80 protein-coding genes, 1 other RNA gene and 3 pseudogenes (1 of these 84 running past the window's edge) are annotated in these 115,343 nt (G+C 65.2%); 59 read left to right on the top strand and 25 right to left on the bottom strand.

The features are described from left to right. Positions 1-118: the final stretch of a WD40/YVTN/BNR-like repeat-containing protein gene (locus J8F10_RS02120; protein WP_210652226.1), read on the top strand. The gene continues 905 nt to the left of window position 1, outside the view; only the last 118 of its 1,023 coding nucleotides appear in the window; its start codon lies off the left edge, out of view; its stop codon occupies positions 116-118. 452 nt (positions 119-570) lie between these two features. Here J8F10_RS02120 and J8F10_RS02115 read toward each other — a convergent pair whose 3' ends face one another. Continuing rightward, positions 571-2,490 carry a serine/threonine-protein kinase gene (locus J8F10_RS02115; RefSeq protein ID WP_210652225.1) on the bottom strand — a complete coding sequence of 640 codons (1,920 nt, stop codon included), beginning with the start codon at positions 2,488-2,490 and terminating at the stop codon, positions 571-573. A gap of 154 nt (positions 2,491-2,644) precedes the next feature. After that, the gene (locus J8F10_RS02110; protein WP_210652224.1) at positions 2,645-3,226 is read right to left on the bottom strand and encodes an RNA polymerase sigma factor; all 582 of its coding nucleotides are present in this window, start codon (positions 3,224-3,226) and stop codon (positions 2,645-2,647) included. A gap of 165 nt (positions 3,227-3,391) precedes the next feature. Here J8F10_RS02110 and J8F10_RS02105 point away from each other — a divergent pair, with 165 nt between their 5' ends. From J8F10_RS02105 to J8F10_RS02035, 15 genes are all read left to right on the top strand, one after another. Beyond that, positions 3,392-4,783, top strand: coding sequence for a S8 family serine peptidase (locus J8F10_RS02105; protein WP_210652223.1), 1,392 nt, complete (start codon positions 3,392-3,394; stop codon positions 4,781-4,783). A gap of 50 nt (positions 4,784-4,833) precedes the next feature. Then, the gene (locus J8F10_RS02100; RefSeq protein ID WP_210652222.1) at positions 4,834-5,064 is read left to right on the top strand and encodes a hypothetical protein; all 231 of its coding nucleotides are present in this window, start codon (positions 4,834-4,836) and stop codon (positions 5,062-5,064) included. A gap of 106 nt (positions 5,065-5,170) precedes the next feature. Next, complete coding sequence (locus tag J8F10_RS02095) at positions 5,171-7,030, top strand: DNA/RNA non-specific endonuclease (RefSeq protein WP_210652221.1); 1,860 nt, start codon at positions 5,171-5,173, stop codon at positions 7,028-7,030. Between the two features lie 85 nt (positions 7,031-7,115). Next, positions 7,116-7,379 (top strand): hypothetical protein, encoded by a 264-nt coding sequence (locus J8F10_RS02090; RefSeq protein WP_210652218.1) that lies wholly within the window; start codon positions 7,116-7,118, stop codon positions 7,377-7,379. Between the two features lie 9 nt (positions 7,380-7,388). Next, entirely contained in the window at positions 7,389-9,077 is a 1,689-nt protein-coding gene (locus J8F10_RS02085; protein ID WP_210652216.1) for a S8 family serine peptidase, read from the top strand. Between the two features lie 130 nt (positions 9,078-9,207). Next, the gene (locus J8F10_RS02080) at positions 9,208-10,158 is read left to right on the top strand and encodes a DUF3616 domain-containing protein (RefSeq protein ID WP_210652214.1); all 951 of its coding nucleotides are present in this window, start codon (positions 9,208-9,210) and stop codon (positions 10,156-10,158) included. 61 nt (positions 10,159-10,219) lie between these two features. Next, positions 10,220-11,686 (top strand): hypothetical protein, encoded by a 1,467-nt coding sequence (locus J8F10_RS02075; protein WP_210652212.1) that lies wholly within the window; start codon positions 10,220-10,222, stop codon positions 11,684-11,686. A gap of 59 nt (positions 11,687-11,745) precedes the next feature. After that, entirely contained in the window at positions 11,746-12,720 is a 975-nt protein-coding gene (locus J8F10_RS02070) for an endonuclease/exonuclease/phosphatase family protein (protein WP_210652210.1), read from the top strand. Between the two features lie 51 nt (positions 12,721-12,771). Next, positions 12,772-13,569 carry a hypothetical protein gene (locus tag J8F10_RS02065; protein WP_210652206.1) on the top strand — a complete coding sequence of 266 codons (798 nt, stop codon included), beginning with the start codon at positions 12,772-12,774 and terminating at the stop codon, positions 13,567-13,569. 77 nt (positions 13,570-13,646) lie between these two features. After that, positions 13,647-14,057: a hypothetical protein gene (locus tag J8F10_RS02060; RefSeq protein ID WP_210652205.1), complete on the top strand. Its 411-nt coding sequence runs from the start codon at positions 13,647-13,649 to the stop codon at positions 14,055-14,057. 137 nt (positions 14,058-14,194) lie between these two features. Further along, complete coding sequence (locus J8F10_RS02055) at positions 14,195-16,321, top strand: patatin-like phospholipase family protein (RefSeq protein ID WP_210652204.1); 2,127 nt, start codon at positions 14,195-14,197, stop codon at positions 16,319-16,321. Positions 16,322-16,942: 621 nt separating this feature from the next. After that, positions 16,943-17,482 (top strand): sigma-70 family RNA polymerase sigma factor, encoded by a 540-nt coding sequence (locus J8F10_RS02050; RefSeq protein ID WP_210652203.1) that lies wholly within the window; start codon positions 16,943-16,945, stop codon positions 17,480-17,482. Continuing rightward, positions 17,479-18,837 carry a FecR family protein gene (locus J8F10_RS02045; RefSeq protein ID WP_210652202.1) on the top strand — a complete coding sequence of 453 codons (1,359 nt, stop codon included), beginning with the start codon at positions 17,479-17,481 and terminating at the stop codon, positions 18,835-18,837. The genes J8F10_RS02050 and J8F10_RS02045 overlap by 4 nt, the downstream gene beginning before the upstream one ends. Before the next feature lie 53 nt (positions 18,838-18,890). After that, positions 18,891-19,901 carry a DUF1559 family PulG-like putative transporter gene (locus J8F10_RS02040; RefSeq protein WP_210652199.1) on the top strand — a complete coding sequence of 337 codons (1,011 nt, stop codon included), beginning with the start codon at positions 18,891-18,893 and terminating at the stop codon, positions 19,899-19,901. A 71-nt stretch (positions 19,902-19,972) separates the two neighbouring features. Next, positions 19,973-20,533 carry a hypothetical protein gene (locus J8F10_RS02035; RefSeq protein WP_210652197.1) on the top strand — a complete coding sequence of 187 codons (561 nt, stop codon included), beginning with the start codon at positions 19,973-19,975 and terminating at the stop codon, positions 20,531-20,533. 353 nt (positions 20,534-20,886) lie between these two features. Here the strand turns inward: J8F10_RS02035 and J8F10_RS02030 are convergent, their stop codons facing one another. Further along, positions 20,887-25,089, bottom strand: a complete 4,203-nt coding sequence (locus tag J8F10_RS02030; RefSeq protein WP_210652196.1) for a leucine-rich repeat domain-containing protein — start codon at positions 25,087-25,089, stop codon at positions 20,887-20,889. A gap of 676 nt (positions 25,090-25,765) precedes the next feature. Here J8F10_RS02030 and J8F10_RS02025 point away from each other — a divergent pair. Next, positions 25,766-26,518: a lipid-binding SYLF domain-containing protein gene (locus J8F10_RS02025; RefSeq protein ID WP_210652195.1), complete on the top strand. Its 753-nt coding sequence runs from the start codon at positions 25,766-25,768 to the stop codon at positions 26,516-26,518. Between the two features lie 188 nt (positions 26,519-26,706). Further along, positions 26,707-27,339, top strand: a complete 633-nt coding sequence (locus J8F10_RS02020) for a hypothetical protein (RefSeq protein ID WP_210652194.1) — start codon at positions 26,707-26,709, stop codon at positions 27,337-27,339. On the opposite strand, the gene J8F10_RS02015 is transcribed toward J8F10_RS02020, so the two are convergent. The 3 genes from J8F10_RS02015 to J8F10_RS02005 form a co-directional block, all read right to left on the bottom strand. Next, complete coding sequence (locus J8F10_RS02015; RefSeq protein ID WP_210652192.1) at positions 27,336-28,157, bottom strand: sigma-70 family RNA polymerase sigma factor; 822 nt, start codon at positions 28,155-28,157, stop codon at positions 27,336-27,338. The genes J8F10_RS02020 and J8F10_RS02015 overlap by 4 nt on opposite strands. Before the next feature lie 306 nt (positions 28,158-28,463). Further along, the gene (locus J8F10_RS02010) at positions 28,464-29,024 is read right to left on the bottom strand and encodes a hypothetical protein (RefSeq protein ID WP_210652191.1); all 561 of its coding nucleotides are present in this window, start codon (positions 29,022-29,024) and stop codon (positions 28,464-28,466) included. A 42-nt stretch (positions 29,025-29,066) separates the two neighbouring features. Beyond that, positions 29,067-29,330, bottom strand: coding sequence for a hypothetical protein (locus J8F10_RS02005; protein ID WP_210652187.1), 264 nt, complete (start codon positions 29,328-29,330; stop codon positions 29,067-29,069). A gap of 268 nt (positions 29,331-29,598) precedes the next feature. Here J8F10_RS02005 and J8F10_RS02000 point away from each other — a divergent pair, with 268 nt between their 5' ends. After that, complete coding sequence (locus J8F10_RS02000; RefSeq protein ID WP_210652185.1) at positions 29,599-33,318, top strand: PVC-type heme-binding CxxCH protein; 3,720 nt, start codon at positions 29,599-29,601, stop codon at positions 33,316-33,318. 489 nt (positions 33,319-33,807) lie between these two features. After that, positions 33,808-35,736: a hypothetical protein gene (locus J8F10_RS01995; RefSeq protein WP_210652183.1), complete on the top strand. Its 1,929-nt coding sequence runs from the start codon at positions 33,808-33,810 to the stop codon at positions 35,734-35,736. A 64-nt stretch (positions 35,737-35,800) separates the two neighbouring features. Here J8F10_RS01995 and J8F10_RS01990 read toward each other — a convergent pair whose 3' ends face one another. Further along, positions 35,801-36,535, bottom strand: coding sequence for an SDR family oxidoreductase (locus J8F10_RS01990; protein WP_210652181.1), 735 nt, complete (start codon positions 36,533-36,535; stop codon positions 35,801-35,803). Positions 36,536-36,686: 151 nt separating this feature from the next. Between J8F10_RS01990 and prfB the strand changes: the two genes are divergently transcribed. From prfB to J8F10_RS01970, 4 genes are all read left to right on the top strand, one after another. Continuing rightward, a protein-coding gene (prfB, locus tag J8F10_RS01985; RefSeq protein ID WP_210652179.1) for a peptide chain release factor 2 occupies positions 36,687-37,812 on the top strand; the annotation gives its coding sequence in 2 pieces (ribosomal slippage) (positions 36,687-36,755 and positions 36,757-37,812; 1,125 coding nt in all). Positions 37,813-37,900: 88 nt separating this feature from the next. Further along, complete coding sequence (gene tsaE / locus J8F10_RS01980; RefSeq protein WP_210652177.1) at positions 37,901-38,362, top strand: tRNA (adenosine(37)-N6)-threonylcarbamoyltransferase complex ATPase subunit type 1 TsaE; 462 nt, start codon at positions 37,901-37,903, stop codon at positions 38,360-38,362. A gap of 99 nt (positions 38,363-38,461) precedes the next feature. Then, the gene (locus J8F10_RS01975) at positions 38,462-40,081 is read left to right on the top strand and encodes a protein kinase domain-containing protein (protein WP_210652170.1); all 1,620 of its coding nucleotides are present in this window, start codon (positions 38,462-38,464) and stop codon (positions 40,079-40,081) included. Positions 40,082-40,374: 293 nt separating this feature from the next. Next, on the top strand, positions 40,375-40,977 hold the full coding sequence (locus J8F10_RS01970; RefSeq protein ID WP_210652160.1) for a c-type cytochrome: 603 nt from the start codon (positions 40,375-40,377) through the stop codon (positions 40,975-40,977). A gap of 151 nt (positions 40,978-41,128) precedes the next feature. On the opposite strand, the gene J8F10_RS01965 is transcribed toward J8F10_RS01970, so the two are convergent. Both J8F10_RS01965 and J8F10_RS01960 read right to left on the bottom strand, forming a co-directional pair. After that, positions 41,129-44,458: a DUF1549 domain-containing protein gene (locus J8F10_RS01965; RefSeq protein ID WP_210652158.1), complete on the bottom strand. Its 3,330-nt coding sequence runs from the start codon at positions 44,456-44,458 to the stop codon at positions 41,129-41,131. 304 nt (positions 44,459-44,762) lie between these two features. Beyond that, the gene (locus J8F10_RS01960; protein WP_246522796.1) at positions 44,763-46,247 is read right to left on the bottom strand and encodes a WD40 domain-containing protein; all 1,485 of its coding nucleotides are present in this window, start codon (positions 46,245-46,247) and stop codon (positions 44,763-44,765) included. Between the two features lie 418 nt (positions 46,248-46,665). Between J8F10_RS01960 and J8F10_RS01955 the strand changes: the two genes are divergently transcribed. Then, positions 46,666-47,427 (top strand): c-type cytochrome domain-containing protein, encoded by a 762-nt coding sequence (locus J8F10_RS01955; RefSeq protein WP_210652156.1) that lies wholly within the window; start codon positions 46,666-46,668, stop codon positions 47,425-47,427. A 3-nt stretch (positions 47,428-47,430) separates the two neighbouring features. On the opposite strand, the pseudogene J8F10_RS01950 reads toward J8F10_RS01955, so the two are convergent. Beyond that, positions 47,431-47,895, bottom strand: a pseudogene (locus J8F10_RS01950) (DUF7873 family protein); the annotation flags it as partial. 169 nt (positions 47,896-48,064) lie between these two features. Here J8F10_RS01950 and J8F10_RS38260 point away from each other — a divergent pair. Together J8F10_RS38260 and J8F10_RS01940 are read left to right on the top strand one after the other, a co-directional pair. Further along, on the top strand, positions 48,065-48,724 hold the full coding sequence (locus tag J8F10_RS38260) for a hypothetical protein (RefSeq protein WP_246522792.1): 660 nt from the start codon (positions 48,065-48,067) through the stop codon (positions 48,722-48,724). Beyond that, positions 48,631-49,629, top strand: a complete 999-nt coding sequence (locus tag J8F10_RS01940; RefSeq protein ID WP_246522791.1) for a LysR family transcriptional regulator — start codon at positions 48,631-48,633, stop codon at positions 49,627-49,629. Before J8F10_RS38260 ends, J8F10_RS01940 begins: the two co-directional genes overlap by 94 nt. A 47-nt stretch (positions 49,630-49,676) precedes the next feature. On the opposite strand, the pseudogene J8F10_RS41065 reads toward J8F10_RS01940, so the two are convergent. After that, positions 49,677-49,901, bottom strand: a pseudogene (locus J8F10_RS41065) (DUF7873 family protein); the annotation flags it as partial. 480 nt (positions 49,902-50,381) lie between these two features. Between J8F10_RS41065 and J8F10_RS01930 the strand changes: the two are divergent. From J8F10_RS01930 to J8F10_RS01915, 4 genes are all read left to right on the top strand, one after another. Then, the gene (locus J8F10_RS01930; protein WP_210652153.1) at positions 50,382-50,945 is read left to right on the top strand and encodes an RNA polymerase sigma factor; all 564 of its coding nucleotides are present in this window, start codon (positions 50,382-50,384) and stop codon (positions 50,943-50,945) included. 11 nt (positions 50,946-50,956) lie between these two features. Continuing rightward, positions 50,957-53,080, top strand: coding sequence for a protein kinase domain-containing protein (locus J8F10_RS01925; RefSeq protein WP_210652152.1), 2,124 nt, complete (start codon positions 50,957-50,959; stop codon positions 53,078-53,080). Between the two features lie 250 nt (positions 53,081-53,330). Continuing rightward, entirely contained in the window at positions 53,331-53,762 is a 432-nt protein-coding gene (locus tag J8F10_RS01920) for a hypothetical protein (RefSeq protein WP_210652150.1), read from the top strand. A gap of 65 nt (positions 53,763-53,827) precedes the next feature. Beyond that, the gene (locus tag J8F10_RS01915) at positions 53,828-54,094 is read left to right on the top strand and encodes a hypothetical protein (RefSeq protein WP_210652149.1); all 267 of its coding nucleotides are present in this window, start codon (positions 53,828-53,830) and stop codon (positions 54,092-54,094) included. Between the two features lie 486 nt (positions 54,095-54,580). Here J8F10_RS01915 and J8F10_RS01910 read toward each other — a convergent pair whose 3' ends face one another. The 4 genes from J8F10_RS01910 to J8F10_RS01895 all read right to left on the bottom strand — a co-directional run bounded on the left by J8F10_RS01910 (position 54,581) and on the right by J8F10_RS01895 (position 58,223). Next, positions 54,581-54,769: a hypothetical protein gene (locus J8F10_RS01910; protein ID WP_210652148.1), complete on the bottom strand. Its 189-nt coding sequence runs from the start codon at positions 54,767-54,769 to the stop codon at positions 54,581-54,583. Positions 54,770-55,021: 252 nt separating this feature from the next. Next, a complete protein-coding gene (locus tag J8F10_RS01905; RefSeq protein ID WP_210652147.1) occupies positions 55,022-55,657 on the bottom strand; it encodes an acyl carrier protein phosphodiesterase in 636 nt (211 codons plus the stop codon). Between the two features lie 112 nt (positions 55,658-55,769). After that, positions 55,770-56,678 (bottom strand): ThuA domain-containing protein, encoded by a 909-nt coding sequence (locus J8F10_RS01900; protein WP_210652146.1) that lies wholly within the window; start codon positions 56,676-56,678, stop codon positions 55,770-55,772. 246 nt (positions 56,679-56,924) lie between these two features. Continuing rightward, positions 56,925-58,223, bottom strand: a complete 1,299-nt coding sequence (locus tag J8F10_RS01895; protein ID WP_210652145.1) for a PP2C family protein-serine/threonine phosphatase — start codon at positions 58,221-58,223, stop codon at positions 56,925-56,927. 618 nt (positions 58,224-58,841) lie between these two features. Here J8F10_RS01895 and hisD point away from each other — a divergent pair. The 6 genes from hisD (at position 58,842) to J8F10_RS01865 (ending at position 66,294) form a co-directional block, all read left to right on the top strand. Further along, positions 58,842-60,266, top strand: coding sequence for a histidinol dehydrogenase (hisD, locus tag J8F10_RS01890; RefSeq protein ID WP_210652144.1), 1,425 nt, complete (start codon positions 58,842-58,844; stop codon positions 60,264-60,266). 113 nt (positions 60,267-60,379) lie between these two features. Continuing rightward, positions 60,380-61,444: a histidinol-phosphate transaminase gene (hisC, locus tag J8F10_RS01885; RefSeq protein ID WP_210652142.1), complete on the top strand. Its 1,065-nt coding sequence runs from the start codon at positions 60,380-60,382 to the stop codon at positions 61,442-61,444. A gap of 46 nt (positions 61,445-61,490) precedes the next feature. Further along, a complete protein-coding gene (gene hisB, locus J8F10_RS01880) occupies positions 61,491-62,078 on the top strand; it encodes an imidazoleglycerol-phosphate dehydratase HisB (protein ID WP_210652139.1) in 588 nt (195 codons plus the stop codon). Positions 62,079-62,237: 159 nt separating this feature from the next. Further along, complete coding sequence (locus J8F10_RS01875; protein WP_210652138.1) at positions 62,238-63,197, top strand: hypothetical protein; 960 nt, start codon at positions 62,238-62,240, stop codon at positions 63,195-63,197. Between the two features lie 10 nt (positions 63,198-63,207). Beyond that, positions 63,208-64,617, top strand: coding sequence for a hypothetical protein (locus J8F10_RS01870; protein ID WP_210652137.1), 1,410 nt, complete (start codon positions 63,208-63,210; stop codon positions 64,615-64,617). 117 nt (positions 64,618-64,734) lie between these two features. Beyond that, positions 64,735-66,294, top strand: a complete 1,560-nt coding sequence (locus tag J8F10_RS01865) for a hypothetical protein (protein ID WP_210652136.1) — start codon at positions 64,735-64,737, stop codon at positions 66,292-66,294. 132 nt (positions 66,295-66,426) lie between these two features. Here the strand turns inward: J8F10_RS01865 and J8F10_RS01860 are convergent, their stop codons facing one another. The 3 genes from J8F10_RS01860 to J8F10_RS01850 form a co-directional block, all read right to left on the bottom strand. Then, positions 66,427-68,436, bottom strand: coding sequence for a sensor histidine kinase (locus tag J8F10_RS01860; protein ID WP_210652135.1), 2,010 nt, complete (start codon positions 68,434-68,436; stop codon positions 66,427-66,429). 442 nt (positions 68,437-68,878) lie between these two features. Next, positions 68,879-69,709: an SPL family radical SAM protein gene (locus J8F10_RS01855; protein ID WP_210652134.1), complete on the bottom strand. Its 831-nt coding sequence runs from the start codon at positions 69,707-69,709 to the stop codon at positions 68,879-68,881. 267 nt (positions 69,710-69,976) lie between these two features. Beyond that, positions 69,977-70,357 (bottom strand): hypothetical protein, encoded by a 381-nt coding sequence (locus tag J8F10_RS01850; protein WP_210652133.1) that lies wholly within the window; start codon positions 70,355-70,357, stop codon positions 69,977-69,979. Positions 70,358-70,815: 458 nt separating this feature from the next. On the opposite strand from J8F10_RS01850, the gene J8F10_RS01845 reads away from it, so the two are divergent. The 15 genes from J8F10_RS01845 to J8F10_RS01775 all read left to right on the top strand — a co-directional run bounded on the left by J8F10_RS01845 (position 70,816) and on the right by J8F10_RS01775 (position 93,870). Then, positions 70,816-72,864, top strand: a complete 2,049-nt coding sequence (locus J8F10_RS01845; RefSeq protein ID WP_210652131.1) for a PrkA family serine protein kinase — start codon at positions 70,816-70,818, stop codon at positions 72,862-72,864. Between the two features lie 104 nt (positions 72,865-72,968). Then, positions 72,969-73,064, top strand: an RNA gene (ffs, locus tag J8F10_RS01840) — signal recognition particle sRNA small type. 403 nt (positions 73,065-73,467) lie between these two features. After that, on the top strand, positions 73,468-73,902 hold the full coding sequence (locus J8F10_RS01835) for a type II toxin-antitoxin system VapC family toxin (protein WP_315854058.1): 435 nt from the start codon (positions 73,468-73,470) through the stop codon (positions 73,900-73,902). 149 nt (positions 73,903-74,051) lie between these two features. Then, positions 74,052-75,155, top strand: coding sequence for a DUF444 family protein (locus J8F10_RS01830; protein ID WP_210652129.1), 1,104 nt, complete (start codon positions 74,052-74,054; stop codon positions 75,153-75,155). Positions 75,156-75,179: 24 nt separating this feature from the next. After that, complete coding sequence (locus J8F10_RS01825) at positions 75,180-75,536, top strand: hypothetical protein (protein WP_210652123.1); 357 nt, start codon at positions 75,180-75,182, stop codon at positions 75,534-75,536. 56 nt (positions 75,537-75,592) lie between these two features. Beyond that, positions 75,593-75,853 (top strand): hypothetical protein, encoded by a 261-nt coding sequence (locus J8F10_RS01820; RefSeq protein ID WP_210652121.1) that lies wholly within the window; start codon positions 75,593-75,595, stop codon positions 75,851-75,853. 5 nt (positions 75,854-75,858) lie between these two features. Next, positions 75,859-78,246: a transporter substrate-binding protein gene (locus J8F10_RS01815; RefSeq protein ID WP_210652119.1), complete on the top strand. Its 2,388-nt coding sequence runs from the start codon at positions 75,859-75,861 to the stop codon at positions 78,244-78,246. Between the two features lie 212 nt (positions 78,247-78,458). Continuing rightward, entirely contained in the window at positions 78,459-80,027 is a 1,569-nt protein-coding gene (locus J8F10_RS01810) for a SpoVR family protein (RefSeq protein WP_210652118.1), read from the top strand. Further along, positions 79,990-80,466, top strand: coding sequence for a hypothetical protein (locus J8F10_RS01805; RefSeq protein ID WP_210652116.1), 477 nt, complete (start codon positions 79,990-79,992; stop codon positions 80,464-80,466). The genes J8F10_RS01810 and J8F10_RS01805 overlap by 38 nt, the downstream gene beginning before the upstream one ends. 94 nt (positions 80,467-80,560) lie before the next feature. Continuing rightward, positions 80,561-81,898 carry a hypothetical protein gene (locus J8F10_RS01800; protein WP_210652114.1) on the top strand — a complete coding sequence of 446 codons (1,338 nt, stop codon included), beginning with the start codon at positions 80,561-80,563 and terminating at the stop codon, positions 81,896-81,898. Positions 81,899-81,946: 48 nt separating this feature from the next. Then, positions 81,947-82,729, top strand: coding sequence for a dienelactone hydrolase family protein (locus tag J8F10_RS01795; RefSeq protein WP_210652113.1), 783 nt, complete (start codon positions 81,947-81,949; stop codon positions 82,727-82,729). A 180-nt stretch (positions 82,730-82,909) separates the two neighbouring features. Beyond that, positions 82,910-86,497: a hypothetical protein gene (locus tag J8F10_RS01790; RefSeq protein WP_210652111.1), complete on the top strand. Its 3,588-nt coding sequence runs from the start codon at positions 82,910-82,912 to the stop codon at positions 86,495-86,497. Between the two features lie 257 nt (positions 86,498-86,754). Beyond that, a complete protein-coding gene (locus tag J8F10_RS01785) occupies positions 86,755-89,322 on the top strand; it encodes a secretin N-terminal domain-containing protein (RefSeq protein ID WP_210652110.1) in 2,568 nt (855 codons plus the stop codon). 248 nt (positions 89,323-89,570) lie between these two features. Beyond that, on the top strand, positions 89,571-93,215 hold the full coding sequence (locus J8F10_RS40185; protein WP_210652108.1) for an outer membrane protein assembly factor BamB family protein: 3,645 nt from the start codon (positions 89,571-89,573) through the stop codon (positions 93,213-93,215). A gap of 7 nt (positions 93,216-93,222) precedes the next feature. After that, complete coding sequence (locus J8F10_RS01775; protein WP_210652107.1) at positions 93,223-93,870, top strand: hypothetical protein; 648 nt, start codon at positions 93,223-93,225, stop codon at positions 93,868-93,870. A gap of 183 nt (positions 93,871-94,053) precedes the next feature. Here J8F10_RS01775 and J8F10_RS01770 read toward each other — a convergent pair whose 3' ends face one another. The 4 genes from J8F10_RS01770 to J8F10_RS39685 form a co-directional block, all read right to left on the bottom strand. Continuing rightward, on the bottom strand, positions 94,054-94,320 hold the full coding sequence (locus J8F10_RS01770; protein WP_210652106.1) for a hypothetical protein: 267 nt from the start codon (positions 94,318-94,320) through the stop codon (positions 94,054-94,056). Between the two features lie 616 nt (positions 94,321-94,936). Continuing rightward, the gene (locus J8F10_RS01765) at positions 94,937-98,695 is read right to left on the bottom strand and encodes a CHAT domain-containing protein (RefSeq protein ID WP_210652105.1); all 3,759 of its coding nucleotides are present in this window, start codon (positions 98,693-98,695) and stop codon (positions 94,937-94,939) included. 18 nt (positions 98,696-98,713) lie between these two features. Further along, on the bottom strand, positions 98,714-100,558 hold the full coding sequence (locus J8F10_RS01760) for a serine/threonine-protein kinase (protein ID WP_210652104.1): 1,845 nt from the start codon (positions 100,556-100,558) through the stop codon (positions 98,714-98,716). Beyond that, the gene (locus J8F10_RS39685) at positions 100,555-102,741 is read right to left on the bottom strand and encodes a hypothetical protein (protein ID WP_210652098.1); all 2,187 of its coding nucleotides are present in this window, start codon (positions 102,739-102,741) and stop codon (positions 100,555-100,557) included. Before J8F10_RS39685 ends, J8F10_RS01760 begins: the two co-directional genes overlap by 4 nt. 622 nt (positions 102,742-103,363) lie before the next feature. Here J8F10_RS39685 and J8F10_RS01750 point away from each other — a divergent pair. The 4 genes and pseudogenes from J8F10_RS01750 to J8F10_RS01740 all read left to right on the top strand — a co-directional run bounded on the left by J8F10_RS01750 (position 103,364) and on the right by J8F10_RS01740 (position 108,487). Beyond that, positions 103,364-104,878 (top strand): sodium:solute symporter family transporter, encoded by a 1,515-nt coding sequence (locus tag J8F10_RS01750; protein WP_210652096.1) that lies wholly within the window; start codon positions 103,364-103,366, stop codon positions 104,876-104,878. A 266-nt stretch (positions 104,879-105,144) separates the two neighbouring features. Beyond that, a pseudogene (gene murQ / locus J8F10_RS40535) lies at positions 105,145-106,023 on the top strand (N-acetylmuramic acid 6-phosphate etherase); the annotation flags it as partial. Beyond that, positions 106,021-107,013 (top strand): N-acetylglucosamine kinase, encoded by a 993-nt coding sequence (locus J8F10_RS40530; protein ID WP_390891127.1) that lies wholly within the window; start codon positions 106,021-106,023, stop codon positions 107,011-107,013. The pseudogene murQ and the gene J8F10_RS40530, both read left to right, overlap by 3 nt. A gap of 10 nt (positions 107,014-107,023) precedes the next feature. Further along, positions 107,024-108,487, top strand: a complete 1,464-nt coding sequence (locus tag J8F10_RS01740) for a glycoside hydrolase family 10 protein (protein ID WP_210652092.1) — start codon at positions 107,024-107,026, stop codon at positions 108,485-108,487. A gap of 2 nt (positions 108,488-108,489) precedes the next feature. On the opposite strand, the gene J8F10_RS01735 is transcribed toward J8F10_RS01740, so the two are convergent. From J8F10_RS01735 to J8F10_RS38245, 3 genes are all read right to left on the bottom strand, one after another. After that, entirely contained in the window at positions 108,490-108,897 is a 408-nt protein-coding gene (locus J8F10_RS01735) for a hypothetical protein (RefSeq protein WP_210652090.1), read from the bottom strand. Between the two features lie 75 nt (positions 108,898-108,972). Continuing rightward, positions 108,973-110,019, bottom strand: a complete 1,047-nt coding sequence (locus J8F10_RS01730) for a DUF1559 domain-containing protein (protein ID WP_210652086.1) — start codon at positions 110,017-110,019, stop codon at positions 108,973-108,975. Between the two features lie 218 nt (positions 110,020-110,237). Next, on the bottom strand, positions 110,238-111,848 hold the full coding sequence (locus J8F10_RS38245; RefSeq protein ID WP_246522788.1) for a sigma-54-dependent Fis family transcriptional regulator: 1,611 nt from the start codon (positions 111,846-111,848) through the stop codon (positions 110,238-110,240). Positions 111,849-112,062: 214 nt separating this feature from the next. On the opposite strand from J8F10_RS38245, the gene J8F10_RS01720 reads away from it, so the two are divergent. From J8F10_RS01720 to J8F10_RS01710, 3 genes are all read left to right on the top strand, one after another. Further along, a complete protein-coding gene (locus J8F10_RS01720) occupies positions 112,063-113,352 on the top strand; it encodes a tyrosine-type recombinase/integrase (protein ID WP_210652084.1) in 1,290 nt (429 codons plus the stop codon). A gap of 799 nt (positions 113,353-114,151) precedes the next feature. Beyond that, the gene (locus tag J8F10_RS01715) at positions 114,152-114,700 is read left to right on the top strand and encodes a sigma-70 family RNA polymerase sigma factor (RefSeq protein WP_210652081.1); all 549 of its coding nucleotides are present in this window, start codon (positions 114,152-114,154) and stop codon (positions 114,698-114,700) included. 26 nt (positions 114,701-114,726) lie between these two features. After that, a complete protein-coding gene (locus J8F10_RS01710) occupies positions 114,727-115,239 on the top strand; it encodes an HK97 family phage prohead protease (RefSeq protein WP_210652079.1) in 513 nt (170 codons plus the stop codon). Positions 115,240-115,343: the final 104 nt, after the last annotated feature.

Raw genomic sequence — 115,343 nt, 5'->3', positions numbered from 1 at the left:
GACCTGGAAGCCGCTGGACCGGGAGAAGTACAACAGCGTCGCCTTCACCGCGTCGGGCGACGGTTGGGCCGCTGGTCCCAAGGGTCGGCTCGCGAAGTACGCGAGGGCGGACAAGTAGTCGGAGCGCGACCGGAAGTGCCCACCGCGGTGGAGTCGTTCACGCGGGGAGTGGGATTGTTTACCTCTCCCGGCGACCCACGCCCCTATTCAGGGTGACGTGGGCGTGGGCTGGCGCAAGTGGTCACGTCACTTGCACGGTAACTTCGTCGAACCCACCCATCTTTGCACTGATCTCTGCTCGGATCGTGTGTTGGCCAGCGGCCAGAGCAATCTTCGCGCTGAACGTCCCACTCGGACACGGCGCATCGACACTATTGGTACCGTTTCCGACTTCATAGACGCGAACCGTGACCCCGGAAGGAGCCGATCCGGTTATTGTCACTTCCCCGTTACCGTCTCTTACCAAGTTGCTTGACGAGGTGATTACGGGCTTGGGTAGCGGACTGGGGGGGGGCGGATTCGTGGTCGCGTTCGTGGTCAGATCAGGAGACATGCGACTGTCCTCGGGGGTTAGTGGTCCGTTTTAAGTAGGGGAAACACTTCGACTCGTCTGATAACAGCGAACCCGCCGCTCACGTACACTCCGATTCCCCCGCGGGCGACGGGTAAAGGGGGCGCGTGCGGAGGGGCGTTGGGGCGCGGAGTTGGTGCGGTTCGGGCTTGGAGGTCCGTGTCCGTGAGCGGGGGCAGAATGGCCGCGTCCAGGCGGCTTTCGAGTGCGCCGTCGCCGACGCGGAACTCGATCACCCGCACCGCGGGCTCTTGCTTCGGTTGAGATTCCCGCCACACCACCCGGGAATCGGCGGTCGAACTGCCGCCCACAGGGGACACCGCGTGTAAACCGAACCCCCTCTTGTGCCCGGCGATCAGGCCCGTGTCACTGAACCCGACCACGAAGCAGCGGTACCCGGAACTCGCTTCGGTCCACCACCCGCAACCGCCCGCGAACGCGCCGACGAGGGACATGTTGGTGTCCGCGCCGTTGTGAGAAAGGGTGACCCGAACCCCGTACCGCCCCTTGTACGGGAGCGGGGGAACGAGTTCCACCGCGCCCTCGCTGCTGGAATACACCGTGACCCGGTTCTTGAACGCCTGAACGTTCGGGGTGCCCAGGACGGAGCGGTAGGCCACCCGTTCGCCCGCGCCGCACGCGACGACGGTTTCCCCGCGTTCGAGCTGGTCCGTGATCGTGATTGCGGTCGCGGCTCCGGGATTGATCCAGGCCGGCGGCGCGGCCCCTGGTGCCGAGACCGCGGGTGTAGTAGCCGGTTCGCGGTGCAGGAGGAGGCCGGTTGCGAGCCCCGCGCAGGCCACGCTCGCGCCCACCAACAATAGCGCGCCCCACCGGACCGGCCGGGAAAGCGCGGCCAAGTCGTCGGCCAACTCGGTCGCGGACCGGTACCGGCGCTTCGGGTTCCGCTCCAGGCAGCGCCGCGCGATTCGCTCGAGCCGGCCGGACGCGCGCCACCGGGAGCGGCGCGGCCACTCCACCGGGCGCGTACAGGCGGCCGCTTTCCACTCTGCAAAGGTTCTGCCCGTAAAAGGCTGGCGGCCGGTCAACAATTCGTAGAGGATCACGCCCAGCGCCCACACGTCCGTGGCCGGAGTGGTGGAGCCGAGATCGGGGTCGAACTGTTCGGGGGCCATGTACGCCCGCGTGCCGGGCTGCCGCCCCTGGGCCGTCAGGCACGCGCTTTCGGTGGCCGTGTCATTCGGGTCAACGGCCGGCGCCGGTTCGGGGGCGTCGCGGTCCGAGCCGAGCAGTTTCGCGATCCCGAAATCGGAGACACAGGGTCGGTTCTCGGCGTTCAGGAGGATGTTACTCGGCTTCAGGTCGCGGTGAACAATATCGTGCTCGTGGGCGAAACCCACCGCCCGCGCGACGCGCTCCATGAAGCGGGCGATCCCGGCCGCGCCCCGGGCGCGCACCTCTTCCAGGTGCGTCACCAGACTGCCGTTCGGGAGGTGCTCCATCTCGATGACGGGGCGGCTCCCCAGATCGAAGGTTTTGAAGATCCGAACGATCCCGTCGTGCTTCAGGCGCGCGAGGATCCGGGCCTCCTGCTCGAACCGCTTCATCAACCGAGCGCCGTCCACCGGCCCCTGTAGTTGGAGCACCTTGAACGCGACCGCCGTACCGAAGGTGGGATCTTGCCCGCGGAACACGACGCTCGACGCCCCGCGGCCGATTTTGACCCAGTCGGGGGGAACCCAATGCTCACCGGAGGGCACCGAGTCGCCTCCCAACGGGGTGCAAAACAGAACCGATTCGGGCAGGAGCCACCGGGCGATCTCCCGGACGTCCGGTAGGAGTTCGGGGCGGGCGGCGCAGATCTGCTCCAGAGAGATGCCTCTCCCCTCGGCCTTTGCGTCCTCCCACTGGGCGTAGAGGGCGAACGCGAAATCGTCAGTAATTTCGGTGTGTGGCATGATGGCTCACCCGAAGAGCGACGGCCGGAGGCCCCGCGGTCCGTTTTTTCCCAAAACGGCAAACTTCGCGGATCGGGTTCCAATTCCCCGGCGAACGACAAACACGAACGAGTGAATTCCTTCACCGCCCCGCGCGGTTCGCCGTCTCAATTTTTCAATCGGTCAGATCGCGCCCGAATTTCTTACTCGCGCGGTACCGGGCCTTGACCCAGTGGGCGTGCGCGGTCGTGGGGGGCAAACCGAGCAGCGCCGCGGCCTCGAGTTTGGTTTTTCCCTGGTAGTAGAACACGTCGAAGAGCGCCTGCTCGTCCGGAGGGAGCGCCTCAACATACTCGTGGAACGCCACCATCAGGTCCGTTTCGATCTGGTCCCCATCTTCGGGGGCCGCGATCGGCGCGTCCCCGAGCGCCCCGACCCGGCGCCGCCGGTTCTGAATCGCCTTGTTCATATCGAGCAGGACGCGGCGAACGATGTGCGCCAGAAACCGTTCGAGATCGAGCGTCGATTGCGGACAGACACGGCTGCCGAGGGCCGCGAGGAGGCGGAGCAGCGTCGCGTTCGCCACCTCGGTCGTTTGCGAGTCCTGAACGACCAACGGGAACGTGCGGAGCTGGCGCCGCACGAGCTCGCGCACCCGCCCCTCGCACAGCACACAGAGATCGTTGTGCGAGGGCTTCGTCCCGGCCCGGTGCGCATCGAGCCAAACTTGAACCGGATCAGCGATCGTGAGAGTCATATCCGCAGCTCCGGGAGTTGTTGGATGAAAACAATACTAGGCGGTCGGTCGAATTCTGGAAAATGAAATTTTGAATAGCGCGGTCCGCGCGCCCGGGATTCGTCGCTCTTCTTCTGAGCGGGAGCGCGGTCCGCGCCCGCTCGCCCCCCTCCTGAGGAGACGCCCGTGGCTCGAAAGAAATCACACCGCGACCCCCACTCCCCGAACCACGCGCCCGCCGACACCGGTCCCGGACCGGAAACGACCGGGCGGTACCTCGTCGTCCTCGCGGACGAGTGCGCGGGCAACACCAAACAGTGCGTCGACGCGCTGAAGAGTGCGGCCGGGGTCACCCACGTGGCGACCTCCGACGAGTATGAGGAGAACGCGGTGGACATGGCCGAGGCCGCGGCCGCCGACGCCGTGGTGTTCACCGACATCGGGATCGCGGTCGTGTCCGGGGACCGGGGCCAGCTCCTGACCGCGGCGTGCGGCGACGAGCGGACCCGCGTCGTGTCGGTCGAACCGGAGCCGATGTTCTACGCCACGCAAGCGCCCGCCGCCCCGCCGGAGCTCGACTACTACCGCGGGTACAAGGCCGCGGTGGACCACCTGTACGAGCAGATGAACGGGCACCGCGCGGACTTAATCGGCGACGACGCGCCCCCGGCGCTCGCCGACACTGCGCTACTCACCTGGGGCCTCCAGGCGTGCCGCGTCCCGTCGTCGCGGTTCAATGGCCAGGGCATCCGGGTAGCCGTTCTGGACACCGGGCTGGACCTCGACCACCCGGACTTCCTCGGCCGGCGGGTCGTCAGCCAGTCGTTCGTCCCGGGGCAGTCGGCGCAGGACGGGCACGGGCACGGCACCCACTGCACCGGGACCGCGTGCGGCACCCGGGTGCCGCCCGGCGGCGCGCGGCGGTACGGCGTCGCTTACGGGTGCGACATCTACATCGGCAAGGTTCTGGACAACCAGGGGTCGGGCCAGGGCGGGTGGATCCTCGCCGGGATGGAATGGGCGATCAACCAGCAGTGCCCGGTGATCTCAATGTCACTCGGCAACAAGCTCACGGCCGTCTTGAACGCTTACGAGACGGTGGGCCGGCGCGCCCTCGACCGGGGGTGCCTGATCGTGGCCGCAGCGGGCAACCACCGGCAGACTCCGCTCCCCCCGATGCGCCCCCCGGGCAACGTCGGGCAACCGGCGAACAGCCCGTCGATCCTGGCCGTTGCTGCCATTCAGAGCGATCTGAAGCTCGCCTCGTTCTCATGTACCAGTAACCCGGTCGCGGGCGGGAAAGTGGACATCATCGGGCCGGGGGTCGCGGTGTTCTCATCAGTCCCCACACCGGCCCTACCGCTCGGTCAGCCGCGCACCCCGGCGTGGCCGGCCCGGTACCACTCGATTTCCGGGACGAGCATGGCGACCCCGCACGTGGCCGGCATCGCCGCGCTGTGGGCACAGGCCCGGGGCCTGCGCGGGGCCGCGCTGTGGAACGCGCTCACCCGGTCCGCGCGCCCGGTCGGAATTCCCGTCATCGACGCCGGTGCGGGTCTAGTTCAGGCGCCCCAGTAACCACGAACGTCCCCGCCCCGGTCGAACCGGGGCGGCTCGCGAGGAGAGCCATGAAAACGCGCATCGTCGTCACCGTCGATCCCGCACAACTGGGCCGGATCGACGAAGTCGCTCAGAGCCTCACTCGGGCCGGCATGACCGTGGACCAGATCCTGTCCACGACCGGGATCATCACCGGCTCGGCCGATCACGGTCAAACGTCCGCCCTCGGCGCGATGCCCGGAATCGCGTCGGTCGAACCGGACGGCGACGTCCAGATCCCGCCGGACGGCCCCCAGTAGCGCCGCACCGCGGGAGTTCCAGAACACCCCGTTCCACCGCCCGGACCGTCCGGGCGGTGGAACCACCGCGATTCGCACCCGTTTACACACGTTTTCTGAGGCGCTCATGAGTTCCCTGTCCCGCACGTTTACCGCCGTCCTCGCGGACACCGAGCTAATGGCCGAGATCCGCGACCGGTCGAAAAAGACGCTCGCCGCGCACCGCCCGGTCCTCGACGCGAACGAAGTCGCCCTGGCCCCGGCCGATTACCGGGCCGTTATGGAGGGGCGCCCGCTGCCCGATGCGGACGCGCAGGACTATTCCGAGGCGATCGTCCTCTTGGACGGGCGCCCGTCGCTCCTGGTGCGCAACGACTCGTTCGAGGAACCGGAACTGGAATACTGGCAGACGCGCTTGAACCCGAGTCGGGCCGTGTTGGAATCGGCCCTCCGGTCCGTGGGGCGCGTCGAACTGACCGGGCACACGACCTACGAATGGGTCGGCACCGCGTGGGTGATCGGCGACCGGCTAGTGGCCACGAACCGCCACGTCGCGAACGTCTTCGCGCAGGGCCGGGGGCAAGGGTTCGTGTTCCGCCCCAGCCCGCTCGGTGGGTCGCTGACCGCCCGCATCGACTTCAAAGAAGAGTACCAAACCGGCGCGATCAAAGAGGTACCGGTCACCCGCGTGTTGTACATCGCCCCGGACGAACCGGGCCAACCGGACATGGCGGTGCTGGAACTGGGCACCGCCGACGAGTTGCCCGGACCGGTGCAACTGGCCGCGAGCAGCCGCATTGATGGCCCGGTAGCCGTCGTCGGGTACCCGGCATGGGACTCGCGCAACGGCGAGGACGCGATGCGCAACATCTTCCGCGACATCTACGACGTGAAGCGCCTCGCCCCGGGGTACCTGATGCCCGCCGCGAGCGCGACCGACATCCAACACAACTGTTCCACCCTCGGCGGGAACTCCGGCTCGGCGGTGCTCGACGTTCAAACCGGGGCCGCGGTCGGGCTGCACTTCGGCGGGCGCTTCAAAACGGCCAACTTCGCGGTGAAGGCAGAAGTCATTCGCTCGGTACTGGATCGACTCCCGGCCTCGCGCCCGGGGATCGCGGTGCCGGGAGGAACCGCACCCGAGGCCCCGACCACGGCGAGCCTCGCCGGGCGCGAGGGGTACCGGCCCGACTTCCTGGGCACCGGACGCCGCGTGCGGTTACCGATCCTGTCGTCCGCTCAAGAGGATGACGCGGTTTCGGTGCCCGGGCGGGACGATTTCGTGCTCGCGTACACGCACTTCTCAGTCGTGATGTGCCGGTCCCGGCGCCTGTGCTACTTCACCGCCGTTAACATCGACGGGAACCAGTCGCTGAACCTGCGCCGGGCCGATAACTGGTTCCTGGACCCGCGCATCCCGGCTGATGCGCAGTCCGGGAACGAACTGTACCGCAACAACAACCTGGACCGCGGACACATGGTCCGCCGGCTGGACCCGGTGTGGGGATCGGCCGCGGTCGCGAAGGCGGCGAACAATGACACGTTCTTCTACACGAATTCCTGCCCACAACACAAGGATCTGAACCAGCGCACCTGGAACGACCTGGAAGACTACATCCTGAACAACACCGACCAGCGGAACCTGAAGGTGTCGGTGTTTACAGGACCGGTCCTCGCGCCCGCCGATCCGGTGTACCGCGGCACGCGCATCCCGCTCGACTACTGGAAGGTGGTCGCGATGGTGAAGACCGACGGGAAGCTGTCCGCCACGGCGTACATGCTCACGCAGAGGAACCTCCAGGACGACTTCGAGGCGCCGTTCGTGTTCGGCCCGTTCCGCACCTATCAGGTACCGATCGCCCGGGTCGAGGACGCGACCGGGCTGTCGTTCGGGAACCTGTCGGACTTCGACCCGCTCGCCGGAACGGAGACCGCAGCGCCCGCTCCGGCCCGGGAACTGACCACCGCGTCCGACCTCGTGTTGTGACCCGGGCCGCGGTGGGGCGGGCGCTCACCGCCCCACCGCGCTGTTCGCACCCAACCGCACCAGACTTTCTGTGGCGAGGAGCGCCATGTTCATCACCGTCCATCTGGCGCCGGTGGGCGCCCGAAATACGGCCCGGGACGATCAACGTGCCCGGATCGCGACCGACATCGGCGTCACCCTGGAACCGCTGCACCCGGGAACGACGGACCCCGACCTCGCCGGGCAGTTCTTCGCTGACGTACCCGATGCGTCCGCGGACGACATCTGTGCCCGATTGCTCGCGAACTCCGCTGTTGTGGCGGCGTACCCCAAACCGGCCGACGGCCCCCCATCGACCGGCACTCTCTGAGGAGCACCAATGGCCCGCAAAAAGACCCCGTCCCATCCGACCCCGTCCACCGGCCCCGGGCGGGCCGAACTGATCCTGGTGGCCGATGCCGCTGCGGAGCTGCGCATGACCGCGGAGGGGTTCGCGTCCCGCGCGGGAGCGGACGTGAGCGGACTCGCGGAAGCCCTGGCCGGCCCGGGTATCACCATCGAACCGCTGTTCGGCGTGTCCGAGGATCTGATCCGGGAACGCGCGCTGGAGTTCCCGGACGCGACCGGTGCGGACATGGCCACGTTCTACCACGTCTCCGCGCCGGGCGAGGATCTGGAGGCGCTCGCCGATCGGCTCCGCGGCCTGGACGGAGTGACCGGCGCCTACGTGAAGCCGCCCGGGGAGCCGCCCGTGGCGATCGACCTCGAAGTGTTGGCGGAAATGGCCCCTTCGGAAGAAGAGCCGCCGGCGACCACTCCGAACTTCACGGCCCGGCAGCTCTATTTGAACGCCGCCCCGACCGGGGTGGACGCACGGTACGCCTGGACCCTGAGCGGGGGCCGCGGCGCGGGCGTGAACATCATCGACTGCGAGTGGGGCTGGCGGTTCAACCACGAAGACCTGCGGGTGAACCAGGGCGGCGTGGTGATCGGCACCGGCATCTCCGACGACGACCACGGCACCGCGGTGCTCGGCGAGATCAGCGGCGACCGGAACGGGTTCGGAATCGAGGGCATCTGCCCGGACGCGCGGGTGATGGCCGCGTCGTTCGCCACGCTGCCGACGGCCCGCGTCATCCGCATGGCGGCCGACCGGCTCCGGCCCGGTGACATCATGCTCCTGGAGATCCACCGGCGCGGACCGGGCGGCAGCGGGGTCGGGCAGGACGGATTCATCGCCATCGAATGGTGGCCCGATGACCTGGCGGCGATTCGCTACGCGGTCGCGCGCGGCGTGATCGTGGTGGAGGCCGCCGGGAACGGCGCGCGGAATCTGGACGCGGCCATTTACAACACCCCCGGCGCGGGGTTCCCGGCGGCGTGGCGGAACCCGTTCAATCCGAACAACCCGACGTCCGGAGCCGTTCTGGTCGGGGCCGGCGCTCCGCCGCCCGGAACCCACGGGCGCGACCACGGCCCGGACCGCTCGCGCCTCGATTTCTCGAACTACGGCGCGCGCGTCGACGTTCAGGGTTGGGGGCGGGAAGTGACCAGCACCGGGTACGGGAACCTGCAAGGCGGGTCCGACCGCGACCGGTGGTACACCGACACCTTCAGCGGTACGTCGAGCGCATCGCCCATCGTGGTCGGGGTGCTCGGGTGCGCCCAGGGCGTGCTCCGCGCCCGCAACCGCCCACTGCTCACTCCCGCCGTGGCGCGGACGCTCCTCCGCGCCACGGGTTCACCCCAACAGGACGCGCCCGGGCGCCCGCGCACCCAGCGGATCGGCACCCGGCCGAACTTGCGCCACATCATCGCCCGGCTGGTCCCGTCCGCGCCGCCAACAGAAGCAAGCGTTGGGTCCGCGGAACCGGCTCCCGTCAGGGGTGGGGTCACGATCGCGATCAGTTCGTCGCAGGTGACGATCAACGTCACCGCTAGTGGAGTGTCGGTCGCGAGTGAGCCGATCACGGCGCCGGCACCGATCGCCGCGACCGGTTACACGAACGGGCACACTCCGGTGAACCGCCTGCTCCAACCGGACGCCGACGTCCTCCCGACCGAGTGACCACGCGGCCCATCAAAACTGCTCCCCGTGCCCGACAAAGTGTTCGGGCACGGGGCGTTGTTCTAACTGCGCCAGGCATCGAACGAAGGGCCGGCTTCTTCACAGACCGTCAAAACACCAAGAGGGTATCTTGAAAACCGTCACACTGGTACTGACCGCCCCGAACGGCCACGCGGTTCACGGCGTGCCCGTGGACTTCGCGGGCGAACTGTTCTCCGGCAAGGAGAAGCCCCAAACGTCCGTTAGCGGGGTGGACGGCACCGGCAATTTCCTCGCGATCGTCTCCGACGAGATGAAGAAGCCGACGACGGTTCAGTTGTTGAAGCGAGACGGAGAGGGGTTCGTGGCGGCCGGGTCGGTGAAGTTGCCGGCCGGGGATGACGAGGTGGACCTGGAAGCCGTCGGTTTGGACAGAGGGAACGGCACCGTCTACGTGACCGGGTCGCACTGCGCGACACGGAAAGTGGAAGACGGCGTGCTTGGAGAGGTGAAGGGCAAGAAGTCGCGCGAACAATTCTTCCGGTTCAAACTCGCCGCTGATGGTACGGCAGGGGCGGTAGAGGGGCCGAAGACACTCACCCCGGCGCTCGACGCGCACCCCGTATTGGGACCGTTCCGTGCGGTCGCCAGCAAGGAAAACGGCATCGATATTGAGGGGCTCGCAATCAAGGACGGGCACCTCCATTTCGGCTTCCGGGGGCCGGTCCTCCGGGGCGCGTGGGTGCCCGTCTTGTCGTGTACCTGGGACGCCCCGACTGAATCGCAGGTGCGCTACATCCGGCTCGGCGGTCGGGGCATTCGGGATCTCACCGCAGTGAACGGCGGGTTCCTGATTCTGGCCGGTCCGGTCGGCGACGGCGACTCCACGTACCGCATTTACTTCTGGGACGGAACCGATCACCTCCGGCTCGGGGAGAACGGCCCGGTCCCCGAACTGCTCGGGGAGTTCTCGAACTTGGGTGCGGCCAAACCAGAGGGGCTCGCCGTGCTGAAGACGGAAGGGCGAACTTACGACGTGCTCCTGCTCTGCGACGGGCTCGCGAAGGGCGGACCGACGCGATGGAGCATCACGCGCCCGTGACGGCGCACCGCGCGTCCGCGGCCGTGCAAAAAATAACTGGGATCACAAGGAGTGCCAACAGATGTGGGTTTCGACACGGGTTCGGGCTTTGGGGCTGGTGCTAGTGGTCTCCGCGGGGTTCGCCCTTGCCGAGGAACCGGGCGGCCAGAAACCGTTCCGGCAACAGGCGGCCAAGGACAAGGAGCTCCGGCCGTGCGTCCCCGATTGCCCCACGGGAGCGCGGTTCCGCAGTTTCGATCCCGCCCACCCGCCGCCCGCGGGCGCCCAAACGTTCCGGCTGAGCCAGGACTACCCCGAGGTCTACAACCCCACCGAACGCTTCCCGTGGGAGGCGATCGACTACGCCGCCGAGCCGGAAAAGTACCTGCGTGCGGTCCTGGCGTACTGCCTGGAGGGTAACAAGGACGTCGATTTCCGCGGACAGGACAACCCCAAGCGGAAGTGGTACCACGCGCCGTGGATGCACGACGACAGTGACAAGAACAAGGCGGGCGCGGGCCGCGAGTACCACCACGGGCTCACGCGGGAGCGCCGCTCCCGGCCGTTCGAGCTTCACACGCTCCAGACGTCGACTTCTCAAAACTGGGCGGTTGGGATGGTGAACGACCGCGGCGGGTACACACTCGGTCAGGTGTGGGACACGTCCGAGGAGTACCCGGACCCGACTCGCGCCACGTTCCCGGACCACACGGTTAGCTTCAAGTTGCTGTTCACCGCCGCCCCAGCCACAGAGGTGCCCTATCTGAAGGGCTCGCTGGAGTGGACCGCGAACATCTACAAGGACGCCGCGAGCTACGCCCCGCCGCGGGTGGACCGGGCCGTGCGGTTGCTGCAACTCGACGTGGCGGTGAAAGACCCGCGGGTCGCGGCCCGGAGCGGGTGGATCTTCGGCACGTTCGTTTACGACGGGGGCGCGCCCGGCGCCGACGTGTGGGACCGGATGGCGTTCGTCGGCCTGAGTTGGGGCGACGACGATGAAGTGTGTGACGACTTCAAGAAGAAGGGCGCGTTCACGAACCCGAAGCTGAAAGAAACGCGGTTGAACGCGGACCTGATCGAGCAGCCGGGGCACGAGTACGGGGCGAAAGCCTACTTGCGGCACTTCGGTTTGGGCGGCCGGTTGAACGGCCCGGTCGATAACCCGGTCTCGTCCTGCATCTCGTGCCACGGCCGCGCCGCTACCTACGCGAAGGCGCTCCCGTTGAGCGACGAGTCCGGGCTGCCGATGGAAACCGGGCTGCTCACCACCACCGACCCGACCGGGTACCCGGTGGCGGAGTTCGGCCGGTTCTTCCGCACCCTCCGGCCCAACAGTCACCTGGAACGGGACGCGGACAAGTTATTCGTGACGACGGACTATTCGCTCCAGATCCCGGCCGGCATCCGCAACTTCTACCAGCACCTGCGAACGCAGAAGCCCGTTGTCGAGCGACTGGAGAAGCGAGGCGCGACCAAGCTCAAGGCCGATGCACTGCCGGGACTCAAACCGCTCCCCCACCTTGAGCGGGACGGGGTGAAACGAGATTGACGCGGTCCCATCCCCCAATTTTCTCGCGGAGAAAGATGATGACGATTACCAGGATGTTAATGCTCACGGCAACCGTAGCCCTGTTCGCCGCGCCCGCGCGGGCTGGTGAACTGTACGTCGTCTCGTGGAACGTTGAGAACTTGTTTGACACCGTCGACGATCCGGAGGTGGAAGGGGACGAGGAATTCACCCCGACCGCCGCCAAGAAATACACAGAGGAGCGGTACAAGGCGCACCTGAAGAACCTCGCTCGGGTGCTGACCAAGATGAACGGCGGCAAGGGGCCGGACGTCCTCGGACTGTGCGAGATCGAGAACCGAGCCGTACTCAAGGATCTGGTGAAGGAGCTCGCACCGCTCGGCCGGGACTATCGGATCGTCCACAAGGACTCGCCGAGCGACCGCGGGATCGACTGCACCGTTCTGTACGACGCCAAACAGGTGAAAGCCGTCTTCGAGGGGTTCCACTTCGTCGACGCGGACAAGACCCGCGACATCGTGGAGGTGGAGTTCGACAAGGGCGGGAAGCGGTTCACCGTGTTCATGAACCACTGGCCGTCGCGCGGGAACGTACCGGCGCAGCGGGCCACGGCCGCGAAGACGCTCCGGAAGCGCCTCGACGCCCTGCTCAAGCTCGACCCCGCGGCCGATTTCATCGTGATGGGTGACCTGAACGACACTCCAGCCGATGAGTCCGTCAAAACGCACCTGCGTGCCGGAAATAGCTCGACCGGTCTGACTGATGGGCAGCTCTACGACACCGTCTGGTCCCTCGTGAACGCGGGCAAGGGGACATACGTGTTCGACAACAAGTGGGAGACGATCGATCACATCATCGTTTCGCCGGGCCTGCTCGACGACACGAACTTCCGCTGGAAGGCGGACTCCACCGAGGCCGTGGCGTTCGATTTCCAACTGTTCACCCCGGCCAACTCGAAAATGATCCCCCGCCCGAATCGGCTGTACACCGGGAACACGTTCCACGACTCCGGGGTGTCGGACCACCTCCCGCTCGCGTGCGTTCTCAAATACTGACGCACGCCGGCGCCCAACTGAAATGACCCACCACCGAACAGAGGTCGATACATGGACGAGCAGCTCCGAACGGAACGGGACGCGATCGCGACGCTGGGCCTGTTGGCCCGAACGTACTTCCTCTTCGACCGCCCGATCCCGGCGCGGACCGGCGCCCCACCAACGCACTTCGCGGGGCTGAACGTCCACTGCTGCGTGATCGATAACACGGATGGCGAGGTTCTGGCGGTCGGTCGGAACTCGATCCACGCGGACGAGAACCCGCTCCAACACGCGGAGCAGGTGGTCATCCGCGCGGCCCACGAGCGGTTGCGCCGGAAGCGCCCGCGGGGTGCGGGGGTGACCGTGGAGGATTACTACCGGTCGTCGCTGTTCATGGCCAAAGGCGGACAGCCCGGCGATTTCCTGCGGGTCGGGTGCTCGTTGTACAACGCCTTCGACCCGTGCGCGATGTGCGCCTGCACGCTCCTCATCGCGTACATGAAGCGGATCGCCTACGTCATCCCTGACAAAAAGTACGAAGGGTTCTACGAGGAGACGAAGAAGAAGTTCTTCTCAAGCCGGGAGTCGGTTCGCGAATCGGTGGCGCTCGCCGGCGCGGACTCCGCCTTTGTCCGTGGCGTTCAGCAGTTACACACTGACCTCCTCGCACGGATTCAGGAGCTGGTCGCCGGGGGTACCGATCTGATTAACGTGCTGGACCACTCGGAACCGTTGCTCGCGCGGGCCGCTCAACTCCTCCAGAGCGCGACTGAGAAGGATCTGGTGACCACCGACGACGATCGGACCCGGAACGCCCGCACGCTCGCCGACTTCAAGCGGGCGTGCAACCTGCCCGCCCCGTCTTGATACCTGTTCGCCGGCACAGATTATTAACCAGCCACTAAACGTTGTTGCAAACAAATCAATATTCAATTGGAGAGACCATGCCCGAGCTTAATGGGAAATGGCAGTATCGAAGTTTCTGCCCGCGCGTCGCGGCGAACGAATTCCGGGCACAAATCACCGCCCCGTGGACGCCGCTGTCGGTGATGAACCTGACCACTACCGACGGCAAAATCTCGGGCACCGCTACGCCTCGCCCGGGTGCGGCGCTCAACGTGCGGGGGTCCGTGACGCCCCCTGTGCCGGAGAGCGCCACAGGTGAACCGGAATTGCTGCCCGAGGGAATCGAATTAGTCATAGACGGGCTCGCGGGTGCGGTTTACAACCTCCGCGGCTTTTTCACCCCCGGCACCGACCACATCGTGGGGACCGTCGTCGCGATCAGTAACGACCTAGCCGGGCGGCCGGTCGGAACGTCGGGTCCGTTCATCCTATTTCCAGACAAGGCTTGAGCCCGTCGACTATCGGTCGTGCCGGTTCGTCTGATCGACTGCGATCCACCATTGCTTGATACATTTAATTATCAATAGTATAATAATATAGATAGCCAGCCGTGACAATTCCCCAAGCTCCATTCCAGGGCGGCGGTATGACAGGCGACAACAACCAGCCCGCCCCTGTTCCGGCGCGAGCACCCGAAGGCGCGAGCGGCCCGCGGACCGGACTCACGCTCTCCGGGGGCGGGTTTCGGGCCACGCTCTTCCACCTCGGGGTGGTTCGTTTTCTGTACGAGGAGGGCTTGCTGGCGAACGTGACGCACGTGTGTTCCGTTTCCGGGGGGAGCGTGTTAGCGGCCCACCTCGTCCTCAACTGGGAGCGGTACACGGGCACCCCGGAGCAGTTCGACGCCGCCGCCGGCGAACTGGTCGCGTTCGTGCGCGCGGACGTTCGCGGGCGGGTGATCCGACCGTGGGTGGTATCGTTCCTGGCGGTCGCGCCCCGGTTCCGGGGCGCGCGCTGGTGGCGGACGGCCCTGCTCCAGCGCGAGTACGACCGCCTGTACCGCGGAGCGACCCTGGGCGCGGTGGCGGCCCCCGGCCGACCGGAGGTGCAGCTCTTGGCCACCAGCTTCACCACGGGCCACCTGGTCGCGTTCGGGAGCAACCGCGGGAACGTTGAACTGCGGTTCGGGCAGGAGCCCGGGGCCGGGCCGGACGACCGACAGGCGGTCCCCGTTCCGGTTCCGGTCGCCGCGGTCCCGGTCGGGCTGGCCGTCGCCGCGTCGTCCGCGTTCCCGCCGCTGTTCCCACCGGTGCGGGTCGACCACGCCACGTTCGGGGTCGCCCCCGACTGCTTCCCGCGCCCGCACTACCTGACTGACGGCGGAGTTTATGACAATTTGGGCACACGTAGAATGCTGCAATTATTCCCGCCCAACGAGCGGTTGGACCTGTTGGTGGTTAGCGACGCCCAGCGGGCCCTGGCGGCGGAGTACGGCAACGATTACAGCCTGATTACCGGGCGGACGAGTCGGTGCGTGGACCTGATGATGGACCGGGTGAGCTGGTTCGAGCACGGGTACGCGCGGGAGCGGTTGCGGAGCGGCGGTCGGCTGCTCCACTGCACGCTGCCCCAAGCGGCCGCGGACGTGATCGACCGGCCTTACGCGCCGGGGCCGAGTGAGCAACTGGCGGTCGCGACCGCGCGCACCGATTTGGACGCCTTCAGTGATGACGAGATCGACGCCATCGTCCACCAGGGGTACGCGGCGGCCCGGACTCGGGCGGAGGCGCAAGAGGTGCGTTCGCGGGAGCGGGCCGAACGACCCGTGTGGCACCCGGCCCGCGCGGACCGCCCGCCCGGGTACCGGCTGAAAGGTATCGACCGCCGCGGGTGGGGGGTGTTCCGGGCCGGCCATTGGGCCACGTGGACCCTCTGGGGGTTGTTGGCGTGGTGGCTGATCTTGCTCCCCGGCGGGGTGTACGGGTACCAGGTGTACCGCACGCACCAGGAGGAGCAACGCGCGCGCAAGGCCAATGATGAAAAGGACGCCGCGGCGCGCGCGTTAGACGCGGAGCGGGAGCAGGTGCAACGGCGCGAGGCCGCGCGGAAGTGGCAGGAAGCACACACCGCCAAGAAGGTGCGGTTGATCCGCGCGCTGGGCGAGGTGGCCCTGGCCGCAGAAGAGGACTGGGGAGCCCGGCGGCTCGAGTGGGAGGTGTTGAAGGACGAGCTGACGCGGGACGGCGACCGGTACTTCGTTTCATTTTTCGAGCGCCCGGAGGTGGGTAAGGCGGACGCCGCGGTGCGGACATGGCCGCGCCCCAGGGGCACCCATCAACTCGTTTTCGCGGTGGCGAAGATCATTCGGGACGACATCAAGAATATGGGCCGGCCGAGTGTGTTCTTCCCACCACCGCCGGGTGAGGAGACGGCGGTGCCGAGCTACCTGGTTCTGCTGCGCGAGAACCGCGCCTCGCTGTTCCGACAGGCGCAAGATGCGGTGAGCATGATCGCCAAAGACGGCAAGAAATTAACCGATACGCCGAACTCGCGGAAGCAGTTCTGGCGCCTTTACTGGTGCGATTTGATCCTCGTCGAACAAGACAAGGTGGCCGGTGCCATGAGCGCATTTGGGACGCTGTTGCAATCCTGGGAACAAAAAGGGGTAAAAGAGTCGGACGAGGCCCCGGCGGGCCTTAAGCCACAACTCCAGACCGCGGCCAGAGAACTGGAGCAGGCTTGCGCGGAAGAGCTCAAGACGGAGTTGAAGTGACCGCCCCGATTCCATCACGGGTTGGGAACTGTCGTCAGAGCGGAGCGCACATCCCGTGCAGATACGCTCGCGTGTCTGCGCGAGTGTTCCACGTGTGAAAGCGCGTTTACAAAGCCCGCAAAACGCCACGAAATTTAAAAGCACCACATTTCCGCAATCCACTTCTTGACCGCATTTTGCGTTCGGCTCTCACAATTTCAGCGCGTCCAGGTATTGAGGAACGTGGGGTGACAGAGGCGCGAAGTGCCGTCGGACACGGCGCGGACCTCTATGACCGTCATCCAAGAAAAAACCGCCCCGGAAGAACCGGAGCGGTAAAGTTAACCGCCGCAAGTTTGCGAGGCATTGGTGCGTTCGGCTCGCAGAGCCGAACCCTCTGAGCAAGAGAGTTGCGTGTAAGCCCCGGCGGTCGGGCGGCGGTCAACGTTGAACGGACGAACGGGAACCAAGGTGGGTTCACGCGAGTTCGCGCGGCGGACGAGCCCCGGTCACACGCGACGCAGTTCGGTTCGGCGGTATCTCGCTGCGGCGCTTGGGTTTAAAGAATTGCGGTAAAATAATTCGCATTCGGTGTCAGGATTCGGCCGTGACGTTCGTGTGAAGAACGAGAGAGGCTCGCGCATGACTCTCGAACCGGACGTGATCGTCCAAATACTGCTCCGCGAGCGATTGCGCGTCGCAGCTCTGGCCGCGACCGTGACGCGGGACGTACACGCCGCCGACGACATCTTCCAACAGGTCGTCCTCGCGGCGCTCGAGTCCCGCGCGCAGTTCCGCGACGTCGATCACGTGCTCGCATGGGCACTGCGTGCGGCCCGGCACCGGGCGGTCGATTTCGCCCGGAGTCGCCGACTGCATTCGCTCCCGGACAACGTTCTCGACTTATTAGAGGCGCGCTGGTCGGATTCCAAAGACGTGACGGTTACGGACCGGAGCGAGGCCCTACACCGGTGCCTCGGCAAGTTGACGGCGTCCGCTCAGGAGTTGCTCCGAATGAGGTACGCGGAAGGTCTTACCGCCGTGACCGTTGCGAAGCGCCTCAAGCGGTCGGCGGACGCGGTCTACCAGAACCTGTCGCGGATTCACCGGTCCCTGCGTGAGTGCGTTGAGGGGGAATTGGGTGGCCGCGAGGCCCCGGTAACACGGGAGGTACCCTCGTGAACCCGGTGCTCGACCTCCGACTCGGAGAACTCTTCGGCCGATACTGGGACAACGCACTGACTCCCGCGGAAGCGGAGGAGTTGGAGAACCGGCTGGCCACCGATCCGGCCGCACGCGAGTGGTTCCGGCTCCTCGTGCTCCAGGCGGTTGCCGTTGCGGACCTGCCGCCGGGGAGCCGCTCTCGCGAACAGCAGTCACTCGCACGAGTCGCGCCCGTACCGAGAGACCCTGGTGCGCGGCCGTGGGACCGGCGCAACGTGTTGCGGCTCGCGGGCGGTGCGCTGGCCGCGGGGGTCGCCGGGGTCACCCTCGGGCGCTGGGTGTGGCCCAACCGACCGAGCCCCACGTCACCCGAATGGCACGCCCGACTCGGTTCGGTTCGCGGGAACATTACGGTCCGAGCGACGGACGGAACGCTGCACCCGACTGACGGGCCGGTCCCGCCGGGGGGCACGGTGACGACCAACGGCCCGAGCGCGTCGGCCGTGCTGTTCTACCCCGACGGTACGAACGTCGCGGTGACCGAGGATTCGGCCGTCACGCTGAGTGCGGACGGCACCCAACTGCAACTCGACCGCGGGGTGATCGCGGCGGATGTGCGCCCGCCGCTCGTCGGCAGGGTGCCACTCACGTTGTTCACCACCGAGACCGTACTGACGGGGGCGACGGGGGCGATCGTGACCCTCTCCCAAGCCGCGACCGTAACGGAGGTGGGGGTCCAGCGCGGCGCGGTGAACGTGTCGGCCCCAACGGGGCGCGCGTTCGGCGAAGTGCGGGGCGGGGAACTGCTGACCGTTCGAGCGGACGGGGACACGCAGAAGCAGCCGATCCGCGACACGCCCGATGCCTACGCACTGGATCTCGCTCGGCCCTGGGTCGCGGGGTGGGGAACGGGTTGGGCCGTGGGGCACCGCGATTCCACCGGGGACCGGGCGGTGGTCGCCCCGGACTTCTGGTTCGACCCGTACTACCAGCGGCAGATGTACCAGATCCGCTCCGACAAGCAGTGGACGCGGGGGTACTTTCGGCTCCATTCCGATTCGGTGGTGCGGGTGCGGTACCGCGTCGAGCGCCCGGGACCGGGGCAGTTCTGTTTCTGCGTGCGGACCCCGGACGTGCGCTCCCCGGACACGGGGATGCTGGAGTGGAACGGCACCTACGCACCGAACCCCACTATCCCGGGGGGGTGGCGGACGCTCGAGGTCCGGGCCGGGGCGCTGATCGATAACAAGCACGCGCCCAAGTTCGGACCGTCCTGGATCGGGTTCCTGATCATTTTCAACACTTACGAAACGGATTTGGGGTTACAGGTCGCCGAGTTCCGGGTCTCTCCACCTGAAGCTTCCAAGTCGTAGCCGGGTCGGAATCGCCTATTTTTTCTTCTCTCCCCGTGCCGGAGGTCTCTCCCATGCGGCATCGTCGCGGTTTTACGCTCATTGAGCTCCTCGTTGTGATCGCGATAATCGCGATCCTGATCGGCCTGCTCCTACCGGCTGTGCAAAAGGTGCGCTCCGCCGCGGCGCGCATCCAGTGCAGCAACAACCTGAAACAGATCGGCATCGCGCTCCACGCCCACGAGGGGGCCTACGGGTACTTCCCGACCTCGGGCGCCCAGTCCGCCGCCTTCGGGAACACCGGGGTCGGGTTCGAGACGATGGGGTGGGCGTACCAGATCCTCCCCTTCATCGAACAGGACAACGTGTACAAGATCGGCCAGCAGAGCGGGCCGAACAACTGGAACGCGAGCATCGGCAAAGCGATGGTCGAGATCCAGGTGAAGACGTACCTGTGCCCGGCCCGCGGGAACCGCGCGTCCGCCCCCGCGTCGTGGGGTTCGGTGTACGCGATGGGCGACTACGCGGGCGTGATGGTGGAGTGGGGCAACCAGTGGCAAGCCACGCTGCCCCCGGACCCGAACGAGCAGAACACGTTCAAGGGCATCATCACCAAGGGCGGGCACGTGCGGACCGACAACCCGTCCCTGACCCAGAAGTACAGCACGGTCAACGTGACCGGCGTCTCGGACGGCACCTCCAACACGATCGCCATCATGGAAAAAGCCGTCTCCGCCCGGCAGTACCAGCCGACCGCGACGCCAGATTGGGACTGGTGGGAGATCCCGGGCTGGGCGCACAACTCCGACTGGCCGAACATGCGTCTCGTCGGGAACTGGGTTCCCCTGCTGCCGGACAGCGACACGACCCGCGTGAGCTGGGCGACGGCCAACGGGAAGTTCTGGGAGCCCGGCTTCGGTTCGGCCCACACGGGCGTCGTGCTCGCGGTGTTCGGTGACGGCTCGGTGCGCGGCATCCAGATGTCGGTCAACACGGGCGGGAACTCCGGGTGGAGCGACACGAGCTGCGTGCTGTACCACCTCGGCGGCCGGTCCGACGGGTGGGTGGTCGGCTCCAACTACTGACCCCGCTGGGCGCGGCGGGCGCCTGCCCCGCCGCGCCCGTTTCGCACCCAACCCAAAATACCGGAGCCATTATGTTCACGAGACTCGTTTGCGCACTCGCGCTCGGATCGGTCATCGGCCTGGTCGGGTGCAGCCGCGACCGAACGGCCGAGGCCGTGGGCGCGATGAACACGTCAAACTCCCAGCGCCTCAGCAACATGTACGCGGCACACCAGAACTTCAAGGGCGGGCGCGGGCCGGCCAGTGAAGCCGAGTTCCGGGAGTTCATCAAGAGCTACGACCCGACCAAGCTCAAGATGATGAGCATCAACCCCGACGACCTCGACGGCCTGTTCAAGTCCGAGTCCGACGGCAAACCGTTCAAAGTGCGGTACAACGTCGGCGGCGGGCGCGGGTCGCAAGACCCCGTGGTGTTCGAGCAAGAGGGGAAGGACGGGAAGAAGAGCGTCGGCTACACCGGCGGGCTCGTCGAAGAGGTCGATGACGCGACCTATAAGCAACTGTTGGCCGGGAAGAGCAACAAAACGCCTCCGGCTGGGGGCCCACCGGCGGGAGCCCCCGCCGGAGCGGGAGCCGCCAAGGGCCGGCCGACCGGTCCCCCGCCCGGCGCCCCTACCGGCCCCGGGCAGTAGGTTCGGCTTTTCTGATCCCACCTTCGCCCCACGAACCCGTGCGCTCGAGCACCGGCGAACTCGCACGCCGACTCGACGCACGGGTTCATTTTTGGTTTTGTTTCGGTTACCTTGTAGCGGGAGGCACTTGAGGTTCCCGGTGCTCGCACCCAATCACACAGGGCACCTCTGCCCCGCTCCCTCGCGGTCACGGCTCGTCAAGGCAGGTTACGCGGGAGCCCACCGAGAGCGGCGCTTCCCCCGGGCACGCGCTACGGTATTTGTTTTCGCCCCGGAGGGGCCGTCGTTCGTAGCACAGGGCTTCCGCCCTGTGCGCTCTGACGCCCTGCGCTACGAACTTCCCGTACCCCAGATCACTCGCCCACGTAGACGTTCAACTCGGGCAGAGTCTCTTTCAGCTTCGTGACCCCGGCGGCGGTCGCCTGGGTCTGACCCGCACTGACGTCGCGGAGCGCTTTCAACCCCGAGAGCGCGGCGAGCCCGGCGTCGGTAATGCGCGTGCCCTGCAGGTTCAGCGACTGGAGTTTCGGCAGGTCTTTGAGCCGGGCCAGCCCCGCGTCCGTCACGAACGTGTTGTCCAGTTGCAGGTACGAGAGATTGGGGAAATTCTTGAGGGTCTCCAACCCGTCGCCGGTGGCCCGCGTGTTGCTCAGGTTGATGGACGTCACCTTCATCAAATTCTTAACGTCCTTCAGGCCCGCGCCAGTTACGGGGGTGCCGTCGAGGGTGAGTTGGTTGAGCTTCACCAGCCCGTTCAGCGCGGGGAGCCCGGCGTCGGTAATCCGCGTTTGCGAGAGCGTGAGCCCCTCGAGCGCGGTCAGTTCCCCGACCTCCTTCAGCCCGGCGTCGTTCAACTGCGACCCGTGGAGCATGAGCTCACCGAGTTCCTTCAACCCCTTGAGTTTCGCGAACCCGGCGCCCGTGACGGGTGTGCCCGACACGTCGAGCGAGAACAGCTTCTTCATCGCGGCCAGGTGCTCGATCCCCGCGTCCGTGAAGCCACTATCGGTCAGGACCAGTTCGCCCAATTCGGGCAACTCCCCGACCGCGGCGAAGCCCGTTCCCTTCACCCGCGTCTTGGCCAGTGACACCCGCGTCAGTTCGTTCATTCCCTTAAGGTGCTCGATCCCCGCATCGGTAACGTCCGTGCGGTCCAGTTGAAGCGAGCGCAACCCGGGGAACGCGGCGAGCGCCTTCACACCCGCGTCGGAGAACGGGGTGCCGTCCAGGTTGAGGGACGCGAGCTTCGGCATCTTCTTGAGCTTCTCGAAGCCGACGCCGGTCACGCGGGTGCCGCTGAGGTTCAAGTACCCCAGGTTGGTCAGGTCGCCGAGGGGCTCGAGCCCCGCGTCGCTGACGTTCGTCCGCCCCAGCGTGAGCGACCGCAGGCCCGTGAGTGCGCGCACGTGTTTCAGCCCCTCGTCCCCGAACGCGGTACCGTCGAGGGCCAGCGTTTCGAGTTGCGTCAGGGCCGCGAGGTGCTTGAACCCGTCACCGGTCACGGCCGCGCCGGGGAGCACCAGGTTCTTGAGGTTTTTGAGGTTCTTCAGTTGCGCCAGTCCCTCGTCGGTGAGGCGCCACGAACCCGAACCGGGGATCGTCAAATACTGCAGCCCGACCATCTTCCCGACGTGCCCCAGGGCGGCGTCGGACAGCCCGCGCGCCGGCAGGTACAGTTGGCGCAGTTTGACCATGTGCGACAGCACTTTGAGCTTCGGTTCCGCCTCCTGGAACAGGTTGCACGAGAACTCTTCCAGGTTCACCATTGTCGCGAGCGGCGCGAGTTGCTTCGCCGTGACGTTGTCGCCCGGCAGGTAGAGCTTGCGCAACTTCGTGAGCTTGGCGAGGTGAACCAGGCCGTCGCCCTGAACCTGCGTGCCGGAGAGGTGCAGTTCCTCGAGGTCCGTCAGCCCCTTCAAGTAGAAGAGGCCGGCGTCCGTGACTTCGCTGCCGTACCCCAAATTGAGTACCCGGAGGGTCTTCAGTTCGCGCAGGTCGGCGAGGTCCGCGTCCGTGAGTTTGGCCTGGTTGAACACGATCGAAACGATCGGTTTCCCCTCGCCGTCGCCCTGGGTCATCCGGCCCTCGAAGCGCTTGACCAGCGCGGCCGGGTCCGGGGGGTTCAATTTGCCCTCGGGCGGCTTGACCTTCTTCGGCCGGTCGGTGTTCGTGACCTTGGAGCCCCAAAGGACCAACTCGTCCAGATCCTCCAGCGCGCTGAGGTGTGCGAGGCCCGCGTCCGTCAGCGCGGTCTGGCTGAGGTCGAGCTTCTTCAGGCTCTTCAGCCCCTTGAGGTGTGCGGCCCCCGCGTCCGTGACCGGGGTGCTGCTCAGATTAAGCACCTCCAGGTTCGTCAGCCCGGCGAGGTGGGCGACGCCCGCGTCGGGAATCTTCGTGGATTCCAGTTTGAGCACCTTGAGCTTGGTCATCCCCTTGAGTGCCTTCACGCCCTGCCCGCTGAGCTGGGTGCTGTGCAAGTCCAGTTCCTCCAGGCGCACCAGACCCGCGATGCTCTCCAAACCGGAATCGTTGATCTGCGTCCCGCCGACGTTCAGCCGGACCAAGTTCGGGAGGCCGCTCAAGTGGGCGAGTCCCGGGCCGAGGAGTTTGATCGAACTGAGGTCCAGTTCGACGAGGCTGGTGACGGCCTTCAGATTGGCGAGCGTGGAATCATCAAAATCCGACCCGTTCAACTTGAGCTTTTTGAGCTTCTTCGCGCCCGCGAGGTGCGCCAACCCCGGCCCCTTGAATTTCGACGAATACCCGCCGCCGATCTCGAGGGCTTCGAGGTCGGGTAGCGCCGCGAGCGATTGGACGGCGGCGTCGGTGATTTGAATGTAACTCGCGTTCAGTTCCTTCAGGTGCGCGAGCTGGGCCAACGTTGCGGCCCCGGAATCCGTGAGCGGGCGCCCCTGAACGTTGAGCTTTTCCAGTTTCGGGAGCGCCTTGAGGTGAGCCATTCCCTCGTCGGTGACTTGCGTCCCGCTGATGTCCAGAACCCGGATATCGGGGAACTGCGCGAGCAGCGCGAGGGTCGCGTCGGTCGCCTTCGTGTTCAACCGCAGTTCATCGGGCTTCTCCTTTTCACCGTACCGGGGCTCGGCCTTGAACGGCGCCAGCGCCGCGGTCGGGTCGGCGGGCGGCGGCGTTTTGCGCGCGATCGATTCCGCGCACTTGACCATGAGCAGGCAGTCCGCGCGCGAGTGCTCGACCGACTTGTCGTTGAACTGCGTGTAATTCTGAACGGACACGTCCTGGTGACCGACCACCTTCGTGGTGGTGAAGTTGAAACTCGGCTTGCTCCCCCACGTGGTCTCGGCGAGAACCAGATCCCCGGAGTTGACGACGGTCTTGCGCCCGTAGCCCGTGAGGTTCTCGCGCGCGGAATGAAGGTGCTGGCGCCCGAGTTCGATCGTCAGCCCGAAGTGCTCGTCCTTCGTCACCCGAATGGTGCCGTAGGACTCCTTGATCTGGCACCCCTCCGGGGCGTCGATGGTCGCTTCGAGCCCGGCCGGACTGAGGTCGAGTTTCACCAACTTTGTACCGCTCCCGGCCCCGGTGATCTGCTCGCGCACGTCACCCGCGGGCACCTCTTTCGCCGGTTCGGGGGGCTTGTTGCCGCCGGTTTCGCCCGCGCCGATGAGCCCACCCAGGCCGCCGCCGAGATTGCGCTCACCCCCACGGCCGCCCTTGACACGGGCGATCTCCAGCTCCTGCTTCGCGGCGGCCGCCACCACCATGACGCCCATGAGCGGCGCGTAGCCGAGGAAGAACAGCAGCCCGAGAACCGCGCACGCCAGCACGAGCGGGTTCGACCGCGGGCGCCGGCGCTCCTCCGCGGCCCGCTCCGCGAGGCGCTGGGCCTTCGCCGCGGACTGCATCATCAACCCGAGCACGCCCGCAACGATGAGGGCACACGTGAATATCAGGGTCGCGGGGAAAATGATCGCGGGCGCGACCACTGCGGCGAGCATTAGGAGCCCGGCGGGGACGCCGATCCGCACGGACCCGAGCAACCCGCCGACCAGACCCGCGCACGCGGCCACCAGCAGGAACGGGTACACCTGCCGGCGCCCCGTTGCCACGTCCATTTCCTTGGCCATCTCGGGCGAGGCCTTGCCCCCACCGAACGCCTCGGCGAGCGCCATGTAGCCGCCCAGCTCGACTTGCTCGCGCTGCCACAAGTAGAACATCGCCGCGCACGTGACCGCCGCAGCCAGCCCGCCGAACAGCACCGTGAAGCGCAAGAACGCCTGGGACGCGGGCCGCACCTTCCGGGGTTTCCTGGGGCGCGCCTCCGGCTCCTCGTCTTCGGCCTCGTCCCGGACCGGCTTCGACTTCGGCCTTGACTCGGGCTCGGGCACCTCGTCCGCGAGCGGTCGGGACACCTCTTGCTCGGCGACCGCGGCCTCGTCGACCAGTTCATCGGCGGGCGCGGGCAGAATGACCGCGGTGAAAATCTGTTTGCAGGACGGGCACCGCCCCTTTTTCCCGATCGCGGTTTCGGGAACCTTCACTTCGTACTGACAGTGGCTGCAAAAAATGGAGACGGCCAAGGCGATTCTCCCGAATCTAAGGGGCGGCGGGATCGAACTCTGCCGAACGAGAAGAGCTTGCAATAATCTGCGAACGCCGGGTGGCGTAGTCAATGACTTTCTCGCAATAGTAACTCATCGAGCGCGAGACACGATCTCAATATTAGTTGAATAAACTATTAAAACCTCTTCAGCTTAGTATTTGCCGATCGGGAACTGCCCCATGCGTTACCGGCATATGCTGGCACGTTGGGCGCCGCGTTGAATGGGAAGCTCACCCGCTCCGTGACCGTCGCGGTTCGCACGAGCCTTTGGCGAACCGCGACGGTCACGGAGCGGGTGGGGCAGAACCCCTTGCCCACACATTCAACGGCCTCTGGCGTAAGCCCGCCGGTAGTGGCTCAAAAGACCGGCGGACTTACGCCGCGCCGTTCGCTCTCCCCAGACTTAAACGCAGCGACTTTCGGGGTAACCATTTGCTGGACAAGTGGCACGTCCGGGTAACTCGGGTCGACACCGGCCTATATGATGGGTGCCACAAGCCGGCATCAGCCCCACTACTCAACTCAATCATCGCAGCCATCCCATCTTGACATTTATTTATTCCGGGCCGACCCGGATTGTGCGCTTCGGCTCAGTGCTTGCATAATGCTTCCGCTGTCGGGCGTGCTGACCCTCGTCTCGTATGGAGAACCGCATGTGTCGCTACTTATTTGCCGCATTGACCCTCGTACTGTTCGTGGCCCCGGCTTCCGCACTGCCCCCCAGTAACACCAAGACTCTGGAGCACGCGGAAGAAGTCATCGACGACCTGGCCAAGATCCCGCTCAAGGGGATTCCCGCCAAGCTCCTGGCCGACGCCCAAGGCGTGGCGATCATCCCCCGCGTCATCAAGGCCGGGTTCATCTTCGGCGGGCGCGGCGGGCACGGGATCGTGATCGCCAAAGACAAGGACGGGAACTGGGGCGACCCGGTGTTCGTGGACCTGGGCGGGGCCAGTGTCGGGTTCCAGGCCGGGGTCGAATCGACCGACGTGGTACTCGTGTTCCGCAACCGTAAGAGCCTCGACCGGATTCTGGAGGGGAAAGGTAAGCTGACGCTCGGGGCCGACGCCGCGGTCGCGGCCGGGCCGGTCGGGCGCATGGCCGCGGCGGCAACGGACGCGAAACTGGAAGCCGAGATCGTGTCGTACTCGCGGAGCCGCGGGTTGTTCGCCGGCGTGTCACTCGACGGCGCCGCGATCCACGCCAACGCGGACAGCAACACGATGTTCCGCCAGCCCGGGCGCGACGCCGACCGGAAGCTCGCCGACGGTCTGAAGTCCAAGTTGATGGAGATGAGCAAGGAGAAGCCGGTGCCGGCCCCCGTCGCTCCTCCGGTTCTCGGCGCGCCGGTTCCCCTCCCGCCCCCGGTGCTCGGTGCCCCGGTCCCGCTGCCCCCGCGCCCGTAATGCTACTGTCCTGAATGGCACCGGCCGGGCGCGCCTAAACAAGGGCGCGCCCGGCCGGTGTCGTTTTTCCGCACTCAGTCACTCGTCACCAAACGTACCCAATCGCTGCCGCAAATCCCTTCGATTCGTCCCGTCTGGCCCGATGATTGCGACAACCGTTGTCACCACCACCGACACGGAGGTCGTCAATGGTTCGCTTCTCACTCAGCACGCTCACTCTGGTTCTGTCCCTCTCGTCTGCAGAAGCCCAAAGTTTACCGGCCGCAATCGACGTACTGGACGCACTCCCCCCATCAATATCCCTGGCCGATGCGCACGGCGTTGTAATCGTTCCGGGTGCGAATCGCATGTACAACGCCACCGGTTGGACCGGCCGCGCGGTGCTGGTGAGGAACACCGACGGCTGGAGCACACCAGCGTTTGTAACGCTCAACAGCGGTGCGCGCACCGGTGGGGGTGAACTCGTTGATTTGGTGCTGGTGTTCCGTACCCGTCGGGGCTTGGAACGAGTTGTCAATGGAGGTGGGAGGATCGACTCGGACGTGACCGCCTATGTCCGCAACTCGGTAACGTTCACCGAAACATCGTTGGCGGGCGCGACACTCAGTCGAGGTAGCATCTTCTCGTTCGGCCCCGACAGGGACCAAGCCGCCGCCCTAAAAGCGAAATTAACGGACCTGACCGCGCACCATGCCGCGCCCGGAACGAAGCCCACTGCGCAAATCGATTGGGCGCTCGTGCTCGAGAACCGAGAAGTCGTCCTCAGTGCCCTGGCCGTCGCGGGCACGTGGCTCGCGCGGCGGAGAACGCGCGGCCGTTAATCCACCCCAATGTGCTCGGCCAGTTTCGCGAGGGCCTCGCTCTCGATCTGGCGCACCCGCTCGCGGGTCAGCCCCATGCTCTCGCCGATTTCCTTGAGCGTTTTCGGTTCCTCGTCGTTCAGCCCGAACCGCATGCGCAGAACGGTCGCCTCGCGCGGGTCCATGTTGTCGAGGAACTGGAACACCTGTTTCAGGTCGTCCGACTTCCCCATCTCAGACCCGGGCGCATCGGACCGCGGGTCCATGAGCATCTCCTCGATGCTCCATCCCGCGTCCCCCTGATCGGCCTGCGAGCCCGCGTTCGCGACGCGGATCGCCTTCTTGATGATCGCCAGTTTCTTCTTCGACAGCCCCAGGTAGGTGCCGATCTCCTCGTGCGTCGGCGGGCGGCCCAGTTCGTCGGACAGCTTGTTCGTGGCCCGGCGCCACTTGATGAGCAGTTCCGTCATGTACGCCGGGAGCCGGACCGTTTTGGCGGTGTTCACGATCGCACGTTTGATGCTCTGTTTGATCCAGAAGCTCGCGTAGGTCGAGAACCGGGTGCTCATCGCGGGATCGAACCCTTCGACCGCGCGCAACAGCCCCATGTTCCCCTCGGACACGAGGTCGTCGAGGGCGAGCCCGCGCCCGACGTACCCGCGGGCGATGTTCACCACGAGCCGCAGGTTCGCGCGCACCATGCGGTCACGGGCTTGAGGGTCGCCGGTCAGCACGCGGGTGCCGAGTTCGCGCTCCTCGGACGCCGAGAGCAGCGGTGTGTGATCGAGTTCACTGAGGTACGTCGAAAACGATGTGAGACCGTGTGCGAGTGTGCTCATCGGATTCCCCGGCCCGTCGTTGTCGTGCAGCGCTGAGAGCGGCCCGCGCTTGTTCGGTGGCGAGCGATGTACCGATTGAACCAGACAGCCCCGCGGAGAACAAGGGGCAACCTCGTGCGATTCCCGATCCGCGCTCGGCCCCTCGTACAGAAATCGAAACACCAGCACGGGCTCGTGAAAAAATCAGCAAGGGATGCACGGGCCTCCGCACTGCTCCAAAAGCACCGGCCGCTCCGCGGCGGAAGGCGCCTCTGGTTCTTCGCCCCGGGGTGGCCGACGTTCATAGGACGTAGCGGAAGCCCTGTGTTACAGAGCCGCCCGCGTCACGCACCGTCGAACGTAGACGATAGCCAGAATCAGCCCGAGCGCTGCACCCAAATACCCTCCGCCGTGAAGGTACGCGACGACCACGAACCCCGGCACGTCTTCGACTTCGAGAAGCGTTCGCACATCGTCCCAGGAGCTGAGATCGCCCGACCGCGCTTCCACGAGGCCGACGAGCGCGCCGGCCGACCCAACGACCGCTGCCGCTGCCAGCACGATCCCAAAACACCGCGGGGTGCAGCGCCAGCGGTCGGATCGGGGTAGTTCGGCCAAACCCGCGCGGGCGGCGAACCACCCGGCCACCAGCCCGACCCACCAGGTACCCAGGAACCCGACCTCCGACGCGAACGCCCGAGGCGGTAGCCCGACATCGGCCCAGGCAAACTGTCGAAATTTCATCCGGGTGAAGTATTCGGGCGAAATGGCGAAACTGATCTGGTCGTGAACCGCCCCATAGACACCAGCAACAACCGCGCCAAGAAACGCGATCAGGGCCATCGTCGGGAGCCGGCGAACCGGGAACGAGGGATAGAGGACGTTCATGCACTGCGCCTTGAAGTCGCCGAACGCGCGGCCCGAGCGCACTTACACGGCCGGATCGCGCCGCGCCCATTCGACCAGACACAGCGCAACAACCAGTGCCCCGAACGCGATGAACCACGTCCCCGATTCGGAGAAGAGTGCGTACAGGTGAGGGTCGGTGGACCGGGTAGCCATTGCGTCCCCTGGCCGGTGCGTCGAATCGCTCGCCAGTGACAGCGCGCTGATCCGCAAGAACGCGCCCATCGCGACGGCCCCGGCTCCGAGGCCGGCCACCAGTCGGAGCCGGCTCCCGCGACGCCGGGGCACGCGCCGCCTCTGCAGAGGACGGGTCGGCGCCTCGGCGGCCTCGAATCGCGGCGGAATCGGTGTGAACATCCCAGTTCCTCGTTCGTCTCACGTCCCGATACGCGGCCCACGCCGGTACCGGGGACGTGCTCATTGTAGTGCGTTCTGGTTCCGCACGCCCCGGGCCAAATCTCGAGCGCGGATGTCACGCCTTACCGAGTCGATGCTTGCAATTCCGCGCGCGGTGCCGCATCCTGCACTTCTGATTTTTCCGCACGGAGTCCCACCCATGCGCCTGCCCGCCTCCCTCCTCGCGCTGCTCTCCTGCGCGTCGTTCGCGGCCGCCGACGGCCTGTCACCCGAAGAAGCCGCAAAACGGTTCAAACTGCCCGACGGGTTCTCGGTCCAGACGGTCGCGGCCGAACCGATGGTTCGGCAACCGGTGAGCATGAGCTTCGACGCGCGCGGGCGGCTGTGGGTGCTTCAGTACCTTCAGTACCCGAACTACGCGGGGCTCAAGCCCGTGAAGCAGGACCAGTACCTGCGCACGGTTTGGGACAAAGTACCGGAGTCGCCCCCGAAGGGACCAAAGGGGCTGGACAAGCTCATCATCCTCTCCGACCCGGACGAGACCGGCGTGTTCCGCAAGTCGAAGGACTTCGTAACCGGGTTGAACATCGCGAGCGGGTTCTGCATCGGTAACGGCGGCGTGTACGTAGTGCAACCGCCGTACTTGCTCTTCTACCCCGATAAAAACGAAGACGACGTGCCCGACGGTGACCCCGAAGTGCTGCTCTCCGGCTTCGGCATGGACGACACGCACTCGCTCGCCAATTCCCTTCAGTGGGGGCCGGACGGCTGGCTCTACGGCGCGGCGGGGAGCACGAGCACCTGCAAGATCAAGCCGCCGGTGCCGTCCGCCACGGGCGGGGCCGAGTTCATCGAGTTCCAGCAGGGCATCTGGCGCTATCACCCGAAGACGAAGCGGTTCGAGTTGTTCAGCGAGGGGGGCGGGAACACCTACGGCCTCGATTTCGATAAGAACGGGCAAATCATCGCGGGAACCAACTGGGGCGGGTTCGCGTGCCTGCACCAGATGCAGGGCGCGTACTACGTGAAGGGCTTCAGCAAGCACGGCCCGCTCCACAACCCCTACACCTACGGCTACTTCGACCACGTCCCGTACAAGGATTTCAAGGGCGGGCACGTCACGTGTGGGGGCGTGCTGTACGACGCGGACCGGTACCCGGAACAGTACCGCGGACAGTACGTCGCCGCGAACCTGCTCTCCAACGCGATCTACTGGCACAAACTCGAATCGCACAAGTCATCGTTCACCGCCAGTCACGGCGGCGACCTGATGACCACGGACGACGCGCACTTTCGCCCGGTCGATTGCTTGCTCGGGCCGGACGGGTGCATCTACGTCGCGGATTTCTACGACCGGCGTGCGGCGCACCTCGACCCCGTCGACAACTGGGACAAGGCCACGGGTCGCATCTACCGCATCGACTACAAGGGACCGCCGAAACAGGAACCATTCGACTTGCGGAAGAAGTCCACGGCCGAACTCGCGGAGCTGCTGAAGCACCCGAACAAGTGGTGGCGGACCGAAGCGCGGCGCCTCATCGCGGAGCGCGGGGACGCGAGCGCTCACCCGAAGTTGCGGAAGTGGCTCATCACCGAGAAAGGTTCGCTCGCGCTCGAAGCGCTCTGGACGCTCGCGTCATCAGACGGGTGGGTGGAGCGGGACTTCGACAACGTCGGCGAGCACCCGAACGAGTACGTCCGTGGCTGGATGATCCGACTCATGGGCGACGAGGAGGCCGTCTCGGGCGCGACGCAACGAGCCTTAAGGGACATCGCCGCGAGCGAGAACAGTCACGCGGTGGTCGCGCAGATCGCGTGCTCCATTCGCCGGCTCACGCCGCAACAAGAATACGACATCGTTTCCGGGTTGATGGCGAACCCGCTGGTGAGCGACGACCCGCAGTTACCGCTCCTCGTGTGGTGGGCGCTGGAAGACTGCAACCGCCGCGACACCACCGATACGGTGCGCTTCCCCTATGCCAACGAACCGATCCAGAAACTCGCGGGCTTCTTCAACGAGCGCGTCGCGCGCCGACTCATGTCCGGGAACGTCACCCGCGGGCGCGAGCGCATCGGTACGCTCTTCGGGTTGACCACCAGTGCCAACGACGACATCGCGCCCGTGCTCCGCGGGATCGCGACCGCGCTCCAGGCGCACCCGCTCGACGCGATCCCCCCTTCCCTGCAGGCGCCGCTCAACCAACTGCGTCAGCAACGGAAGAAGGATCTGGTTCTGCTGGAAGTGCTCGCGCGCATGAAAGACCCCGCGGCTCGGACCGCCCTCCGTGAACTCGTGACTGATGAATCGATCGGCGAGGGCAACCGGCTGCGGGCGATCGCGCTGCTCCGCGACGTGCGCGACCCGCGTGCAGAAGAACTGTTCCTGGAACAACTTGCTGTGCAGAAGCCGGACAACCTGCGAATCGGCTTAATCAGTGGCCTCGAAGCGTTCGAGCACGCTTCGGTCGGTGAAAAGGTGCTCGCCGGCTACCCGGGTTACACGCCCGCGGTGAAGAAGCGCGCGATTCAGCTCCTGTTCACGCGCCCGGCGTGGGCACTGATGCTCCTCAAAGAACTCGATGCGGGCAAATTCCCCAAGGCGGACGTGGCCGTCGAGAACGCCCGCGCAGCGACGAACCTCGGCGACAAAGACGTAACCGCTCTCGTGGAGAAGCACTTCGGTAAACTCGCGCCCGCAACGGCGGGGGAGAAACAGGCCCGCATCGCGTGGCTGAGCACCGCACTCGGGCGCGCGAAGCCCGGCGACGTCGCCAACGGCAAAGTGCTCTTCACCAAGCACTGTGCGGCGTGTCACCAACTGCACGGCGATGGCGGCAAAGTAGGACCGGACCTCACCACCGCCGACCGCAAGAACCGCGGCTACATGCTCACGCAGATCGTCGACCCGTCGGGCTACATTCGGCCGGAATTCGTTGTTCACAGCGTATTAACGAAGGACGACCGCAAGCTCTCCGGCATCGTCACGGAAACGGGTGAATCGATCGTCGTCACAAATGTGGTGAACGATCAAGTCACCAAAGTCACGCTCGCGAAGGCCGACATCGCCGACCTCAAGCCGTCGCCGGTGTCACTGATGCCGGAAAAGCTGCTCGACACGCTCACCGAACCTCAAATCGCGGACCTGTTCGCGTACCTAGCGAGCGACGCGAAGAAAACTCCCTCTTCGGCCCCCGTCCCCTCCTTGCTCCCCGGCCCTGTCAGCGGAGCTTCTCGCGGACCGGGGGACGGGAAGGGGGAGAACAAATTGAGAATCGCGCTAATATCTGGATCGTTCGAGTACAAATCGGACGATTCGCTGAGGGCGTTTCAGAAGTACTTGGAAGCGACTTACCCCATTGAGTGCGTGCTGGTGACGGCGAAAGCGGAAAAAGATCCCGCGCTGGCCGGGTTGGAGGAGTTAGAGAAGTGCGACGTCGCAGTCTTCTTCACGCGGCGCCTTCAGATCGACGGCGATTCACTCGAGCGGGTGAAGAAGTACGTCAAGTCCGGCAAGCCCATCGTCGGCATCCGCACCGCGAGCCACGGGTTCCAGAAGTGGCTCGAAATGGACAAAGAGGTGTTCGGCGGGGACTACAAGGGGCACTTCGGTGCCGGCGTCGCCGAGGTGAACGTGGTCGAGAAGGCGAAAGACCACGCGATCCTGAAGGACGTAAAGCCGTTCAAAACGAACGGGAGTTTGTACAAGAACCCCAACGTCGCGGGGGACGTCACCGTTCTCCTTCAGGGGGCGATGGGCAAGGAATCCGAGCCGGTCGCGTGGGTGCGGGAGAAAGACGGCCGACGGGTCTTCTACACCTCCCTGGGCCACCCCGACGACTTCAAGGACGCGAACTTCACTCGGCTCCTGGCCAACGGGCTGGCGTGGGCAACAAAGACCGATTTCAAGCCAACGAAATGAACCCTTTGCTCGTCTGTATAGTAAGCAATGTGACGCGCGCAAATTGAGGCGAAGGAGCTGATGTCGTCGGATCAAAATGCAGGCGCAATTTCGGCTTGTGATATTGAGTTCACTATCGGGCACGATATCATCTATCTCCGCGCGGGGCGACCGTCCTCGAGCGCGCACCGAGCACAGTGCGCACGGGAACAAATTCGGGTTGGCGGGCCGAAAAATGTTAGCGAATGTTACCCGTTGATGCGGCACTATCGCGTTCACGAGCTTGAAATATCAGCAGTTGGCGCGAGCGCGCGGGCCGCGGGCCAAAAATGTTAGCGAATGTTACCCGCGCCCGTTACAGCACCGACGAGGCGGCTCTGCTGTAACCTTGCGAACGGCGCGGCGTAAGGCCGCCGATAGTGGCTTGGGGTAGCTCTCGCCGGAGCGATGCCCTTCGTGAACAAGATCATTGCCGCGCCGCACACCGGCCGGCCCTCTCGGAGTAGCCCTTTGACCCGACTGACTCTCCTCGCGCTCGGTGCGTGCATCGTGGTGCCGACAGGCGCCGCGACCGCGGCCCCGACCGATGTCGCGGACGTGTTCCCACCGGGCACGCTCGCGTATGCCGAACTGCACACCCCCGCGGAACTCGGACCGCACCTCGCGGCCGTATTTAAGGGCACGCCACTCGAAGACAGCATCCCGTTCATTCACACCAAGAAAGACGGGGCCAAGACGCTCCAGGAACTCAAGGCGAAACAGGAACTCGCGCAGCTCGCACTCCTGATGTCGCCGGAGGTGCTCGGCGAGTTCCGCAAACTCGGCGGGATCGCGGTCGGGCTGGTCGGCTTTAACGATCGCGGCGCGCCCGAAGTGGTGGTCGCGGTCCTCACGGGCGACAGCGCCGCGGCCGGGCTCGCCGCGCGCGCGTTCGTCACTACGACTCCGGACCTCCGGCGCGTGGGCGAAGTGGCGAAGGTGCCCGTGTTTCAGCACCGCGCGCCGGTCACCAACTACGACCCGAGTGGCGTGCCGAAGCTCGTGACCGACAAGATGGTGGAAGCGCCATACGAACCCGTGTTCGCGTACACGCCGGGGCTGTTCGTCGCGGGCACGAGCAAGGCCGCGATCGTCCCCATCATCGCGCGGTTCCGCGGCGACGAAAAGGACTCGCTCGGCGCGACCGAGGGCTTTAAGACTAGCGCGCCGGGGTACCGCAAACCGGGGCTGTTCTTCTACGCGAACGCGCCGGAACTCTTCGCCAAACTGGATGCCGCAGCGCGCCTGCGCGGCGCGCCGGCGGACCTCGACCTCTTCGCATGGCTCAAGCTGTTCGCGAACCCGAAGGCCCTGAAAACCGTGGCCGGGTGCCTCCAGTTCCGCGACGGCGGCGCGGCGCTGGCCGTCGGCGCGCGATTCGATCCCGCGCAGAAAAGCCCGCTGCTGGACTTCACCTCCGGCCCCGCGGTGAAGACCGATGCGCTGCACCACGCGCGCAAGCCCGCGTCATTCGCCGCGACCGTGAACCTTCCCGAAAAGGACCGCGCCGCGGCCGTTCTCGGGCTGCTGGACGCGATGGCGAAAGGCAGCGGGGAACTCGGCCGACTCCCGAGCGACGTGGTGAAAGACCTCGATGCGAAGTACCAGATGTCGGTGAAGGACGCCGTGCTCTCGAAGGTCCGTGCGGTCACGGTCGTCGTGCCCACGAAGCAAGACCTGACAAAAGGCGCGACGCCGGTCCCGATGTTCGTGATCCACGCCGAGGACGCGACCGCGGCGGCGGAACTGGAAGCGTTCGTTCCAAAATTAATGGCAGAACTCGCGGGAGAAAAGGACGTCGCGCAGCCCTCGACGGAAACGGTCGCGGGCGTGAAGGTGCTCTCGCTCGCGGGGGCCGGGCTACCGTGGAAGAGCGCGGCTCACTACGCGCGGAAGGATTCGGTGCTGGTGTGGGGGCAGGATCGGAAACTGGTGGCGGCGGCGCTGACTTCCGATGCAGCCGGATCGGTTACGGGCGGTGACAAGGGGTTGGCCCCCTCCCCGGGTGCCCACGCGCTCGTCGGCATACTGAACCTCGGCGACCTCGTCGCGGCACTCGAGCCGAAGCCCGTTGCCGGCGGTCCCGTGCGCCCACTGGGGCCGCCGCTCCGCCTGCCGCCCGGCGGTGGTAACCCGAACGCGCCCGACGCGCTTCAGCAGGACGTGGACAAGGCCCGTTCCGCGTTCCAGGCGGCACTGATCGAGTTGCCTTCCGCGCACCTGACCGCCCAGCGCGCCGGCGACGAACTCCGGTTCGAGGTGTTCCAGCCGAAGGTGCAGAACGGCGGGCTGACGCCGGTCATCAGCGCGGGGATGGACTGGTTCGACAAACTGATGAACTTGCGCGATCCGAACCGCCCGGACTTCGGCTACGGCGCCCCGCGCCGGTTCCCGCGGTGAAACTGAAAAGAACATTCGGGGCGTCCACAAGTTGTGGACGCCCCGAATGTGCAATACTGTGCGATCACCAGTACATCTGCACGGTCGGCTTGATAACCAGTTCCGGGATCGACACGCGCGCCGGGAGGCTCGCGACGAACAGCACCGCTTCGGCCACGTCCTCGGGCTTCAGAATGACGGCCCGCTGCTCTTCACTGACCGGCTTGGGGCGCGCGGCGAGAATGGGGGTGTCGATCTCACCGGGGTACACGTTACTCACGCGCACGCCGCTGTCTTTTTCTTCGTTGGAGAGAACGAGGCCCAGTCCCCCCATCGCGAACTTCGCCGCCACGTATGCCGCACCGCCCAACGGGTTCGCCCGCTTCCCGGCGACGCTGACGACGTTCACGATGACGCCGTCCTTGCGATCGAACATTTGCGGCAAAACGGCCTTCGTGCAGTAAAACGCGCCGTCGAGGTTGGTACGAATCATCATGTCCCACGCTTCCGGCGTGAGTTCGCGCAGCGTGCGGTCCTTGATGTTCGTGCCCGCGTTGTTCACCAGAATGTCCACGCGCCCGAACGTCTTGGTGGCGAAATCGATGAGCGCCTGGCACTGCTCGACTTTGGTCACGTCGGTGGGGAGGGTGCGGAGCGAATCGCCCGCATTTAGCTCTTGGGCCACCGCTGCGAGCTTCGCGCCGTCGCGCCCCGCGATCACCACTTTTGCCCCTTCTTTGAGGAACAGTGCGGCCGTCGATTTGCCCACGCCGGACCCGCCGCCCGTGACCACGGCGACCTTGTTGGCCAATTTGTTCATTGTGCGCGCCTGAATTTGAGAGGGGGGTTCCGCGTCGTCACCACCGGTGGGAATACGTCTTGCTCTTCTGGCTCTGAACCCTCTTCGCTATGCTACTGTCTAACCTCGTGTGTGGCCGTGTGGCGGCCGCACCATTCGGAAGGGCAACGCGATGAACCCGGACCTGCGCCGACGCACCGACGAACTCTGCACCCGGCTCACCCAGTTGCGAGACTCTCTTTGACGTGCGCGGCAAAACTTCCGCGCGCGACCAACTCGAAGCCAAGCAAGCCGAGCCCGACTTCTGGAACAACCAGGAGAAGGCGAAGGGCGTCATTACACAACTGAAGGTGCTGAATTCGCTGTTGAAGCCCTACGAGGAACTCACGGCAGCAGCCAGCGACATCACCGCGATGGCCGAGCTCGCGGACGAGGACGCGGCGTTCGAGGCCGAATTAGAGCCCGCCTTGGTGAAAGCCGAGCACCGGTACGAAGCGTTCGAGCTCCAAGCGATGATGAGCGGCAAGCACGACTCGTGCTCGGCGATCGTCTCGATCAAGCCCGGCGCCGGCGGTACCGATGCGTGCGACTGGGCGAACATCATGTTCCGTGCCTACCAGCGCTGGGCCGCGACCCACGGGTTCGACATCCCGAAGGACGAGATCGACATCGAACCGAACCTCGAGGCCGGGGTTCAGAGCGTGTCGTTCAAGATCGTCGGCCCCTACGCCTACGGGTACATGCAGTCCGAGATCGGCGTCCACCGGTTGGTGCGCATCAGCCCGTTCGGGGGCGGCGACACCCGACAAACCTCGTTCGCGGCCGTGGACGTGCTGCCCGAACTCCCCGACGACATCGAAATCGTCGTGAAGGACACGGACTACGAGATCCAGACGTTCTGCACCGGCGGCCCCGGCGGTCAGCACCAGAACAAGACGCAGTCCGGCGTGCGGCTGATCCACAAGTCGGGGGTCCGGGCCGAGAGCCGGACCGACAAGAGCCAGCACAAGAACAAGGACAACGCGCTCAAACTGCTCAAGGCGCGGCTCTACGCGATCGAGGAGCAGAAGCGCATCGGGGACGCGGTCAAGAGCTACGACGCGAAGGGCGAAATCGCGTTCGGGTCGCAGATCCGCAGCTACGTCATGCAGCCGTACACGCTCGTGCGCGAGGAGCGCGACGGCATTGATGTGAAAACCCCCGCCGTCAACGACGTCCTCGACGGCGACTTCGACCAGTTCATGCACGCCTTCTTGCGCCACAAGACGGCCCGCGCGAACAAGACGAAATCGAAGTAGCACACGGCGAACGGCCGGTGTTAGCCGGCCGGTAGGATGCACTCGTACTCCGAAAGTCTCACCGGCCGGCTAACACCGGCCGTTCGCCATGACCCACATCCTCAATATCTCCGACCTCGCAGCCACGGAAGCCTTCGGGCGCCGGCTCGGCGCGCTGCTGTTCCCCGGTGCGGTCATCGCCCTGATCGGTCAACTCGGTGCCGGGAAAACGCACCTCACGCGCGCCATTGCCGAGGGCCTGAACGTGAAGAACCCGGCCGCGGTGAACAGCCCCACGTTCGTGCTCATCCAGGAGTACCCCGCGCGCCTGCCCATCTACCACTTCGATGCCTACCGCCTGAGCGGGTCGCGGGAGTTCGCGGAACTGGGGGCCGATGAATACTTCCGCGGTGACGGGGTGTGCATCGTCGAGTGGGCCGACAAGGTGAACGCGACGTTTCCATCAGACCACTTGCGCATCGAGATCGAGATCATCGACGCGAACCGACGGCGGTTCCAGATTCAGGCCACGGGCGAAACTTATCACACCCTGCTCAAACAGCTCGATTAGAACCACTCCGGCCCGATCCGATCGCGTTGCACTCCCGGCATTTGCGTCGCATTGTTGAATGCGATACTCCGTTTCGACGGGCGGGAGACCCGAAAAAGAATGTCCATCACCATTCGCAGCGACCGACACGGTTCACCGGACGGCGCGGGTGCGGGTCGGGTCGCGCTGCCCGAAACCGCTGCGTTCCCGTTCCTCCGCGCCCCCGCACTGCCCGGCGAGTTCGGCCGGCTCGGAAACTATCGCGTGTTCCGGCTCATCGGCTCCGGCGGTATGGGGAAAGTGTTCTTCGCCGAAGACATGACGCTGAAGCGCGACGTGGCCCTCAAAGTGATGTGCCTTCCACCGGGCGAGGACGTGGGGAGTTGGTGGGAGCGGTTCCTCCGCGAAGCCCGCGCGCTGGCCGCGATCAAGCACCCCAACCTCGTGACCGTGTACCAGACCGGCGAGGACCGCGGTACGATGTTCCTCGCGATGGAGTTGCTGAAGGGCGAATCGCTGGAATCGCGCCTGCGCAACAAGACACCGCTTAACTACCCTGAACTGCTGCGCACGGCCGAAGAGATCGCGACCGGGTTAAGCGCGATCCACGAACACGGGTTGATCCACCGCGACATCAAACCGGGCAACATCTGGCTCGAATCCGGGAGAGACGAACAGAAGCGCGGAGGGCCTGCCGGCTCGGGTTCGTCGGTCCTCCCGCACGTGAAGATCCTCGACTTCGGCCTGGTGCGGGAGATCCACGAAGACACGCACCTGACCGAGGCCGGTGCGGTCGTCGGCACACCCGCGTACATGTCGCCGGAGCAAGTGCGGGGGTGGCCGCTCGATCCGCGGACGGACCTGTTCAGCTTCGGGTGCGTGTTGTACGCGATGGCCACCGGGCGCCCGCCGTTCGCGGCAACCAGTCCGATCGCACAGGCCGCGGCGCTGGTCGCCGACACCCCGGTGCCGGCGCGGAAACTGAACGCCGACGTGCCCGAATCGCTCTCGAAATTGATCGCCGAGTTGCTGTCGAAGAACCCCGACAGCCGGCCCTCATCGGCCGCGGAAGTGGTCAAGCGCCTTCAGGACATTCGCGACGGCTTCGACCGCGATTCCGACACCGAAGTGATGGAATCGGCCCGGCGCTCGTTCTGGCGCCGGCACCGGACCGCACTCGCGCTCGTCGCGTGTGCGTGGGTCGCGCTGGCCGCGGTGGTACTCGGCGTGGCTCTCACAAAGGGACGCGGAAAGGCCGGCCCACAAGGTGGCGGTAGCGGCGGGGCGCAAGTGAAGGAGACCGCACCGCAATCCCAGTTCGTTTCGGAGCTGCCCGTGTTGGACACCTACGTGTTCCCGCCCCCGGGTCACCTCCCGTCGCACGTCGACGGCAAGGTCCGGGTCCGCGGGGTGCTCGCGCCGCACGGGATCTTCATGCACGGAGCCCCGTCGTTCGGCAAACAGATGTTTGCGAGCTACGCGGTTGACAAAATGTACGCGCGCTTCCAATCCGAGGTCGCGATGGCGGACTCTTCGGACGAGTGGGGCGGACCGCTCATGTTCGTCGTAACCGCCGACGGTAAAGAGATCTGGCACTCGGACGTCATCGGCGTCGGCACCCCAAAGGAGTCGTGCGACCTCGACATTCAGGGGGTCAGCGTTCTCACCCTCGGGCTGCGCACGCTCGGCAATCACAGAGGCGCCCACGGGGGCTGGATGGAACCGCGCTTGGTGAAATGATCGAAACTGGCAGCGACCCCTTCCGTAGCCCTTCAGTTTGGGGCTTTACACGCTCAGCACGCGCCCGAAACCGGGCGCCGCGCCCACCTCGGTCTACAAGTTCAACCAAGCCACTATCGCTTCACCCGAAGACCGTCCCGAACGAGGTGCTTGTTCCGTTTAAGGTGCCGTGGTCTAATTTGCCGACGCGCTTCGACCGGAGCACTTCGGCCCCGACTCGCGCGTTCCCGCTGCGATCTATCCCATCCGGGCGGCGGGCGGCGTCATTCATCTCGGACGGAAAGGGTACGGCGATGACTCGCGGTGGTGTTCGGAGTGCGTGGCCCGCGCCGCTCTGCCTGAGCGTGGCGTTCGGGCTGGCGGTCGTGGGGTGTCAAAAGAAGGTCGAGAACACCGACGCGGGCGGACCGCCGGTCGGTAATTCGCGCGGCGGACCGCCCGGGGGCATGGGCGGGCCTTCCGCGCAGGACGTCCTCGCCAAACTGCCCGGCGGGGAAGAGTTCGCGGCCGGCAAGAAGGTGTACGCGGACAACAACTGTGCCCGGTGCCACAAGCTCGGCGATACGGGCGGGGGAATGGGACGCCCACCGGGAATGGGCGGGCCTCCGGGTGGCCCCGGTGGACCTCCCGGGGGGCCAGGCGGACCGCCCGGAGGCCCGGGTGGACCTCCCGGAATGGGCGGGCCTCCGGGTGGCCCCGGTGGGCCGCCGGGAATGAGCGGACCGGACCGGACCAAGACAGGAGCCGAGGCCGAACACACAACAAAGTGGCTCAGCGATCACATCCGCGACCCGAAGTCCCACTCGCCGACGTCCCGAATGCCCGCGTCCGGGGTCGATAAGATCAGCGATGCTGACCTGAAGGCGCTGGTCGAATACCTCGCCAGTCGCAAGTAGAACGCAACCCGCGCTCGACACCGAACAGCGGCCCACACACGAACGATCTGCCACAACAATACGACCCCGGCGAGCACAGGTGCCCGCCGGGGTCGTATTGTTGTGAGCCTCCAACACACAACGAATGGGTTGGAGGTCAGTTCCTTCGCAATTAGTGGTTGAACAAGAACGCCGGATTGTTGATGAGCGCCCAAACCAGGTCTTGTGCCCCCAGCACGCGGGCGTCGGAAGGCGGCGCGTCCGCGGCCTCAGCCGCGAGGCGGGCGTATTCCTTGTCCTGCGCCAGATACATCTGCCGCAGCGCGTCCTTTTGAGCCGGGGTCCGCTGATCGATCGGCGTTTCGAGCAGCGCGATTTGGGCCGGGGTCAGCGCACTCTGGAGCTTCGGGTCCGCGTCCGTTGTCACCGACAGCCGGAACTTACCGACCGTGTGCTTCCCGCCGTACCTTTGGTCCAGGACCGCGGTGAAGTAAACCCCGGCCCCCCCGCTCACGGGCTTGTCGAACTTGAACAGCGCCGCGTTATCAGCGCCGAACCGCGGCGCGGTGGCCCACCCGGTGACGGGGTTACCGTCCACCGCGTTCGCCGCCGGGAACGTGTCCTGAGCGAAGATCTGGGCGGTCGCCTTCAGCTTAATCGCAGCCGCGTTCACGTCCGGCTTGTCGAGCGCCTTGTACGTGAGGCGGAACTCGTTGAGCACGAAGTTACCGTTGTCCGCCCGGCCCGGCCCCTTCACGGGAAGGGTCGGATCGGCGAGCACTTCGAGCCGCAGTGCGGTGATCGGCTTATCGATCTCGGTGAGGCCGAAGACCGTGTAGAGATCGGTGTCTGGAACAACTTTACCACCCGCGAGAATCGAGCCGTCCTTGTTGATCGTCAGCGTGGTGTCGGGCATCTGTGCTCGCGCGCGGCGCACGTCGAGCGGGGTCCACGCGGTCGGTTTCTGTGCTTTCAGCGCCTCTTCCCACACGGCCTGCTTCGCATCGAGTGTAGCCTTGTGCGCGTTGAGCGCATCGAGCTTCGGCATATACTCCGCGAGCATCTTCGCGTGGTCGGTCGCGGCGGCGCCGATCGCGGCAATCGCGGCCTTCCGTTCCGCCGGGGTGGGGAGCCGGTTCAGCACCGCGAGGTAGATTTCGTCGGCCACCTTCGCGTCGTCCTTCTCCGCAACGACGAACCTGTTGAGCCGGTTGCTCGGGTCTTTGATGGCGTCCCCGACGACGGGACCGTTCACCATCGCCATGATCGGCCCGATGTTCAGCCCGGTCCCGCGCTCGCACTCGCACGAGGTCTCGCGCACCGGCTTGTTGAAGATGTCCAGGAACCCGCCGGGCAACTCGACATTGCTATCGAGCAACTGCGCGGCGCGGGCGCCCGGGGGCAGACCCGGCAACCGCGACTGCGACCCGGTCGCACGGTGGATCGTGTCGAACAGCACCTCGGCCGGGAGCCGCCGTGCGAGGGCGTGGGAGTAGTTAATTTCGTCGTCCCTGTTCCACTTGTTCGTCGCGAGCGAGAGCTGGTACGTGCGGCTCTTGCAGATCGTCTTGATGAGCTTCTGCGTATCGAACCCGCTCGCTACGAAGTCCTCGGTCAACTTGTCGAGCAGTTCCGGGTTCGTGGCCGGGTTCCCGGCGCGGATGTCGTCCACCGGCTCGATGATGCCGACGCCGAGCAGGTAGCTCCACACGCGGTTCACGTAGCTCTTCGCGAAATACTGGTTCTGCGGCGAGGTGATCCATTTCGCGACCTCTTCGCGGCGCGACGCCCCGGCGGGTTCCTTCATTGGTACCGGGTACGGGAAACTCGCCTTCGCGTTCTCGCTGGTGCGGTCGTGTTTGATCTCGCCGGCCTTCAGGTCGGTGATGATCTCGACGAGCGGCTTCGCGCCCTCGACCGCGGTGCCCCCGAGCGTCTGGCCCCGGAACTTCGGGTCCGGGGTGCGGCCGACCTGGGCGAAGTACGCCGCGAGGCTGAAATATTGGTCCTGGGTCCACTTCTCGAACGGGTGGTCGTGGCACTTGTTGCAGTTGAACCGCACCGCGAGGAACAGTTGCGTGGTGTTCTCCATCACCGCGTCGGGGGTGCGGAGCGTCTTGTAGTATGCGCCGGGCGGGTTCTCCACGTTCGAGCCGGTCGCGGTGATGATCTGGTGCGCGAACTTGTCGTAGGGCCGGTTCTCGGCCACCGCGTCTCGAATCCACTTGCGGAACGCGGTCGCACCGACGTCGCCGAGGAACTTGCGATTCACCATCAGCATGTCGGCCCACTTGTTCGACCAGTGCTCGACGAAAGCGTCGCCGCCCACGAGCCCGTCGATCACCGCTTCGCGCTTCGCACGGGTCTCGCGCGTATCGGCGACGAACTGCCGCACCTGATCGACCGTGGGCGGGAGCCCGGTCAGGTCGAGGTACACGCGGCGCAGGAACGTGGCGTCGTCGGACACCGCGCTGGCCTGCACTTTCACCTTCTTCAGTTTCGCATCAACTAACTCGTCGATGTAGTTGCGAACGGGCTGCTGGTTCCACTCGAAGCCCGAGCGGTCGCCCATGATGACGATCGTGCTCGCGGCGTAGGCCCCTTCGTAGCGCGCGAGCATCGTCGTTTCGCCGCGCCGGGCGGTCGCGACCAGGCCGGTCTTATCGACGGTCGCGCCCTCGGTGTTACTGCTCTCGATGAACGTCTCGGCGGACACGTCGCGCACGCGACCGTCGGTATAGGTGGCGATCGCGGCGAACTGTTGTTTCTGCCCGATGCGCCCGATGATCGGGTTCTTGGGGAAGATTTCGAGTGACTTCACGCGGACCGCGTCGAGGTCGAGCTTCACGCCCTGCGCGATCCACCTGCGGACGAGTTCGTAGTTCGGGTCGCCGGCCGCCATCGTCACACCGCCCTGGTGCGGCACGGCCCCGGCCGGCTTCATCAGCATGAGGCTCTTTTCCGGCGCCGCGCGGTTGAACCGGCGCCCCTCGAGATCGTCCGTGAGCGCGCGGAAATCGTACAGCGAGTCGTACCCGCGGAGCGAGAGCTTGAAGCCGTTCTTGCCCGCTTGCGCGCCGTGACAGGTGCCCGCGTTGCACCCGAGCTTGCTGAGCACCGGTTGCACGTCCGTAACGAAGCTGACCGGCTTGTCTTCGCCGAACCCCTTCGCGGCCAGCGGCACGGTCGCGGTGGTGCCCGCGAGGGTCACTGTAATCTCGCCCGAGCCGTCGGCGGCCGGCCGCACCAGCCCGGCCGCGTTCACGGTCGCAACTTTCGGCACGGTGACCTTCGCGATGCGCGTCGCGTCGATGACGTCGCCGGTGTCGAGCGTCGCGGTCACGAGCAGTTGCGAGTACGCGAACGGCCCGCTCAGCTCGATCTTCGTGGGGTGAACGTCGAGCTTCGTTACCTTTGCCCCATCCGGCAGCTTTTCTTGCGCGAATGCAGGAAGCGCACCGCCGATCAGGAGCACGGCCGCAGCGTATCGAAAGAGTTTCATGGAAGAGGTCTCGGGGGTCGGTTGTCGGTTAAACGCCCGGGGACCGGGCGGGGGTGGTTCGGATCCCTGGTTGTGTCCCAGGGCGTTGCCCTGGGCTGGGGAATCTCAGACCTTCGGCCTGAAATGCCCGGCACCCGAACGGGTGCGATTCCTCAGCCCAGGGCAACGCCCTGGGATACGGGCGGGGACAACGCCTCTCGGATACAACGGCCCAATACGGGCGGGACAACACCGGAATTCATACGGCCCGGACAACGCCCTGGAATACGGGATCAATCGGGGACGCTGGACGCGCCCCGGGCTGTCATTTTTTCGGCAGCACCACGAAGCTGTTGAGCAGTTTGCCGGTCGCGGCGTTGTGGAGCCACACGGTGCCGTCGAAGCCCGCGGACGCGATGACGTTCCCCGCGGGGTGCCACGCGGCCGCGTACACGGGGCCGGTCACGTTCTCGCACACGATCTTCGAGCCGCTGTTCGCGTCGTACACGCGGACCTCCCCCTTCCCGTCGAGGCTGCTGACCGCGGTGAACTTCGTCCCCTCGGGGTTGAACGCGAGCGACGAAATGCGCCCCGGCATCGCGTCATATTCGCGCACCTTGTTCGAGTCGTCGCCGATCTCGCGCTTCACTTCGCGGTGCATCTTGTAGAGCCGCGGTTTACCGTCCGAACCGGCGATGATGACTTCGTCGTACACGTTCGGCTTCGCGCCCGGCGTGTCCGCGGGCACCTTCTGCATGCGCTTGGGCAACGTGAGTTTGTGGGCCGTGGACCACACTCGGATCTTGGCCGAATAGTCCATCGGTCGGCGGTCCACCGCCATCAGCCCGCCCTTCAGCGCGCCGGGCGTGATGCTCGTCACGTTGTCCACGAACCGCTGCGTGGGGACTTCGGTGAGTTTCATGCTCATGTCGCGCCCGACGGAGACGAGGTGCAGACCGTCCTGCGAAAACACCGTGCCCAGCACCCAGTCCGAGTGCGTGCCCATCTGAAGGATCTGCTTGCCGCTCGTCGCGTCCACGGCACGGACAGTGTTGTCCGAGCAGCCGAACGCGAGCGCCTTGTTGTCGGGCGCCCAGCTCACGCCGTAGAGCGTGTCGAACGTGACCGGCGCGGAGACCAGGAGCTTCTCGGCCTCGGGGTTCCACACTTGAACCTCGCCGAAGCGCCCGGGGGCGCCGCCGACCACCGCGAGTTTCTTCCCGTCCGGCGAGTACGCGATCGACTGCACGCGCTCCGAAATCCCGATGAGCCGCGACTTGAGCGCGTACCCGTCGGTGTCGTAGAGCAGCACTTCATGGTAGCCGGTCACGGCGAGCCGGGAGCCGTCCGCGTTGAACGCGAGCGCCGTTACGACCGGCGGCGCGGAATATTTTGGCGGGTTCGAGGCATCGACCACCACCGCCCGCGCGCTCGCGGGAGTGTCATCGGTCGCCCCCTGCGCGATCCAGTCCGTAATGAGTTTGATCTGAATCACGTTGAGCGGGTCACGGCCCTTCGGCATCTCCGCTTTGCCGTTGTCGTGAACCCTGATCTGTTCGACGAGGTGACTGGCCGCGGGCTTGCTCGCGACGACGCCCGCTTTTCCGCGTTCGCCCGGCTTGAGCAGGTCGGCGTGCGTGGTCATTACGTAGCCGCCGAGCGGCTTCGCGGGCTGGTGGCAGCCGTTGCAGTGCTGCTGGAAGATCGGCCGCACGTCCTTGTAGTAACTCACCTTGACCGGGTCTTCAGCGCGAGCACCGACCGGGAGTGAAAAAGACGCGAGAACAACGAGCGCGTAACGAATCCGCATGAATGCGAACCTCGGCGGGGAGGGCCAAAACGGGCCGGAGGTTGAGGCGGGCAGGAGTGAATAGTGTACCAGGGCGCGCCGGCGGGGAGCAACAGTTTCCTCGCGCCCCGATACAATTGTGATCCCGGCACGCAATTGACTGCGTTCTCCGGCACCGAATCTACTCGCCGCTTCGATACCGGCCCGCCCGGATTTCTGGAACTGTGCCTACCCGCACCTCGTCTCAATGGAACCAGGAGGCGTATATGTGTGCGCCCTCCCCCGCGCAAAAACTCGACCATTGCACCACGAGAAAAGGGTTGGCCCGGTTCGAGCGCCTGAGCTAAAATCGGTAATTCAGTGGCCGTTGCCGGGCTGCGGCGCGAGACGCTCCACTGTCGCCTCTCTTCCCACGCCCACACTCCACCCCCGAATCATCATGCCTCGACGCGACAAACGCGGATACGATTCCGACGACCAGGCACCGGTCCCGGCGGGAACTCTCTCGTCGAACGGGCAGTGGATCTTCGGATCGCTCTACGCGGCCCTGACGCTCATCGGCTTCAGTTTTGGGGTGTGGGCGGGCGCGAGCAAGCCGAAGCCTGTCGAGGTGGCGGAAGTTAAAAAAGAACCCACCGATAAACCCGGTGATCGGAACACGCCGGTGGTGAAGCCACCAGTCGCAACTCCCCCGGTCGAGCCGAAATCGAACCCGATGCCGCCCGTCGAGGTGAAGCCCAAAGAACTGGAGCCGGAACCCAAACCACCAGAACCCAAACCCAAAGAACCAGAACCCAAACCGCCGGAACCGAAGCCCAAGGAGCCCGAGCCGAAGCCGCCCGAACCCAAGAAGGTGAACGTGAAGCCGGTTTCGTTCAAGGACGTGTCGAAAGTGTTCGTGGCCCACTGCAACAACTGCCACGGATCGGTCGGGAAACCGAAAGCCGGAATCGACTTGCGCACGGTCGCGGCCATCATGAAGGGCGGCGAGGACGGGGCCATTGTCAAAGCGGGCGACCCCGAGAAGAGTGTACTCTACATTTCACTCACCGCAGAGGCGTCGAAGCCGATGCCGCCGGACGGGAAGCCGCGGCCGACCGAGGCGGACATCAAGCTCGTTCACGACTGGATCGCGAGCGGCGCCAAGCAGCGCCGGCGCCCGGTCCGCGGGCGGCGCGGGCCAGCGCCCACGCGCTGCTAAGAATCACTCCCCGAAGACGTAGCCGAACAGGGCTTCGGCCGCCTTCTGGCGCTCGATTTCCAGCAAGTTCGCCTGCTCTTTCGCGACCTTGATCGCGTCCTGCAACTTGCGGACGCGCGCGAGGATCGCGTTCTTGCGGTCCGCCGCGATGCACCCGCTGTAGAGGATCTGCGTCCACGTCCCGACCGGCACGTCCTTCGTGAACAACTCGGTCTGCGCCGGGTGCTCCTTCGTGGCATCGTACTTCACGATAACGGTCGGTTCCTTGCTGGTCCGCAGGGACTCGTTCGCCCTGCTGCGCAGCAAGCCGCTGTTCGGGTCGTGTGCCCACTCTTCGGCCGGGTCGGGCGTCGGGAGCTTGGCCACGAACGTCTCGAGATCGTTCACCTGTTTGTCGAGAAACAACAGCGTGGTGACCGGCACGTGCGCGAGCACGGTCTTGCCGTCCACGACAATGTCGGACTTCGCGGACTGGTTCCCCGGAGGTCAGTTCACGGTTTGTTGGGGCTAGCAGTGTTTCGAGGGCGGGATAGGAAATCCCCAACCGTCGTCGACGCAACCTCAAGGCAGGACGAGCCATGCCGACGCCCCGCTTCACGCCCGAGGAACTCCGCCAACTCCACGACCTCGCCCGGCAGTGGGCCAAGATCGTCTCAAGCGGGCCTTCGGCGACGACGGCCCCGGACTCGACGTGGACTTCCGAGCCATGGAGCAGATCGCCACCGCCGCGGCCCGGGGACTCACCGAGGGCACACTCGAACTGCTGCTCCAACAGCAGGCCGACAAGCTCTCCACCGAACAGCCGTGTCCGGCGTGCGGCACGCTCTGTCCCACGACGCCGCACACCCGACCGCTCACCGCGGACGGAGCCGAGGTCGAGCAGACGGAACGCAAGGCCCACTGTCCCGACTGCCGCCGGGACTTTTTCCCCCTGCGGACGGCTCTGGGCCTGGATGAGCACGGGTACAGTTCCTCCGTCCTCGAGCGTATCGTCACCGCCGCCGCCCGGTTCGCGTCGTTCCGCGATGCCACCTTCGCCGTGCAGATGTCGCGGGTCGGCATCAGCGAGAGCCAGGTCCGCCGGCTGGCCCACAAGGTCGGGGCGGAACTGGTCGCCGAACGGGACCGGAAGGCGGTCGAGCACCGCCGCCGGCAACTGGCCTCGCGGACGGGGGTGGTTCCCGAGGTCGTCGGTGGAGGTCGATGGGGGCGCATCCGTACCCGCGCGGCGGGGCGGCCCCTGGTGTCCACGAAGCCCAGAACAAGGAGGACAAGATCGCCGGTCTGGCCACGTTGAAGGGTCCGACGTTCGCCGCCGACCCGTGCCCCGAACCGCCGGAGTCGTTCCTCTGCCCCCGCCGGGTGCAACGTCTGGTGAGCCAGATGAAGGGGCACTCGGGTCGGGACGATACCCAAGAAACCCCGGACGAATCGACCACGGCCGGAGTCGAGCCGATCGCGACCGGGTCGGCCGGGCGGTGGTCACCGGAGAAGTTGGTGCGGACGTGTGTGGCGAGCCTGGGATCGAGTTGTTCGTTCGGCCCGTTGGTGGCGGCGGAGGCCCAAGAGCGGCACTTCTACGAGGCGAGGCGCCGGGCGTTCGTGGCCGACGGGGCGGCGTACAACTGGTCGATCCACGAGGGGTACTTCCGGGACTTCGAGCCGGTCGTGGACCTGTTGCACGTGCTGTGCTACGTGTACTCGTCGGCGCGTGCGGTGGGCGGGGACGAGTCGGGCGGGTGGCGACAGTACGAGGCGTGGATGCGTTCGTGTTGGAAGGGCCGGGTCGCCGAGGTGCTGGTGGAGTTGGACGGGTGGCACGAACGCCTGGGAGAGTCGCCGGCGGGTGAGGCAAGGACGGCGGAGGACCGCCGTGACCCACGTCGGTTGGTGGCCGAGGCGAGGTGCTACCTGAGGAACAACGAGAAGCGGATGGACTACCCGAGATACCGGCGTGAGGGGTTGCCGACGACGAGCAGCCTGGTGGAGTCGCTGGTGGGTGAGTTCAGCGCTCGTGTGAAAGGGAAGCAGAAGCACTGGAACCGCCCGGACGGGGCCGAATCCATCCTGCAACTCCGGGCGGCCGTTCTGAGCGAGGACGATCGCTTGAGTCGGTACTTCACTGACCGATCCGGAAGCCCGTTCCGGAAACGGCAGCCAGTGGAGAAAGACGACACCCCAAACACGCAAACCGCGGCGTGACCTCGGTTCCCCGTGTCCTGCGTGAGAATGAGGTTCCACAACTCCGTCCATTTCTCGCGCGCCTGGCGGATCAGGTCATCGGCGCGCTGCTGCACGCGCTGGCTCTCGGGCGGCAACTTCTGGCCGTTGATCTCGTCGAGCGGGCGGTAGGTGCGCTCGCGCCCGGTGAAGAGCTGTTCCTTCTGGATGAGTTTGTACAGTTCGGTGATTTGCTTCTCCGCGTCGCCCTTGCGGGCGGTGACGACGGCGTTGATCTGGTTCAGTTTCGGCACGGGCGTTCTCCTGTAACGTTAAGATTGAGTCTAACGTAACAAGACACGCGCGATTGAGGGAGGTTCAGACGAACGGCCCGCGCCGGCGTTGCCCTCGTGTCCCGGCACCGAACTGGCGTACTGGCGCCCGTTCGGTGCCGGGTCACGAATCCCCACACGAGAGGACGGGTGAGCCCAAAACCGCGTCTGGACACTTGAGGCGGTATTAATGGAAGTGAAGCCTCTCCCCTTCAGTACCTCCCGATACGCGAGCACTCCGCCGGCCAGCTCGTGAGAGCGCGTCCGCACCGAACGGCGTTTTTAAACCCAAAGGAATGCTACACTTCGGTTGTCGCAAGTGGGGACCAGCCGCGCGCACAATTGCCATCACAATACAAAACACTCTGATGACAACCGGTATCAATCGATTGCTAAGAGTGTTTTCGAGATCTATACTGTTTTTGTTGAGATCATTCCAGTTGTCCGGCTCGAGGATCTGTCGTGGGTGAGTCGGCCGCGTTCGCGGAACTGATTGCGGGATTCCGGGCCGGAAACCCAACGTCCATCAACGCACTGTGCCAGCAGTACGCGCCGTACCTTCGAGCGGCCGTGCGCAGGCAGTTGCACCCCCGACTGCGCACGCGGTTCGATTCGCTCGACTTCGTCCAGGACGTCTGGGCGTCGTTCCTCGCCATCCCCACCGAGCGGTACACGTTCGACACTCCGGAAGCACTACTCGCCTTTTTGAACCGCATGGCGCACAACCGCGTCGTCGAGGTGTTCCGCCAGCGGTTCGGGACTCAAAAGGACGACATCACCCGCGAACAGGGCGTGAGTTCCGAGGACGGGAGCGACCAGATCCGGGCGCCGGTCCCGACCGCGAGCCAGTTGGTGATCGCCGACGAGGAGTGGGACCGGCTGCGCGGGCGGTTCCCCGCGGGCCAGCGGATGGTCCTCGAGTTGCTGCGGGACGGCCACAGTCACGAGGACATCGCACGGCTCGCCGGCGTTAGTTTGAGCACCGTGAACCGGATCGTTCGCAGGCTGAAAGACTTTACCGCTTAGTTGGATCGCCCATGCCCACCGCCAGTCCCTCGCTCCTCGCTCCGCCCCCCGCCGTGGACGGGCTCGTCGCATCACTCAAACGCGCGTGGCGCCAGGGCACCCCGCCCAATACGGCCGGGGTGCTCCGGGACCACCCGGAACTGCTCCGGCACCGGTCACTCACCGTGGACCTGGCCTACGAGGAGTATTGCCTTCTGGAGGAGGCGGGGCGCCCGCCCGAGCCGGAGGAGTTCTGTCGGCAGTTGCCGGCGTTCGCGTCCCAGGTCCGGGAGGTGATCCGCGGGCACCGGGTCTTCGCCGATCACCCCGAACTCTTCGCGCCCGCGGAGGTCGATTGGCCCGAGCCCGGCGCCAGTTATGAGGGGCTCGTCGTCGAGCGCGAATTGGGCCGCGGGGGGTTCGCCCGCGTGTACCTAGCACGCGACCCCGCCACCGGGAACCGGCCCGTGGCTCTGAAGCTCTCCCAGGAGTCGTCCGTCGAAGCCCGGACCCTCGGGCCGATCGTTCACCCCCACATTGTCGCGATCCACTGGGCGCGGCGCGTTGAGGGGCTTCACGCGATCTGCATGTCGTTCGTCGGCGCGGCCACACTCGCCGACGTGATCGAGGGCTCCTTTCGCGGACCGGCCGCGGGCCGGCCCCGGTCGGCCCGAACGATCCTCGGGGTAACCGACTCGGCGGCCGCGCCCGCCGCCGCCCCCGCCGCTCGGGGTGCCTCACTCTTGGACGGCCGGGAGTCCTACCCCGACGCCGTAGCGACCGTCGCGGCGCGGCTGGCCGATGCCCTGGCCTACCTGCACCAGTCGAGCGTCAGTCACGGCGATCTGAAGCCGTCCAACATCATCCTTGGTCCGAGCGGCCACCCCTATCTGATCGACTTCAACCTCGCGACCGGGCTGGACGATTCACTGTTCCGGTGCGGGGGAACGGTTCCGTACATGGCCCCCGAACGCCTCCGGTTGCTCCTCGGTGAGCGCGAGGGCACGGGGGCGGGGGCGGCCGCGCCGACGGACGTGTACTCCCTCGGAGCGGTGCTCTTCGAGGCGCTCACGGGGCACCTGCCGTTCAAACCGGGCACGTACCTCGACCCAAAGGACTTGGCGCGCGACATGCTTCGGCGCCAGGCGACCGCGCCCCCGAACGCGACCGCGTACAACCCGGAAGTGCCGGGACCATTGGCCCGACTCGTCGCCCACTGCCTGCTCTCCGACCCGCGGAAGCGCCCCTCGGCACAATCACTGGCCCAACAGCTCCGGCGCCACCTGGATCGGCGGGCACGGCTCAAACGGGCGCTCCTTACCGGGAGCGGGCTGTTGGGTGGGGTGGCCCTCGCGTGGCAGGTCGCAGCAGCGGCGCCGTCCGCGCCGGACCCGCACCCCCAACCAGAAATCACGGCCCCCTCAGAGACGTCGACCGTTCGGGCCAAGCCGTCCACGCCCGAGGAATTCTTCCAGCGCGGGACCGAGTTCCTACGGGGGAACGACACGGCCGCGGCCATGAAAGACTTCGACGACGCACGGCGGGCCAAGCCGGACGGTCAAAACACGGCCTACCTCGCGTACTGCCACGCCCGTTCAGGTAACCATAAGGCGGCGACGACGCTGTACCAGGAAGCGATCCGGGATTACGCATACGCGAAGGCGTGGGCACACTCCAACCGGGCGAACAGCCTGATCCGGTGCGGCTCGCCCGACCAATTCCGCGAGGCGATCGGCGCCGCCACGACCGCACTGGAACTTGCGCCGGGTCTCCGCGCCGCCCACCTCAACCGCGCCTACGCTCGGTTCCTGCTGGACCTCGACCCGAAGACACAGGTGCTGAAGAACCCGGACGAGTGCCTGAACGACCTGGAAGCAGTCATGGTCAAAGGGCCGTACACCGCGGACCTCTTCTACAAGGCCGCACTCGTTCTGGTCACGGCCAAACCGGGGAACGAGGAGTACTGTGTGCGGGCGGTGAATTGGTTGCGCGAAGCGGTGAAACTCGGGCGCGACCCCAAGTTACTCGCACAAGACGCGGTTCTCCGGGTCCACTTGGCCGGCCGAGCCGACTTCACAGAGGTCACCAAACAGGCGCCCGGCGAGCGCCCCGCCCGCGCCGCGAACCTGCACGTCATCGACCCGCTCGACCCGTAGAGTTACCAGGGCCGGGACGATTTCCCGACCGGCCCGCGAGACCCTTTCTGTTCCCGTAAGCACCCGTTGCGACACGGCCCCGGACACCAGCGTCCGGGGCCGTGTCATTTTTTCTGACGACTTTTTCGGAAAAGCTGACACCTTTCGGACCCGGATCTCGATTGTTGCCGCACGCCGGTCACCCGGATCCCGCGAACTCGCAGAACGCGGCCGATTCCCGGCGCCCCCCTCACTCAATCGGGACAGAACCATGTTTGGTCTCTTTCGGCGGCCCCGCACGCGCGTCGTTTCCCAGAACCGCACGGTCCTTCGTCTGGAATCGCTCGAGTGGCGCGACACGCCGGACGGTACCCCGGGCGACCCGACCCCGCCGGTCGGCCCCCCGCCCGCACCCAACGTGGTGCCACTGATTATCGGGTTCGCGGCCGAGGAGATCGGCAACGGTCTGTTCCTGATCTCGGGGACGGTCGCCGACGAGTACCCCAACGGGCTCACCGTCACGTTCGGGGGCGTCACCTCGGCGAGCGGGCTCACCGTCACGACGACCGTCAGTGGCGCGTTCAGCCGCACGGTCCAGTTGCGCACCGACGGAACCGATTCCGGGTTCCTCACGGCCATCACTGTTGACGACCACAGCCAGACGTCCCAGACAGTGCAGGTGTTCCTCGACCCGACCGCGTGACGCGCGCCGCGCGCGGTGAGTGTGTGGCGAAATCACCCCGGAACGGACTCGTGTACCAAACAAACATGCCAATCACCAACGAGCGGTTGCTCCTGCCGGTCCTCGCACGGGTCATCGATCTCGGGCAGGGACCGCCGGGACTGGTGTCGTGGGTGCAGCACCAGCTCACGAGCTGGAACGTACCCACGAGCGATACCGAAGCGGCCGTCCTCCGGCGGTTGGCCTGCGAGTTACTGCGCGTCCTCCCGCCCGGCGAGCGGGAGGCGCGTTCGGACGAGAAGAACTGCCCAACCGTTTGCGCCAGCCCGCTGGAAACCGTTCTCGGCGGGTAGAAGCGCCCCCATCTCGGGGGTGCCGGAAGAGCCCCCTTTCCCGCTCAACTTCGGCGATGAGTCACCGCTGAGCGGGTACCCACAGGACCGCACCGGTATTGAGGTCGGGCTGTGCCCGACGTATTTGACATTGTGAGACGTGTTTGGCATTGTGAAAATTGCGTCAGACTCGCGGCGCGGTGGTCGCCGCCACGGGCATTGAAGTGCTCGACAGGTTTACATTGCGAGAGCGGATCGGACACGGCTCGATCCGCAACACGTCCGGTCTGTGGGCCGCTCTCGTCTCTGTCCGAATATCGTCAGAGGATCGCCCAATGGTCGGAACGCGAGCTCCCTCTTGTTGAAGGACTTCCCGATCTATTCCGAAACGGTCCGCCAATACAAGAAGGTAATTCTGAGCGCGAGAGGCGCGTGTGAGATGGTGACGTTTGACCGGCGTGCAGCGCCCGAGTGCGGCGCGAAGTCGCGTTCGACGAGACTGCAACTTCAGCGCGTGGTGCCGGTCAGCGCCTCGCGCCCGGCAACGCTCCCCGCGCGGTCAGCGATCATGGTACCATTACCGTCCGCGTGCCACCACGCCCACCAACTGAACCAAGCGGCATCGGCCCGAGACGAGTTCCCTGCGTCGCGAAGAGCGGTCGGTTTAGCAACGGGCTGAAGAGATGATTGGACCACGGCTGAATCCTCGTATCGAGTGCGATTGATTTCACTCTCTGAGGAACCAATCGACATCGGAGGCGAATTCGTGTCACGCTTTTCGTGACACGAACTCGGATTCTGTGCTTCGCGCGTTTCTAGATGTGGACCCGGTGAAGTGCGCGGATTTAGTCGCGAGAGGCGAAGCGCGGCTTCTCTCGACAGAACGGTCGACTCACAGTTCCATCAGCCATTCGCCCAACCAGACTGTCGTTCGCCCGAAGAGCGGTCTCACACCGGCCGGTTGCCCTTTCGCTCGGTCGCGAACGCCATCAATTCCGGGTAGAAGCCGTGGAAATCGGTCGCGATCTCGGCGTCACGGGAGATGAGGAGCGGCATCGCGTCCGGGAGCCACATCGCGCGGTGCGGAATGCGGTCCGCGATCACCTTCGAGACCCGAGCGAGCGTGTCCTCGATCCCGTCGAGCGTCGCGTACCGGTTGAGGCGGTCATCGTCCACGAACCGGCGCATGAAGGTGCTCGCGTCTACGGGCAAGCCCACCAGATGGTCTTCCAACACGCGGTAACTACGCGCGGCAAATGAGGGAAGTGTTTCCGCGCTGTAGCGCGCCCACTCGCGCGCGAGGATGTGGTCGTAGTAGATGTCGATCAGGATGCCGCCGAACCAGCCGAACTCGCGCGACACGCGGCTGATGCTGCGGAGCGTAAGCGGGTGGCGGTCGGTGAACCCGTCGATGAGCCGGTGCAGCATGACGCCGCGGAGCACATCGGGCGTGAGGCTCGGGAGGTCGGGGTTCCGAACGAAGTCGGCCGCGACGCCCCCGGCCATGTCACCGGGGTCACCGTCCGCGAGGTGCAAGTGTGCGAGGAAGTTCAACGGTTCCGTCCGGGATGTGGGGACCGGCATCGAGCCGGCTCTGAATTTCTGTCTTTTTACCCCGAAGGGGTTGCACATCAAAGCCCAGGGCCGATCGCAACGCGATCGACCCTGGGCTTAAAGAACTGGGACACCAAATCGGTCACTTCTTGCTGGGCGTGGCGTCGCCCTTCAGTTCGCCGGTCGCCCACTTCAGCCCACCGAACAGGTGATGTTGGAACTTCTCGTCCTTCCACACCTTCGGGTCGTGTCCGAACGACGTGTAGAACACTTTGCCCTTCCCCTCCTCGCGGCACCACGAGATCGCGTAATCGTTGTCCGCGCGGACGAGGTTCTTACCCGGGTTGAACGAGCCCGCCTCGATGCTGAAGATGATGTGCAACTTCTCGCGCGAGTACGGGACGTTCTTGAAGATGTACATCTCATCCTGGTAGTCCATCCCGTCCTTGAAGCCGGCCGCGGCCGGGTGCTTCGCGTCCTCGACCTTTACCTTGATCTTCTGCAGCCCCGGCGGGTGCCCCTGGAAGTACGCGCCGATCAGGTCGCCGTAGACCGATTCGCCGTACAGCGTGTCGGTCGCACAGTGCGTACCCGCGAGCGCCCCGCCCGCCTTGACCCACTCGCGCAGGTCCGCGAGTTCTGCCTTGCTGACCGGGTTGCCAGTCGTGAAGAACAGCACCACATCGAAGTTCTTCAGGGTTTCTTTGTTGATGCGCCCGCAGTGCTCCTTGCCCACCGGTTGCTTGGTCGCGCCTCGAAACTTGTCGCTGTACGCTTCCAGTGCGGTGCGCTCGACGCCCTTATCCTTCACGATCTTGTCCGGGTCTTCGGTGAACCGGTAGCACGTCACATCGAACCCGTTCTTCGGGCCGATCTCCTTCAACACTTCCTCGGCCGTGAAGACCGAACCGTGCGGGAACCCGCCGCAGTGCGTCACGAGCAGCAACCGCTTGTTGGCGGTCGCTTTTTTCGTTTCTTCGGCCGTAGCGCGTGTAACCGGACCAAACGCGACGAGGGTCACGATGGCGAGCAGGAACGTGAGTTTCTTCATGAGTTGGAACTCCGCGTGCGGGAAAGGAGACAGGCGGGCCGGACACGCGGATTGTAAGCGAACCCCGCTCTCGTGGCCAAGTAGCTGTGGCTACTCGCAGCACATCATTAGCGAACCCCGCCCGCAAGGGCGGCGGGTGATGGTTCAAGGAGGCACGAGGGCACCCACCGCCCTTGCGGGCGGGGTTCACCGACAACATCGATTGAAATTGGCACCTCCACTCTGATGGTGGAGGGCAACGAGAGGTTACGTGCGCTTCACGACGACGAGTGTTCGGTCATCGGCCGCAGTTGTCCCTGCGGTGAAGAGCGAGTGCGACGCGAGGATCGCTCGGAGGAGCGCGCCGGCACTCGGGAGGCACGTTTCCAGTTCTTCATCGATGCGCGCGGAGCCGAACACATCGCCCTCGGTGTTGACGGCTTCGATCACACCATCCGTGAACAAGACCACCTGATCGCCCGGAAGGAGCGGGAGCGTCTGTTCCAAGTACACTTCGTCCGGCTTGATCCCGAGCGGGAGCTTTTGCGCGCGGTTCAGAGCGAGTTTGAAGCCGTCGGCACAGCGGAGCAACCGGGGGGGATTGTGCCCCGCGCTGGCGTAGCTGAGTGTGCCGTTCGCCGGGTCGAACACCGCATAGAACGCGGTCATGAAGCTGCCCGTCGGTCGGGTGTATCGGCGCGTCAGGTGGGCGTTCATGTACGTGAGGAACTCGCCCGGGCGCTGTGGGGGTTCGGGGCGCGTGTGCGCGATGCTGTGGGCCACCGCCATCAGCACCGCGGCCGGCGCTCCGTGCCCGCTCGCGTCCGCGATCAGAACACCGAGGCGATCGTTTGGGAGCGGGAAGAAATCGTAATAGTCCCCGCCCGCGCGCTTCGCCGTCTGATAGTGAACCGCGACATCCAGGTTCGGCACCTTCGGCTTCTCGGCCGGGAGCAGCGATTTCTGAATCTCCGCGATCGACCGAAGTTCGTAATCGAGGCCGTCGAACGCTTCCTTCACCGCTTGCGACAGCACGACCGTCTGCGTCGCCCGGGCAAAGAGGTTGCTGAGTAGCACAAGGTCGGCGACGCGCTCGCGCGGGAACGTCGGCGTATCGTCTCGAGTGATGACGACCATGTTCTGCGCGATCCCGTGCTCGAAGTGCGGAATCGCGAGCAGCGATCTCTGACCCGCGAGGTACTCGGCCGCCGGGTCTTCGGGGTCGAGAGTCAGGTTGTCGATGATGCGCGGTTGATCGGCGTAGAGCAGTTCCGCGAGCACCCCGCCGTGGTGGACCGGGAGCCGGTGGGACTCTTTCCACGGGTTAACCGGGTCTTTCCACAAACTGTAGCGCGCGACGCGGTACTCGGGACCGAGCAACCCGCGGCGCGAGATGGTGAGGTGCCGACTGATGGGGAACAGTTGCGTCATCCGCCGGGCGAAGACCGCGTACATCTCCTGCGGGTCGGTGGACCGGCTGAGTTCGCGCATCACCTCGACGCTAACGGCTAAACGAGCGCGCCAGTTTCGCGGTTCGGTATCGAAGAAATCGGGTGCCACGGTCATTGGCCGCCTCCGCGGCTGAGATGCGAGCGACGATCCGTGCTGTCGAGCGGGCGATCCGATAGGCGAGTATCAGTAGACCCGCGACGGGCGCGAAACGCAAGCGGCTCGGATCGCATTCGGCGTTTTTACTCGCCCGCCCTGGAAAACTGTGCGGATTGACGCGCGCCGTGAACTGAGGACGATTGGTGCCCTTCTCGATCTCGTATCCGACTCGGGTGCGTCTGCGTCCTCGACAGCGTTACGCTTGTGTTGCTACGGCCGCGCGGGTTGGGTGGTTCATCGGGGCCGCCGCCCGACCCGCTCGCGGAAGCTCATTAGGTGGGATTGTCTCACGGAAAGAGATCGGCGCCTAGAAAATTACACGGTTGTCATTTTAATTTTTGATTGAATCAATTTATACTCCATTCAGATTCGGACATTCGGCATAAGCCGCGTATTCGGCACAATTTGCACCGACTCCCGGGTCGCGAAGCGGCTCGATTCCTTGTAACGTAAGGCCAATAGCCATATAACAAAGGAAAGATTTGCCCGCCGCGCGGTTCGTGCGGATTGGGCCGTGTCGTGAAGTTCCGCTCAGACGGGAAGCGTTCCTCCCACGCACCCCGTGAGGTTCACCAGATGTCAGCTCTCAAGCTGCGGCGGATTGATCTCACAGCCAGTAACGCCGCGGCTCAGATCGTCAAACTTCGCGACCAGTTCCGCACCGATACCGAGATCGTCTCGGCCGCCAGCAAGAAGAAAACTCAGGCCGTCTTCGGTGAGGCGCTCCCGCCGGTCCGCGCGGTCGAGCGCATCTGCAACGACGTGCGCGAAAAGGGGCTCTCCGCGGCCCTGAACTACACTGAACTCTTCGACGGCGTGAAGCTGAAGGCGGACCAGCTCCGCGTGAAGCCCGCCGAACTCGCCGAGGCCCACGCGAACATCGGCGACGACTTCCTCGAAGTCATCCGACAAGTGCGCTACAACGTGATGCAGTTCCAATCGGGGCTGCTCCAGCGCGACGCGGTCATGCCCGTTTCGGGCAAGCACGAACTCCAGGTGCGATACCGGGCGTTAAAGCGCGTCGGGGTGTACTGCCCCGGTGGAGCGGCAGCGTACCCGTCCACGCTACTCATGACCGTGTGCCCGGCCCAAGTCGCCGGGTGCGAGCAGATCATCGTGACCATGCCCCCGAACGCGACCGGGGCATACAACCGCGAGATGCTCGCGACATGCCACGAGCTCGGGATCACTGAAGTGTACCGGCTCGGCGGCGCCCAGGCGATCGCGGCGATGGCTTACGGCGTCGAGGGGCTGAAGCCGGTCGATATGATCGTCGGCCCCGGCAACCAGTACGTGGCACTCGCGAAGAAGTATGTGTTCGGCCAGGTCGCGATCGACTGTCTCGCGGGGCCGAGCGAAATCGTGGTTCTCGCGGACGATTCCGCCCACCCCGATTACGTCGCCCTCGACCTCATCGCTCAGGCCGAACACTCGCCGGGTGTGGCCGTGCTGGTGACGTGGTACGAGCCGCTCATCAACGAGGTCCAGGACGCGCTCACGAAGCGGCTCGCGAAGCTGTCGCGTGCCGACCTCGCCCGCGACAGCTTGGAGCGCTTCGGCGCACTGATCCTCGCGCCGAACAAGGCCTCGGCCGTGGACTGCGTGAACGCGATGGCCCCCGAGCACCTACACATTCAAACCCGTGACCCGGACGCGATCCTCGACGACATCGACAGTGCCGGCGCCGTGTTCCTGGGGCCGTTCACCCCGGTCGCCGTCGGCGACTACGCGGCCGGCCCGTCGCACGTGCTCCCGACGGGCGGCACCGCCCGGTTCGCGAGCGGGCTGACGACCAACGACTTCCGCAAGCGCACGAGCATCTTGCGGTTCACGCGCAACGGGCTAAAGGACATCGCCAGCGACGTCATCTTCATGGCGAACCGGGAAGGTCTCACCGGCCACGCGGCCAGCGTCGAACTGCGGGCCAACGACAACGGCCCCGCCGCTCGCCCCAAGCCGAAGCCGGACAAGGTGCCGGCCGCCACACCCGCAAAGAAGTAACGGCGAACGGCCGGTGCAAGCCGGCCGGTGTTTTCCGTTCGTAGCAGCCCACTTACCAAAACAATTCCCGCTTTGTGCGGGCCTCACCAGCCGGCTCACACCGGCCGTTCGCCATGACTGTCCGCTCCAACATTTGCGCAATGGCCGGGTACGTTCCGGGCGAGCAACTCAACGACCCTGACATCACCAAGCTTAACACGAACGAGAACCCGTACCCGCCGAGTCCGCGGGTATTTGAAGCAATTCGGACCGCCCTCACGCCGAATAGCCTGCGAAAGTACCCGCAACCGCTCGGCGACACGTTCCGCAAAACCGCGGGCCGCGTGCTGAACGTCGACCCCGATGGCATCCTCATCGGCAACGGCTCGGACGACATCCTCACAATTCTCACGCGCACGTTCGTACCCGAAGGCGGGCTGATCGCGTCGCCGATACCGAGCTACATCCTGTACCGCTCGCTCGCGGAAATTCAGGGCGCACAGTTCCTCTCGGTTCGCTTCAGCGCGGACTGGCGAACACTGGATTCCTGGGCCGCGCAAGCGAACCTCACGTTCCTCCCGAACCCGAACTCCCCCTCGGGAACGATCGTCGATCCCGAGACGGTGACCCGACTCGCGAAGGCACTCGCGCCCGCGCCGCTGGTCCTCGATGAAGCGTATGCCGACTTCACATCGTGGAGCGGATTGGAGCTCCTCTCGAGCACGCCGAACCTCATCATCACGCGGACCCTGAGCAAGTCCTATTCGCTCGCGGGTATCCGGTTCGGGTTCGCGATCGCTGCACCGGAGTTGGTCCGCGAGTTGGCAAAAGTGAAAGACTCTTACAACTGTGACGTGCTGAGTCTCGCCGCCGCGACCGCCGCGGTCGAAGACCAGGATTACTTCCATGAAGTGCGTGCGAAGATCATCGCTACCCGCGTGAGAATGACGCAGGAACTCACTGAGCTAGGCTTCGACGTGCTGCCGAGCCACGCGAACTTCGTGTGGTGCCGTCGATCCGATCGACCCGTGAAACCCATTTACGAAGAGTTAAAGCGCCGAAAGATCCTGGTCCGCTACATGAACTACGCGGCCGGTCCGCTCGGCGCCCCCGAGGGCGCGTATGATGGGCTGCGGATCTCCGTCGGCACCGACGCGGAGATCGACACACTCCTCAGCGCGTTGAAAGCCATACTCTGACTCTTCGACGTGCAATTTTCGACTTTACGATTTGAGACTTCGGAAGATGCCCCGCACCGCACAGATCGAACGCAAAACGGCCGAAACAGAAATCGACCTCACGCTGAACCTCGACGGCACCGGGGCCTCGAAGCTCGCGACCGGCGTCGGGTTCTTCGACCACATGCTCACGCACATCGCGAAGCACGGGCTGTTCGACCTCACCGTGACGTGCAAAGGCGATACGCACATCGACGCCCACCACACCGTCGAGGACGTCGGAATCTGCTTCGGCAAGGCGCTCGTGCAGGCACTCGGCGACAAGGCCGGCATTCGGCGCTTCGGCGACTGCACGCTGCCAATGGACGACACGCTGGCGACGGCTGCGGTCGACCTGAGCGGTCGGCCGTACCTCGTGTGGCGCGCGGACGTGCCGCTCGAAACGCTCGGCACGTTCTCGTCGCAACTGGCCGAAGAGTTCTGGCGCGCAGCAAGTTCGACGGGGGTGTTCAACCTGCACGTCGTGCTGCACCACGGGCGGAACACGCACCACATCGTCGAGGCCATCTTTAAAGCGTGCGCCCGCGCGCTGCGTGCCGCGGTCGAACCCGACCCCCGCGCGAGCGGCGTGCCGTCCACGAAGGGCGTTCTCTAGCCCACCGCGGACGCACTTCTATACTCAGGATTTCAAACGAACCGGTACCGATCACACGGGTTGTACCGGTCTTGCAGATCGCGTTTTCCGGGTAAGGTCGGAAAACACTTTCGCGCGCAGATTCAACCCGTTACACTTCCGTCAATTGAGGACAAGGACGTGGAAGAAGAAAAGAAAGCCAAGAAGCCAAGAGCGCCAAAGGCACCGCCGCCGCCGAAGTCAATTGATGAACTCGTGCAGAACGCACTGAAGCTGGCCGCAACCGATCCGAAAGCGAAGTGGTCGGCTGCCAAAGCCGGAGCACTCTTCAACACCAAGGAAGTCAACAGCGCTGCGGCCATCGAGCGGTGTCTGGACGCGAACCGCCCACTGCTGAAGCAGCACAAGGACGGCGCGACGCTCACGGGAGCCGGCTTCGAGGAAGTTGCCGCGACGCTCTCCGAGGAGCAAGTCGCCCCGCTCGCAAAGAGTGTCGCGGGCGGACTACCGATTAGCGAGCAGGCCGACTTTCTTCAGGGAGTAATTGGGCGAACTCCACTCGCGGCCGCGGAACTCAATCCGCTGCTCGAAGAAGCGATCGCGGCAGAACAGGCTTCGCGCCAGGCCCGCGAAGAGGAAGCCGCCAAGCGGCGCGCGGCAGAAGAAGCCAGCCTGAAAGCGCTGGAACGCGCACAAAAACTCATCGCCGAGCGCCAGCAGGCGCGCGTTGCGGAGTTGCTCCGGTTGCTCGAAATCGAAGGCCAAAAGCCCCCAGAACCGGCTCCACGCCCCACCTCGGTCGAGCCCGCCCCGCAGCCGAAATCCGTCTCAACAGTGCCGGAAACCGCTGAGGACAAGGACTTCCGGCGCGACGTGGCAGCACAACTGGCGTCGTCGTGGCGCGCGACCTGGGAAATGAACAAGCCGGACGCGCGCGAGTTCCTCGAATCGGCGATGTGGAACATCAGCGGATTCAAACTGGTCGGCGAGGTGGGCCAACGGGTCGCGTACAGCGGGCGCACTCACGAGAGCGTCGCGGGCGTGTTCGGCGGCGACCAAGTGAAGGTCGTGCGCCCGGGTTGGGCGCTCGACGAGGACGCGGGCGAGTTCGTGGTTCTCAAGGCGGTAGTCGAAAAATGAGGGCGCGCTGATGGCCGACCGGGTGTTCTGTATCGACTTCGGAAGTGCGTACACCAAGGTCGCCCTCCGGCGCGATCCCACCGCCGACAGCGAACTGCTCTCGTGGCCGAATATCGACTTCTGTGTGCCCAGCACCATCGCGGTGGACCGGCGCGGGACGAAAGCGAAGCTCGCATTCGGTGACGAGGCCGCCGGCCAGGAGAGCGGCGGCGGGATCGACGTTCACCGCAACTGGAAGCGGTCCGTGTTCCTCGCGCCGGCCGTCGCGCGCCCCACGCAATCCCCGCTCGAAGCGCTTCTCCAATCCGACGACTTGCTCGCGCTGGCCACCCAGTACGGCGTCCCCCACGGGCAAATCGGCTACCTCCAGCAGATGGTGAGCAGCGCGAAATCCCTCATCGGGGGACCGGGCGGGCGCATCATCTCGGCCGAATCGCAACAGCAAACGATCGCGACCGCGCTCGCGGCGCACTTCTTCCACTGGCTCCGGCAGCGGACGATGGAAGCGTGCGCGAAGCTCCCCACGACCGGACTGAAGTTCGAGGACATCCCGGTGCGCGTCGCGGTGCCCGCGTTCGCGAAGGACGGCGACGATTCGCACCCGGGGCGCAAACTGATTCTGGACGCGCTCGATAAAGCCGGCTGGCCGCTGCACCCGGAACAGCCCGTCGTCGCCGAGCCATACGCCAACGCGATCGGGGTTCTCACAAAAGGGGCGAACGTACTCAGCCGCAACGGGCGCCTGAACTTCAGCGACATGTTCAGCAAGGGACCGCTCATCACGGTGTTGAAGGACTCGACCCACCATCCGAGTTACCGCGCACTCGTGATCGATGTGGGAGCCTTCACAACGGACTTCACGGCACTCACCTTCAAGCCGGTGGGCGTGCCGGTCCTGATGCCGGATTCTGGGTTCGAGCTTCAGGAGAAATCGGTCCCGTTCGGCGTGAGCGACCTCGACGAGGAGATGCGATTGGCACTGAAGGTGAGCGAATGGCCCGTGAAACCGACGTGGACCGACTGGACGAAGGTGCAACAGAGTGTCTACAGCGAGGGCAAAGGATACCGCGCGCCGGGGTTGGGAAAAGTGGTGGGCGGTCCGGCCGACAGCGAGGCGGTACAAGCGTGCCTCAGCGCCTTCACCAAGCGGATCGCGGACGAAACAACCGCGTTCTGCGAACCCCTGGAACCCGCGTTCACACAGGAACTCATCCTCACGGGCGGCGGGAGCAGCATCCCCGTCGTGCGCGACGCACTTCAAATCGCCGCAAAAGCGGGCGGCAAGACGTTTGTCAAAACACACGCCCCGGACCTGAAGCGGGTGAAGGGCATCCCGGTCGATAAGCTCGACGAGCAGTTTACCCGCGGTGGCAGCGCGCTCGGGGGCGCGAGCATCTACTTCGAGAAGGGTTATTACTGATACGCCGCTCCGCGGTGCGGGTGGGTTTGATTGCGAACGGGTTCGCGTGTACGATTCGCCTGTCCCGCTCACCTCGATTGAGCGAGCGGGCGACACAATCACCCGAATCACCATAAAATGGCCGCACCACCCGTTACCTTCCCGTGTCCGTTCTGCACCCGCCGCATGGGTGTGCCCGAGGAGCTGCTCGGCCGACAGGTTCGGTGCCCGCACTGCAAGCGCGTCGTCGTGGCGCCGACCACGGCCGGGACCGCCCCCGTCGCCCCCACCCCGATCAGCCACGCCCCCCCCTCTCCCGAGCCGGAACTGCGCGAGTTCAACGTCCCGCAGCCGAGAGAAGGCGCGGACAGCATCCTGAGCGAACCGGGCGAGTCCGACGACGAAGTGTTCGTGTCGCCTTCCAATACCCCGACGCGAACGATTCCCCCGCTCGAGTTACTCCCCCAAGCACCCGAACCCGCACCCTCAGCGTCCAGTTCCGACGACCCGTTCGGATTCAGCCTGCGCCCGGAACCGAGCGTTCCGTCCCAGAGCCAAATTCCGCACACACTTGTGACCGGAACGATTTTTAATCCACCGACGAGCCAACCCCCAGCGCCAACACAATCAGAAGCAAAATCTGAACAGTCGAATCCGTTCAGCGATCCAGAATCGGGCGCCGAAAGCGAAGCACCTAACACGGTCGCACCGAGCACGCCCCCTCACGTGGACAGCAACCCGTTTACTGGCTTCGAGCCAGATCCCCTTCCCCCACCCGCGGCGAAGCCCACAAAGTCGACCGAGCCGCCCGTACCCAACGAAACCCCGTCAGCAGCGCCCCCGAATAAACAGCCAGAGCGCGAAGAAGCGCCCGCCGTCACCGAAGAGAAACCGCCACTCACCGCGCGCCCGCGTCCTGCCTCGAGTGGAGGGGGGAAGACCGTCGTCCTCGTCCTCCTGGCCGGCTACGCGATCGTTGCGACCGCGGTCGCAATCTACGGACTGTTCTTCCGGTCCGGTGGGGTTCCCGAGACCGGTCACCCGCTGTCTACGATCCCGGATACCTTTGGCGAGTTCGACCCGGTGAGTCGTAAAAAGGTAACCAAACTAAACTTCCCGGTGGACGGCGAACTACCCGCCGCTCAGCGCACCGGGCTGGGCGGAAAAATCACCATTGGTCAGTTGGATGTGGAACCAATTCGGGTTCAAAAACGCCCGCTCCGCATGCTCCTGGAAGGTGCGGACGAAAGGGACAAGCAGACGGTCCGCGCCGGCACCGCGCTGGTTCTGACGCTCGCCATCTCGAACAGGTCGAGCGACCTGCCCATCTTCCCGATGGACCCGGCGTTCATCCGGCGCGCGACCAAAGACGACCTACCGATTACGCGACTCGTCGTCGGACACAAAGTGTTCCCCGGAGGGGAGATCGAGTGGCCGCTCCCGGGCCGCTTCAAAAAGAAAATCGAAGTCCAGCAGGGCAACGATGCGAAGGTGCTCGAACCGCGTCGGAGCCAGGAGTACATCGTGTTCACCGAGGCGAACCCGGAACTCATCAACGTCGCGGAGTCCACGAAGGAGCCGCTCCAGTGGCGGATTCAGGTGCGCAGTGGACTGATCGAATACAAGGGGAAGGAAGTTCCCGTGACCGCGGTGATCGGCGTGGACTTCAAAGCGAGCGACATCCGCGGAATGGACTGAGTGGGACAGAATTAAACGGCTTTGTTTGCAATCGGATGTCTGTCGGCAAGGGTAAAGAACCGCGTCGGGAATTTTACGGACACAGTTACCCCAGCGGGCTCCCACGCGACACGGAACCGGTCCCAAATTTGGTCAGTGCGGTTCAATTGGAAGACGGATGCGGACAATAATGGTTGTGCCCTGACCGTGGGCCGATTCGACTTCCATCGTCCCGCCCGCCAGCGCCACGCGCTCGCGCATACCGAGCAACCCGAGCCGCCCCTTCGGTCCCGCCTCGGGGTCGAACCCCGCGCCGTCGTCTTCGATCACCGCCGTCACGTACCCGTCGGGCCGACTGATGACGACGCTCACGGTCGTGGCCAGTGCGTGCCGGGCCACGTTGGTGAGCGCCTCCTGTACGACCCGGTACAGCGCCGTTTCGATGTCCGGAGGGAGCCGACTCGGGCCGAGCCCCGTGGAGTGGAAGTCCGCCCGGATTCCGCACCGGCCCGACCACTCGGCCACGAGTTGCTCGAGGGCCGGTTCCAGCCCGATGTCGTCCAACGAGGTCGGGCGCAACCGGACGGCCAGGCCGTGAATCTCCCGCCCCAGCGCGTCCGCCATCCGCTGCACCTCGGTCAGCCGGGCGGCCGACGCGGGCGGAAGCTCGCCCGCCGTCTCGACGGCTTTGACGGCGAGCGACAGCCCGGCCAGGAGCTGGCCGACCGAGTCGTGCAGGTCGCGGGCGACGCGCCGCCGCTCGTCTTCCTGCGCGGTAGCGAGGCGCCGGGTGAGGTCCACGCGCCGGGCCATCTCGCTCCCCAGTGACTCGAGCGCCGACGCCAGTTCGGTCGTGCGCTCGATCACCCGCGTTTCGAGCCCGGCGTGTGCCCGCTGTAGGGCCTCCTCCGCGTCCTTCAGATCGGTCACGTCAACGCACACACCGGCCATGCGCCGCGTGCCGGTGCGGGAGTCGCCGAACACGTCCCCCCGATCGCGCAACCAGCGCACCGACCCGTCCGGCCAGACCACACGGAACTCGGTGCTCAGGCCCCGCCCCCAGTGGACGGACGCATCGAACGCGGCGCGCACCGGGGCGCGATCGTAGACGTAGACGTGGTCGAGGAACTCCGGGAACGGCTGCGTCGTTTCCGCGGGCGCGAGCCCGAGCAACTGGTTCAGGTTCGGGTCGCGCACCTGCACGCCGGTCGCGACGTCGAGCGTCCAGACGCCCATTTGCGCCGCGGTCAGAGCGAGCTCGAACCGGAGCTCGCTTTCGCGGAGCGCGTCTTCGGCCCTCATCCGCGCGGTAACGTCGAAGCACACCCCGACGAGGTACGAAGGGGTCTCCGCGTCCGCCCGGCCGCGCCACGCCAACCAAATCGGGGCGCCATAAACGCGGTCCAGGCGCAACGTGTATTCGATCTCGGCGCCCGGCGCGAGTTCGGCCCGCATCAGCGCCTCGAACTTTGCCGCGTCCTCGGGCGCCATCTTCTCCTGAAGCGCTTCGACCGGCAGGGCGCGGTCCCCGGGCGGCACGTTGAACATCGCCGCGAACGCGGCGTCGCCACTGACGGTCCGCCCCTTGAGATCCCACCCCCACGTTCCCATCCGCCCGGCCGAGAGCGCCACCAGGCGCACCTTCTCGCTCGCGCGCAGCGCGGATTCGGCCCGCGCTTGTTCGACCGCGGCCCAGGTCCGCTCCGCTACGCTCTCGATGAGCGCGACGTCCTCTGGGGTCCACTCCCGCACGGCGGACTGGTGAGCGGCCAGCACCGCGGTCAGCCGCCCGCCCTTAACGAGCGGCACCCCGACCATCGCCCCGACCGAAACGCCCGCGTAGGCCCCGCGCTCCGCCTCGGTCAGTTCCGCACAGTGCGCGACGTCCGGCACCACGAGCGTTCGCCCCGCGCGGAGCAGCGCGATGTGACCGGGACCGAACCCGTCCATCCGGAACCGCCCTCGGATCCCCATCACCCCATCGGTGTAATCGCGCTCGACCACGACGAAGCCGTCGTCCGTGGTTTCGCCGTAGTGTACTCGGCTCAAGCGGAGGTACTCACCGAGCGCGCGCGCGGCCGTGGCCTGGACCTCGACCGGATCGGTCAGCGGGCGCAGGGCGTCGGCCAGTTTCACAAGGAAGGTGTCGTTCAAGCGTCGCACGGGCCGGCGGCGTCCACACGAGTTTGAGGTGCGAATCGACCCCGGGCGCCGAACCGCGCGCCCCGCGATCCCGACGCCCACACGACAAGATTAGACCGGCACCATTAGAATCGGCAACCCGAAGAATAATTCAAACTATTTAACAACAATACGGCACATAAATCAACACTCGCACGTGCAATAACCACGGCCCCACGCCCTGCCCGTTTCCGCGCAGCCGCGTGACCGGCCCCACCGACCCGCGACCAATCGCCGCTGATAAAGTTCGAGTGCCACGGCACTGGCAGACTGGAGCTTCCACCACTTTATGCCCGCGCCGCGCAACCGGCGGCCCACAATCTTGCACCCCGTCCCCTTCGGACCACGGCCGATGTCCCAACCACGATCACGGTACGTCGGGTAGTCCATTCGGTGAACGTTACCAGTCTTCTCTGATCCGTGTTTATCTGCGCTCATCTGTGGCGGATTTCTGTCTTTCTTCCCCAACGGGCGGAGGGAAGAAGCCGCTTTCACCCTCGAAGACGGTCGCACTGAGGCGCAAGCGGTTCACGAAGCGGCGGTAGTCTGCTGGACCCCAACCGGTTTCGGCGAGCAAGGTTCGCGCTTCTGCGCCCGTATCCGCGCCGAAGCGCCCGCCGGCGTCGTGGAAATCCTGACACACCACAACATCGGGCTTAAAGTCCGCGATTCGGCGGGCGAACGTGTCCACGTTCGCGACGGGCAGCGTCGGCGTCACGCAGACGCCCACCGCAATGCCCGCGTCTTTGAGTTGCGCGAGCGCGTCCCAGCGCCGATCGAGCGGCGGGGCCTTCGGCTCGAACTGTTGCCGCACGCGCTCCGAATCGGTCGGAATCGACATGTTCACGCGCAGGCTGTGGAACTCCTTCAGCACATCAATATCTCGCGCCACGAGTGGCCCCCTCGTTTGAATCGTCAGGCGCGGCTGGTGCGGACGGATCGCCTCGAGGATGCCCCGCGTGAGCATCAGGCCGCGTTCAATGGGCTGGTACGGATCGGTGACGCTCGACATGTAGACCGGCAACCCGGCGATCCTCGGCGCGTGCTTCTCGGCGAGCGCTGCGGCGTTCTTCTTGGCGGTAATCCACTTGCCCCACTCGTCCGGGGGCCGCCGATTTTGGGGCAGGAAGGCCGCATAGCAGTACGTACACCCGAATGTGCAACCGACGTAGGGGTTGCACGTCCACTCGAACCCGCCGCGCCGGATGAACCCGGTAGCGGGCGAAAAAATCGACCGCGACTCGATCAGCTCCATGCCGGAACCTCGTGGGAAGTAGTAACGCGGGCGCGAAACTGCGCGGCAGGATGTGTATACCCGTCAACTGAACTGATGTCAATTATTGGGTCAGGTAATGTGCCGCGGGGTATGGTGGACACCCGTTAAATGCGACACGTTCGCGCAAATGAGGGGAAATGCTACTCGGCAGGAAAAACGGTTGTCGTTCAGAGGTGCGTTTCTTTGTGGAGCGCGGCGCTCGGCCCAAGTTGGAGGCGAGCCGCTCGCGCTCTCGTCGGGCGCAACTCATTTCGACTTCGGCGCGAGAAGAGGGATTCCGCCGTGCGCGGGCGGCGCAACCGGGGTGCTCGGAATCGAGGGAAGCGCCGGAACGGTGGTCCCGTTTTGTGACGGGGTGAGCGGGCCGGGGGTGGTGCCGGGCGCGGTGCTCGGGGCGGCCGTCTTCGCTTCTTGTGCGGCTTTATCGACGTGGCTGCCGATCACGGTGCTGACGTTTTTGAGGAACTCCGACGAATCGCTACCGACCTTTTTCGTGTCCACGTCGGTTGTAATCTGGATGTTGCCGTCGGTGTTTTTCGCGACGTTCAGCTTGTACCAACCCATGTACCACCCAATACCACCGAACCCGATAACGGCCAACCCGACCAGAGCGAGTAAATTTCGCATCGCCAATCTCCTTCGTCCGTGAAACGGGACATCGCCCTCAAACATTATTCGCACGGCGCGGGGAAAAAGACACCCGCACCGAGCCGTTCGGGGAGTGTACGTTACTGGAGCGATTCGCGCAAGCCGAGTTGCGCGCGGACATCTTTTCTTGGTGTAACGCGGCGCGCGGCGGTAGAATGCGGTAGCTTTTGAAAACTGAGCGGGGTGTGGGCTTGCGGGGTGCTGGGGAACGAGATACCCTACTCCAGCCGTTCGCCCGCTCTCGGCTTCCGTTCTTTGACAGGGGACAGAAGCACGCGCTCCTTTCCCGCTCCCGCCGCGGCTCCCGGTTGACTCAACCGCCACGAGCCGGCAATCGGTCCCATCGCATCCGAACCTGGGACCACGAGCGGTGTCGATTACCGTTGCGAGCACCACCTATCGGCGCCCCGCGCCGCCCACGGAGGTCACTTTTACTCATGGCCACAGCCACGGCGATTCTGGATACCCTGAGAACGCAACTCGATACCACCGAGTACAAGAAGTTGCACTGGGAGGGGTCGTTCTCCGACTACCTCACCACGGTGCTCGAGACCCCCGGCGTCACGCGCACCGCGTACCAGCGCCTGTACGACATGATCCTGTCGCACGGCGCCGAAGACGTGTACGAGAACAAGGACAAGATCCCGCGGTACAAGTTCTTCACCGAGTTCGCGACCAAGCACGCGGACGGCATCTACGGCCTCGACCGGTCGCTGATGCAGTTGGTGAACACGTTCAAGAGTGCCGCGCTGGGGTACGGTACCGAGCGCCGCGTGATCCTGCTGCACGGCCCGGTCGGTAGCGCGAAGAGCACCATCGCGCGCCTGTTAAAGCGCGGATTAGAGGAGTACAGCCGCACCGACGAGGGGATGCTGTTCAGTTTCTCGTGGAAGACCGAGGACGGGACCGGCTGGGCGAAAGACCCGATGCACGGCGAACCGCTGCAACTGGTGCCCGAAGAGCACCGGGCGCAGATCCTCACCATGCTCAACGACCAGTGCAAGAAGCCGTACCAGTACGACGTCAAAATCAAGGGCGATCTCAGCCCGTACAGCCGCTACGAGTACAAGACCCGGCTCGCGAAGTACGATGGCGACTGGCTCAAGATGCTCGCGAACGAGATCAAGGTGTACCGGCTCGTGCTGTCCGAAAAGGACCGCATCGGGATCGGCACCTTCCAGCCGAAGGACGAGAAGAACCAGGACAGCACCGAACTGACCGGGGACATCAACTACCGCAAGATCGCGGAGTACGGTTCGGACTCGGACCCGCGGGCGTTCAACTTCGACGGCGAACTGAACATCGCGAACCGCGGCATCGTCGAGTTCATCGAGGTGCTGAAGCTCGATGTGGCGTTCCTCTACGACTTGCTCGGCGCGTCGCAGGAGCACAAGATCAAGCCGAAGAAGTTCGCGCAAACGGACATCGACGAGGTGATCCTCGGGCACACGAACGAGCCGGAGTACAAGCGCCTCCAGAACAACGAGTTCATGGAAGCGCTCCGCGACCGCACCGTGAAGATCGACATCCCCTACGTCACGCGCCTGCGCGACGAGGTGAAGATCTACGAGAAGGACTTCAATTCGGAGCGCGTCCGCGGCAAGCACATCGCTCCGCACACGGTCGAGGTGGCCGCGATGTGGGCCGTGCTCACGCGCCTCAACCCGCCCAAGCACGCCAGTTTGAGCGTGCTCCAGAAGATGAAGCTCTACAACGGTAAAACGTTGCCGGGCTTCACAGAAGACAACGTCATCGAACTGAAGCGCGACGCGCTCCACGAGGGGATGCTCGGGATCAGCCCGCGGTACATCCAGGACAAGATCAGTAACGCCCTGGTCGCGCACCCGAACGAGGACAACATCAACCCGTTCATGGTGATGAAGGAGCTCGAGGACGGGCTGCGCAACCACTCGCTGATTAAGGACGAGGACCAGTACCGGCACTACAAGGAACTGCTCTCGGTGGTCCGCGAAGAATACGAGGACATCGTCAAGAACGAGGTTCAGCGGGCGATCGCGGCCGACGAGGACGCCCTCATCCGGCTCTGCGGCAACTACATGGACAACGTCCGCGCGTACACGCAGCGCGAAAAGGTCCGCAACCGCTACACCGGGAACTACGAGGAGCCGGACGAGCGCCTCATGCGCTCGGTGGAAGAGAAGATCGACATCCCCGAGGGCCGCAAGGACGACTTCCGCCGCGAGATCATGAACTACATCGGGGCGCTGGCCATTGACGGCAAGAAGTTCGACTATAAGACCAACGAGCGGCTCCAGAAAGCGCTCGAGTTGAAGCTGTTCGAGGACCAGAAGGACTCGATCAAACTCAGCTCGTTGGTGTCCAACGTGGTGGACAAGGCGACGCAGGAAAAAATCGACGTCGTGAAGAGTCGCCTGATTCGGAATTACGGCTATAACGAATCGAGTGCGACGGACGTCCTGAACTTCGTCGCGAGTATTTTCGCCCGCGGACAGACGAAGAAGTAAGGAAAAAGGGAGAAGATAAAAGGCAAAAGTGAATACTGTTCGGCGATTTTGTCTTTTTGCCTTGTCCCTTTCCTCAAAGAAATACGCTCGCCGGGGTTTGGATGGGTGGGGGCCTGACCGACCTGAAGGTGTGAACCTGGTCAGGGCGGAAGCAGCAGCCATAAGCATTGGAGGGTGCGGCTCAGGGCACCCCCATCCTTCCACTCCCCGGCGAGGCAATACACGAACCCCGGCCATTTGGCCGGGGTTCGTTGCTTTAAGGCCCCGAGTGGTGTTTTGTCTGGTATCATTGGGTAGGGGAATTGTGCGGGTTAGGAGGAGTATTGTGGAGCTGTCCGTACTCGTTCAACAAACCGCAAGTAACCGGTTCCGTGCGTGGTGCGGTGTGCCCGTTCCTGCCGAAGCCGAAGGCACGACCCGAGACGAAGCGCTCGCAAACCTCCAAAGTGAAATCGGGTCGAAGATGCGTGGGGCTGAGGTGGCGCGACTGTTTATCGGTCGCCCCCCACCTTCGACTGCGATTTGGCCGGATGACGAATTCACGCGCGATTGGTTAGCTAGTATCGCTGCGGTACGGGCGGCTGCCGATCAGCAACCCGATCCGTGGGACGCCCCGTGAGTCGGTACCTTCTCGACACCGATACGTTTTCTTTGTTCCTTCAGAACAACGTGGCTGTTGTTCAAGCGGTAGTTGCGCATTTGTCCGACGACCTCTCGGTGCCGGTGATTACTGTTCAGGAAGTGTGGGACGGTTGGGCGGCCGCGATTTCCCGGGCCAAAACGCCCGACCAGGTCGCGCTGGGCTACGCGCGCCTCACGGAGACGTTAAACGAGCTGCGAAACTGGTCCCTGGTTTCCTTCTCGATTGGTGCAGTGGCCCGGTACTTGACCCTGAAAAAGCAGAAACTCAATGTCGGCAGCGGTGACCTGAAGATTGCTTCAATTGCTATCGAGAGCGGAGCGACGGTCGTTACCCGGAACCGTCGGGATTTTGTGCGGATTCCGGGTGCTAAAATCGTGGACTGGTCCGCTTCGTGAGAGCTTCCGTTCGCGCAAGACCTGATCGGACACTCTGTTTCGCTTCTCCCCGACTCACGTTGTCTGGTACGATTCCAATACGCGACAATGCGCGGTAAGTTTGCCGCGCGCTGCGACGGTACCACCATCCACCCCGAGGCACGATTGCCGTGGGACAAAAGATCGAACAAGACCTCCAGCGGTTCCGCAAACTGGTGCGCGGAAAGGTGAAGAGCAACCTTTCCAAGTACATCAGCCGCGGGGAAATGATCGGCAAGAAGGGGAACGACTACGTGTCGATCCCGCTCCCGTCGATCAATTTGCCGCAGTTCCGCTACGGGAAGAAGAACTCCGGCGGGGTGGGCGTCGGTCCCGGCCAACCCGGTCAACCGCTCACGCCCCCGCAGCAAGAGGGCGACGACCCGCAAGCCGGTGATTCGCCGGGCGGCCACATCCTCGAAGTCGACCTGACGATGGAGGAACTGGCCGACATTCTCGGCGAAGAACTGGCGCTCCCGCGCATCGAGCCGCGGGGCAAGAAGAACGTCGTCACCGAAAAGGACAAGTACACCAGCATTCGGAGCGTCGGTCCGGAGTCGCTGCGGCACTTCAAGCGCACGTTCAAGCGCGCCCTGAAGCGCCAGATTTCGGCGGGCACGTACAACCCGATCGACCCGATCGTCGTCCCCGTGCGCGAGGACAAGCAGTACCGCGCGTGGAAGGAAGTGCCCAAGCCGGACAGCGTCGCGTGCGTCATTTACATGATGGACGTGTCCGGTAGCATGACCGACGAGCAGAAGGAGATCGTCCGAATCGAATCGTTCTGGATCGACACCTGGATCAAGAAGCACTACACGGGCGTGGAGACGGTTTACATCATTCACGACGCGGTCGCGCAGGAAGTGGACGAGAACACGTTCTACCACACGCGCGAGAGCGGCGGGACGAAGATCAGCAGTGCCTACGAGTTGTGCAACAAGATCATCGACTCCCGGTTCCCCCCGAGCCAGTGGAACGTGTACGCGTTCCACTTCTCCGATGGTGACAACTGGGGGGACGACGTGCCCAAGTGCATCGACCTGCTGAACAGCACGATGCTGGCGAAGCTGAACCTCTTCGGCTACGGTCAGGTGGAATCGCCCTACGGCAGCGGCGAGTTCTTCGACCACGTTCACGAACTGGTGGACGACCACGAGAACGTGGTCGTGAGCCGCATCCCGGACCGCGAGGCGATCCTGGGCAGCATCAAGGAGTTCCTCAAAACCGGGCGGTAACGTGGGAGTTTACGAGGGGGCGCGATGTTCAAGAACGTGAAATACGTCGGGTTCGACGGTCGCCCGGAACTGGAGGCGAAAGCTCGGCTCGCCCAGACGGTATTGGGGGGTCTGATTCGATCCTGGCGGGACGAGGTCGAAGTAACGTGGCGCCCGGCCCCACCGGAATCCGGAGGGGGGCTGGAGCTAAGACTCGCTCTGACGGTTCCGAACGTTTTCGCGTCGGCGACCGGTCAGATACGCACGCGGGATTTTGAATCGGGAGAAGAAGGATTGTTGCGCATGGACCTTCGTGAAGTGTGGCTCGATCTCCTCGATCTCCTCATCGCACAGATCGGGACGCGGGTCGAGGACGCTCTCGCTGATCCCGTGGAGGCGTGACCGTGGCAAAGTCGCCCACCGAGCAGATTCGAGAGCTTGCTCTCGAAATGAGAGCAATGAGAGAACGCGAACTCGCACTTCGCGACCATTGCACTGACATCAAAGAGCGGGACGCGAAGCGCGAGAAAGAGAACGCGGATCTGCGGCGCGAGTTGGCGGACGCGCGACAAGAAACGGCCGTTCTCAAGCAACAACTTCAGGACCACGTCGCTCAGTACCAGGAGTGGGACAGGCGGCGCTGGGGTTTGATCGTGCTCCTCCTCGGTGCGGTGCTGTCACTGGCGTCGGGGTTGATCGTCACGCTGGCCAAGAAATAGCGCCCATGAGTGATCCGGATTCGGCCGAACAGACGCAGCCCGGGCTGCACCCCACGGGCGATACCGTGTCGCCGGGTGTCCGCCAGTACCCGTTCCTCGGGCCGCGGCAGGCTCCGGGCGAACTCGGTCGGTTCGGGAACTACCGCGTCGTTCGTTTACTCGGTTCCGGCGGAATGGGGCTCGTGTTTGAGGCCGAAGAGGTCGCGCTTCGCCGACCGGTCGCGCTGAAGGTGCTCAAGCCGGAACTCGCAGCGGACCCGGAGAGCCGGGAGCGGTTCTTGCGCGAGGCGCGGGCCGCGGCCGAGATCCCGTCGGACCACGTCGTCACGGTGCTGAGCGTCGGCGAAGCGGGCGGGCTCCCGTTTCTGGCGATGCCCCTGTTGTCCGGCGAAACGCTCCAGGCGCGCATCGAGCGCCCGAAGTTGATCGACCTCCGGACCGCGCTCGTTATCGCGCGCGACACGGCCGCGGGGTTGATGGCGGCACACGTCCGGGGGCTGATTCACCGCGACATCAAGCCCGCAAACATCTGGGTCGAAGCCGATGGCCCGAACGGGCCGTTCAAGCGCGCCCGCATCTTCGACTTCGGCCTCGTGCGGCGGCCGCACCACGAAACCAGCCTTACGAGCACGGGGTTCATCGTCGGCACGCCGAACTACATGTCCCCGGAGCAGGCCGCGGGCCACGAGGTCGACGCGCGCGCGGACCTGTTCTCGCTCGGCTGCGTGATGTACGTCATGCTGACCGGCGAACTACCGTTCCGGGGGAAGTCCGCGCTCGCGGTGATGTCCGCACTGGCGAACAGGGCGCCCGACCCGGTCCTTGCGAAGAACCCCACCGTGCCGCCCACGGTCGATGCGCTCGTGTTGCGGCTATTGGAAAAGAATCCCGAGGACCGCGTTCGGACCGCCGCCGAAGTGGTGGCGGCACTCGACGCCGCGATCGCCGCATTCTCCGGGTCGGCCCCTCCGTCGCTGCCCTCACCGGTGAAGGGCACGCCGCTCGGTGCGGATACGCTGGTGCCGGGCAAAAGTGATACGTGGTTGGGCACACCCGTTGTACCCGAACCGCGGATCGAGCGCGTGCGCCGGCGGCGCGCGGTCTTCGTGTGCTGCGGTTTGGCCCTGATTGTGGCCCTGTCCGCATTCATCGGCTGGCGGGCGATACAGAACCATCCCGCCGCGTATGTCGCCCCGCCGGAACCGATCGTCGTGGGGGTGCTTCACTCCCAGAGCGGCACAATGGCCGTGAGCGAGAACCCGGTCATCGACGCGACTCTGCTCGCCATCGAAGAGATTAACGCTGCTGGCGGGGTGTTGGGGCGCCCGCTGAAGCCGATCGTCGTGGACGGAAAATCCGACCCCGACGAGTTCGCACGCCAGGCCGAACGGCTGCTAACCGAAGAACGGGCCGCGGTCGTCTTCGGGTGCTGGACGAGCGCATCCCGTAAGGCCGTGCGACCCGTGTTCGAGCGGAACGCGGGTTTGCTCTTCTACCCTGTGCAGTACGAGGGGCTGGAGGAATCGCCGCGCATCGTATACTTGGGGCCGGCCCCGAACCAGCAACTCATTCCGGCTGTCGATTTTGTAATCGACACGCTCAAGAGGAAACGCATCGCGCTCGTCGGCTCGGATTACGTGTTCCCGCGCACTGCGCACGCGATCATCCGGGACCGCGTCGCGGAGCGCAAGGCGGCCGGGGTGGATGTCGAAGTGGTGGTGGAGGCGCTCGTTCCGCTCGGCTCGCCGCTCGTCGTCAACGCGATCGCGCGCGTCCGGAACGCGAACGCCGATGTCGTTATCAACACGATCAACGGCACCACAAATGCTGCTTTCTTTCGCGAATTACGCGCGCCGAAGCAGGGTGTGCCGAACATTACCACACTCTCGGTGAGCATCACCGAGAACGAGGTCCGCGGGCTGGACCCGCGTGCCATGACGGACGACTACCTAGTCGCGAGTTATTTCCAGACCGTGGACCGCCCGGAGAGCCGCGCGTTCGTGCAGAAAATTCGTGCGAAGTACGGCAGCGACCGGGCCGCCAGCGACATGATGGCCGCAGCTTATTCTGGTGTTCACTTGTGGGCGCGGGCCGCGACCGCCGCGAAGAGTATTGAACCGCCCGCGGTCGCGACCGCGGTTCGCGGACTGGAGTTCGCCGGCCCCGGCGCGCGAATTCGGATCGACCCGGAGAACCTCCATGCGTGGTTGCCCGTTCGGGTCGCGAAAGTCCAAGCGAACGGCGAAGTCGCGCTCGTTCCCGGTGCCGGGTCCGTGGAGCCCGTTCGCCCGATGCCGTTCCCGCCCACGCGCTCGCGCGACGAGTGGAACCAGTTCCTCCGCAAGCTCGAAATGGATTGGGGCGGGAAGTGGCAGGCCCCGGAACGCAAATAGGTCGTGCTGGGGTTCTTGTAGGGTGGGTCGAGGCTTTGCGCAGGCCCACCATCTCCCCGGTGAGCGTGAACGGGAACTAGCGCCGGGATTTGTGGGTAGCTTTCGCACGACGTGGTGGGCCTGCGCAAAGCCTCGACCCACCCTACAAGACAAAGCACAAGAAGGTCACGCGGTTGGTGTATGATGGAGTAACCGCTGAGAAGGAGTCGCCGATGAACCTGGGCTTTTACAACACCAATCTGCCCCCGCACCTTCGCGTCCTGAAGGACGAGATCGAGGGCTACGCGCGCGACTTCGGCCTCGACTTCTATGAGACCATCTTCGAGGTCGTGGACGCCGACGACCTGAACGAGATCGCGGCCTACGGCGGGTTCCCGACCCGGTACCCGCACTGGTCCTTCGGGATGCAGTACGAGGAACTCAAGAAGGGGTACGAGTACGGCCTCTCGAAGATCTACGAGATGGTCATCAACAACGACCCATGTTATGCGTACCTGATGCGGTGCAACCACACCGTCGATCAGAAACTGGTGATGGCCCACGTGTACGGGCACTGTGACTTCTTCAAGAACAACGCGTACTTCGGGCACACGACGCGGAAGATGATGGACGAGATCGCGAACCACGCGGCCCGCATCCGGCACTTCGTGGAGCGGTTCGGCGAGGACGAGGTCGAGGCGTTCATGGACCGGTGCATGTCCATCGACGACCTGATCGACATCCACTCGGTCGCGATCAAGCGGCGCGACGACCACTCCAAGTACGACTTCAGCCGCCAGGCCACGGGCGACGACCCGGCCGAGGAGAACACCGCGCCGCGGTTCAAGGCCAAGCCGTACATGGCCGACTACATCAACCCGCGCCGCGCGCTGAAGGCCGAGGACGACGAGAACAAGCGCGCCACGACCGCGCGCGCGGCCCGGTTCCCCGAGCACCCGGAAAAGGACGTCCTGCTGTTCCTCATCGAGCACGCGCCGATGAAGAACTGGCAGCGTGACATGCTCAGTATCATCCGGGACGAAGCTTATTATTTTTACCCTCAAGCTCAAACGAAGATACTGAATGAAGGTTGGGCGAGCTTCTGGCACAGCACCATCATGACGCAGAAGGTGCTCGACCCGTCGGAGGTGATTGATTACGCGGACCACCACTCGGGCACGATGGCGACCAGCTCGCGCCGGCTGAACCCGTACAAGGTCGGCATCGAACTGTTGCGCGACGTCGAGCGCCGGTGGAACATGGGGCAGTTCGGACCCGAGTGGGAAAACTGCACGGACATGGAAGAAAAGCGGCGCTGGGACAAGAAACTCGGGCTGGGGCGCCAGAAAATCTTCGAGGTCCGCAAGATCCACAGCGATATTACCTTTATCGACACGTTCTTGACGCCGGAGTTCTGCAAGGAATACAACCTGTTCTCGTTCAACTACCAGGACCCGACAAAGAACTACGTGATCGAGAGCCGCGAGTTCCAGAAGGTCAAGCAGCGCCTGCTCTTCAGCCTCACGAACTTCGGCAAACCGTGGATCTACGTGCTCGACGGGAACCACCGCAACCGCGGCGAACTGCTGTTGCGCCACGAGCACCAGGGGGTCGATTTGAAAGTGGACGAGGCGCGCGACGTGCTGGCCAATCTCCAGTACATCTGGTCGCGACCGGTCCACTTGGAAACGATCAGCGACGGCCAACCGGCCGTGTTGAGTTTCGATGGTTCCGAACACACCCAACAAATTATCGGAGGGACCGATGACGCTAACCGAAAGTCTGCTCCCAAAGCTAAGTGAGTGGCACCCGGCCGGCGACGGGCGCCACTCGCTGGCCGAGGCCTTCCCCGACGCGGGGTGGACCGTTCAGCTAACCGCCGACAAGACCGACACGCTTTCGTGTCTGGTTTGGGAACTGGCCCTCGCGCGCACCGGCGCCGCGCCCGCCGGGTTCATGCTCCGGGCGTGGGCCGAGGGCGCCGCCCGGCGCGTGGCCGGGCTCTTGGAACCGCTCAAGGTACTGGAAGTGGACGAGGCCCGCGGGGAAGCGCTCCTTCGGAGCACGGCGCCGGCGAAAAAGGGCGAGCGCGTCACGTACTACGAGGTCCGGCTCCACGGGCTCGACCGCGCGGACGTTCGGCGCTTCAGCGCGACGCGGACCGAGAGCGGGCGCGAGCAGGTCGCGTTCGCCCTCACGCACGAGGTGCTCGCGAAGTTGGCCGGCGACATCGCCGGGTGAACGTTCCGCTCGTGACGCGCGGAACTGAGGTCACAAAACCAGTGTAGCCGCGGGCGGAGGGACGCTTCCCTCCGCCCGCGGCTACACTGGTTTCATGCGCGCCAGTTTCATTCACCGGTCGGTCGGTTCCGTCGTGGTTCTTGTCGGTGCGTGGATCAGTGCTGTCGCGCCGATTGGTATCGGGAGCGACGGCCTCGTTCGCTTCGAGACCCTCGACACACTTCTGCGCCACGAAACACTCGATCGGGGACGGTACTCGCTCGTCGGCCCGGTCCTGGCAACTCCCCTTTGGTACCTGGGCGAAGCCCTCGGCGCGCCGGCGGAAACGGTGTGGATGTTCAACCGCATCGTGTTCCTCGCGGGGGGGGGGGGGCTGTGGTTCGTGTTGCGCCCCATTTTGTCACCTCGCGAACGGCCGCGGTTCGCCGCGCTGCTGTTGTTCGGCAGCATGTTTCCCTGGCACGTAATGGGTTTCTTCGCGGAAGTGTTTCACGTGGTCTGCGTGGGGGCGGGGCTGGCACTCCTCGCGACGCGGCGCGGGTGGCGCGCGTGGTTGGGCGCTGCGCTGTGCGCGGTGGGTACGGCGAACGTGCCCGCGTCCGCGGTCGGGCTCGGGTCGGCCGCGTGCGTGCTGGTCTGGTACGAGCGCCGGTTGCGGTACTTCGCGGTGCCGGCACTCGCCGCCGCACTGATCGTGCTCGAAAACTACCTCCGGCGCGGTGACCCGCTCGACGGCGGGTACGTGACCGAGGCGGGGAACCGTACCGTGCTGCCGTACTCCGGGCTCCCGGATTTCAGCTACCCGTTCTTTTTCGGGCTGCTCTCGATCCTGTTCTCGTTCGGTAAGGGGTTAGTGTTTTTCGCGCCGGGTTTGTTCGCGCGGTACCCCGAGGAGGGGCCGAGGGGCGCGCAGGAAGATCGCGCGCGGCTCGTGTACCGCACGTGGGTCGCGGTCGTGTTGGGATTGGTGCTGGTCTATTCGCGCTGGTGGGCCTGGTACGGCGGTGCGGTGTGGGGGCCGCGGTTCTTTCTGTTCGCCGCGCTGCCCGCTTCCCTCGTGCTCGCGCGCTGGACCGCGCGCGCGGAAACGCGGTCCACATGGGCCAATGTCTTCGTACTGCTCGCGGTCGCGCTGTCGTGCTGGGTCGGGGTGAACGGGATTGTTTTTCAGGGCTACGGGATGGAACGGTACTGGGCGAACGAGTTCGAGTTCGAGTACCTGACGTGGTACGTCCCCGAGTGCTCGGCGCTGTGGCTCCCGTTCGTGGTGCATAAAGCGCTGGTCTGGCAGGACTACGCGCGACTCGCTGCTTTCGCGCTGGGGTTCATGTACCTCGCGGGGCCGGTGGTGCGCGTGCTCGCTTTGCGCGCGTGTGAAGGGTGCGTGAGGGTCTGGCGAAGTGCGCTTTTGGGTCCGCGCTGGCGGGTCTGACCTATCGCGTACAATGATCCGGCCCATTTCCCAACGGAGTAGCGCACCATGTTTCGGAGCCTGATCGCGATGGCGGCCATCGTACTGACCGCGGGGGCTTCTCAAGCCGCGGTCGTCACGAAGGTGATCGACTACGAGTTCGATGGCGTGAAACTGAAGGGCTTCTTGGCCTACGACGACGCGGTGAAGGAGAAGCGCCCCGGCGTGCTCGTCGTTCACGAGTGGTGGGGGCTAAACGACTACGCGAAGGACCGGTGCAAGAAGCTCGCGGAACTCGGCTACGTGGCATTCGCGGTAGACATGTACGGCGACGGCAAGACGACCGAGCACCCGGACGACGCTCGCAAGATGACCGGGCTGGTCCGCGAGAACGTGAAGGTGTGGCGCGGGCGCGCGGAGGCCGGGTTGAAGCAACTCAAGGGCCAGCCGAACGTGGACGGCGACAAGATCGCGGCCATCGGCTACTGCTTCGGGGGCAGTACGTGTTTGCAGCTCGCGTACACCGGGGCCGACCTGAAGGCGGTCGCCACGTTCCACGCGGCGTTCCCGAAGCCGACCGAGGGGGAGGCAAAGGCGATCAAGCCGAAGATCCTGGTCTGCCACGGCGCCGCGGACACCTTCATTTCGGAAGACTCGATCAAGGCGTTCCGCGAACCGCTCGATAAGGCCGGTACCAAGTACGATTTCGTTGCGTACAAGGACGTGGTTCACAGTTTCACCGTGCCGGGCGCGGACGCGGTGAACATCAAGGGCATGAAGTACGATAAGGCCGCTGACGAGGACTCGTGGAAGAAGATGCTCGCGCTGTTCAAGGACACGCTCGGGCGCTAATTGGAGTGAGGTTCTCACCCGGTGCCGCGCTCAACGAATCGCGGCGCCGGGATTTTTGGATTATGTCGGCCTATTTTCCGCACATTTCGCACTTTCTCACTTTCATATTTTGACTTATCCTGGTATTGGCCGATGGAGTCGAATGCGCACGGTTGCGCCCGCTCGCGCAGGAGGCACCGCATGTCCGCTGAGCCCGTTACCCCGCTCCCACGCAAGCCGCTTCCGCCCCGGTCGCGCCCGGCCCCCCCTAAGCCGCGCCGCAGGCGGTGGTTCGTGCGACTCCTCCCGCTCGTGACACTGTTGCTAATCGGGACGTGGTTCGCGCCGACAATCGTTGCGAAGACCGATCTGCGCAACCGGTTCGCGCGAAAGGCCCTCGCCGACGTGCGCGGGTCCGTTGAAGTCGGCGGCGCGTCACTCGGCTGGTTCTCCCCGGTCGAATTGCGCGACGTGGTGATTAAGGACGAAGCCGGCCGGCCCATCGCAAGTGTCCCGAAGATCCTGTCGCAAAAATCGCTGCTCGCACTCGCACGTAACCAAGACGACCCGGGCGAGTTCACAATCGAGAAGGCGACGATCACCGTCGTGTGCCAGAAGAACAGCACCAATATCGAAGGTGCCTTCGCGGAGTACCTCAAAGAGAAGCCCGAACCCGCCCCGACGCGGACGCCAGTGAGCGTCAAAATCATCGGCGGAACACTCACCATCATCGACGCGGAGACGGAAAAGACCACGAGCGTCGAGGACATCAACGCGAGCGCCCGAATCCCGGCGAACCGCTCCGAGCCGATTACCATCACCGCGACCGCGGCCACGGGGGGCATCAACGCGGAAGCAACAATCGGCGACGCGGGCTCCGCGAAACTCGTGACCGCGGGTTTGCCACTCGATACGTTCGCACCGCTCTTGAAACGAGTTGACCCGGGCCTGAGTCTCTCCGGAACGATCGGGACCGATCTCCGCGTGACGTGGGGCAAGGACTCGACCGGCCGCACCACGTTCGCGATTTCCGGGAAGGCGAGCGGGGAGCACCTCGCGGTTTCCGCGCCGTGGTTGAACGGCGACCGGCTCGAACTCGATTCCGCCGAACTGCCATTCGATATCGAACGCGCGGGGCGCGGGCTGCGTGTGCGTGCGTTCGACCTCACGTGCGATGTGGGTACGGTCTCCGTAAACGGTACCTTCGACCCAGACGAATCGACGGAGGCGCTGCTCACGCGGGCCGGTGCATCGGTGAGCGCGAAGGTCGATATCGCGAAGCTCGCGGCCAAGCTCCCGAAGTTGCTCCGGCTGAAGGAAGGCACCGAACTGCGCGAGGGCAAACTCGATCTCGAGCTCGTGAGCAAGCTGGACGCGGGCGCCACTGTGTGGGACGGGAAAATCGACACGTCCACGCTCAAGGGCGTGCGCGACGGGAAGCCGATCGCGTGGGAGCAGCCACTGAAGGTCGAGTTCGCCGCGCGGTACGCGAAGGGCGGGCTCCCGACGTTCGACCGGCTCATTTGCATCTCGGATTGCGTCGCGGTGAACGCGGAGATCATGCCCGAAACGGTTCGGGCGGCGGCGACCGTCTACCTCCAAAAGCTGAGCACCCGGCTCGCGGATTTCATTGACTTGAAGGGCTTCACGCTCGATGGTGTCGCGGACGCGACGCTGGGCGGTCGGCGCACGCGCGACGGGAAGTTCAATGCGGAGGCCACGGTCGCACTCAAGAATTTCGCGGTTCACGACCAGCAGGGCCGGGGGCTGAAGGAGCCGGCGCTGGACTTCCGACTCCTCGTGAGCGGTCAGGCACCCGACACCGGAACGGTCCAACTCGCGACCGCGTCGGCCGTGCTTACTTCCTCGGGGGACGAACTGCGATTGTCCCTCAACGAAGCGGTCAGCGACGTTCACAAGCTCGCCAACGGTAGCCTTGATGTGAAACTCACCGGCGATCTCGCGCGCTGGAAGGCCCGCGTCGCGGCGATCGTCAAACTACCGGATTTCCCGCTCGCAGGATCGATCGAAGCCGGTGGTCGGGCGAAATTTGCGACCGACAACGTGACCATAGATCGACTCACGGTTGCTCTCACCCGGGCGAAACTGTCCCGCTGGATCGCGTTCGATGAGCCGAAAATGGACGCGGTCGGCGACCTCACGTTCACGCGCGCGACCAGCACTGCGACCATCAGCAGACTGACGATCAATTCCGCGCCGCTGTCGGTTGCGGGGGGCACGCTCAGTTTCGAGCCGCAGGCAAATGGCGACGTCGCCGTGAGCGGTAACGGCGAGTGTACCAGTGATCTGAATGCGCTCGGCAAATTGGTGCGACTGTACGCCGACCCGAACGGCCCGGACGCGCTGAGCGGGCGCGGCGTCGGCCCGCTCCGGTTCCGTTCGGCCGGTGACGCTACGACCTTCGGCGGTTCGCTGGACGTGACCAACTTCGGCTACGGGCCGAAAAACAACTTCGTCTGGTTCGAGCCGGCACTGCACCTGGAAACGGACGGCTCGTACAGCGATTCGGCGGACGCCGTCAGTATCACGACCGCGCGGGCCGAGCGCCCCGGTTTGACGTTCGATGCGAAGGGAAAGCTCGCCAAACTCAGCGCCACGCGCGACGTGAATTTTACCGGCACCCTGCGCTACGACTGGGAGAAACTGACGCCGCTCGTGCGCGGGTTCGTCGGCCCGAGTTTCACCGCGACCGGCACCGGCTCGCGCGGGTTCCTCGTCACCGGGCAACTCGAACCCAACGGCCAGAAGGTGGCCGCGGCCCCTCCGGTGCCGGAACCGAAGGCCGGCGGGCCGATCGTTCTGAAGGCACCGACCGCGAACCCGCCCGCCCCTAAAGCACCCGCGGGGCCGAGCGGACCGACGATCTTCGCGACGCTCGACGGCGAGGTGGCAATTGGCTGGCACGCGGTGCAGGCATACGGCTTCGACGTCGGTACCGGCGAACTGAACGCAAAAATGGCCCGCGGAGTGGTGACGGTTGCGCCGCTGGAGGCGACCTTCGGTGACGGGAAGGTGAAGCTCGCACCGACTCTGGAACTCGGTACTTCGCCGGGGGTAATGACACTCGCGAAGGGGACCGTGGTCGACCACGCCCGGCTCACGCCGAAAGCGACGGCCGGGGCGCTCGGGTACGCGCTCCCCGCGATCGCGAACACCGGGGAGGCCGCGGGCGAAATCTCCGCGACCATCGACGAAGCCCGTATTTCACTCTCCGACGTCAATCAGACGAACGTGAAGGGAAGTCTCGTGATTCACAAGGCCACGGTGGGCCTGAGCCCGGTGGCCGCGCAACTCGCGGGTCTGCTCGGCGCGAAGGCGACCACGATGACACTCGTGAACGATTCGACCGTACCGGTGCAAGTGGCTAACGGGCGCGTACACCACCAGAACTTCGCGATCCGCATTTCCGGCACCACGTTCCACACGAACGGCTCCGTCGGTTTCGACGACACGTTGGATCTCGTTGTCGATGTGCCGCTCCCGAAGGACTTGCCGCTGCTCAAGAACAACCCGGTCTTGATGAAGGCGGTCGCCGGGAAAGTCGTAAAAGTGCCGGTGAAGGGAACACTTACGAAGCCCGCGCTGGACCCGAAGGCGTTTAACGAGGCCGTCGTCGCACTGGCCCGCGAGGGCGCGAAGGACGTGGGCAAGGATCTGCTCGAGAGCGAACTCCGCAAGCTGTTCCCCGGAATGCCCGCGCCCGGTGCGAACCCGAAAACCGGGGGCGGGATTCTCCCGTTCCCCCTGCCGTTCGGGAAGAAGCCGTAACGAGCCGGCGCCGGCCTCATTCGTTGCTGTGTTGAAGCTTGTGCATTTTGCTCGTGGCACAGGCCTCTGGCCTGTGTTATGTCTCCACAGGCCAGAGGCCTGTGCCACGGAAAATAAGGGCACTCGGCGTCACTTCAGCACCACAATCTTCCACGAGAACCCAACAACCATAACCCCCCGCAACGCAGTTCGCCTTGTTGTGCGACCATCTCTTGCTATTACTCCGCGGACGATTCCACCTCGTTCCCGGAGGTTCCATGCGGTTGCGCACCCTGCTCGCTATTGTGGCGGTCCTGTTCGCGCTGCCGGCCTTCTCGCGCGCGAAAACCCAGCCCGCATCGCCCCCACCGGAGGCGCTGCCCAAAGTCTCTGACAAACAGCCGTCCGCGGACGCACTGGTCGCGATCTCGGACGTGCGCCTCGACGCGGCACTCGATGACAAGACCGCGCCCGGGAGCAAGGACACGCTACTCGATCTGGCCCGCGAGGGGTACCAGAAGGCGCTGAAGCAGGAACCGAAGAACAAGAACGCGCTGCTCGGCATCGCCCGGTTCTACGCGCGCACCGACGAGAAGGAAAAAACCGTCGAAGCGTACAAGACGTACCTGACTCTCAACCCGTCCGACGCGGACGCGGCCTGCGAACTCGCGGTCACCCACGCGCGCTGGAAGGACTGGGCCGGTGCGTGCTCGTGGTGCGAGTTCGCCCTGAAGATCAACCCGGAGAACCACAAGGCCAAGAAGACGCACGGGTTCTGCCTCGCCAGCGCCGGGAAGTGGGACGAGGCGTTCGCGGTGCTGTCCCAGGTCATGCCGGAAGCTCAAGCCCGGCACAATCTCGGTGGGCTACTCAACCGCACCGGGCACACCGACGCGAGCAAGACACAGTTGCGGCTCGCCGTGAAAGCCGATCCGACCTTCACCCCGGCCCGCAATCTCCTGAGCCAAATCGAAGGCGTCGCGGTTGCTCCCGCGCCGCGCGCCCTCCCCGAGCTGGTCACGAAGGTTTACACCGTCGGTGATTTGGTCGCACCGCCCGCGCCACTCGCGGGTGAGGCCGCGACGACCGCGTACCGGAAGAGCATCGAGGAACTCGTTCAACTCGTGACCGGAATGGTCCAGCCGTACACGTGGAAGGAGCATGGCGGGCGCGGCAGCGTCGAATACTTCGACATCGGGACCGCACTGGTGGTGCAAAATACGCCCGCCGTTCTCGAGCAGGTCAGCGACGTGATCGAAGTGCTGCACCGGTTGGCGCCGGCGGCCGTTTCGGTGGCCTACGAGGTCCGGGTGCTGAAGGTGCCCGCCGGTTTTTGTGAGCGAGTGGGGGTGAAGGTCGCACGCGACACGACGCTGACGCCCGCCCAGTTCCAAAAGCTCCTCGAAGCGGCCCAGGGGGACCGCACCGCGAGTGTGACGCTGTTCCCGAAGATCACCGCGGTCAACGGCCAGACGGCGACCAAGAAGGTCGGCGAGGAGCAGTCCTTTGTGACCGGCCTCGAAATCATCAAGGTCAAGGGCCAGATCGTTTACGTCCCGAAGAACGTGGCGATCTTCCTCGGCGACGCACTCACGCTCCGGGGATGCGTCTCGGCCGACGCCAACTACGTTCACGTTCAAGCCGGGCTCGCGCGCACGCACCTGGTCGGCCCGGTCGAACTGATCCCGGTCGCCACGCGAATCACTCCGGTTTTCGAGGGCGGGAGCCAGGGCCAGCCGGTTCCGTTCACGCAATTCATTCAGGTGCCGGACGTGCGGAAAGAGCACGTCGAAAAATCGGCCATCGTTCCGACCGGTGAGACTCTCGTGATCGGCGGGTGGAAAGAGATCGAGGAGTTGCAGGGCAAGAATCCGAAGTCGAGCCGGGAGTTCGAGGTCGTTGCGTTTGCGACGGTGCGCGTGGTGAAGGACGTCAAATCGGCCCTGGGCGCGGCACTTAGGGCCGCGCCGCTGCCCCAACCCGTGGCCGCGCCCGCGGTGAATAACATCAGCGCCGTCTACAAACTGAGGAACATCGCCGCCGCAGACGCGGTGAGTGCCATCAGTACACACTTGAGGGAGAAGAAGCAGAGCGCGACGGTTGTGGCCGATCCGGTTTCCAACGCCGTGCTCGTTTCCGCTCAGCCGGCAACGTGTCGGTTGATTGCGACCGCGCTCGCGGCCCTTGACAAAGAGCAGCAGCAGGTGATCGTGCACGCGATGGTGGTGCAGGTACCCCGCGGGTTCGTGGCACAATCCGGGCTGCGTGCCGACAGTGCGGCCGGTGGGAACGCCTGGGCGCTGTCGCCGCGCGAGGCCCAGATGCTGACCGGGCTCTTTCGGGCCGCCAAGGAGCGCGGCGAGTGCGACGTACTGTCGCGCCCGCAGATGTGCGTCTGCGACAACCAGACGGGGTACGCCCGGGTCGGTCAGTCGGTGCCAGTTGCCGTGGCGCCCGCGGGCGGAAGCACCGGCCAGCGGGTCGAGTTCGTGCCGACCGGGATCGCGCTCCGCGTGACGCCGCGGGTTGCCCCGGACGGTAAGACGGTGCTCCTGCGCACGAATCTGCAGATCACTTCCGTGGGCAACGCGGTGCAGGTGACGACGGCGGATGGTCCCGGCCGTACCACTCCGTCGTTCGACACCCAAACACTGGAAGCGACGGTGGCCGTCGCTTTCGGGGACACGCTCGTTGTCGCGAGTCCCTCACGTTCCAACCCGGACCACTCGCTCACCGGCGCCGTGAGCTGGCTCTGCGGCGCGCAGTTCGAGACGCTCGTGATTCTCACGCCGGAGCGCGTCGCCCCGGCACAAGAGGTACGGCCCGCGGGGTGGTTCACGAAGTGACTCACCCGTGAAAACCGGTTGCAGGGAACGGACGGCTTCGGCCGTCCGTTCGACTTTATCCTCGCGCAAACCTCATTCGCTTCGCGCGCGTTTCGCAATTAGATTAGAATGGCTGAAGCCCCGGAGCTGATCCCACCTCTTTATCTGATGAGGTGCGGGGTCGGCCGGGTAAACTCCCTCCCGTTTCAGGGAAGGGGTTCGGTCCTTCGCGGGCCCCGATCACCTGTCTTTGCTTCCCGAGGTTCACCGTGTCGATCGTTGCACAGTGCCCACACTGCGAAACGCGCTTCAACCTTCAGTCGGATATGAACGGGAAGTCGATGCGGTGCCCGAACCTGGAATGCCGACAGGTGTTCACGGTTCGGGCCCTGCAAGCCACTGCGCCACCCGAACCGATCCCGGAACTCCCGCCCGAACCGAAGCTGCCCCCCAAATCGCCGCCACCGAAGCCGACACGGGTCAGGTCCGCGAAATCCGCGCAGCCGGCTGTGGTCGAGGCGACCATTGTGGACGCCGTGGTCGCGCCCCCGAAGATGAAGGAGGTCGTGTGGTCCGAGGGGACCGACGTTCCTCCGCCCACGGCGCCGAAGAAGGGAAAGAAGCCGCTCAAACCCGAGGCGACCGAGGACGTTGACGACGATTTCTTGGTGAAGCGCAAGAAGAAGAGCAATCGCCGGCCGATGATCCTCGCGGGGATGGCGATCTTCATCCTCGCGCTTCTCGGGTTCACCGGGCTCTACCTTCTCCGTTATGTGGGTTTGAAGGAGGAGCAACTGGCGACCCAAGCGAAGGAGGAGTACGGGCGGGGCGACTACGGAACCTCCGCGAAGACCTACACCAAACTCACCAAAGAATATTCCGATAGCAAGCGGATCGACGAGTACAAGTTCTTCGCCGACCTCTCCGAAATGCAGACGGTGGTGCGCTCGGTTACGAACCGCAACGATTACGCCCCCGCGGTAACGCGGCTCAATGCGTTCATCGAGGCGCAGAAGGAGTCGCCGCTCGCCAAGCCGACGTCCGGGTACGGCCGCGACGTGCTCGAAGCGGGGAAGAAACTCGGTGAGGACGTCGCCGGGTTCGCGGAGGACCGCGTCAAAGCGTTTGTCGCGAACCGCACGAAGTCGGACGAGTTGGAACTCGCGGACAAGGCTATTGCCGCCGGGCGCGAGCTGCTGCCGGTACTCGACCAGTTCCGCGGACCCGATGATCCCCCGCTCGACAAGATCCGTGGGGCGCTCGATCAGGTCGAGAAGGGCGTCAAGCGCGAGCGCGACCGGTCGGCCGCAATCGCCAAGGCGCGGGGGCAACTCGAAAAACCCACCGACGCGCTGATTCAGAGTGCGGAAGCGGACCTCAGATCCGCGGGGTTCCTCGAAGACGCCGAGGCGCAAAAGATCATCGCCGACGCGAAGGGCAAGCTCCTCGACCTCGTCCAGTACGTCCCCGATCCGGCCGAGCGGCAACCGCCCCCGCCGACCGCTGCCGCGTCGCTGCTGTTCGTCACGCCCGTGGGGAAGACCAAGATCCGCGAGTCCGGGCCGGGCGATCCGACCACGGTGTTCTTGTGCGTCGCGCGCGGCATTCTGTACGCCTTCAACGAGGGCACCGGGGCGCTCGTGTGGGCCACGCGGGTCGGCCCCGACGTGACCGATCCGCCGGCCATTGCGCGCGTGGACCTCGATACCGGCCCGACCGATATTGCCGTGGTCACGTCGAGCGTGGGTAACGCGCCGGCCGTATCCGGGCACGAGCTGCGGGCGGGAAAGTTGTTGTGGTACCAGCCGCTCATCGCGGCCCCGGCGGGGCCGGCCGTCGTGGTCGGGAGCCGCGCCTTCGTTCCCCTGCGCGACGCGCTCGGGAGCGTGTACGAGTTCGACCTGAAGACGGGTCAGCGCATCGGGTACATCCGGCTCGGTCAGCCGGTCGCGGAGAAGGGGGCGGTGCTGCGGCCCGGGACCAGTCTCCTGTACGTCGCGGCCGAAGCGCGCCGGCTGTACGTGCTCGACGCCAGTGGAAAGGACGACGCGGGTAACCGGTTGAACCCGCGGTGCGTGCAGGTCATCGCGACCGGGCACCTCGCGGGCACCCTGAAGATCCCCCCGCTGTTCATCGGGCCGGAAGGCACCGAGCCGGCCGAACGGTGGATGGTCCTGTCGCAGACCGACGGGACCGCCGTCACGAAATTGCGAGTGTTCTCGGTCGGGGCCTTAAGCCCCCCGCCCGCCGACGGTTCGACGGTGCCCGAAACGCCCGCGGTGCCGGTCGTCGCACTGCCGGTGCCGGGGTGGGTGTGGTTCCCGCCGGCCAGTGACGGCGAGCGCCTCGCGGTGGCGTCCGATACCGGCCACCTCCGGCTCTTCGGAGTGAACCAAGCGGGGAATTTGGACAAACCGCTGTTCCCACTCCCCGGTCCCGTACAACCGGGACTGGTGGACGACCGGCCGCTGCGCGGGCTCGTGATTCCTCTGGAGGAGTCCGAGTACTGGCTGCTCGCGGGCGGGTACCTTCAGAAAGCGCGGTTGGCCCTGGTGCCGAGTAAGGGGCAGGAAGTTGTGCTCGCGGGGCCGCGGATCAACGTCGGCGAGCCGGTCCACGCAGCACAAGTCAACGTGCGCAAAGACACGGCTTGCTTGGTCGTGCGGTCGCCGAACTCGTCGGGGTGCCGGGCGGTCGCGTTCGACTTGCGCACCGGCGAAGTGCGCTGGCAGCGGCAACTCGGTTTGGTGCCCGCGAAGGTGTCGTCGGCCGAGCAGTTCGCGGCCCCGATCCCGCAGGGAGATAACTTCGTGCTGGTGGACGAGGACGGGGGCATCGTGGTGGTGCCGGCCGCGAGCGGCGTTCGGACGGGAGAGGCGCTCCCCGCGCCGGACGGGTGGGTGATCGCGTCCGCGCCCCCGAACGCGACCGGTTCAACGGTGGTATCGGCGGCCGCGGACGGGAAACTCGTGTTCGCGGTAACACCGATCACGGGTGCCGACGGGCCGAAGTTCGTCGTGCGACAGGTCGCGGGCGGGAAGTTGGTTCAACAGGACGAAGTGAACGCGCCGGCCGCACTCGCGGGTCAACCGGCCGTTGTGGGGGGGATTCTCTACCTCCCGACCGCCGACGGGTTCGTGAACCGGTTCACACCCAGTACGGGAGTCGCGAACCCGGCTTCGCTCACCCCGGGACCGTCGTGGCGGAGCGACCGCCCGCCCGCGAACGCGGTGTGTTCCATCACAGCTCTCTCGGACTCGAGTTTCGCCACCTCGGATGGCGGGAAGAAGTTGAGCCGGTGGGAGTGGGGGAACGCGGCCAACGCGCGCTGGAGCCCGGCCGGTAGTTGGGAACTGCAAGAACGGGTCGCGGGGCCGGGGGTCGTGCTGCCGCCGACCGAACCGGGCGCGCCGCCGCGGTTCGTGGTCGCGGACACGAGCGGGAGCGTGTGGCTGTTCGCGGCCGACAAAGCCGGCCAACACTTACGCCGCTGGCGCGGGGGTGGGGGTGGGCTCCCGACCGGGCGCCCGAGTTCCGCGCTCGTAGCTCAACCCGTTGACGCGGCCCGGTTCGTGGTCACCTACGTGGTCGATGGTAAATCGGTAGCGGCACTCAACCCGGACCACGAAGACCCCCTGTGGGTGCTACAAACGGCGACGGACGCCAGTAACACCATCATGGGCGCGCCACAACCGGCGGGCGACAACCGGTGGGTCGTCACCGACCTCGCGGGCCGTATCGTGTTAATCGACGGAACGACGGGTGAAGTGCTGGCGCGCCCGGCCGTCGGGCTGCCCGGTGCGGTTCCGACGGCCGCGAGCGGTGTCGCAGCGCACACCGCGCTCACGCCACTGTCGGACGGTTCGGCCGTTGTGACCGAATTGCCCAAGAAGGAAGCGCCGAAGAAGGAGTAGGGGCACTGTGCCGAGACAGAACCGGGTGGCGCCGACCGGAGAGATCGTCGCCGTTCCCGAGCGCGGAACGCTCATGGGCAACCGCGGGTGCTTGCACTCCGTCGACGGGCGCATTTTGCGCTCGTGGCAATTGAAGCGCTGGATCGTTTGCGTTTTGGAGTTCAAAGGGCGGCAGCGCGAGGTGATGAAACCGGGGCACTACACCGAACTGTTCTTCCTCGACGAAGCTACCGCGCTGACCGCTGGGCACCGCCCCTGTGCCGAGTGCCAGCGCGAGCGCTTCAACGCCTTCCGGCACGCGCTGGCACTCGACCGCATTGACAAAAGCGCGCCGTGGTCCGCGGTCGAGATCGACGACCAACTCCACGCAGAGCGGATCACACCCGACCGCGCGAAGCGAACCTACCCCGCACGACTCGATGACTTGCCGGACGGCACGTTCGTTCTCCTCCCGGCGCGGGGAGTAACTCCGCTCTTGGTTCAGGGAAACGCGCTGTTGTCCTGGTCGGCCGGTGGGTACACGGAACGGATCGATCGGCCGCACGGGATCGAAGCACAAGTACTGACCCCGGAACTCACCGTGGGTGCAATTCGGGACGGATATTCGCCCGAACTGCACCCATCGGCTCTGGCACTTCTCGACCGCAAGACGTGACGTGCTCGTTGTCCGGGATAACGAGACGCGACCGCCAGGGAGCGGGAGGCGCTACACCCTCGCAGTCGTCGTTCCACAGGGGTAGCCACAGCTCGTTTCACACGCACTTTTATCTTGAAGCTTTCAGAGATCGCCCCGCAGACTGCATCCGCGGGCGCGGGGCGAATTCCAACCGGTAGCGGGTCAGGTGTCCGGTGGACCAGTCGCGGCGCAGGTGGGGCAGACGAACGCCTCCGACGCGATTTCCCACCCAACCCCGCCAGGGTCGTTGGACTTGTGTTCCTTGATCTTGCCATCAAGGGCCGGCCGGTAAAACACGTTCGCGTTCGGCCGGAACGGGTACTGCTTGGTCCGCCGGTGGACGACCACGCGGGCGGCACGAGTGCGCGGCGGAACGGTCGCGCCGCAGAGCTGACAGACGAACATCGCGAGAGCCGGTTCGTCGCGCAAATGCGCGACGGTGCCGCCGGGAGCGGCTCGTGGCCCGGCGGGTCTAATGGCACCCGAGCCGCCAATACGCGGACGGGCTACAAAGCCCGCGCGCGAAGTGCGCGCGAGATCGTTGCTGAGGGTTGTTGGGTAAGTTACTACACGTCGATCAGCCGAGATATCGACCACCGAGAGGGCTGATGTCTCGGTGGGTTAGAAGCTGGGTTGAAAGGAGATAGTAGCTGTTGCGAATTGCCACGTCAACCGTTGGCGCGGATTGCGCCCCGTTGGTGAACGCACTTTATGCGGCGCGTCTCGTGGCCCTTTCAATGACTAAGAATTGGTTGATGAAGAGGGGCCGGCTGGAAGTGCGAGAAATTGGATTTTTTCCCCGCCCGATAGTTGAATTGTGCACAATAGTGAATGGAATTATAGATCCGAGTGTCCGCCTCGCTCTCGAGCCGGCACAACGGCCCGAGAGCAAGATCGAGGCAGGTAACAATGCTGCCAGATTCAGTTGGCGATTGTCCGCGCAACTGGTTGATACGAAGTCGATTGCGGCGATTTGCTAACAATCGGCGATCCGAAAATGTTAGCAAATGTTACCCGCGTGGTCATCCGGTTCGGGTAGGCCACACTAATCCGGTGGGCCGAGGTAGACAAACGGCGCCCAGAAGAACGGGGCTTCCCAACCCGGCTTTCCGCGAACCGCGAGGCGGGCATTCTTGAGTGCCTCCGGGTACGCAGCGCCTTTACCCCTCTCGGGCCGAACCGCGCCGAAGAACGCGGCCATCATCTCGGCCGTTGCGCGGTCGTCTACCGACCAGCAACTCGCCATGACCCCGCGCGACCCGGCGCCGAGGAACGCGCCCGCGAGCGTGACTCCCGCTTCGAGCGGGCGCTGCGGGCCGACGTTCGTAACGCACGCGCTGAGTACCGTGAGTTCGCACCCGGTCAGTTTGAGGCGCGAGATCTCGTGCAGCGTCAGGAAGCCGTCGTTGTTCGAGTCCTCGCGCCCGCGCGGGGGCGGCGTGAGGGCGACCGCGGCGAACGCATTGCCGAACGCTTCGTCCGCGAAGCCGTGGGCCGCGAGGTGAATGAACCGCTTGCCGGGCAGCGCGGCCACCACCTTCACCTCGGTCGCGTCGGCCTGTTCCAGAGCCGTCACGCGGTCGGGTGCAAAGTATTGGCGCACCTTCTTGCTCTCGGTCGCGGTGTACGGCAGGCGCGGGAGCGCGCCGCCCCGCGAGAGCGGACCGGCCGTGGGTTCGGATTCGTGGTACGCCGGGTCGCCGACCGTGAGGAGTGCCGGTTCGCCCTCGGTAACACGCGGCCGGTTCAGCACCACCGCGAGGACCGCGAGCGACGGAGCGTAGCACACGGCCGGGAGTTCATCGAGTGCGTACACCGTCGTGGGTTCGGCCGAGAGCGTCAGTGCCTCGAACGGTAACTTGTGAAGCGCGCCGTCGGGAACGAGTACGATCCGCTTCGCCCGGCTCGCGCGGATTTTCTCGCGCAGTGCGGGCGGGAGCACCGCGTCGCCGAGGGTTTCTGATACTGTGGCCCGGGTGCCGGCGCCCGGGGTGCGCGAAACGAGCGCGATGCCCCGCGTGGGGTTGAACGACGGGTCCGCGATCTGCTGGAGGTAGTGGTTGACCAGGCGCGCGACGACCGTGTCCGTGAGCTGCACGTTCTCAACCGTTGCGGGCGTGGCCGGGCGCTCCGGCTGCTGCGTGTTCGACTTGAGCGAGATCCCGCGGAACCCGGCGCGGGCTACCAGATCGCCCGCGGGTGCGTCGCCGATGTCGCTCGCCACCGCGCGCGGCGCGAACAGTCGGAACACTTGCGGGGCGGTCGCCGGGTCGGTGCAGAGGACCGCGAAACTCGCGTCGCGCCCGACCATGTACGTGAGCAGCACCCCGCCGGACTTGTGGGCCTCCTTCCGCACCTGTGCGAGCGACGTTTCCGCGAACGCAGGGTCGGTCAGCACGCGCGTGAGCGGGTCCGCGTTCGCAATCTCGCGCCACGACTCGGCGTACTCTTTTTGGGCCGTTTCGAGTTCCGCGAGGAGCTTCTTCGCGGCCGGGTCTTCGGCCTGATCGCTGGTTAGTTGCATCGCCTGGGTCCGCAAGCGCGACACCGTGCGGCGGGCGTCCGCTTCGCGTGCTAGGAGCGCTGTTCGGTTGTCCCCGGTGAGGCGGTCGCGCGGGTCCACCCCGGCCGCGAGCATCTGGTCGAGCAGCGTCCGGCTCCGGCTCCGCGCGACCACGCGCAGCACGCCCTCGCCGTCGTTGTCGCGGGCGCACCACGCGGCAAGCATCTCGAACGCGGGCGCGAACTGGGCGAAGAACTGCGCGCGCTGCGCCGCTTCGCCGAAGGTGTTGAGCCGCGCGCGGTCGGCGACATCGAAGACTTCGGTGAGGAGCTTCTTCGCTTGGTCCCGCTTGCCGGCCTTGTCCGCGAGGACCGCGAGGCGCCAGAGGGTGATCGCGCGCGTGGCCGGCGGGCACCGCGGTCGATTGCCCTGGAACGCGCGGGCTTCCTCGAAGCGCTTGGTGGCGTCCGTGGGGGAACCGCGGAGTTCTGCGCAGATACCCAGAAAGTTCAGCGTGCGGGCGAGCAAAATGTGCCCGTCCTTGCGCTGGGCGTCGGCGAGTTCGGTCCAAATCGCTTCCGCCGCGGCGATGTCCTTCCGCGAGAGCAAATCGAGCGCGCGAACGTGCCGCGCCGTTGCCCCGAGGTACCCGGCGCTCCGGGCGTGCTTGGCGCTCACGGCTTCGAGGTGCGGGACCAGTTTGAGTGCCGGGCCGATCAACCCCTGCGACAGGAACAGGTCGGCGCGCACCGCATCGATGAGTGCCGCGCTCAGGTCGTCCGGCTCCGCGTAGCGCGCGAGTACCGCGGCCGCGCTCTTGAGCGATTCGCTCGCCGCGTCCGTATCGCCCTGTTCTTTGTGAATGAGCGCGATGTTGAGCCACAGATTGAAACGCACCGGCTCGGCGCTGGCCCCGACCGCGTCGCAGAGTGCGAGCCCGGCGCGGAAGTGGCCGATCGCGTCGGCGAACGCCCCCTTGCGGCCCGCCGCCACGCCGGAGAGGTAGTCGCACTCGACGCGCACGGCATCGGTCGGGAGCTTGTACTTGCGGTACAGTTCGGCGCAGCGCGTGAGCAGCGGTTCGGCGCGCTCCGGGGCATCGCACGCGAGTTCCGCGGTCGCGAGGTTTACGAGGACTTTGGGCAGCGCGCGCAGGTTCGGCGGCTCGGCTGTTTCAAGATCGGCGAGCGCCTCGGTTAGCAGCTTGCGGGCGGTCTGGTACGCGGACGCCATCAGTTCCAGGCCACCGCGATCGGCTTTCAACCGCGCGTCGAGGAGCGGGTCGCCGGCCCAGCGCTCCCCCGCGCTCCGGGACACTTCGAGCGCCTGTGCGAATTGCTTCGCGCTGCGCGTGAGTGCCTGGAGTCGCACGAACGCAGCAAGAGTTCCGTCCGCGTCCGGGTTGTCCGCGGGGGCATCGAGTGCGGCCCGGTACTCGACCGCGGCCGCGTCGCGGAGCTTCACCGCGTCCGCGGATCTACCGGCCGCGAGTGCCGCCGCGGACCATTCCGCGAGGACATCGCCCGCCAAGAGCCGGCGCTTGGCTTGGTGCTTGCGGTGGAGGTCAAGTGATTCTTGGAACAGCTTGGCCGCGTCCGCGAACTGGCCCTTCGCCGCGAGGAGCTTCGCGCGCTGGCGCTGCGTGTCGCGCCGGCCGAGTTGGTCTTCGAGTTTATCGTGCAGTTCCGGGAACGCGGCGAGTACCGCCAGCGCGCCGTCAGTGTCGCCGAGCCGGAACCGCGCTTCCGCGAGGGCGCGCCCGGCGGTCACGCGGAGCGGGCCGTCGTTCGCGCGCTCCGCGCCCGCCAGCATTTTTGCGGCGGCCTTTTCCAGTTCGGCCCAGTGCGGTTTCTCGCTGGCGTCTTTCTTCTGGAGCGCGATCTCGGCACGGAGTCGCAGTGCGTCCAGCCGGCGCTCCGGCGTCAGTGCTCCGCCCAGCGCGACAGCGAGGCTCTTTTCGGCCGCGTCAACGTACCCGAGTTCGAGGTGGCACTGCGCGGCGACGAGTTCCGTCCCGGCGGGGTCCGTGTCGCCGACTTGCCGCAACCAGGTGCGGAAGGCGGTGACGATCGCCAGCCCTTTGTCCGGGCGCCCGGTGCGCACGTAGAGGTTCATCAGCCGGTTGTAAGCCTCGCGCTTGAGGAATCGGTCGTCGGTTTCGAGCGCGTTCCGGTAGAGCGGTTCCGCTTCGCCGAAGCGCTCGGCGGTGTAGAGGCGCTCGGCGCTTCGGAAGTCGACGGCGGGGTCGGTCACAGTGGGCGGCGCTGCGACCAGGAGGAGAACGACCGCGGTGGGGAACATGGGGCACCTCTGGCGGTCTTACTTTTTCACACGGAACTGGAGCTCGGCTTCCGTCACCGACCCAATGGTCGTGTCGGGCGTGCCGGACTTCTTGACCACGACGCCGCGCACCGTGGAGGCGAGTTTCTCGCGGTCCTTCTCGGCGGAATACACCGTGAACCGGCCGTTCTTCACGCCCTCCGGGAACGCGGGTTGTGCGCCCGTGGTCGCGATCACCCGGAGTCGGTCGGCGCCCGTGCCCTCGGTCGGAGTGGTTTCGAGCGTGTACTTGGCGTTACCCGGCACCACGCGCTCGCGGTTCGCGGTCAGCCGGTCGTCGGGCTCGTCGTCGTTGGGGAAAAGGCGCATCGCGTGCCCGGCGGGATCGAGCACCCAGACCGACACCCGGCAGTCCCGGTCCGCCTTCAGGTGGACGTTCATCGCGGTTCCCGCGGTGAGCTGGATGATCCCGTCCGCGCTCTTCGCGGCGGCGGGGGCAACGAGTTCGACTTTCAGTCCGAAATCGGCTCGCGCGACCACGGGCCACGTGAACTGGTCCGCCGACTTCGCATCCGGGGCCGTGCCGTTCTCGGCTACCGGCGCATCGGGCCTTGTCTTGTCGCGGGTCACGAGGTACCCGGCCGCACCCAACAGCGCGACCGCGATCGCTCCGAGCGCGATCAACTGCGGCTTGCGGTTCGGGGCCTTGGTTGTTGTGTCGACAGCGGATACGGGTTCAGTCGCGGGTGCGGCGGCACTGAGTTTGGGAAGCGCGGCCCCGAGCGACGGCACGGAATCCACAGCGTTGGTGAACGGGATGCTCCCGATCGAGGGAGTCGTTCGTGCCTTGGGGAACGCGATCTGGGCCGCCGAGGGTGTGAGGTTTGCCGAGGGTGTGAGGTACTGGTCGGTGATCGGCGCGAGAGCCATCATCAGCTCTTGTGCGTCCGCGAACCGGTCGGCGGGCGCCTTCGCGAGGCACCGTAAACACAGGGCCTCGACGTCGGGCGGCACTTCTGGTTGGAGTTGACGGGGGGGCACCGGCGGCTCCATCACCACCTTGATGAGCAGGTCCGTCACGCTTTCCGCGTGGAACGGCGCCTGACCGGTGAGCATGAAGTACAGGATCGCGCCGAGGGCGTACACGTCGGCGGGGGGGCCGACGTCCTTGCTGTCGCGGGCCTGTTCCGGCGCCATGTACGCGGGCGTGCCCACGACCTGTCCCGTGGCGGTCAGGTTCGAGTCGACCGAGGAGCGCTTCGCGAGACCGAAGTCGGTCACGCGCGGGCGCCCGTCCTTGTCAATCAGTACGTTCGCGGGCTTCAGGTCGCGGTGAACGATGCCGTGCTTGTGAGCGTGGGCCACGCCCGAGACGATCTGCGCGAACAGCGACACGAGCACCGGTATCGAGGGGAGCCCGTTCGCGTCCACGTACCCGCGCAGGTTCGGCCCCTCGATGAGCGCCATCGTGAAGTAGGGGCGCCCGCCGATCTCGTCGATGTCGTAAATGGGGACCACGTTCGGGTGGTCGAGCGCGGCCGCGGCCCGCGCTTCTTGAAGGAACCGCTGCGCGGCTTCCTTATCGGTGCCGGTGTCGAGGATCATCTTCAGCGCGACGAGCCGGTCCAGCCCGTGCTGTCGGGCGCGGTACACGACTCCCATGCCCCCGCGCGCGAGTTCGCCGACCAGTTCGTACCGGCCGAAATTGGCGGCGTCGGCCATCTCGTTCACGGTGACGGCCGACGGCGCGACTCGGACGATGGTCGCGTCGTGCGCCTGGCTCGGGGAACTCGTGTCCGGCCCCACGTCCGGTTCGGTGCGGCTGAGCGCGGAAGTGGGAACCCGTTGGCTGTGCACGGTCTGGTCGTCTTGGTGCGGGGTCATGTGGTCCCCTGGGTGCGTGGGTGGTTCGGGGTGCGGAACAGGCGGAGGGCGGAGCGTGCGAGTGCGGCGACCCGGCCGCGTGCGAGCCACACACCCAGTGCGCCCGCGACTGCGGCGGTGGCCGCGAGAGGGTACCAGCTCATTTCACTGGCACTTTCCGGGGCGGGGGCCGGGGCTTCGCTCACTTCGGTGGGGGCGCTCACGGCCACGGTGTTGGCCACGTTGGGCGCGGGGCTTTGCGGTGCGGTCGAAGGACCGGTCGGTGCGGTACCGACCAGCAGCACAATCGGGTTCAACTCGGCGCCGTTCGCGTCGCGGTAGATCAGGTCGATCAGCGCGAGGCTGTCCCCGGCGGACTCGCTGAACCCGGCCACGGGCGACGTTTGATCGAGCGGGAGAACCGGGGGGAGCGGGTGCCGACCCGCTTCACCTGTAAACAGTGGTTGCGTATCGAGGCGCGCGAAGGGCTGGTGTTGCGGTCCCGGCGGCGGCCCGCCGCGCCCACCGGGGCCGTGCGGCCCGCCGCCGGGACCGCCCGCGCCCGGGAACCCCCCGGGTGGTGTTCGCGGCCCGCCGGGGCCACCAGGCCTACCGGGGCCACCAGGACCATTGGGCGTGCCCAGGCCGCCAGGTCCACCGGGTCCACCGGGTCCGCCAGGTCCGCCAGGTTCACCACCGGGTCCACCGGGTCCGCCTGGACCACCTGGACCACCGGGTCCACCGTTCTGTCCGGGTTGGCCGAAGACGTTTGAACTTGTTGTCTTTGAAGTGCTGGGTGCAGGGGCACCGGTTCCTCCCGGTCCGGGGCCGCCCGCAGGGGCGGCTGGTGCGAACGAGAGCATCGCGATCGCGACCGTGGCCGGGGGACCGTTGTTCGCCAGCGCAGGAGCATAGGTCTGCCCGCTCGAGAGCGGTGAACCGCCGGGGTGGTTCACGAGCGTGAACGTCAGCCCCACTGGACCCGTGAAGGCCGGGTCGTCGATCGAATACGTTAAACTGCCCGGGGTGGCGAGAAAGGCGTTGATGGCGGCCAGTTCGCCCGTCAGCAGGAGCGTGTTTCCGTCGCGACCCACAGTCAGCAGTTGGGGCACCAGATTGGGGGCGAACGTCAGTGACCCGCGCGGCGCGGAGATCGTGAGCGAGTGGTAGTCTTCGGGCTGTTCTGCCGGGTCCGCCAATGTGTAGCGCCCGCCGAGGTCGATTGGCCCAGAACCGGCCTGCGTGAGCACCGGCGGTGTGGCAATTATCGCTTGCTCGAAGAACCGCAGATCGACCGACCCGGCGAACAAGGGCTTCTGATCGGTTATCGTCGAACTGGGACTGCTAAAGGACGCCGTGTCCTGCACCCCACCGAGCGCGGTGATGCTGATGCGCCCGCTGTAGTTATTCGGGGGCGTGAGAACCAGCGAATTGAGTAGCGCCTGGAGCGCGCCGCGGCTCGTTCCAGAAATCACCCACTGGCCCGGTTCGACTTGAGTTACCGCGCCGGCGCCGGTGAGGGTGAATCGCTCGATCACCGACGGGTCATCGGCGTCGAGCAACAATACGACGTCGAGGGTCTCCGACCCGTCCGTATCGGGCCACTGAGTCACCGACAGGAAGTTGGGCGGGAACGCGAACGGCGCCGTCCGCAAATCAAGTTCGCTCGTTGCGGACCAGTTGAGGGAAGCGGGCGACGCATCCGGCAGCACCCGAAGGGTGAACGCTCCCGCCCCGGAGCCGGGCGCCTGGAGATCAACGACCGACAGGCTGATCGGTGCGTCGCCGCTGTATAACGCGGTCGGGGTGAACGCGAAGCCGGACGACTGAAGGAAGCCGCTCACCTGGTCGATTTGGCCAGTGAGGGTAACGCCCGCAGTACCGTTGTTGGTTACTGTCACGCCGAAACTTTGCGCGGAGAGCGGATCGACCGAGAACGTACCGCGCGGGCTGCTCAGCGTCGCCGCGACCGTGTGGCCGCCGACATCGGAAATGGCGAACGACTCGCCGCTCAGCGCGGGATTGCCACTGAAGGTGCGCGCGACGCCCTCGAGCGTCACCGGGGCAACGGAGAATACCGGAAACGTCACGACCGGCGAGAGCACCTCGCGCCCTTCCAACTCTTCCACCAACAGCACGACTCGAACCCGGTCACGCGGGTGAGCATCGCGCCAGAGTTGGTTCAGGACACGCCACCGACGCATCGCGCCCTCGCGGAAGATTGAGGACCGGGTCGAACGATCTTCCGCGACAGTGACTTCATACCCGATCGGTCGGAGCGGCCGAACCCGATGGGTACGCACGTTTGCGGGCGAACGACTGGTCGCAAGAGGTACGGCAGGAAGATAGCATTTTTTTCAGCGCGAGCGCGGCGGCGGCGATAGTACAGGGAACTTGGCCCTTTATTTTGGAGCGCTCCGAACGATTGCTCTTGTTGATGGATGTGCTCCTCGGGGCAAATTATCGGTTACTTTTTAGCGACGAGCCGGACGAGGCAGTTCCGAACCCAGTTTGGTTCGGCCGATCTTGGTACACGTCGCTAATGTCGCGGGTGACGGTTTGGGCTATCCCTTGTGGTCGGGGCTGAGCCAAGACCGGGAGAGCGAGTGACGTGACGGGTACGAAGAACGATCTCGGACGAACCGCAGAGCCGCCAATAAGCTGCTGAACTGCGAACACCTCGAGTCGCACGCGCTTCTGACGCAAACAAGTTCCTGCGCGAGTCGTAGTTTGCTTCGGCACGCGGTTCGCATTGAGAATTGCGAAATCATACCCAGTTGTTCGACGCGGTGAGTGGGTTAATGCCGCTCACGCCCGGGATTGCCGATGCCCCAACTTTCCGCGCTCGATCTGACCATTATTGCGGTTTACATTCTCGGGATGACGCTCCTCGGTGTGTGGTTCACCCGCGCGCAGAAGGATCTGCGTACCTACTTTGTCGGCGGGCGCAACGTCGGCTGGTTCATGATCCTGGTCTCGATCGTGGCGACCGAGACGAGTGCGGTCACGTTCTTGAGCGTGCCCGGGGTCGCGTTCGACCCGAAGGGCGGAAACCTCACTTTCCTGCAACTCTCGTTCGGTTACATCATCGGTCGGTGCATCGTCGCGTGGCTGCTGCTCCCGCAGTACATGAACGGCGAACTGTTCAGTGCGTATGAGGTGTTGAAGCAGCGGTTCGATCCGTCCGTGCAGCGCGTCGCGAGCGGTCTGTTCCTCCTGACGCGGACGGTAGCGGACGGGCTGCGCATTTTCCTCACCGCGATGCTCCTGCAATTCGTGTTGGGCGGCATCGTTCCGGCGATCGTGGTCGTGGGGGCGGTCACCATCGTTTACACCTACCTCGGCGGCATGAAGGCCGTCATCTGGACCGACCTGATCCAGTTCGTCATCAAGATCGCAGGCGCGGTTCTCGCGGGAATTTTCGTACTGAAGTTGCTCCCAGGTGGGTGGGACCAGTTTCTCATTGAGGGCGAAGCCGCGGGCAAATTCAAAGTGATTGACACGGTCTTCGAGCCAACGGTCGCGCTGAACATCTGGGCCGGAATCATCGGCGGCTCGGTGTTCTCGATGGCGAGTCACGGGGCCGATCAACTCATGGTGCAGCGCTACCTCTGCGCGAAGTCACTAAAGCAAGCGCGGTTCGCGCTCGTACTGAGCGGGTTCGTTGTCTTCGCGCAGTTCCTGCTCTTCCTGTCCGTCGGCGTCGGGATGTTCCTGCTGAATCGCGCCGGCGGGTTCGATTTGCCCGAGAAAGTGCGCAACGACGAAGTGTTCGGCCTGTTCATCGTGACGAAGTTGCCGATCGGTGTGGTCGGGGTGCTGGTCGCCGCGGTGCTGGCGGCGGCGATGTCTACGCTGTCGTCGTCGCTGAACAGTTCCGCGAACGCAGTTATTACTGATTTCTACCGGCCGCTGCGCCCGGGGCACTCGGAGCGGCGGTACGTGACGCTGTCGCGCGTGATGACGGCCGTGTGGGGCGTGGCACAAATGGGAGTGGCTTACGCCGCGTACAAACTCGGTGGGAACAAGAGCGTGGTCGAGCGGGTGCTCGAGGTCGCGGGCCTTACGATGGGTTTGCTGCTCGGATTGTTCCTCCTCGGCACCATGCGAACGCTGGTTGCGTCGCGGGCCGCGCTCGCCGGGTTGGTGTGCGGGTTCCTGACCGTCCTCGCGCTCTGGTTACCGTCCACCGGATTAACGACCGATCTTCCGACGTGGGTGCCGGTGTTCTATAAGGAGCGGCTGCTCGCGTTTCCGTGGTTCGCCCCTATCGGGGCCGGAACGACGATTCTGACGGCCCTTATCTGGAACGTGTTCGTGCCGCGCGAGGTGAAATCGTAATAGCAGATTGAGTCTGTCGCACAGATGCGAACTCACTATTAATGTCAACGGCTGTAGTGAGGGACGTGACACCCGCAGAAGCTCTCAAGCTGCGAGATGAAAGTCTGCCGTTTGCGTCAATTGCGGTGGCGGATCTGTGATTCACTCATGAGTATCAAGCACTCCACAAGATTGCCCGGTGCGGCATGTCTGTTGCATAGCCGAAACACAACGAATTAGGTAACTCGAACGAGCTGCGGCGACCATTTCGGTGGTCGGTTTAATCAATGGATCACCTTCAAACCGAAGCACGGAACCCGGCCTCGTCTGAACTGGACGAACTCTCCGCGCTTCAGTTCGTTCGGTTGATGTGTACAGAGGACGCGAAGATCATCCCGGCCGTTGCTTCGCAGGCGGAACCGATCGCCCGCGCGGTGGAGGTGATTACCGACCGTTTGCGCGCCGGCGGGCGCCTCATCTATATTGGTGCGGGCACTTCCGGGCGGCTCGGGGTTCTTGACGCAAGCGAGTGCCCCCCAACATTTAACGCACCTCAGGGGCTTGTAGTTGGGCTCATTGCGGGCGGGCCAAGCGCTCTCACACGTGCGATCGAGGGGGCCGAGGACCGCGCCGACCTCGCGGAGAGTGACCTCGCGGCTATTGCCCTGACGTCCGCTGACGTGCTGGTCGGAATCGCGAGTAGCGGGCGCACGCCGTATGCTCTAGCTGCAATTAGCTGTGCGCGCAAACTTGGCGCGTTTACCATTGGGCTTTCCTGCAATCACGATTCGGAAGTCAGTTCGTGTGCCGATCTCGCGATTGCACCCGTTGTCGGCCCCGAGATCCTGAGTGGCTCCACACGGTTGAAAGCCGGCACCGCGACGAAGCTCGTGCTGAACATCCTTAGCACGGGCGCAATGGTCCGACTCGGCAAGACTTACGGCAACTTGATGGTGGACCTGCGCGCCACCAATGAGAAGCTGAAGGTCCGCACGAATCGCATCGTGCGCGAAGCGACTGGACTCGACCAATCTGCGGCGGACGTGCTTCTCAATAACTGCGGGCGCGAACTCAAAACGGCCCTCGTTTCGCAATTGGCCGGCGTTTCTGCGGAAGAGGCCCGCGAACGGTTGCGAAAAGCGAACGGTTTGGTACGCGCCGCGGTGGGGGCGAACGGCAAAAACGGCAAACATCACGGTAACGGGTACACCAAGACGGGCGCGGAACAACTTGTTCTCGGCATCGACGGCGGTGGAACCAGCACCATCGTGTTGCTTGCGGCACGCACGGCAGACGGTTGGAAGGCACTGGGGCGCGGGGAAGCCGGCCCATCGAACCGCCACGCGGTCGGCACTTCCAGCGCGCTCGCCGCGCTCGACGAAGCCACCACGCGGGCGTTCACGGCGGCCGGGCGGTCGCGCCAACCGGTTCGGGCTGCGTGTCTCGGGTTGGCCGGGGCCGGGCGTCCCGGGGACCAGGAAATCGTGCGGGAATGGGCAGCCCGAGCCAAATTAGCTGAAGCCGTTGATGTAATTGAAGATGCGGCGCTGCTCCTGGCGGCGGGTACGCCGAACGGTGCCGGGGTCGCGATCGTCGCGGGCACCGGGTCGATGGCGTTTGCCCGCTGTGCTGACGGCCGGACCGCGCGTTCGGGCGGGTGGGGGCCGCTCCTCGGTGACGAAGGGAGCGGCTACGCGATCGCGCTCGCCGGTCTTCGTGCCGCAGCGCGCTCGGCCGACGGTCGGGCACCCGTCACGCCGCTCACCGACCGCTTGCTCGCGGCCCTCGGATTGAAACGCCCGCAAGAACTTGTTGGTGTGGTTTACCGTGGGGGCGACCGGGCGTCGCTTGCTGCACTCGCGCCAGTCGTGTTGGAAGCGGCCGAGAGTGGCGATCCGGTCGCGGACAGCATCGTTCGCGAAGCCGCGAGCGAACTCGCGGCCGCTGCCGCTGCTGCCGCACGCGCGCTCGATTTGGGGGCCTCGTTCCCGGTCGCGCTTGCGGGCGGGTTACTCGTTTCCGGCCCCGGCTACCGCGAGCGGTTCCTGGCTGCCCTTTCGGAGCGCGGGTTGACCGCAGCTCCCGTAACACTCGTTCGCGAACCGGCCGAAGGCGCGGTTCGTCTCGCTCTCGACCGCATTTCCGTTCCCTCTTGAGAGATTCGTTATGTGCCGGTTTTTGGTCGGGCTCATTGCCCTCGGCCTTGGCGCGCCCATTTCTGGGGCTGTAGACGGGCCACCACCGCTGAAACGCGAGTTCCGTGGGGTCTGGGTCGCTACTGTCTCGAACATCGACTGGCCGAGCAAGCCGGGCCTTCCTGCCGAGAAGCAGAAAGCCGAACTGCTCGCGATTCTCGACAAAGCAGTGGAACTGAAGCTCAACGCGGTCATATTCCAGGTCCGGCCGATGGCTGATTCGCTCTACGAATCGAAACTGGAGCCGTGGAGCGAGTACCTGACGGGTTCGCTGGGCAAATCACCGGGGTACGACCCACTCGCGTTCGTGGTCGAAGAGGCCCACAAACGCGGTTTAGAACTGCATGCGTGGTTCAACCCGTACCGGGCGCGGCACCCGTCGGCGAAGTCCCCAGCGCCCGCCGACCACATTACCAAAACGAGACCGGACCTTGCGAAGCCTTACGGCACGCACTTCTGGATGAACCCGACGAACACCGAAGTGCAGGACCGTTCGGTCGCCGTCGTCCTTGATGTGGTGAAGCGATACGACATCGACGGCATTCACATCGACGATTACTTCTACCCGTACAAGGAGAAAGGCACGGACGGGAAGATCATCGCGTTTCCCGACGACGACACCTGGGAGGTGTACCAAAAGGCCGGCGGAAAACTGAACCGCGACGACTGGCGTCGCGATGCCGTAAACACTTTCGTACAGAGGATGTACACCGAGACGAAGAAGGCGAAGCCGTGGGTGAAAGTGGGGATCAGCCCGTTCGGGGTCTGGCGCCCGGGGTATCCCACAGGCATTGCGGGTTTGGACCAGTTCGCGGACCTCTACGCGGACGCTAAATTGTGGCTCAACGAGGGGTGGGTAGACTATTTCACGCCACAACTCTACTGGCCAATTGCCCAGGAAAAGCAGAGCTTTCCGAAGTTGCTCAACTGGTGGGCGGGTGAGAACACCAAGAACCGGCACCTGTGGCCGGGATTGTACACGAGCCGCGTTACGGGGCTGGAGAAAGGGTGGCCCTCGAAGGAAGTCGCCGATCAGATCGCGATCACGCGAAAGCAGAAGAACACGGACGGTACGATTCACTTCAGCATGAAGGCCCTTGTACGCAATTCCGGCGGGGTCGCAGACGAATTGAAGAAAACCTATTCGGAACCCGCACTCGTCCCGGAAACACCCTGGCTCGCACAGGGGAAGCCACCCGTGAAGCCCGAAGTCACTCGCGACACGATTGACGGCAAGCCCGTGCTTCGCGTCAAGGCGGGGGCCGGCACGCGGTTCGTTGTTGTGCGAACACTCACAGGCGATGCGTGGACCACGAGTGTTCACGGTTTGGCTGCGGATGGCACGGCGATTCTTCCCATCGCGGAGAAGACTCGCGTGATGGTCAGCATTCTCGACCGCACCGAACGCGCGAGCGAAGTGATGGAAGTGAAGTAGCCTTATTGTGCTTTCGGTGCGGAAGCGAAATCACCGGCCGACATTTGCTTGGTTGTCGCGTTCTGGAACAGCACCCACCCGCCTTCGGTGGGTGTTTTCTTTTCGTATGCGATTACATGCGCGGGGCCGGACGCGGCCTCGCCTTCACCGCCGATCTTCGCGCCCCACACGACGACGACTTCACCGGATTGCACGGCTTGGAACCCCAGCGGGTAGCCGTTCTGGTACTTCGCCAAGTCCGCGGCCTTTTTCGGCCCCTTACCGGTCTCGCCACTGCACATCTGGATGAGGCCGCCCACCTCGTGCAGGACCGCGTCCGTTCCCGGGCTTTGCGACGTAGATTGACTTTGACTCGACGAGCAACCGGCGAGGGCGAGTGTGCCGAGGAAGAAAAGCGCGAAGCGGTTCATTTGGGACGCACCCAGAGGGGTAAGGAAATAAAACCGCCCGCGGCACGTGCCGCGGGCGTGTGGTGTTTGGGGGACTCACTCCGAGATAACTTCGCCGCCGGCCCGCGTGCCCATTGCGCGCCAGTTCGTGAACGCGATCGAGTCGTTTACGAACCGCACGCTCCCGTCGGCCATGCACGCGTTCGCCCCGCCGGTGTGGTAGCTACTGGCCGCGATGTGCATGGACGCGAATGACGTGCTGCCGCAACTGTACCGTTGGTTGGCCGGCGACTTCTTGTTCCAGTTGACCGGGAGTGTGTGTGTGAACAGGAAGTTCGACGGCAGGTTCCGGTAATACTGGTAACCGACGTACTTGATGGAGCTGCTCCAGTTGCTGCCGTCGGCGCACATGCTGATCGCCGTACCGTCGGTCTCGTTGTACCCGGTGTTGCTGCTGTTGATGATGATGGTGGCGTGGTCGCGCAGGCCGCTGCCCGCGTTGTACACGGTCGTCGATCGCATCACCTCGGCGAACATGACCGTGTTACTGGTGCCGTCGGAGACGCCCAGGATCGAGATCCCCTTCATGGTCTGACCGGCGGCGGGGTACGGGACCGAGAAGATGCCGTCGTTCGTGCCGCCGCTGCCGCGGTATTGGGCGTAGGTGCCGAGGGACCCGAAGTAGTTCTGGCGCCCGGCCCCGAAATAGGTCTCGCTCGAAGCGTCCGACGGGCACAGGTACACGGGCACGTCGCCGGCGCGGGCCGCGGCGTTGGCCCCGGCGAGCGCCGGGATCGAGGCGTGAATCGGGGCGTCGCTGTTCACGTTGTAGTTCATGTTGAACTGATTGAACTTGTTCCCCTGTTCAAAGTACGGCAGCAGTAGTGCCTGGAGCGGCGCCCCGGATGACACCGTGCTGCCCGCGATCACGGTCGTGTGCTGAGTCGGCGGCAGCGTGCTGTTTGTCGATTCGTAGTTGTGTGCGGCCAGCCCGAACTGTTTCAGATTGTTCTGGCACTTCATGCGCGCGGCCGCTTCGCGCACCTTTTGGACGGCCGGGAGCAACAGCCCGATCAGGATCGCGATGATGGCGATCACCACCAGTAGCTCGATCAGCGTGAACCCGCGACGCACGCTCGACATGGCGACCTCGGATGAAGGAAGTAATTCGAGAGGCTCATTGCGCTTTCATTGCACGTCGCATACCAACGGGGCCGCCGATCGGAAACACGCGGGCGTTTTGAGGAACTGGAGCGCGAAGTGTTGCGATGAGACAACGAGTGTCGGGGCGTCGGATCGGATTGGAGGGTTCGTGTCGATGCCGGTGTCGAATAGTCGGCACTTCGGCGCGCGAGTGCCGACTATTCGACACTCGCACGTTTCGGGCGGGTCAAACCCATTTTTTTCATGCGAGAAAGAAGTGTCGTGCGCTTCAGACCGAGTTGTGTCGCGGCGCCGTTCGGCCCGCCGATGATCCACCCGCACCCGTCGAGCGCGCGGCGAATCAACTCGCGCTCGCTTTCGAGCAGTGTCGCTCGCGGCGCAAGGGCAGGAGACATGTCTATATGATCGATAGCCGAATCAGACAAAATAATATCATTCAGTGGGACGCGGAGTTCACCCCCGGGCGCGCTGAGGATCACCGCACGCTCGATCAAGTGTTCCAGTTCGCGGACGTTCCCCGGCCAGGGGTACCGTTCGAGCGCGGTCATGGTCTCGGGCGGGATCCGCTCGATTTTCTTGCCGAAGCGCTGGGCAAACAGCGCCACGAAGTGTCGGACGAGCTCGGGGACATCTTCGCGCCGTTCCCGGAGCGCGGGGATGTGGACCGGGAACACGTGTAGCCGGTAGTACAGGTCCGACCGGAACTTCCCCTCCGCGACTAGCTTCCCGAGGTTCCGGTGCGTGGCGGCGACCAACCGCACGTTCACTTTGAGTGTTTTCGCACTGCCGAGGCGCTCGAACTCCTGCTCTTGGAGCACCCGGAGCAACTTCGGCTGAAGTTCCGGGGGAATGTCACCCACTTCGTCGAGGAACAGCGTTCCCCCGTCCGCTAGTTCAAAGCGCCCGAGCCGGCGCTCAACGGCCCCGGTAAACGCGCCCTTCTCGTGCCCGAAGAGTTCGCTTTCGAGCAGGCCCGTCGGGATCGCGGCGCAATTGAGCTTCACGAAGGTCCGATCGCGGCGCGCGCTCAATCGGTGAACGGCCCGCGCGACGAGTTCCTTTCCCGTACCCGTCTCGCCCGTAATGAGCACCGCGGAATCGGTCGGCGCAACGACCCCCACTTGTTGGAGCACTTCGTGTAGCGCCAAGCTCGCGCCGACGACCTCGCCCATTCGCCGGTCGGTGCGAATTTCTTCTTCGAGGTAGAGCTTTTCCGCCGCGAGCCGCGCGTTGGCGCGTTCCAGTTCCTGGCGCGTGAGCGCGCCTTCCACCGCGAGCGCCACAAGTCGGCCGACTTGAACCGCGAAATCGATGTCTCCCGGGGCAGGCGTAACGGGAACATAACTCGTGAAGCCCATAGCGCCGAGTTTGCGCCGCGGGGTGGTGAGCGGTACGAAGCATGCGCACCGAACGCCCTGCTTCGCGAACGCGGCGCGGAGCATCCGGAACCGGCCGTCGGCATTAATGTCGAGCCAGAACGGTTCTTGAGTGCCCCAGACATGCGCGGTCGGTGACTCCGCAGCTGGGAGTTCGGTCGGCGTATCGGCGGGTTTGGGCGGCGCGGTCCCTCCAAGCGGTTCGAGGAACTGTAACTTTCCCGCATGAGAGTGGAGTTCGAGTAGAGCGAAACTGAGGTAACCACGTGGGAGGTGGGCGCTCAACGCGGCGGCGAGGTCGCGGAGCAGGGCACCGAGGTCGGTGTGTGCGGCGACGGCCTGTGCGACGGCCAATAGCACCGCGGCGCGTTCCGCGACCGGCGAAGTAACAAAGCCGCGACCGCCTCCAGGTGCAGCAGGTGGTGTGGGCATACGCGAATTCATGACACGGTCTGGCGCTGTGCGAGCGATGCGTTATGTGATTTTACCGCCGGTTTTGTTCCACTTCGTGGTTGGAATCGGAAGTTTTCAACGACCACGGATCGAGCCCTTGAAGTCGCTGTGATTTCAAGCGATTTGAATCTTTTCATAGGGGACAGTAAATAGTGGACGTGTGGCCAATACGAACATTATTTTAGGGGATGCAATGGCACAAGGCGATGAAACAGTGGTCGAGTACCGCGGCGAGAAAATGAATCTCGTCGAGCTGTCGAAGCGGTGCGGGATCAGCGTGAAGACGCTCTACGCCCGAATCTTCACATACGGCAAAACCGTCGAAGAAGCGGCGACGGTGCCGGTTCGGAGGGCATCCCTCTACGGCGGGCGCCCCGCGGCCGGCGTTCCGCGCCCGGTGCCGAAGTTGAAACGGCACCCGTCCGGGCGCGCGTACTCGCGCTGGCGGATGACGGGGAAGATCAACGAAAGGTACTTCGGAAAGCACGGGAGCGCGGAGGCGAACACCGCGTACCGGAAGTTCGCGACCGATTGGGTCGCGGGCAAGTACGACGCGGCGACCGGTTCGGGGATGAAAAACGCGGGCGGGGTGTCGGTCGCGTCCCTCGCGGAGCAGTGGATGGTGCATGTCCGCGACTACTACACAAAAGACGGGAAGCCCACATCGGAGGTGAAGACGTGTTTGGCGGCCGTTCGCCTCGTGCTTGAAGGCGTTGAGAACCGCCTCGCTACGGACTTCGATCCCGCCGCACTCCGGGCCTGCCGTCAGATCCTTATCGACTGGGGCACCGCGCGATCCACCGTCAACGCCTACATCAATAGGGTGGTTAGAATGTTCGGCTGGGGGGCCGGGCAATCGCTCGTTCCTCCCGGTGTTCACGGCGCGCTGCGGCTCGTCGAGAAGCTCAAGGCCGGACGATCGGCGGCACCTGATCGTCCGAAAAAGCGCCCGGCAACGGACGCGCAGATCAAAGCTACAATTCCGCACCTGACCCCGTCCGATCCGGAGCGCCGGGTGAAGATCGCGGCGATGGTGCGGCTGCAGCGGTTGACCGGAATGAGGTCCGGCGAGGTGTGCGCGCTCGAAGTGGGCGACTTGGAGCACACTACGGACGTGTGGATCTACCGCGTGGGGAAGGCCAACAAGAACCGGCACCGGGGCAAGGCACAGACGTATTACCTGGGGCCGAAGTCGATCGCGCTCCTGACGCCTTACCTCGAAGGTAACCCGGTCGGGCCGATTTTTGGAGAGGGCACAGAAGACTACAGCCATGCCATCTCGCGCGCAAGCGTGAAGGCCGGGTCACGGTGGTCACCGCACCAACTCCGGCACGCGCTCGCAACGGAGGTCGCGGAGAAGTTCAGGAGCCTCGACTACGCGGCGGCGGCCATCGGCGACACGAACGCGGTGGCGTCGGCCGTTTACGTTCACCTGGACCCGCAGATGCGCGCGAAGATCGAGATCGCGCGCGCGATGGGGTAGCGAGCTGGGGCGCGACCGCCCGGAATGCATCTGCGTGCGGGTGCAAACATCTGCGCGCAGACGTAAGGCGACCACTCGGCTCTAACGGATTTGTTCGGGTTCGGTAAGAACGGTCGTTTTTGTCGTGTTCGGTATCTTGGTTCGGGGTTCCAAAATCGAGCCGCTTTTCTGCCCCACGTCGTGACCCTTGACACCACCCTTGGGTTGACCCTTAAGGGTGGTGTGGTTCCCAAATCTCCATAGTCCGCACCACACGTCAACCACCTTTGGACCCACCTTTGGGGTGACCTTTAAAGGTCTCGCTTTTGTCGCAGCCCCGTCGCGTTTTCGTCGCGCTCGCGTCGTAATTCCGGCGGGCAAGAGCAAGGGGCAGACCTCGCCGCGCACCGACCTTGTGTTCACCATATGCCATCGTGTACACTTCACCTCGACATAGCCCCCGGTTGGGCGAGCGCGTTGTTCCGTGCGTGGCTGCGGCCGACGGATCGGTTCCCTACTCCGGGAACGTGAGGGCGATGAGCCAGGAGTGAAGGCGACCCGGGCGCGGGTGGCCGTACCGAACAGCGCTGGTGTGCGTACCGACACCCTGCCAGCGACCCACCACTGTTCGGCGCGCAGGGTGGAAGCCCGGGATGCGCGAACCAAATACCCGGGCCGGTCAAACTTCCCGTCCATGTACGACAGGGTTTTGACTGTACCAACTCCATCGCAGGGGTCGGTACGCACCAACCCGCGCCATCCCGACAGATTAGGAAGACGAGCCGCATCCGCCGGACCAACCAACAACCGCGAGGTCGAAATGCTAACCGAGAACAACGAGGTACTCGTGGGCGCGCCCCTGACGATCGCGGATGCGGACTACTCGGCCGTGTACCGATGGGCGTTGGGCTTCGCCCACAAGCGCGCCGGCGGGAACGACGAAACCGAACAAGTGCTGATCGACGCGGCCGCCGACGCGATCCTCTGGGCGCGCGACAACTGCACCAACCCGGGCACGTTCATCCCGTTCGCGAAGACGGCGATTCGGCGCTGGTTCGGACGCTCGTTGCACCGGTTGAAGCTCCGGCGCTCGAACCGGCCGGCGGTAGTGTCGCTCACACACGAGGTGGCGCGCCGGCGGGTTGAGCAGCCCGCGAAGCCCGTGCTGATTGATGAGCTTCCCGAAGACCTCGCGTTCGTCGTGAGGTTGTACATGATCGACTCCTACACCTGCCGCGAAATCGGCCTGCTCACGGGGCGCTCTCACGACACGGTGAACCGCATGCTCCATCGCGCGGCCGAATTGTTGGCGCCCGGACGGATCAAGCCGGAGCGTCGCAACGGCGAAAAGTGTTTGAGTGCGGGGTGATCGCGAACAACACGAGGTACACGATCATGGGCGAACTTTACGGCCTCGCGTGCCCGTTCTACCGGCCGGACGCTCCGGGCACCGAATACGAGCTACCGACCGGGCAGTGGGAACAGTACGGCGCCGAACCCCTGTACGAGCGGTTCGCCCCGACCGCGTTCGATCGCGTGCTCCGGCTCCGGCGAAATGTGCGGTGCGATCTCCTCCACAACGGTGAGATTCGGATCGGCTACACCGAGGACGGCGTGGTCCGGCTCTGGGTCGATGAGGTCGGCTTGTGGTACGCCGCGGACCTGTCTCGTTGCACCGGGGCGCACCAACTGCGCGAACTGATCGCGTCCCGGTCGCTCCGCGGCGCGTCGGTCCGGTTCATCCCGCGCGAGTACCGCGTCTTCACCGAGGGCGGCCGGCGCATTTTGGAACACACCGAAGTCCACCTCGAAGCGTTCTCCCCGGTGAGCAGTCCCGCGTACACCGCGACGACGGTGGGGGTCCGCGGCGGGCACCCGTTCGAGCCGATCGAGGGGGAGCAACTCTGACCGCGTACCCGACCACGAACCACCTGACAGCCCGCGGATTTTTCCCGCGGGCTGTTTGCGTTAACAGGACATGGGGCAAACCAACAAGACAGGGTACTGGCGGG

The organism is Gemmata palustris (assembly GCF_017939745.1).
GTDB classification, from domain to species: domain Bacteria; phylum Planctomycetota; class Planctomycetia; order Gemmatales; family Gemmataceae; genus Gemmata; species Gemmata palustris.
This window is presented reverse-complemented; position numbering and strand designations above follow the sequence as displayed.

Coding starts and splice junctions, on each gene's coding strand:
- J8F10_RS01845 (WP_210652131.1), top strand. CDS start 70,816: ATGGCCACAGCCACGGCGATTCTGGATACCCTGAGAACGCAACTCGAT.
- J8F10_RS01760 (WP_210652104.1), bottom strand. CDS start 100,558: ATGACCCCGCACCAAGACGACCAGACCGTGCACAGCCAACGGGTTCCC.
- J8F10_RS02060 (WP_210652205.1), top strand. CDS start 13,647: ATGCCCGAGCTTAATGGGAAATGGCAGTATCGAAGTTTCTGCCCGCGC.
- J8F10_RS01710 (WP_210652079.1), top strand. CDS start 114,727: ATGGGCGAACTTTACGGCCTCGCGTGCCCGTTCTACCGGCCGGACGCT.
- hisB (WP_210652139.1), top strand. CDS start 61,491: ATGCCCCGCACCGCACAGATCGAACGCAAAACGGCCGAAACAGAAATC.
- J8F10_RS01960 (WP_246522796.1), bottom strand. CDS start 46,247: ATGCGGATTCGTTACGCGCTCGTTGTTCTCGCGTCTTTTTCACTCCCG.
- J8F10_RS38245 (WP_246522788.1), bottom strand. CDS start 111,848: ATGCCCACACCACCTGCTGCACCTGGAGGCGGTCGCGGCTTTGTTACT.
- J8F10_RS01795 (WP_210652113.1), top strand. CDS start 81,947: ATGTTTCGGAGCCTGATCGCGATGGCGGCCATCGTACTGACCGCGGGG.
- J8F10_RS01965 (WP_210652158.1), bottom strand. CDS start 44,458: ATGAAACTCTTTCGATACGCTGCGGCCGTGCTCCTGATCGGCGGTGCG.
- J8F10_RS01790 (WP_210652111.1), top strand. CDS start 82,910: ATGTCCGCTGAGCCCGTTACCCCGCTCCCACGCAAGCCGCTTCCGCCC.
- J8F10_RS02000 (WP_210652185.1), top strand. CDS start 29,599: ATGCGCCTGCCCGCCTCCCTCCTCGCGCTGCTCTCCTGCGCGTCGTTC.
- J8F10_RS01730 (WP_210652086.1), bottom strand. CDS start 110,019: ATGTCGAGCGTGCGTCGCGGGTTCACGCTGATCGAGCTACTGGTGGTG.
- J8F10_RS01940 (WP_246522791.1), top strand. CDS start 48,631: ATGGGGGCGCATCCGTACCCGCGCGGCGGGGCGGCCCCTGGTGTCCAC.
- J8F10_RS01715 (WP_210652081.1), top strand. CDS start 114,152: ATGCTAACCGAGAACAACGAGGTACTCGTGGGCGCGCCCCTGACGATC.
- J8F10_RS01805 (WP_210652116.1), top strand. CDS start 79,990: ATGACGCTAACCGAAAGTCTGCTCCCAAAGCTAAGTGAGTGGCACCCG.
- J8F10_RS01815 (WP_210652119.1), top strand. CDS start 75,859: ATGAGTGATCCGGATTCGGCCGAACAGACGCAGCCCGGGCTGCACCCC.
- J8F10_RS02020 (WP_210652194.1), top strand. CDS start 26,707: ATGGTTCGCTTCTCACTCAGCACGCTCACTCTGGTTCTGTCCCTCTCG.
- J8F10_RS01865 (WP_210652136.1), top strand. CDS start 64,735: ATGGCCGCACCACCCGTTACCTTCCCGTGTCCGTTCTGCACCCGCCGC.
- J8F10_RS01720 (WP_210652084.1), top strand. CDS start 112,063: ATGGCACAAGGCGATGAAACAGTGGTCGAGTACCGCGGCGAGAAAATG.
- J8F10_RS02055 (WP_210652204.1), top strand. CDS start 14,195: ATGACAGGCGACAACAACCAGCCCGCCCCTGTTCCGGCGCGAGCACCC.
- J8F10_RS01920 (WP_210652150.1), top strand. CDS start 53,331: ATGTTTGGTCTCTTTCGGCGGCCCCGCACGCGCGTCGTTTCCCAGAAC.
- J8F10_RS01855 (WP_210652134.1), bottom strand. CDS start 69,709: ATGGAGCTGATCGAGTCGCGGTCGATTTTTTCGCCCGCTACCGGGTTC.
- J8F10_RS01740 (WP_210652092.1), top strand. CDS start 107,024: ATGTGCCGGTTTTTGGTCGGGCTCATTGCCCTCGGCCTTGGCGCGCCC.
- J8F10_RS02035 (WP_210652197.1), top strand. CDS start 19,973: ATGTTCACGAGACTCGTTTGCGCACTCGCGCTCGGATCGGTCATCGGC.
- tsaE (WP_210652177.1), top strand. CDS start 37,901: ATGACCCACATCCTCAATATCTCCGACCTCGCAGCCACGGAAGCCTTC.
- J8F10_RS01895 (WP_210652145.1), bottom strand. CDS start 58,223: ATGACCGTGGCACCCGATTTCTTCGATACCGAACCGCGAAACTGGCGC.
- J8F10_RS02090 (WP_210652218.1), top strand. CDS start 7,116: ATGTTCATCACCGTCCATCTGGCGCCGGTGGGCGCCCGAAATACGGCC.
- J8F10_RS01765 (WP_210652105.1), bottom strand. CDS start 98,695: ATGTTCCCCACCGCGGTCGTTCTCCTCCTGGTCGCAGCGCCGCCCACT.
- J8F10_RS01915 (WP_210652149.1), top strand. CDS start 53,828: ATGCCAATCACCAACGAGCGGTTGCTCCTGCCGGTCCTCGCACGGGTC.
- J8F10_RS02015 (WP_210652192.1), bottom strand. CDS start 28,157: ATGAGCACACTCGCACACGGTCTCACATCGTTTTCGACGTACCTCAGT.
- J8F10_RS01800 (WP_210652114.1), top strand. CDS start 80,561: ATGCGCGCCAGTTTCATTCACCGGTCGGTCGGTTCCGTCGTGGTTCTT.
- J8F10_RS01850 (WP_210652133.1), bottom strand. CDS start 70,357: ATGCGAAATTTACTCGCTCTGGTCGGGTTGGCCGTTATCGGGTTCGGT.
- J8F10_RS01735 (WP_210652090.1), bottom strand. CDS start 108,897: ATGAACCGCTTCGCGCTTTTCTTCCTCGGCACACTCGCCCTCGCCGGT.
- J8F10_RS01820 (WP_210652121.1), top strand. CDS start 75,593: ATGAGAGAACGCGAACTCGCACTTCGCGACCATTGCACTGACATCAAA.
- J8F10_RS01975 (WP_210652170.1), top strand. CDS start 38,462: ATGTCCATCACCATTCGCAGCGACCGACACGGTTCACCGGACGGCGCG.
- J8F10_RS02010 (WP_210652191.1), bottom strand. CDS start 29,024: ATGAACGTCCTCTATCCCTCGTTCCCGGTTCGCCGGCTCCCGACGATG.
- J8F10_RS39685 (WP_210652098.1), bottom strand. CDS start 102,741: ATGCGTCGGTGGCGTGTCCTGAACCAACTCTGGCGCGATGCTCACCCG.
- J8F10_RS02070 (WP_210652210.1), top strand. CDS start 11,746: ATGCTCACGGCAACCGTAGCCCTGTTCGCCGCGCCCGCGCGGGCTGGT.
- J8F10_RS01825 (WP_210652123.1), top strand. CDS start 75,180: ATGTTCAAGAACGTGAAATACGTCGGGTTCGACGGTCGCCCGGAACTG.
- J8F10_RS01900 (WP_210652146.1), bottom strand. CDS start 56,678: ATGAAGAAACTCACGTTCCTGCTCGCCATCGTGACCCTCGTCGCGTTT.
- J8F10_RS01905 (WP_210652147.1), bottom strand. CDS start 55,657: ATGCCGGTCCCCACATCCCGGACGGAACCGTTGAACTTCCTCGCACAC.
- hisD (WP_210652144.1), top strand. CDS start 58,842: ATGTCAGCTCTCAAGCTGCGGCGGATTGATCTCACAGCCAGTAACGCC.
- J8F10_RS02085 (WP_210652216.1), top strand. CDS start 7,389: ATGGCCCGCAAAAAGACCCCGTCCCATCCGACCCCGTCCACCGGCCCC.
- J8F10_RS02050 (WP_210652203.1), top strand. CDS start 16,943: ATGACTCTCGAACCGGACGTGATCGTCCAAATACTGCTCCGCGAGCGA.
- J8F10_RS01970 (WP_210652160.1), top strand. CDS start 40,375: ATGACTCGCGGTGGTGTTCGGAGTGCGTGGCCCGCGCCGCTCTGCCTG.
- J8F10_RS02040 (WP_210652199.1), top strand. CDS start 18,891: ATGCGGCATCGTCGCGGTTTTACGCTCATTGAGCTCCTCGTTGTGATC.
- J8F10_RS02110 (WP_210652224.1), bottom strand. CDS start 3,226: ATGACTCTCACGATCGCTGATCCGGTTCAAGTTTGGCTCGATGCGCAC.
- J8F10_RS01955 (WP_210652156.1), top strand. CDS start 46,666: ATGCCTCGACGCGACAAACGCGGATACGATTCCGACGACCAGGCACCG.
- J8F10_RS02115 (WP_210652225.1), bottom strand. CDS start 2,490: ATGCCACACACCGAAATTACTGACGATTTCGCGTTCGCCCTCTACGCC.
- J8F10_RS01810 (WP_210652118.1), top strand. CDS start 78,459: ATGAACCTGGGCTTTTACAACACCAATCTGCCCCCGCACCTTCGCGTC.
- J8F10_RS01925 (WP_210652152.1), top strand. CDS start 50,957: ATGCCCACCGCCAGTCCCTCGCTCCTCGCTCCGCCCCCCGCCGTGGAC.
- J8F10_RS01750 (WP_210652096.1), top strand. CDS start 103,364: ATGCCCCAACTTTCCGCGCTCGATCTGACCATTATTGCGGTTTACATT.
- J8F10_RS02075 (WP_210652212.1), top strand. CDS start 10,220: ATGTGGGTTTCGACACGGGTTCGGGCTTTGGGGCTGGTGCTAGTGGTC.
- J8F10_RS01785 (WP_210652110.1), top strand. CDS start 86,755: ATGCGGTTGCGCACCCTGCTCGCTATTGTGGCGGTCCTGTTCGCGCTG.
- J8F10_RS02065 (WP_210652206.1), top strand. CDS start 12,772: ATGGACGAGCAGCTCCGAACGGAACGGGACGCGATCGCGACGCTGGGC.
- J8F10_RS02100 (WP_210652222.1), top strand. CDS start 4,834: ATGAAAACGCGCATCGTCGTCACCGTCGATCCCGCACAACTGGGCCGG.
- J8F10_RS02095 (WP_210652221.1), top strand. CDS start 5,171: ATGAGTTCCCTGTCCCGCACGTTTACCGCCGTCCTCGCGGACACCGAG.
- J8F10_RS01870 (WP_210652137.1), top strand. CDS start 63,208: ATGGCCGACCGGGTGTTCTGTATCGACTTCGGAAGTGCGTACACCAAG.
- J8F10_RS02025 (WP_210652195.1), top strand. CDS start 25,766: ATGTGTCGCTACTTATTTGCCGCATTGACCCTCGTACTGTTCGTGGCC.
- J8F10_RS01990 (WP_210652181.1), bottom strand. CDS start 36,535: ATGAACAAATTGGCCAACAAGGTCGCCGTGGTCACGGGCGGCGGGTCC.
- hisC (WP_210652142.1), top strand. CDS start 60,380: ATGACTGTCCGCTCCAACATTTGCGCAATGGCCGGGTACGTTCCGGGC.